Source organism: Aquabacter albus (genome assembly GCF_040049275.1).
Lineage (GTDB): Bacteria > Pseudomonadota > Alphaproteobacteria > Rhizobiales > Xanthobacteraceae > Aquabacter.
Genome location: NZ_JBDZDT010000005.1, coordinates 56,281 through 166,880, shown reverse-complemented (window position 1 = coordinate 166,880; position 110,600 = coordinate 56,281). Strand labels below are relative to the sequence as shown.

General features: G+C 66.5%; 107 protein-coding genes, 3 tRNA genes and 1 pseudogene (2 of these 111 only partly in view). 52 read left to right on the top strand and 59 right to left on the bottom strand.

Going from position 1 to position 110,600, the window contains the following annotated elements; all coding sequences use genetic code 11:
- From ABLE91_RS13525 to ABLE91_RS13515, 3 genes are all read right to left on the bottom strand, one after another.
- Nucleotides 1-93, bottom strand: partial view of a homoserine dehydrogenase gene (locus ABLE91_RS13525; RefSeq protein ID WP_348931366.1) — the 5' portion only. It extends 1,203 nt beyond the left edge of the window; the window shows 93 of its 1,296 coding nt (coding positions 1-93); its start codon is at nucleotides 91-93; its stop codon lies beyond the left edge, outside the window.
- A 22-nt stretch (nucleotides 94-115) separates the two neighbouring features.
- Nucleotides 116-1,333, bottom strand: a complete 1,218-nt coding sequence (locus ABLE91_RS13520) for an LL-diaminopimelate aminotransferase (RefSeq protein ID WP_348931365.1) — start codon at nucleotides 1,331-1,333, stop codon at nucleotides 116-118.
- Between the two features lie 178 nt (nucleotides 1,334-1,511).
- The gene (locus ABLE91_RS13515) at nucleotides 1,512-2,255 is read right to left on the bottom strand and encodes a FadR/GntR family transcriptional regulator (RefSeq protein WP_348931364.1); all 744 of its coding nucleotides are present in this window, start codon (nucleotides 2,253-2,255) and stop codon (nucleotides 1,512-1,514) included.
- A gap of 349 nt (nucleotides 2,256-2,604) precedes the next feature.
- Here ABLE91_RS13515 and ABLE91_RS13510 point away from each other — a divergent pair, with 349 nt between their 5' ends.
- The 3 genes from ABLE91_RS13510 to ABLE91_RS13500 are packed head-to-tail and all read left to right on the top strand — an operon-like array spanning nucleotide 2,605 to nucleotide 6,578.
- Nucleotides 2,605-3,609: a Bug family tripartite tricarboxylate transporter substrate binding protein gene (locus tag ABLE91_RS13510; protein WP_348931361.1), complete on the top strand. Its 1,005-nt coding sequence runs from the start codon at nucleotides 2,605-2,607 to the stop codon at nucleotides 3,607-3,609.
- A 59-nt stretch (nucleotides 3,610-3,668) separates the two neighbouring features.
- Nucleotides 3,669-5,759, top strand: a complete 2,091-nt coding sequence (locus ABLE91_RS13505; protein WP_348931360.1) for an acetate--CoA ligase family protein — start codon at nucleotides 3,669-3,671, stop codon at nucleotides 5,757-5,759.
- 3 nt (nucleotides 5,760-5,762) lie between these two features.
- Nucleotides 5,763-6,578 (top strand): enoyl-CoA hydratase/isomerase family protein, encoded by an 816-nt coding sequence (locus tag ABLE91_RS13500; protein ID WP_348931359.1) that lies wholly within the window; start codon nucleotides 5,763-5,765, stop codon nucleotides 6,576-6,578.
- 29 nt (nucleotides 6,579-6,607) lie between these two features.
- Here the strand turns inward: ABLE91_RS13500 and ABLE91_RS13495 are convergent, their stop codons facing one another.
- The 7 genes from ABLE91_RS13495 to ABLE91_RS13465 all read right to left on the bottom strand — a co-directional run bounded on the left by ABLE91_RS13495 (nucleotide 6,608) and on the right by ABLE91_RS13465 (nucleotide 12,153).
- Complete coding sequence (locus ABLE91_RS13495) at nucleotides 6,608-6,985, bottom strand: 4a-hydroxytetrahydrobiopterin dehydratase (protein ID WP_348932050.1); 378 nt, start codon at nucleotides 6,983-6,985, stop codon at nucleotides 6,608-6,610.
- A 155-nt stretch (nucleotides 6,986-7,140) separates the two neighbouring features.
- On the bottom strand, nucleotides 7,141-8,007 hold the full coding sequence (gene folD, locus ABLE91_RS13490) for a bifunctional methylenetetrahydrofolate dehydrogenase/methenyltetrahydrofolate cyclohydrolase FolD (RefSeq protein ID WP_348932048.1): 867 nt from the start codon (nucleotides 8,005-8,007) through the stop codon (nucleotides 7,141-7,143).
- A 66-nt stretch (nucleotides 8,008-8,073) separates the two neighbouring features.
- On the bottom strand, nucleotides 8,074-9,210 hold the full coding sequence (tgt, locus tag ABLE91_RS13485; protein WP_348931358.1) for a tRNA guanosine(34) transglycosylase Tgt: 1,137 nt from the start codon (nucleotides 9,208-9,210) through the stop codon (nucleotides 8,074-8,076).
- Entirely contained in the window at nucleotides 9,207-10,295 is a 1,089-nt protein-coding gene (gene queA, locus ABLE91_RS13480; protein WP_348931356.1) for a tRNA preQ1(34) S-adenosylmethionine ribosyltransferase-isomerase QueA, read from the bottom strand. The genes tgt and queA overlap by 4 nt, the downstream gene beginning before the upstream one ends.
- 87 nt (nucleotides 10,296-10,382) lie before the next feature.
- Nucleotides 10,383-11,039: a carbonic anhydrase gene (locus ABLE91_RS13475; protein ID WP_348931355.1), complete on the bottom strand. Its 657-nt coding sequence runs from the start codon at nucleotides 11,037-11,039 to the stop codon at nucleotides 10,383-10,385.
- Between the two features lie 134 nt (nucleotides 11,040-11,173).
- Nucleotides 11,174-11,776, bottom strand: coding sequence for an exopolysaccharide biosynthesis protein (locus ABLE91_RS13470; RefSeq protein WP_348931354.1), 603 nt, complete (start codon nucleotides 11,774-11,776; stop codon nucleotides 11,174-11,176).
- 107 nt (nucleotides 11,777-11,883) lie between these two features.
- Nucleotides 11,884-12,153, bottom strand: coding sequence for an usg protein (locus ABLE91_RS13465; RefSeq protein ID WP_348931353.1), 270 nt, complete (start codon nucleotides 12,151-12,153; stop codon nucleotides 11,884-11,886).
- A 358-nt stretch (nucleotides 12,154-12,511) separates the two neighbouring features.
- On the opposite strand from ABLE91_RS13465, the gene ABLE91_RS13460 reads away from it, so the two are divergent.
- The 3 genes from ABLE91_RS13460 (at nucleotide 12,512) to groL (ending at nucleotide 16,196) form a co-directional block, all read left to right on the top strand.
- Nucleotides 12,512-14,041 (top strand): GGDEF domain-containing protein, encoded by a 1,530-nt coding sequence (locus ABLE91_RS13460; RefSeq protein ID WP_348931352.1) that lies wholly within the window; start codon nucleotides 12,512-12,514, stop codon nucleotides 14,039-14,041.
- 152 nt (nucleotides 14,042-14,193) lie between these two features.
- Complete coding sequence (groES, locus tag ABLE91_RS13455; protein ID WP_348931351.1) at nucleotides 14,194-14,508, top strand: co-chaperone GroES; 315 nt, start codon at nucleotides 14,194-14,196, stop codon at nucleotides 14,506-14,508.
- A 44-nt stretch (nucleotides 14,509-14,552) separates the two neighbouring features.
- Nucleotides 14,553-16,196 carry a chaperonin GroEL gene (gene groL, locus ABLE91_RS13450; RefSeq protein WP_348931350.1) on the top strand — a complete coding sequence of 548 codons (1,644 nt, stop codon included), beginning with the start codon at nucleotides 14,553-14,555 and terminating at the stop codon, nucleotides 16,194-16,196.
- Nucleotides 16,197-16,474: 278 nt separating this feature from the next.
- On the opposite strand, the gene ABLE91_RS13445 is transcribed toward groL, so the two are convergent.
- The 3 genes from ABLE91_RS13445 to ABLE91_RS13435 form a co-directional block, all read right to left on the bottom strand.
- A complete protein-coding gene (locus ABLE91_RS13445) occupies nucleotides 16,475-18,037 on the bottom strand; it encodes a glycosyltransferase family protein (RefSeq protein WP_348931349.1) in 1,563 nt (520 codons plus the stop codon).
- 109 nt (nucleotides 18,038-18,146) lie between these two features.
- Nucleotides 18,147-18,440: an acylphosphatase gene (locus ABLE91_RS13440; RefSeq protein WP_348931348.1), complete on the bottom strand. Its 294-nt coding sequence runs from the start codon at nucleotides 18,438-18,440 to the stop codon at nucleotides 18,147-18,149.
- Between the two features lie 8 nt (nucleotides 18,441-18,448).
- Nucleotides 18,449-19,276 carry a cell envelope integrity EipB family protein gene (locus tag ABLE91_RS13435; RefSeq protein WP_348931347.1) on the bottom strand — a complete coding sequence of 276 codons (828 nt, stop codon included), beginning with the start codon at nucleotides 19,274-19,276 and terminating at the stop codon, nucleotides 18,449-18,451.
- A gap of 157 nt (nucleotides 19,277-19,433) precedes the next feature.
- Here ABLE91_RS13435 and ABLE91_RS13430 point away from each other — a divergent pair, with 157 nt between their 5' ends.
- The 5 genes from ABLE91_RS13430 (at nucleotide 19,434) to ABLE91_RS13410 (ending at nucleotide 23,883) form a co-directional block, all read left to right on the top strand.
- A complete protein-coding gene (locus tag ABLE91_RS13430; RefSeq protein ID WP_348931346.1) occupies nucleotides 19,434-19,892 on the top strand; it encodes a RidA family protein in 459 nt (152 codons plus the stop codon).
- Between the two features lie 22 nt (nucleotides 19,893-19,914).
- Complete coding sequence (locus tag ABLE91_RS13425; protein ID WP_348931345.1) at nucleotides 19,915-20,658, top strand: glycerophosphodiester phosphodiesterase family protein; 744 nt, start codon at nucleotides 19,915-19,917, stop codon at nucleotides 20,656-20,658.
- Nucleotides 20,659-20,744: 86 nt separating this feature from the next.
- On the top strand, nucleotides 20,745-21,770 hold the full coding sequence (locus ABLE91_RS13420; RefSeq protein ID WP_348931344.1) for a DUF4424 domain-containing protein: 1,026 nt from the start codon (nucleotides 20,745-20,747) through the stop codon (nucleotides 21,768-21,770).
- Nucleotides 21,771-21,828: 58 nt separating this feature from the next.
- On the top strand, nucleotides 21,829-23,007 hold the full coding sequence (locus ABLE91_RS13415; protein WP_348931343.1) for a GNAT family N-acetyltransferase: 1,179 nt from the start codon (nucleotides 21,829-21,831) through the stop codon (nucleotides 23,005-23,007).
- Between the two features lie 111 nt (nucleotides 23,008-23,118).
- A complete protein-coding gene (locus tag ABLE91_RS13410; RefSeq protein ID WP_348931342.1) occupies nucleotides 23,119-23,883 on the top strand; it encodes a proteasome-type protease in 765 nt (254 codons plus the stop codon).
- Nucleotides 23,884-23,917: 34 nt separating this feature from the next.
- Here ABLE91_RS13410 and ABLE91_RS13405 read toward each other — a convergent pair whose 3' ends face one another.
- Nucleotides 23,918-26,167 (bottom strand): ComEC/Rec2 family competence protein, encoded by a 2,250-nt coding sequence (locus ABLE91_RS13405; protein ID WP_348931341.1) that lies wholly within the window; start codon nucleotides 26,165-26,167, stop codon nucleotides 23,918-23,920.
- A 125-nt stretch (nucleotides 26,168-26,292) separates the two neighbouring features.
- Between ABLE91_RS13405 and gltX the strand changes: the two genes are divergently transcribed.
- Together gltX and ABLE91_RS13395 are read left to right on the top strand one after the other, a co-directional pair.
- Nucleotides 26,293-27,708: a glutamate--tRNA ligase gene (gene gltX / locus ABLE91_RS13400; RefSeq protein WP_348931340.1), complete on the top strand. Its 1,416-nt coding sequence runs from the start codon at nucleotides 26,293-26,295 to the stop codon at nucleotides 27,706-27,708.
- Nucleotides 27,705-27,953 (top strand): sulfurtransferase TusA family protein, encoded by a 249-nt coding sequence (locus ABLE91_RS13395; protein WP_348931339.1) that lies wholly within the window; start codon nucleotides 27,705-27,707, stop codon nucleotides 27,951-27,953. Before gltX ends, ABLE91_RS13395 begins: the two co-directional genes overlap by 4 nt.
- A gap of 306 nt (nucleotides 27,954-28,259) precedes the next feature.
- Here the strand turns inward: ABLE91_RS13395 and ABLE91_RS13390 are convergent, their stop codons facing one another.
- Both ABLE91_RS13390 and ABLE91_RS13385 read right to left on the bottom strand, forming a co-directional pair.
- The gene (locus tag ABLE91_RS13390; RefSeq protein WP_348931338.1) at nucleotides 28,260-29,423 is read right to left on the bottom strand and encodes a M20 aminoacylase family protein; all 1,164 of its coding nucleotides are present in this window, start codon (nucleotides 29,421-29,423) and stop codon (nucleotides 28,260-28,262) included.
- A 150-nt stretch (nucleotides 29,424-29,573) separates the two neighbouring features.
- The gene (locus ABLE91_RS13385; RefSeq protein ID WP_348931337.1) at nucleotides 29,574-31,565 is read right to left on the bottom strand and encodes a methyl-accepting chemotaxis protein; all 1,992 of its coding nucleotides are present in this window, start codon (nucleotides 31,563-31,565) and stop codon (nucleotides 29,574-29,576) included.
- A 395-nt stretch (nucleotides 31,566-31,960) separates the two neighbouring features.
- Here ABLE91_RS13385 and ABLE91_RS28950 point away from each other — a divergent pair.
- Nucleotides 31,961-32,023 (top strand): annotated as a pseudogene (locus ABLE91_RS28950) (hydroxyisourate hydrolase); the annotation flags it as partial.
- 113 nt (nucleotides 32,024-32,136) lie between these two features.
- Here the strand turns inward: ABLE91_RS28950 and ABLE91_RS13380 are convergent.
- A tRNA-Lys gene (locus tag ABLE91_RS13380) sits at nucleotides 32,137-32,212 on the bottom strand.
- 150 nt (nucleotides 32,213-32,362) lie between these two features.
- Between ABLE91_RS13380 and ABLE91_RS13375 the strand changes: the two genes are divergently transcribed.
- The gene (locus tag ABLE91_RS13375) at nucleotides 32,363-32,695 is read left to right on the top strand and encodes a hypothetical protein (protein WP_348931336.1); all 333 of its coding nucleotides are present in this window, start codon (nucleotides 32,363-32,365) and stop codon (nucleotides 32,693-32,695) included.
- A gap of 22 nt (nucleotides 32,696-32,717) precedes the next feature.
- Here the strand turns inward: ABLE91_RS13375 and ABLE91_RS13370 are convergent, their stop codons facing one another.
- Together ABLE91_RS13370 and ABLE91_RS13365 are read right to left on the bottom strand one after the other, a co-directional pair.
- Entirely contained in the window at nucleotides 32,718-33,422 is a 705-nt protein-coding gene (locus ABLE91_RS13370; RefSeq protein ID WP_348931335.1) for a histidine phosphatase family protein, read from the bottom strand.
- 11 nt (nucleotides 33,423-33,433) lie between these two features.
- Nucleotides 33,434-34,600 carry a GGDEF domain-containing protein gene (locus tag ABLE91_RS13365; RefSeq protein WP_348931334.1) on the bottom strand — a complete coding sequence of 389 codons (1,167 nt, stop codon included), beginning with the start codon at nucleotides 34,598-34,600 and terminating at the stop codon, nucleotides 33,434-33,436.
- Between the two features lie 250 nt (nucleotides 34,601-34,850).
- On the opposite strand from ABLE91_RS13365, the gene ABLE91_RS13360 reads away from it, so the two are divergent.
- Nucleotides 34,851-35,195 (top strand): hypothetical protein, encoded by a 345-nt coding sequence (locus ABLE91_RS13360; protein WP_348931333.1) that lies wholly within the window; start codon nucleotides 34,851-34,853, stop codon nucleotides 35,193-35,195.
- A gap of 85 nt (nucleotides 35,196-35,280) precedes the next feature.
- On the opposite strand, the gene rpsI is transcribed toward ABLE91_RS13360, so the two are convergent.
- From rpsI to ABLE91_RS13345, 3 genes are all read right to left on the bottom strand, one after another.
- Nucleotides 35,281-35,754 (bottom strand): 30S ribosomal protein S9, encoded by a 474-nt coding sequence (gene rpsI / locus ABLE91_RS13355; RefSeq protein ID WP_348931332.1) that lies wholly within the window; start codon nucleotides 35,752-35,754, stop codon nucleotides 35,281-35,283.
- Between the two features lies 1 nt (nucleotide 35,755).
- Entirely contained in the window at nucleotides 35,756-36,217 is a 462-nt protein-coding gene (rplM, locus tag ABLE91_RS13350; RefSeq protein ID WP_348931331.1) for a 50S ribosomal protein L13, read from the bottom strand.
- A 413-nt stretch (nucleotides 36,218-36,630) separates the two neighbouring features.
- The gene (locus ABLE91_RS13345) at nucleotides 36,631-37,080 is read right to left on the bottom strand and encodes a PaaI family thioesterase (RefSeq protein WP_348931330.1); all 450 of its coding nucleotides are present in this window, start codon (nucleotides 37,078-37,080) and stop codon (nucleotides 36,631-36,633) included.
- Nucleotides 37,081-37,163: 83 nt separating this feature from the next.
- On the opposite strand from ABLE91_RS13345, the gene ABLE91_RS13340 reads away from it, so the two are divergent.
- Both ABLE91_RS13340 and ABLE91_RS13335 read left to right on the top strand, forming a co-directional pair.
- Nucleotides 37,164-37,991, top strand: coding sequence for an enoyl-CoA hydratase (locus ABLE91_RS13340; protein WP_348931329.1), 828 nt, complete (start codon nucleotides 37,164-37,166; stop codon nucleotides 37,989-37,991).
- A gap of 82 nt (nucleotides 37,992-38,073) precedes the next feature.
- Entirely contained in the window at nucleotides 38,074-39,471 is a 1,398-nt protein-coding gene (locus ABLE91_RS13335) for a P-loop NTPase family protein (RefSeq protein ID WP_348931328.1), read from the top strand.
- Between the two features lie 64 nt (nucleotides 39,472-39,535).
- Here ABLE91_RS13335 and ABLE91_RS13330 read toward each other — a convergent pair whose 3' ends face one another.
- Nucleotides 39,536-39,748: a DUF2842 domain-containing protein gene (locus tag ABLE91_RS13330; RefSeq protein WP_348931327.1), complete on the bottom strand. Its 213-nt coding sequence runs from the start codon at nucleotides 39,746-39,748 to the stop codon at nucleotides 39,536-39,538.
- A gap of 122 nt (nucleotides 39,749-39,870) precedes the next feature.
- Between ABLE91_RS13330 and ABLE91_RS13325 the strand changes: the two genes are divergently transcribed.
- Entirely contained in the window at nucleotides 39,871-40,959 is a 1,089-nt protein-coding gene (locus ABLE91_RS13325; protein ID WP_348931325.1) for a COX15/CtaA family protein, read from the top strand.
- Here ABLE91_RS13325 and ABLE91_RS13320 read toward each other — a convergent pair.
- Together ABLE91_RS13320 and ABLE91_RS13315 are read right to left on the bottom strand one after the other, a co-directional pair.
- Nucleotides 40,940-41,638: an LrgB family protein gene (locus ABLE91_RS13320; protein ID WP_348931324.1), complete on the bottom strand. Its 699-nt coding sequence runs from the start codon at nucleotides 41,636-41,638 to the stop codon at nucleotides 40,940-40,942. The two genes, ABLE91_RS13325 and ABLE91_RS13320, sit on opposite strands and share 20 nt — an antisense overlap.
- A complete protein-coding gene (locus tag ABLE91_RS13315) occupies nucleotides 41,625-42,026 on the bottom strand; it encodes a CidA/LrgA family protein (protein WP_348931322.1) in 402 nt (133 codons plus the stop codon). Before ABLE91_RS13315 ends, ABLE91_RS13320 begins: the two co-directional genes overlap by 14 nt.
- A gap of 115 nt (nucleotides 42,027-42,141) precedes the next feature.
- Here ABLE91_RS13315 and ABLE91_RS13310 point away from each other — a divergent pair, with 115 nt between their 5' ends.
- A complete protein-coding gene (locus ABLE91_RS13310) occupies nucleotides 42,142-43,047 on the top strand; it encodes a LysR family transcriptional regulator (RefSeq protein WP_348931321.1) in 906 nt (301 codons plus the stop codon).
- A gap of 196 nt (nucleotides 43,048-43,243) precedes the next feature.
- On the opposite strand, the gene ABLE91_RS13305 is transcribed toward ABLE91_RS13310, so the two are convergent.
- The 3 genes from ABLE91_RS13305 to ABLE91_RS13295 form a co-directional block, all read right to left on the bottom strand.
- Nucleotides 43,244-44,527, bottom strand: a complete 1,284-nt coding sequence (locus ABLE91_RS13305) for an O-acetylhomoserine aminocarboxypropyltransferase (protein ID WP_348931320.1) — start codon at nucleotides 44,525-44,527, stop codon at nucleotides 43,244-43,246.
- Nucleotides 44,528-44,704: 177 nt separating this feature from the next.
- Nucleotides 44,705-45,244, bottom strand: a complete 540-nt coding sequence (locus ABLE91_RS13300; protein WP_348931319.1) for a CoA-binding protein — start codon at nucleotides 45,242-45,244, stop codon at nucleotides 44,705-44,707.
- Nucleotides 45,245-45,261: 17 nt separating this feature from the next.
- A complete protein-coding gene (locus ABLE91_RS13295; protein WP_348931318.1) occupies nucleotides 45,262-46,038 on the bottom strand; it encodes a TatD family hydrolase in 777 nt (258 codons plus the stop codon).
- 182 nt (nucleotides 46,039-46,220) lie between these two features.
- Here ABLE91_RS13295 and cueO point away from each other — a divergent pair, with 182 nt between their 5' ends.
- From cueO to ABLE91_RS13280, 3 genes are all read left to right on the top strand, one after another.
- The gene (cueO, locus tag ABLE91_RS13290; RefSeq protein WP_348931317.1) at nucleotides 46,221-47,837 is read left to right on the top strand and encodes a multicopper oxidase CueO; all 1,617 of its coding nucleotides are present in this window, start codon (nucleotides 46,221-46,223) and stop codon (nucleotides 47,835-47,837) included.
- Nucleotides 47,838-48,212: 375 nt separating this feature from the next.
- Nucleotides 48,213-48,551 carry an ArsR/SmtB family transcription factor gene (locus ABLE91_RS13285; RefSeq protein ID WP_348932046.1) on the top strand — a complete coding sequence of 113 codons (339 nt, stop codon included), beginning with the start codon at nucleotides 48,213-48,215 and terminating at the stop codon, nucleotides 48,549-48,551.
- Nucleotides 48,529-49,005, top strand: coding sequence for an SRPBCC family protein (locus ABLE91_RS13280; protein WP_348931316.1), 477 nt, complete (start codon nucleotides 48,529-48,531; stop codon nucleotides 49,003-49,005). Before ABLE91_RS13285 ends, ABLE91_RS13280 begins: the two co-directional genes overlap by 23 nt.
- A 76-nt stretch (nucleotides 49,006-49,081) precedes the next feature.
- On the opposite strand, the gene argC is transcribed toward ABLE91_RS13280, so the two are convergent.
- Nucleotides 49,082-50,137, bottom strand: a complete 1,056-nt coding sequence (gene argC / locus ABLE91_RS13275; protein ID WP_348931315.1) for an N-acetyl-gamma-glutamyl-phosphate reductase — start codon at nucleotides 50,135-50,137, stop codon at nucleotides 49,082-49,084.
- A 195-nt stretch (nucleotides 50,138-50,332) separates the two neighbouring features.
- Here argC and parE point away from each other — a divergent pair, with 195 nt between their 5' ends.
- From parE to ABLE91_RS13255, 4 genes are all read left to right on the top strand, one after another.
- Nucleotides 50,333-52,363, top strand: coding sequence for a DNA topoisomerase IV subunit B (gene parE / locus ABLE91_RS13270; protein WP_348931314.1), 2,031 nt, complete (start codon nucleotides 50,333-50,335; stop codon nucleotides 52,361-52,363).
- 341 nt (nucleotides 52,364-52,704) lie between these two features.
- Nucleotides 52,705-53,688: a Bug family tripartite tricarboxylate transporter substrate binding protein gene (locus tag ABLE91_RS13265; protein WP_348931313.1), complete on the top strand. Its 984-nt coding sequence runs from the start codon at nucleotides 52,705-52,707 to the stop codon at nucleotides 53,686-53,688.
- A gap of 55 nt (nucleotides 53,689-53,743) precedes the next feature.
- On the top strand, nucleotides 53,744-54,163 hold the full coding sequence (locus ABLE91_RS13260; protein WP_348931312.1) for a cupin domain-containing protein: 420 nt from the start codon (nucleotides 53,744-53,746) through the stop codon (nucleotides 54,161-54,163).
- Nucleotides 54,164-54,309: 146 nt separating this feature from the next.
- On the top strand, nucleotides 54,310-54,699 hold the full coding sequence (locus ABLE91_RS13255; RefSeq protein WP_348931311.1) for a cupin domain-containing protein: 390 nt from the start codon (nucleotides 54,310-54,312) through the stop codon (nucleotides 54,697-54,699).
- Nucleotides 54,700-54,719: 20 nt separating this feature from the next.
- On the opposite strand, the gene ABLE91_RS13250 is transcribed toward ABLE91_RS13255, so the two are convergent.
- The gene (locus ABLE91_RS13250) at nucleotides 54,720-55,643 is read right to left on the bottom strand and encodes a LysR family transcriptional regulator (RefSeq protein WP_348931310.1); all 924 of its coding nucleotides are present in this window, start codon (nucleotides 55,641-55,643) and stop codon (nucleotides 54,720-54,722) included.
- 210 nt (nucleotides 55,644-55,853) lie between these two features.
- Here ABLE91_RS13250 and ABLE91_RS13245 point away from each other — a divergent pair, with 210 nt between their 5' ends.
- From ABLE91_RS13245 to lexA, 7 genes are all read left to right on the top strand, one after another.
- On the top strand, nucleotides 55,854-56,453 hold the full coding sequence (locus tag ABLE91_RS13245) for an anthranilate synthase component II (protein WP_348931309.1): 600 nt from the start codon (nucleotides 55,854-55,856) through the stop codon (nucleotides 56,451-56,453).
- 3 nt (nucleotides 56,454-56,456) lie between these two features.
- On the top strand, nucleotides 56,457-57,479 hold the full coding sequence (gene trpD, locus ABLE91_RS13240) for an anthranilate phosphoribosyltransferase (protein ID WP_348931308.1): 1,023 nt from the start codon (nucleotides 56,457-56,459) through the stop codon (nucleotides 57,477-57,479).
- Nucleotides 57,476-58,267 carry an indole-3-glycerol phosphate synthase TrpC gene (gene trpC / locus ABLE91_RS13235; protein ID WP_348931307.1) on the top strand — a complete coding sequence of 264 codons (792 nt, stop codon included), beginning with the start codon at nucleotides 57,476-57,478 and terminating at the stop codon, nucleotides 58,265-58,267. The genes trpD and trpC overlap by 4 nt, the downstream gene beginning before the upstream one ends.
- 93 nt (nucleotides 58,268-58,360) lie before the next feature.
- Nucleotides 58,361-58,777, top strand: coding sequence for a DUF2147 domain-containing protein (locus ABLE91_RS13230; RefSeq protein ID WP_348931306.1), 417 nt, complete (start codon nucleotides 58,361-58,363; stop codon nucleotides 58,775-58,777).
- A 5-nt stretch (nucleotides 58,778-58,782) separates the two neighbouring features.
- Nucleotides 58,783-59,262: a cyclic pyranopterin monophosphate synthase MoaC gene (gene moaC / locus ABLE91_RS13225; RefSeq protein ID WP_348931305.1), complete on the top strand. Its 480-nt coding sequence runs from the start codon at nucleotides 58,783-58,785 to the stop codon at nucleotides 59,260-59,262.
- A 1-nt stretch (nucleotide 59,263) separates the two neighbouring features.
- Nucleotides 59,264-60,475 (top strand): molybdopterin molybdotransferase MoeA, encoded by a 1,212-nt coding sequence (locus tag ABLE91_RS13220; RefSeq protein ID WP_348931304.1) that lies wholly within the window; start codon nucleotides 59,264-59,266, stop codon nucleotides 60,473-60,475.
- Between the two features lie 126 nt (nucleotides 60,476-60,601).
- Nucleotides 60,602-61,309, top strand: coding sequence for a transcriptional repressor LexA (gene lexA / locus ABLE91_RS13215; protein ID WP_348931302.1), 708 nt, complete (start codon nucleotides 60,602-60,604; stop codon nucleotides 61,307-61,309).
- A 91-nt stretch (nucleotides 61,310-61,400) separates the two neighbouring features.
- Here the strand turns inward: lexA and ABLE91_RS13210 are convergent, their stop codons facing one another.
- From ABLE91_RS13210 to ABLE91_RS13195, 4 genes are all read right to left on the bottom strand, one after another.
- On the bottom strand, nucleotides 61,401-61,859 hold the full coding sequence (locus ABLE91_RS13210; RefSeq protein WP_348931301.1) for a peptidylprolyl isomerase: 459 nt from the start codon (nucleotides 61,857-61,859) through the stop codon (nucleotides 61,401-61,403).
- 64 nt (nucleotides 61,860-61,923) lie between these two features.
- Nucleotides 61,924-62,505: a peptidylprolyl isomerase gene (locus ABLE91_RS13205; RefSeq protein WP_510181944.1), complete on the bottom strand. Its 582-nt coding sequence runs from the start codon at nucleotides 62,503-62,505 to the stop codon at nucleotides 61,924-61,926.
- A 60-nt stretch (nucleotides 62,506-62,565) separates the two neighbouring features.
- Entirely contained in the window at nucleotides 62,566-63,087 is a 522-nt protein-coding gene (gene coaD / locus ABLE91_RS13200; protein ID WP_348931300.1) for a pantetheine-phosphate adenylyltransferase, read from the bottom strand.
- An 81-nt stretch (nucleotides 63,088-63,168) separates the two neighbouring features.
- Nucleotides 63,169-63,933, bottom strand: coding sequence for an SDR family NAD(P)-dependent oxidoreductase (locus ABLE91_RS13195; RefSeq protein WP_348931299.1), 765 nt, complete (start codon nucleotides 63,931-63,933; stop codon nucleotides 63,169-63,171).
- A 130-nt stretch (nucleotides 63,934-64,063) separates the two neighbouring features.
- On the opposite strand from ABLE91_RS13195, the gene ABLE91_RS13190 reads away from it, so the two are divergent.
- Nucleotides 64,064-64,978 carry an AraC family transcriptional regulator gene (locus tag ABLE91_RS13190; RefSeq protein WP_348931298.1) on the top strand — a complete coding sequence of 305 codons (915 nt, stop codon included), beginning with the start codon at nucleotides 64,064-64,066 and terminating at the stop codon, nucleotides 64,976-64,978.
- A 12-nt stretch (nucleotides 64,979-64,990) separates the two neighbouring features.
- Here the strand turns inward: ABLE91_RS13190 and ABLE91_RS13185 are convergent, their stop codons facing one another.
- From ABLE91_RS13185 to ssb, 4 genes are all read right to left on the bottom strand, one after another.
- Nucleotides 64,991-65,602, bottom strand: coding sequence for a LysE family translocator (locus ABLE91_RS13185; protein WP_348931297.1), 612 nt, complete (start codon nucleotides 65,600-65,602; stop codon nucleotides 64,991-64,993).
- Nucleotides 65,599-68,373, bottom strand: coding sequence for a DNA gyrase subunit A (gyrA, locus tag ABLE91_RS13180; RefSeq protein WP_348931296.1), 2,775 nt, complete (start codon nucleotides 68,371-68,373; stop codon nucleotides 65,599-65,601). The genes ABLE91_RS13185 and gyrA overlap by 4 nt, the downstream gene beginning before the upstream one ends.
- 181 nt (nucleotides 68,374-68,554) lie before the next feature.
- Nucleotides 68,555-69,778 (bottom strand): E22 family MetX-like putative esterase, encoded by a 1,224-nt coding sequence (locus ABLE91_RS13175; protein ID WP_348931295.1) that lies wholly within the window; start codon nucleotides 69,776-69,778, stop codon nucleotides 68,555-68,557.
- 167 nt (nucleotides 69,779-69,945) lie between these two features.
- Complete coding sequence (ssb, locus tag ABLE91_RS13170; protein ID WP_348931294.1) at nucleotides 69,946-70,494, bottom strand: single-stranded DNA-binding protein; 549 nt, start codon at nucleotides 70,492-70,494, stop codon at nucleotides 69,946-69,948.
- Between the two features lie 390 nt (nucleotides 70,495-70,884).
- Between ssb and uvrA the strand changes: the two genes are divergently transcribed.
- The 4 genes from uvrA (at nucleotide 70,885) to ABLE91_RS13150 (ending at nucleotide 76,937) form a co-directional block, all read left to right on the top strand.
- Entirely contained in the window at nucleotides 70,885-73,833 is a 2,949-nt protein-coding gene (gene uvrA, locus ABLE91_RS13165; protein WP_348931293.1) for an excinuclease ABC subunit UvrA, read from the top strand.
- A gap of 244 nt (nucleotides 73,834-74,077) precedes the next feature.
- Nucleotides 74,078-74,239: a DUF1127 domain-containing protein gene (locus ABLE91_RS13160; RefSeq protein WP_348931292.1), complete on the top strand. Its 162-nt coding sequence runs from the start codon at nucleotides 74,078-74,080 to the stop codon at nucleotides 74,237-74,239.
- Nucleotides 74,240-74,415: 176 nt separating this feature from the next.
- Nucleotides 74,416-75,825 carry a methylenetetrahydrofolate--tRNA-(uracil(54)-C(5))-methyltransferase (FADH(2)-oxidizing) TrmFO gene (gene trmFO / locus ABLE91_RS13155; RefSeq protein ID WP_348931291.1) on the top strand — a complete coding sequence of 470 codons (1,410 nt, stop codon included), beginning with the start codon at nucleotides 74,416-74,418 and terminating at the stop codon, nucleotides 75,823-75,825.
- Between the two features lie 8 nt (nucleotides 75,826-75,833).
- Nucleotides 75,834-76,937 carry a serine/threonine protein kinase gene (locus tag ABLE91_RS13150; RefSeq protein ID WP_348931290.1) on the top strand — a complete coding sequence of 368 codons (1,104 nt, stop codon included), beginning with the start codon at nucleotides 75,834-75,836 and terminating at the stop codon, nucleotides 76,935-76,937.
- On the opposite strand, the gene ABLE91_RS13145 is transcribed toward ABLE91_RS13150, so the two are convergent.
- From ABLE91_RS13145 to yajC, 5 genes are read right to left on the bottom strand one after another with little or no spacing between them, the layout of a single operon-like run.
- The gene (locus ABLE91_RS13145) at nucleotides 76,918-77,820 is read right to left on the bottom strand and encodes a phytoene/squalene synthase family protein (RefSeq protein ID WP_348931289.1); all 903 of its coding nucleotides are present in this window, start codon (nucleotides 77,818-77,820) and stop codon (nucleotides 76,918-76,920) included. The genes ABLE91_RS13150 and ABLE91_RS13145 overlap by 20 nt on opposite strands.
- A gap of 7 nt (nucleotides 77,821-77,827) precedes the next feature.
- On the bottom strand, nucleotides 77,828-78,208 hold the full coding sequence (locus ABLE91_RS13140) for an Mth938-like domain-containing protein (protein ID WP_348931288.1): 381 nt from the start codon (nucleotides 78,206-78,208) through the stop codon (nucleotides 77,828-77,830).
- A gap of 9 nt (nucleotides 78,209-78,217) precedes the next feature.
- Nucleotides 78,218-79,312 carry a protein translocase subunit SecF gene (gene secF, locus ABLE91_RS13135; RefSeq protein WP_348931287.1) on the bottom strand — a complete coding sequence of 365 codons (1,095 nt, stop codon included), beginning with the start codon at nucleotides 79,310-79,312 and terminating at the stop codon, nucleotides 78,218-78,220.
- Nucleotides 79,282-80,889, bottom strand: coding sequence for a protein translocase subunit SecD (gene secD, locus ABLE91_RS13130; protein WP_348931286.1), 1,608 nt, complete (start codon nucleotides 80,887-80,889; stop codon nucleotides 79,282-79,284). Before secD ends, secF begins: the two co-directional genes overlap by 31 nt.
- A gap of 20 nt (nucleotides 80,890-80,909) precedes the next feature.
- Entirely contained in the window at nucleotides 80,910-81,257 is a 348-nt protein-coding gene (gene yajC / locus ABLE91_RS13125) for a preprotein translocase subunit YajC (RefSeq protein WP_348931285.1), read from the bottom strand.
- A 196-nt stretch (nucleotides 81,258-81,453) separates the two neighbouring features.
- Here yajC and cobS point away from each other — a divergent pair, with 196 nt between their 5' ends.
- Genes cobS through ABLE91_RS13110 form a run of 3 tightly spaced genes read left to right on the top strand, consistent with a single transcriptional unit; the run spans nucleotide 81,454 to nucleotide 83,185 of the window.
- The gene (gene cobS, locus ABLE91_RS13120) at nucleotides 81,454-82,254 is read left to right on the top strand and encodes an adenosylcobinamide-GDP ribazoletransferase (protein ID WP_348931284.1); all 801 of its coding nucleotides are present in this window, start codon (nucleotides 81,454-81,456) and stop codon (nucleotides 82,252-82,254) included.
- A gap of 11 nt (nucleotides 82,255-82,265) precedes the next feature.
- A complete protein-coding gene (locus ABLE91_RS13115) occupies nucleotides 82,266-82,472 on the top strand; it encodes a DUF1289 domain-containing protein (protein WP_348931283.1) in 207 nt (68 codons plus the stop codon).
- Nucleotides 82,473-82,474: 2 nt separating this feature from the next.
- Complete coding sequence (locus tag ABLE91_RS13110; RefSeq protein ID WP_348931282.1) at nucleotides 82,475-83,185, top strand: TIGR02281 family clan AA aspartic protease; 711 nt, start codon at nucleotides 82,475-82,477, stop codon at nucleotides 83,183-83,185.
- Nucleotides 83,186-83,190: 5 nt separating this feature from the next.
- Here ABLE91_RS13110 and ABLE91_RS13105 read toward each other — a convergent pair whose 3' ends face one another.
- Nucleotides 83,191-84,024, bottom strand: a complete 834-nt coding sequence (locus ABLE91_RS13105) for an aldo/keto reductase (protein ID WP_348931281.1) — start codon at nucleotides 84,022-84,024, stop codon at nucleotides 83,191-83,193.
- A 165-nt stretch (nucleotides 84,025-84,189) separates the two neighbouring features.
- Here ABLE91_RS13105 and dusA point away from each other — a divergent pair, with 165 nt between their 5' ends.
- Together dusA and ABLE91_RS13095 are read left to right on the top strand one after the other, a co-directional pair.
- The gene (gene dusA / locus ABLE91_RS13100; RefSeq protein ID WP_348931280.1) at nucleotides 84,190-85,185 is read left to right on the top strand and encodes a tRNA dihydrouridine(20/20a) synthase DusA; all 996 of its coding nucleotides are present in this window, start codon (nucleotides 84,190-84,192) and stop codon (nucleotides 85,183-85,185) included.
- A gap of 124 nt (nucleotides 85,186-85,309) precedes the next feature.
- A complete protein-coding gene (locus ABLE91_RS13095; RefSeq protein ID WP_348931279.1) occupies nucleotides 85,310-86,146 on the top strand; it encodes a sulfite exporter TauE/SafE family protein in 837 nt (278 codons plus the stop codon).
- Between the two features lie 23 nt (nucleotides 86,147-86,169).
- Here the strand turns inward: ABLE91_RS13095 and ABLE91_RS13090 are convergent, their stop codons facing one another.
- Nucleotides 86,170-87,060: a hypothetical protein gene (locus ABLE91_RS13090; protein WP_348931278.1), complete on the bottom strand. Its 891-nt coding sequence runs from the start codon at nucleotides 87,058-87,060 to the stop codon at nucleotides 86,170-86,172.
- Between the two features lie 267 nt (nucleotides 87,061-87,327).
- Between ABLE91_RS13090 and ABLE91_RS13085 the strand changes: the two genes are divergently transcribed.
- Complete coding sequence (locus ABLE91_RS13085; RefSeq protein ID WP_348931277.1) at nucleotides 87,328-88,227, top strand: ATP-binding protein; 900 nt, start codon at nucleotides 87,328-87,330, stop codon at nucleotides 88,225-88,227.
- A gap of 108 nt (nucleotides 88,228-88,335) precedes the next feature.
- Here the strand turns inward: ABLE91_RS13085 and ABLE91_RS13080 are convergent, their stop codons facing one another.
- The 3 genes from ABLE91_RS13080 to ABLE91_RS13070 form a co-directional block, all read right to left on the bottom strand.
- On the bottom strand, nucleotides 88,336-89,964 hold the full coding sequence (locus ABLE91_RS13080; RefSeq protein ID WP_348931276.1) for an SPOR domain-containing protein: 1,629 nt from the start codon (nucleotides 89,962-89,964) through the stop codon (nucleotides 88,336-88,338).
- A gap of 85 nt (nucleotides 89,965-90,049) precedes the next feature.
- Entirely contained in the window at nucleotides 90,050-91,807 is a 1,758-nt protein-coding gene (gene argS, locus ABLE91_RS13075; RefSeq protein ID WP_348931275.1) for an arginine--tRNA ligase, read from the bottom strand.
- 34 nt (nucleotides 91,808-91,841) lie between these two features.
- The gene (locus ABLE91_RS13070; RefSeq protein WP_348931274.1) at nucleotides 91,842-93,044 is read right to left on the bottom strand and encodes a deoxyguanosinetriphosphate triphosphohydrolase; all 1,203 of its coding nucleotides are present in this window, start codon (nucleotides 93,042-93,044) and stop codon (nucleotides 91,842-91,844) included.
- 88 nt (nucleotides 93,045-93,132) lie between these two features.
- Here ABLE91_RS13070 and erpA point away from each other — a divergent pair, with 88 nt between their 5' ends.
- On the top strand, nucleotides 93,133-93,474 hold the full coding sequence (erpA, locus tag ABLE91_RS13065; RefSeq protein WP_510181943.1) for an iron-sulfur cluster insertion protein ErpA: 342 nt from the start codon (nucleotides 93,133-93,135) through the stop codon (nucleotides 93,472-93,474).
- A gap of 145 nt (nucleotides 93,475-93,619) precedes the next feature.
- Here the strand turns inward: erpA and ABLE91_RS13060 are convergent, their stop codons facing one another.
- Both ABLE91_RS13060 and ABLE91_RS13055 read right to left on the bottom strand, forming a co-directional pair.
- Nucleotides 93,620-94,756, bottom strand: coding sequence for an alginate O-acetyltransferase AlgX-related protein (locus ABLE91_RS13060; protein WP_348931272.1), 1,137 nt, complete (start codon nucleotides 94,754-94,756; stop codon nucleotides 93,620-93,622).
- A 3-nt stretch (nucleotides 94,757-94,759) separates the two neighbouring features.
- Nucleotides 94,760-96,016, bottom strand: coding sequence for an MBOAT family O-acyltransferase (locus ABLE91_RS13055; RefSeq protein ID WP_348931271.1), 1,257 nt, complete (start codon nucleotides 96,014-96,016; stop codon nucleotides 94,760-94,762).
- Between the two features lie 274 nt (nucleotides 96,017-96,290).
- Between ABLE91_RS13055 and xth the strand changes: the two genes are divergently transcribed.
- Nucleotides 96,291-97,079 (top strand): exodeoxyribonuclease III, encoded by a 789-nt coding sequence (gene xth / locus ABLE91_RS13050; RefSeq protein ID WP_348931270.1) that lies wholly within the window; start codon nucleotides 96,291-96,293, stop codon nucleotides 97,077-97,079.
- 49 nt (nucleotides 97,080-97,128) lie between these two features.
- On the opposite strand, the gene ABLE91_RS13045 is transcribed toward xth, so the two are convergent.
- Together ABLE91_RS13045 and ABLE91_RS13040 are read right to left on the bottom strand one after the other, a co-directional pair.
- Complete coding sequence (locus tag ABLE91_RS13045; protein ID WP_348931269.1) at nucleotides 97,129-97,839, bottom strand: L,D-transpeptidase family protein; 711 nt, start codon at nucleotides 97,837-97,839, stop codon at nucleotides 97,129-97,131.
- 229 nt (nucleotides 97,840-98,068) lie between these two features.
- On the bottom strand, nucleotides 98,069-98,890 hold the full coding sequence (locus ABLE91_RS13040) for a tetratricopeptide repeat protein (RefSeq protein ID WP_348932043.1): 822 nt from the start codon (nucleotides 98,888-98,890) through the stop codon (nucleotides 98,069-98,071).
- Here ABLE91_RS13040 and ABLE91_RS13035 point away from each other — a divergent pair.
- Complete coding sequence (locus ABLE91_RS13035; protein WP_348932084.1) at nucleotides 98,822-98,974, top strand: hypothetical protein; 153 nt, start codon at nucleotides 98,822-98,824, stop codon at nucleotides 98,972-98,974. The genes ABLE91_RS13040 and ABLE91_RS13035 overlap by 69 nt on opposite strands.
- Nucleotides 98,975-99,461: 487 nt before the next feature.
- On the opposite strand, the gene ABLE91_RS13030 is transcribed toward ABLE91_RS13035, so the two are convergent.
- The 5 genes from ABLE91_RS13030 to ABLE91_RS13010 form a co-directional block, all read right to left on the bottom strand.
- Nucleotides 99,462-102,245 (bottom strand): valine--tRNA ligase, encoded by a 2,784-nt coding sequence (locus ABLE91_RS13030; protein WP_348931268.1) that lies wholly within the window; start codon nucleotides 102,243-102,245, stop codon nucleotides 99,462-99,464.
- Between the two features lie 280 nt (nucleotides 102,246-102,525).
- Nucleotides 102,526-103,161, bottom strand: coding sequence for a DUF2497 domain-containing protein (locus tag ABLE91_RS13025; protein WP_348931267.1), 636 nt, complete (start codon nucleotides 103,159-103,161; stop codon nucleotides 102,526-102,528).
- Nucleotides 103,162-103,295: 134 nt separating this feature from the next.
- Entirely contained in the window at nucleotides 103,296-104,690 is a 1,395-nt protein-coding gene (locus ABLE91_RS13020; protein ID WP_348931266.1) for a TolC family outer membrane protein, read from the bottom strand.
- Between the two features lie 173 nt (nucleotides 104,691-104,863).
- Entirely contained in the window at nucleotides 104,864-105,535 is a 672-nt protein-coding gene (locus tag ABLE91_RS13015) for a protein-L-isoaspartate O-methyltransferase family protein (RefSeq protein WP_348931265.1), read from the bottom strand.
- A gap of 148 nt (nucleotides 105,536-105,683) precedes the next feature.
- Complete coding sequence (locus tag ABLE91_RS13010) at nucleotides 105,684-106,247, bottom strand: hypothetical protein (protein WP_348931264.1); 564 nt, start codon at nucleotides 106,245-106,247, stop codon at nucleotides 105,684-105,686.
- Between the two features lie 226 nt (nucleotides 106,248-106,473).
- On the opposite strand from ABLE91_RS13010, the gene ABLE91_RS13005 reads away from it, so the two are divergent.
- The 4 genes from ABLE91_RS13005 to ABLE91_RS12990 all read left to right on the top strand — a co-directional run bounded on the left by ABLE91_RS13005 (nucleotide 106,474) and on the right by ABLE91_RS12990 (nucleotide 109,250).
- A tRNA-Cys gene (locus ABLE91_RS13005) sits at nucleotides 106,474-106,547 on the top strand.
- A gap of 119 nt (nucleotides 106,548-106,666) precedes the next feature.
- Nucleotides 106,667-108,493, top strand: coding sequence for an ABC transporter ATP-binding protein (locus tag ABLE91_RS13000; protein ID WP_348931263.1), 1,827 nt, complete (start codon nucleotides 106,667-106,669; stop codon nucleotides 108,491-108,493).
- Between the two features lie 88 nt (nucleotides 108,494-108,581).
- Nucleotides 108,582-108,656 (top strand) — tRNA-Asn (locus ABLE91_RS12995).
- 180 nt (nucleotides 108,657-108,836) lie between these two features.
- Nucleotides 108,837-109,250: a hypothetical protein gene (locus ABLE91_RS12990; RefSeq protein ID WP_348931262.1), complete on the top strand. Its 414-nt coding sequence runs from the start codon at nucleotides 108,837-108,839 to the stop codon at nucleotides 109,248-109,250.
- 79 nt (nucleotides 109,251-109,329) lie between these two features.
- Here ABLE91_RS12990 and ABLE91_RS12985 read toward each other — a convergent pair whose 3' ends face one another.
- Entirely contained in the window at nucleotides 109,330-109,500 is a 171-nt protein-coding gene (locus ABLE91_RS12985) for a DUF3309 domain-containing protein (protein ID WP_348931261.1), read from the bottom strand.
- Between the two features lie 648 nt (nucleotides 109,501-110,148).
- A protein-coding gene (locus tag ABLE91_RS12980; RefSeq protein ID WP_348931260.1) for an MmgE/PrpD family protein crosses the window boundary here: on the bottom strand, nucleotides 110,149-110,600 show its end. Its footprint extends 934 nt past the window's final position; only the last 452 of its 1,386 coding nucleotides appear in the window; the start codon falls outside the window, past its right edge; its stop codon occupies nucleotides 110,149-110,151.

Genomic DNA, 110,600 nt, shown 5'->3' with positions numbered 1-110,600 from the left:
CGCGATGAGCGCCTTCTTCTGGCGCTCCAGCATGCGCACCACGCCAGCCCCGACCGTGCCGAGGCCAGCCAGCCCAACCTTCAATTCACTCATGGATCAAACCGTCAGGTTGGGGTCAGCGGGCAGCGCTCAGGGGAACCACATTGTGCAGCGTGGTGCCGGCGGTGTCGAAGAAGCGGCGGATGTTGCGCGCGGCCTGGCGGATGCGCTGCTCGTTCTCCACCACGGCGATGCGCACATAGTCGTCGCCATGCTCGCCGAAGCCGACGCCGGGAGCCACCGCCACTTCCGCCTTCTCGATGAGGAGCTTGGAGAATTCCACGCTGCCCATCTCCCGGAACGGCTCCGGGATGGGCGCCCAGGCGAACATCGAGGCGGAGGGGACAGGGATGTTCCAGCCCGCGCGGCCGAAGCTGTCCACCAGCGCATCGCGGCGGCGCTTGTAGGTCTCGCGCATCTCGGCGACGCATTCCTGCGGGCCGTTGAGCGCCGCGGCCGCCGCCACCTGGATGGGGGTATAGGCGCCGTAGTCGAGATAGGACTTCACCCGCGAGAGCGCCGCGATCAGGCGCTCATTGCCCACCGCAAAGCCCATGCGCCAGCCGGCCATGGAATAGGTCTTGGACATGGAGGTGAATTCCACCGTCACATCCATGGCACCGGGCACCTGGAGCACGGAGGGCGGCGGGTTGTCGTCGAAATAGAGTTCCGCATAAGCGAGGTCGGACAGGATGATGATGTCGTTCTTCTTCGCGAAGGCGACCACGTCCTTGTAGAAATCGAGGCTCGCCACCGTCGCCGTCGGGTTGGACGGATAGCAGAGCACCACCGCGATGGGCTTGGGGATCGAGTGCTGGACCGCCCGCTCCATGGCGTGGAAGAAGCCGGCATCGGGCTCAACCGGCACCGAGCGGATGACGCCGCCGGCCATCAGGAAGCCGAAGGCGTGGATCGGATAGGACGGGTTGGGAGTCAGGACCACGTCGCCCGGCGCCGTGATGGCCTGCGCCATGTTGGCGAAGCCTTCTTTGGAGCCCAGCGTCGCGACCACCTGGCGATCGGCGTCGAGCTTCACGCCGAACCGGCGGGCATAGTAGGCCGCCTGGGCGCGGCGCAGGCCGGGAATGCCCTTGGACGCCGAATAGCGATCGGTGTGCGGCTTGCCGATGGTTTCCTTGAGCTTCTCGATGACATGCGCCGGTGCGTCGAGGTCCGGATTGCCCATGCCGAGATCGACCACATCGACGCCGGCGTTCCGGGCGGCGGCCTTCACGCGGTTCACCTGCTCGAAAACATAGGGCGGCAGCCGGCGAATACGGTGAAAATCGGTCATCTCACTCAAGCTCCAAAGGGCCGCGCATCTTCCTCCCGCGCGGCGAACGGGCTTTCTAGATCGCGAACGCCCCGCTTGAAAGTGAATTCGCTTTGCGGCGGCGCGTGGGCGAAAGCGGAAAGCGTGACGCTAGCAGAGGGGAGTGAACGAAAAATTCACTCCCGTGCGTCCCGTAAAGTCAGCGGGCCGCCTCGCCCCTCGCCTGCTGCGCCTTTGCATATTGCGCGCCGATATACTTGATCAGCCCGCCAAGGGCTTCGACCGCCTGGGCGCCATCGCGCTGCTCCAGCGCGGCCAGGATCTGCTCGTGATAGGCGACGATGGACTGGCGCTCGCGCACCCGGAAAATGATGAGATTGCTCACCGGCATGAGCGTCTCGACCATGGCATTCATCACGAACCGCAGCAGCGCGTTTCCGGCCGCCTCGATGATGGCGCGGTGGAAGCGGACGTCGGAGGCGCAGAAATCCTGGTCCGAAATCTTCGGGTTCTTCTGAAGCTCCAGTTCGGTGCGCATGGCGGCGAGATGCTCATCGCGGCGATTCGCGGCGGCGAGCCGGCAGCAGATCGCCTCCATCTCCAGCCGGGCGGTGGCCATCTCGTCCAGCGTGACGCCGTCGGTCGCCATGAGAAGCGTAACCGCGGTGCCGAGGCTCTGTGACACCTCGTCGGAGGTGGGGCCGGTCACGAAGGTGCCCCCGGCGGGGCCCCGGCGCGAGCGGATCAGGTGGCGCGCAGCAAGCCGCTTCAACGCCTCGCGCACGGTGGGGCGCGAGACGCCGAAGGTGGCGGCCAGTTCCTCTTCCGTGGGCAGGCGCTCATCCACCTTCAGGCGGCCGTCGAGGATCGCCTGCTGAAGGCGATCGGCAATCTGGCTGGCCGCGCCCGTGGTGACGATCCGGCTGTAGGTGGCTTCCATCATTCCCGGTCTCTGTGACCCCAATCCCCTCCTTCTCAGGCTGGGGGCAAAAAATCAATCTGAACTATTTGTTTGACAAATAGGTATTGAAGAGTGGTCAATAGAACGACCGGACCTTTAGAGCCCGGATAAAAACCCTTCCCAGAGAGATTCCATGCCTTCGAACCCTCCCCTCGCCCTCCGGCCGGGACGCCCGCATTGCGGGAGCACGGCCCATCGTCTGCGTTCTTCGGGGTCCCCGCATCCCCACGCGTACCGCTCCTCGGACGCCGGCTAGCCGGCGCTTGGGCCGGCACGGCGATTGCAGGCCGATGCCAGCCCGACATTTCCAATGTCCTGGATGGAGGCTTCCGTGGTGAAGACACACAAATCTATCGTTTCCTGGATTTCCCGGCGCAGCATCGTGCTCGCGGGCTGTATGCTGCTCGCACCGGCGCTTGCCATGGGCCAGCCCGCCGACTGGCCGAACAAGCCCATCAAGTTCATCGTGGGCTATCCGCCCGGCGGCGGCGCCGACATTGTGGCGCGCTTCCTGTCGGACAAGCTGCCGAAAATCCTCGGCCAGCCCGTGGTCATCGACAATCGCACTGGGGCCGGCGGTACCATCGCGGCCGGCGCGGTGGCACGCTCGGAGCCGGACGGCTACACCTTCCTGGTGGCGGCCTCGTCCGAGATCACCATCGCGCCCGCCACCATGAAGTCGCCCGGCTACAATGCCGAGACCGACTTCCAGCCCGTGGCCCTGGTGGCGCGGTGGCCTTACCTGCTGGTGGTTTCCAGCGCATCGCAGTTCAACACGCTGGGCGAACTCATCGCCTATGCGAAGGCCAATCCCGGCAAGCTCAGCTATTCCTCGTTCGGCAACAACACCGCCAACCATCTCACCGGCGAGCTGTTCAAGGCGGAAGCGAAGATCGACGCCCTGCATGTCCCCTATCGCGGCAGCGGGCCTTCGCTGGCCGACCTCATGGGCGGGCAGATCCAGTTCACGTTCGATTCCCCGCTGACCACCCTCAGCCTGATCCAGGGCGGCAAGCTCAAGCCTCTGGCAGTGACGGGCGCGCAGCGTCTGCCGGAGCTGCCCAACGTCCCGACGCTGGCCCAGGCGGGCGTCAACGGCGTGATCGGTGGCGCCTGGGTCGGCGTGCTCGGCCCGGAAAAGACGCCCAAGCCCATCGTGGACAAGCTGAACAAGGCCATCAACGAAGCGCTAAACACGCCGGAGCTGAAGCAGGCCATGGAAAGCCGCGGCATCCAGCCTTTGGGCGGGACGCCGGACGACATCGCAAAACAGATCAAGAGCGAGATCGCCGGCTGGCGCGATGTGGTTCAGCGCTTCGGCATCACGCCCGAATGACCCGGATGCCGCTCATCGCAGCGGCATCCCTCGACCAATGACAATCCGGAAGGCAACCGATGACGCTTCCCTTCGACAAGCTGATGAATCCCCGCTCGGTCGCCATTGTGGGCGCCTCCGAGCGGTCGGACGCCATCGGCACACGTGTGCTCAACAATCTCCGCACCATGGGCTTTTCCGGGCGGATCTATCCCGTCAACCCGCGCTATCCGGAGATTTCCGGCCTCACGGCCTATCCCTCCCTCTCCGCTTTGCCTGAGACCGTCGATGCGGTGTTCATCGCCGTGCCGGCGTCCGGCGGGCCGGAGCTGGTGGAGGAAGCGGGCCGCTGCGGGATAAAGGCGGTGTTCATCAATGCCAACGGCTATGCGGATGGCGACGCGGACGGCGCCGTCCTCCAGCGCCGGGTGGAGACCGCAGCCAAGGCGCACGGCATCGCTATTGCGGGGCCGAACAATCTCGGCCTGATCAATGTGCATGACGGTGTCGCCATGTGGACGCCGCGCTACATGAAGAAGGTGACGCCGGGGCCGGTGGGCGTGATTTCCCAAAGCGGCTCCATCGCCCTCATCCTCAGCGAGGACGAGCGCGACCTCGGCTTTGCCTATTTGGTGACCACCGGCAACGAGGCGGGCGCCACGGTTGCCGATTATCTCATGCAGATGGCACAGGACGACCGGGTCAACGCGATCCTGCTGTTCCTGGAAACCATCCGTGACCCCTCCTTGTTCGAGAAAGCGGCCCGCGAGGCGGCCTGCCGGGGCAAGAAGATCATCGCGCTGAAGCTCGGCACCAGCGAAGGCGGGCGTGCGCTGGTCCAGGCGCACACCGGCAGCCTTGCGGGCGAGGACCGGCTCTATGACGCCTTCTTCAAGGCGCTGGGCATCATCCGCGTGCGCGACCTCGACGAGATGCTGGAGACGGCGGTGCTGCTCTCGGGCAATCCCAACCCGCCCCCGAAGACGGGCACGGCCGTGGTCACCCTTTCGGGCGGCGAAGCGGCCTTGCTGGCGGATGTGGGCGGCGAGCTGGGCCTGCCCTTTCCCAAGCTGGCGCCGGAAACCCTCGAGCGCCTGCGCCCGGCCTTCCCGCCCTATTCCACCATCGGCAATCCCGTGGATGCCTGGGGTCTCGGCTTCAATCCCGAGCGCTTCACGCTGGTGCTGGAGGCACTCCTGGCGGACCCGGACCTCGGCACCATCGGCTTCTCGGTGGATGCGCCCGGCCGGGGCGGCGGCGATGTGCCCTATGCCTGCGTCATGGCCCGCGCCTGTGTCGCCGCAAAGACCGACAAGCGGCTGGTCTTCTTCAACAACACCTCGGGCAGCGGGGTGAATGAGGAGGTGCGGGAGATCCTCGATACCGGGGGCATCCCTTATCTCTCCGGCATGCGGCCGGCTTTGGCGGCCATGCGCAATCTCGTGAACCTGCGCGAAGCGCCCGTGGCCGTCCCCGAGATTGCCGTCCCGCCCGCCCCCTTGCCTTCAGGCGAGGTGGAGCAGTTCAGGCAGCTCGCCACCCTGGGCGTGCCCATGGTGGCGGCGGAGAAGGTCGGCAGCGCCGAGGAGGCGGTGAAGGCCGCCGAGCGCCTCGGCTATCCCGTCGTCCTGAAGGGCATCGCCACCCACCTGCCCCATAAGAGCGACCTCGGCCTCGTCAAGCTGAAGCTCGGCACGGCGGCAGATGTGACGGAGGCCTTCCACGCCCTTGAAGCGATCCTCGCATTGCACGCCAAGCCAGGGGCTCCCGGCTATGTGGTGGTCCAGGCCATGGCGCGCGAAGGGGTGGAGCTGATCGTCGGCATCCGCAACCAGAAGGGGTTCGGCAGCTTCGTCATCGTCGGTCCCGGCGGAGTGCTGGTGGAGATCAGCAACCAGGCGAGCGTGCGGCTCGGTCCGGTGACCAGGGACGAAGCGCGCGAAATGCTGTTCGAGACCGCCGCCGGCACCCTTCTGAAGGGCGTGCGCGGCAAGCCGGCGGCGGACATCGATGCGGCGGCGGAAGCCATTGCCGCGTTCAGCCGCTTCGGCGCGGCCCATGCGGACAGCCTCGCGGCGCTGGAGATCAACCCTTTGATCGCCGGCCCGGCCGGCACCACCGGCGTCGACCTGCTGCTGGAAGCCCATTCCGATCAGAAGAGTGAAGGTTGAGACATGGCGTATCAGAACCTCCTTTATTCCGTGGATGACCGGGTCGCCACGATCACCTTCAACCGGCCGGACCGGCACAACGCGTTCAGCGTTGCGCTGGTGGACGAGATCATCGCCGTGGTGGCCGAGGCCGATGCCGACCCCGAGGTGCGCGTGCTGGTGGTGACCGGCGCGGGCGGAAAATCCTTCTCCTCCGGCTACGACATCAAGGAATCCGCCGAGAAGCCCAAGCGCACCACCGCCGACTGGCGCGCGCGCATGCAGAAAGACATCCAGTTCACCTATTCGGTGTGGGACTGCAGCAAGCCGGTGATCGCCATGGTCGACGGCTTCTGCTTCGCCGGCGGGCTCGAGTTCGCCATGTGCTGCGACGTGCGCTACTGCTCGGAGGATTCCTCCTTCGCTGCGCTGGAGGCCCGCTTCTCCAACGGCATCGCCACCATGATGATGCCCTGGCTGATCGGCCAGCGCTCGCGGGCGCTCATCTATACGGGCGACACCATCAAGGCGGACGAGGCGTTCCGCATCGGACTCGTGGATCAGGTTTTTCCCAAGGCGAGCCTTGAGGCAGAGGTGACGAAGATCGCCAAGCGCATGTCCCGCGTCTCGCTGGAATGCCTGCAGTGGAACAAGCGCTCCATCAACCACAGCTTCGAGACCATGGGCCTGCGCAACGCCATCGCCTATGGCGCGGAAGCCTGCGCGCTGATGGATTCCATCGGCTCGCCGGAGGCGGCGCAGTTCGACGCCATCCGCCGTGAGCAAGGCATGGGCGCCGCGCTGAAGTGGCGCGCAGGCCAATTCGCGCCTTACGAATAGGCAGAAAGCGACTGCTCCCTCATCAGGGGTCAGTCGTGTTTCATATGGGCGAAGCGGGGATCAGAGGGCGTGCCTTCCAAAGCGGCGCCTGCCTCCGAGCCCGGTTGCCAGAGCACCACGTCCTCGATCTTGCGGGCCAAGGCGAAATCGCGCTCGGTGATGCCCTTCACGTCATGGGATGAGAGCCGCACTTCCACCTTGGAATAGGAGACCGCAAGGTCGGGATGATGCCAGGCGGCCTCCGCCAGATGGCCGATGGCATTGACCGCCATGAGCGTGCTTTTCCAGCCATGGGTGTGGTAGATGCGGCGGATCTCGCCGCCCTCCAGGCGCCATTTCGGAAGCTCTGCGGCAAGGCGTGCCGCCACGTCCTCATCGTTGAAGGTCTTCTTGCGGTCGACGGCCATGGAGATGTCCTCTGTGCCGGTCAGTACATAAGCGCGACCGTCATGCCAGGGCTTGTCCCGGGCATCCACGTCTCACCCTTAGCCGGCACCTAGCGGAGCCCCGTGGATGGCCGGGACAAGCCCGGCCATGACGAACGCAGTATACGCGTTTCGTATTAAACCCCCGCCTGACGCTTCGCCGCCGTCAGCGTGTTCTGAAGCAGGCAGGCGATGGTCATGGGGCCGACGCCGCCCGGCACGGGGGTGATGAGGCCGGCAACGCCCTGTGCCTCCTCGAAATCAACATCGCCCACGAGCCGCGTCTTGCCGTCCTCCTTGGGAATGCGGTTGATGCCCACGTCGATCACGGTGGCGCCGGGCTTGATCCAGTCGCCCTTGATCATCTGCGTCCGGCCCACGGCGGCGATGAGGATGTCGGCCGTGCGGCACTCGCCGGGAAGGTCGCGGGTGCGGGAATGGGCGATGGTGACGGTGCAGTCCTCCTTCAGAAGGAGCTGCGCCGCCGGCTTGCCGACGATGTTGGAGCGGCCCACCACTACGGCCTTGAGGCCGGAAAGGTTCCCGAGCACCCGCTTCAGCAAAATGATGCAGCCCAGCGGGGTGCACGGCACCAGCGCATCAAGGCCCACGGCGAGGCGGCCGGCATTCACCACATGGAAGCCGTCCACATCCTTGGCGGGGTCGATGGCGGCGAGCACCTTCATGCTGTCGATATGGTCGGGCAACGGAAGCTGCACCAGGATGCCGTGGACGGCAGGGTCGGCGTTGAGCCGCGCGACCAGCGCAAGAAGGTCCGCCTCCGGCGTCTCCACGGGCAGCTTGTGCTCGAAGGAGGCCATGCCGGCCTCTGCCGTCTGGGCCGCCTTGTTGCGCACATAGACCTGGCTCGCAGGGTTCTCGCCCACCAGCACCACGGCGAGGCCGGGCTTCAATCCCTGCGATGCCAGCGCCGCCACCTCGGTCGCGACCACGGCGCGCAACTCGGCGGCAATGGCCTTCCCATCGATGATCTTGGTTTCGATCATTCCTGCCTCCGCCGCGACGGCTTCCACTGAAGAGATAATAATTTTCTTAAAGAGAAAAATACTTCATTCAAGGGGCGGGATGTCGCCCCGCGCCCAGCCGGCCTGCGTCTCCGCTTTGAAGTCCGCGTACCGCCCCTCCGCGATGGCGGCGCGGGCGCCGCGCATCAGGTCCTGGTAATAATGCAGATTGGCCCAGGAGAGCAGCATTCCGCCGAGCATTTCGCCGCAGCGGATGAGGTGGTGGAGATAGGCGCGGGAATAATCGCGCAGCGCCGGGCAGTCGCTCTCCTCGTCCAGGGGGCGGGGATCGTCCTGGTGGCGGGCATTCTTCAGGTTGATGCGGCCGAAGCGGGTGAAGGCGAGCGCGTGACGCCCAGAGCGGGTGGGCATCACGCAGTCGAACATGTCGATGCCCCGCGCCACTGCCTCCAGAAGATCGTCCGGCGTGCCGACGCCCATGAGGTAGCGCGGCTTTAAGGTGGGAAGCTCCGGTTCCACGGTCTCCAGCATGCGGAGCATGATCTCCTGCGGCTCGCCCACGGCGAGGCCGCCGATGGAATAGCCGGGAAAATCCATGTCGCTGAGCGCGCGGGCGGATTCGACACGCAGCGCTTCGTCGGCCCCACCCTGGACGATGCCGAACACCGCCCTGCCCTTCGGCTGTGTCTCGAAGGCGCGCTTGGAGCGCTCGGCCCAACGTAGCGAGAGGCGCATGGCGCGGGCGGCCTCTTCTTTTGTGCAGGGCAGGCGCACGCATTCGTCCAGCTGCATCTGGATGTCGGCCCCAAGGAGGCCCTGGATCTCCATCGCCCGCTCGGGGGTGAGCTGGTGCATGGCCCCGTCGATATGGGAGCGGAAGGTCACGCCATTCTCATCAAGCTTGCGCAGCTCGGAGAGGGACATGACCTGGAAGCCGCCGGAATCCGTCAGGATCGGCCGGTCCCATCGCATGAAGCGGTGCAGTCCGCCCAGAGCCGCGACACGCTCGGCGCCCGGACGCAGCATGAGGTGATACGTGTTGCCGAGCAGGATGTCCGCGCCGGTGGCGCGCACCTGTTCAGGATAGACCCCCTTCACGGTGGCGGCTGTCCCCACCGGCATGAAGGCAGGGGTCCGGATCTCGCCGCGCGGGGTGGAGACGATGCCGGTGCGGGCTGTCCCATCCGTGGCGTTCAGAGTAAAAGAAAAGCCTTCGCTCATGCCTCAGCTCCCGCGCGGAACAGCAGGCAGGCATCGCCATAGGAATAGAAGCGATAGCCCTCGGCGATGGCGTGGGCATAGGCGCGCTTCTGCGCCTCGTGTCCCACGAAGGCGGCCACCAGCATGACGAGGGTGGAACGCGGCAAATGGAAGTTGGTCATCATGAGGTCCACGGCCCGGAAGCTATAGCCGGGCGTTATGAAGATGTCGGTCTCGCCGCGATAGGGGGCGATGGTGCCGCTTGCCGCCGCCGTCTCGATGAGGCGGGTAGATGTGGAGCCCACCGTCACGATGCGCCCGCCCCGCGCCTTCACCGCATTGAGCGCATCGGCGGTCTCGGGGGGCACCTCGCCCCATTCGGCGTGCATGCGGTGGTCCTGTGTGTCGTCCGCCTTCACCGGCAGGAAGGTGCCGAGCCCCACATGGAGCGTCACCTTATGGATCGAGGCGTCCGCCGTCTCCACCTCGGCCATGAGGCGCTCCGTGAAATGCAGGCTCGCGGTCGGCGCCGCGACCGAACCCTCCACGCGGGCGAAAAGGGGCTGGTAGTCGATGCGGTCTTGCGCATCCTCGGGGCGCCGCGCGGCGATATAAGGCGGGAGCGGCATGTGGCCGACCGCATCGATGGCGGCGTCCAATGCCGGGCCGGAAAGGTCGAAGCCGAGCTGGATGCTGCCGTCCTCGGCCTTTTCCAGCACCGTGGCATCCAGCGTCCCCAGAAGGCAGACGTCTCCCTCCCCGCCGAACCTGATGCGGTCGCCGGGGACGAGGCGCTTGGCGGGACGGGCGAGCGCGGTCCAGCGGTCCTCGCTGAGGCGCTTTGTGAGCGTCGCCTCGATGTGAACCGTGCTTCCACCCGCGCGCGCGCGGGTACCGTCGAGGCGGGCGGGAATGACCTTGGTGTCGTTGACCACCACCGCATCGCCGGGGCGCAGGAAACGCGGCAGGTCGCGCACATGGGCGTCCTCCAGCGCGCGCGCCGCCCCGGGCCGCACCACGAGCAAGCGTGCCGCCTCGCGTGGCTCGGCCGGTCGCAGGGCGATGAGCGTGGGGGGAAGATCGAAATCGAACGCGTCGACGCGCATGCAAACCTTGTGGCGCCGCTGCCGTGCGGCGCCACCTTCCTAATTCGCTTTACGCGGAAAGGGAAATCGATCGTGCCGCGATCAAAATCACAGCACGCTCACGCGCCCGGAGGCCAGATCATAAACCGAAGTGACCAGTTTGGCCGAGCCGTTCGCGATGGCCGGGCCGAGGATGGCCTGAGAGCCAGCGATCTTCTGGGCACTCATCCTCGCGTTAACAATAATGGCATCCGCCAATTCGTCGCCGGAAGCGCGTGCGGCCTCCTTAACCGCCGGGCGGATCTGGCCCACAAGGGTCTTGAGATGGCCCGGCACCGTGATCTTATCGCGCGCGACCTTCAATGCGGCAGTGACAGCCCCGCAACCGGAGTGCCCCATCACCATTATCAAAGGCACCTTCAGTTCTTCCACCGCAAATTCAAGGCTGGCGAGGATGTCGGTGTCTATGACATTGCCCGCTATGCGGATGACAAAGATTTCACCGGGTTCCTGGTCGAATATCAGTTCCGGGGAGACACGGCTGTCGGAGCAGCTGAGCATGACAGCGATGGGATGTTGCGATTGCGTCAGGCTGCTGCGGCATGCGCTATTGCACGACGGACCCTGTTTATCCGCCACATAGCGCGCATTGCCTTCCATGAGGCGCGCCAGCGCCGCTTCCCCGCCGATCTTATTGGGTTCGCCGCTCGGCTGAGATTGCGCCTTGAGCGGGCTGATCCCGAGGCAGGCCGCCCCCGCCAGCATGGCACCGCCCAGAACAAGGCGTCGGCGCGCACGGAAAAACTGCGTATGGCATTCACACATAGAACTTCCCCCGCGAATTGCTTCGCGGGGAGCAGGTAGAACAGGATTATATTACCCGAATGACGCTGCGAGCGTCAAAAGATGGCGACGGCACCCTGCCAGATGGCCCAGCTCATGGCGGCGGTCACCAGTATCCCCAGAACCGTCGCGAAGAAGCCGGCGAGGATCACGCCCCCGTCCCGCTCCACGAGGCCGAGGCCGAAGATGCACACCGCAAAGCCCGGTGGCAGGTTGCCGAGGAACGGGATGGGCAGCAGCAGGATGAACCCCAGCAACACCACCGTCGCCCCGACGGCGCGGCGGGCGACGGGGCCGGCGAACTGTTCCATGCGCGGCCGTGACCAGCGCTCGAACCATTCGATATAGGGCCGGGAGCGGGTGACGATGGTCTCCAGCATGGAGCGGGAGAAGGTCTGGCGCTTGATGCGCTCCGGCAGCCACAATTCCTGGCGCCCCATGGCCATCTGCAGCCCGATCAGCCCCAGGATGATGCCGCAGAGGACGGGAATTCCAGGCGGCATGGGAATGCAGTTGGGAATGCCGAAAATGAGGAAAAGAATGCCGAACGCACGGTTCCGTAGGGCGTTGACAAGGTCTTCAATGGAGACCTTTTCACCCTCCTGGGCGGCAAGGACGGCAGCAAGAAGCTCGGATGTACGCGGGGTTCTATGGTCCACGGGTGCCTCGGTGATCGCCCCCCTCTTAGCACCGAGAAAGCGGCAGTGTCAGGGCACCGGCCGTCCGCGTGGGCCGGACGGCCACGAGAAAACCCGGTCGCGCCGCCTCAATGGAGCAGGAATATCCCGTCCACGGTGCGCAGTTCCGCCGGCTTGATGAGCTGGTGGTGGGCCACTGTGACCGAGTGAAGCTTCCCCTCGATCTCGCGCTGCCAGAAGTCCAGGAACTTGTTCAGCTCGGGAAATTTCGGGCAGAGATCGTAGTCTTGCCAGATATAGGCTTGCAGAAAAGCTGGATGATCCGGCAAATGATATAAGATGTGCGCCGTCGCGAGACCGTAACCGGAGATCTGTTTCACGAAGCCGTCCGAAACCATGTTCGACACCTCCACGCCGCCGGGCCGTGCCTTTGGGTGGAAAAGGCACGACTCCATTGTCGGCTCAAGAATGTTAACGTTCCAGATCAAAGTTTGGTTTCGGCGTTCAAAAACAAGGCGTTAGCAGCGTACCAACCAGAGTGCTGACAACATGCGGGGGAGCATGGTGGGAACGGCAGAACCGGCGCCGCAAATGCGTCGCACAGGTGCGGACTTCCGGACGGATACATGCGGTGTACGTCCGTCTTCCCTTTGGTCATGCCGGCCGCCTGTCATTGCCCTCGTCTTTGTCTTCTGTCTGGGAATACTCCCGGCGGCCGCCCAAAGCCGGGCAGGACAAGACCTCACCCCGGTCACCGTGCAGCTGAAATGGACGCACCAGTTCCAGTTCGCCGGTTTCTATGCCGCGCTCGCCAAGGGGTTCTACCGCGCCGCCGGCCTGGACGTGACGCTGCTTGAGGGCGGGCCGACCATCAATCCCGTGGATGCCGTCCTCAGCGGCGCGGCGACTTTCGGCGTGGGCAATTCATCCCTCCTGGTGGAGCGCGCCCACGGCCGGCCGGTGGTCGCGCTGGCGGCCATCTACCAGCATTCTCCCTTCGTGCTCCTCGCCCGGCGCGGCGACGGCATTGACGGGCCGAAGGATCTGCAGGGCCGGAAGGTCATGATCGAGGAGCACTCCGCCGAAGTCCTGGCTTATCTCCACGCCTTGGGCCTCAGCCCCCGCACCCTCACCATCCTGCCCTATGGCGGCGATCCCCTGGTGCTCGCCAAGGGCGATATTGCGGCCATCAGCGCCTACAGCACCACCGAGCCGTATGAGCTTTTGAGCAACCGCATCCCGTACCAGACCTTCAATCCCCGGGAAGTGGGCATCGATTTCTACGGCGATACGCTCTTCACCACGGAGAACGTCGTCTACACGCAGACCGATCTGGTGCGCCGGTTCCGCGAGGCGACCCTGAAGGGCTGGCAGTACGCCCTCGATCACCAGCAAGAGATCATCGACCTCATTCTTGAGACATATGCCCCGAACCTCGACCGCCGCCGGCTCGAGTTCGAGGCGGATACCACGCGCCCCCTGATCATCCCTGACGTGGTGGACCTCGGCTACCAAAGCGAGGCCCGCTGGCGGCGCATCGCCGACCAGTTCGCCGATGCCGGCATGATCCCGCCGAACTATTCCTTCGAGGGCTTCATCTTCGAAGGGCCGCGGCCCAACATGCGGTGGCTCTACGTTCTGCTCGCCGGCACCTCCGTGCTTGTGCTCATCGCCGCCTTCCTGGCGCAACGCTTCTACCGGCTGAACCGCATCCTGCGCCGCGAGATGGAACTGAGCCGCATCCTTGAACTGCGCCTCGCCCGTCTGGCCGCGACCGACGACCTGACCCAGGTGTTCAATCGCCGTAAATTCTTTGAGCTTGCCGCTGAGGAGATGGACCGCGCCCGCGCGACCGGCGTGCCCCTGAGCGTCGCCATCATCGACGTCGACAATTTCAAGCGCATCAATGACGGCTACGGCCACGCAGCGGGAGATGAGGTTCTGCGCAGGGTGGCTGCCTCGATCCCCACCTGGATCTCGACACCCCACGTATTCGCCCGGATGGGCGGGGAGGAGTTCGCACTCCTGCTGCCGGGATCGCCTCTGGAGGAGGCGGGCGCTCTATGCGAAACGCTCCGCGCACAGGTGGAGGAATTGCGCCTTCCGGGGCAGGATATCCGCTTCACCGTGAGCATGGGCGCGGCGGCCGCCGACCCCGAAGATACCAGCTTCGAGGTCCTTCTCGCCCGTGCGGATGCGGCGCTGTATGTGGCGAAGAACGATGGCCGGAACCGCGTTGCGCTCCGCATGGTCGAGCTCGATGCCCCAGCCGCCTTCATCGGATAAGGCTGGATCTCGGCTGTTAGCACTCATGATATCTGAGTGCTAAATTTTTGCCCTACCCCTCTTGCGGCTCCCTTCTGCGGGCCTTAGATGCCGGCCGGGCTTGCGCCTTGGCGCGGGCTTGAGAGGTATCATTTCCAACCGGAGGTTTCCCGATGGGTTTCCGCCCCCTGCATGACCGCGTGGTCGTGAAGCGCATTGAAGCCGAGCAGAAGACTGCCGGCGGCATCATCATCCCCGACACCGCCAAGGAAAAGCCCCAGGAGGGCGAGGTGGTTTCCGTGGGTCCCGGCACCCGCAACGAGAAGGGCGAGCTGGTCGCGCTCGACGTGAAGGCTGGCGACCGCGTCCTGTTCGGCAAGTGGTCCGGCACCGAGGTGAAGGTGGACGGCCAGGATCTGCTGATCATGAAGGAGAGCGACATCCTCGGCATCGTCGAGGGCACCGCCTCCGCCAAGAAGGCGGCCTGAGCCCCTTCCCCATCTGACACTTCTCCCATCAAGGAGCACGGCACATGGCTGCCAAGGACGTAAAATTTTCCAGTGATGCGCGCGAGAAGCTGCTGCGCGGCGTGGACATCCTCGCCAATGCGGTGAAGGTCACCCTCGGCCCCAAGGGCCGCAACGTGGTGATCGAGAAGTCGTTCGGCGCCCCTCGCATCACCAAGGACGGCGTGACCGTCGCCAAGGAAATCGAGCTTGAGGACAAGTTCGAGAATCTCGGCGCCCAGCTCGTCCGCGAAGTCGCTTCCAAGACCAACGACCTCGCCGGCGACGGCACCACCACCGCCACGGTTCTCGCCCAGGCCATCGTGAAGGAAGGCGCCAAGGCGGTTGCCGCCGGCATGAACCCCATGGACCTGAAGCGCGGCATCGACCTTGCGGTCGAAGCCATCGTGAAGGACCTCGCCGCCAACGCGAAGAAGGTTACGTCCAACGACGAGATCGCCCAGGTTGGCACCATCTCCGCCAATGGCGACGCCGAAGTCGGCAAGTTCCTGGCCGAGGCCATGCAGAAGGTCGGCAACGAGGGTGTCATCACCGTCGAGGAAGCCAAGACCGCCGACACCGAGCTGGATGTCGTGGAAGGCATGCAGTTCGACCGCGGCTATCTCTCCCCGTACTTCGTCACCAATGCCGAGAAGATGCGCGTGGAGTTCGAGGATCCCTACATCCTCATCCACGAGAAGAAGCTCTCGGGCCTCCAGGAGCTGCTCCCGGTCCTCGAGGCCGTCGTGCAGTCCGGCAAGGCGCTGGTGATCGTGGCCGAGGACGTCGAGGGCGAGGCCCTGGCCACCCTGGTCGTCAACAAGCTGCGCGGCGGCCTGAAGGTCGCGGCCGTGAAGGCGCCGGGCTTCGGCGATCGCCGCAAGGCCATGCTGCAGGACATCGCGATCCTCACCGGCGGCCAGGCCATCTCGGAAGATCTCGGCATCAAGCTTGAGAACGTGAACCTCTCCATGCTCGGCCGTGCCAAGAAGGTGGTGATCGAGAAGGAGAACACCACCATCGTCGACGGCAATGGCGACAAGGCCGACATCGACGCCCGCGTGGCGCAGATCAAGGCGCAGATCGAGGAGACCACCTCGGACTACGACCGCGAGAAGCTCCAGGAGCGTCTGGCCAAGCTCGCCGGCGGCGTCGCGGTGATCCGCGTCGGCGGCTCCACCGAGGTCGAGGTGAAGGAGAAGAAGGACCGCGTTGACGACGCGCTCCATGCCACCCGCGCTGCGGTTGAGGAAGGCGTGCTGCCGGGCGGCGGCGTGGCCCTGCTCCGCTCCATCCGCGTCCTGGCCGACGTGAAGGTTGCCAATGCCGACCAGAAGACCGGCGTCGAGATCGTCCGCAAGGCGATCCAGGCCCCGGCGCGCCAGATCGCCCAGAATGCGGGCGACGACGGCTCCGTGGTGGTCGGCAAGGTGCTTGAGAAGAGCGACTACAGCTTCGGCTATGATGCCCAGACTGGCACCTATGTGGACATGGTGAAGGCCGGCATCATCGACCCGGCCAAGGTGGTGCGCACCGCGCTGCAGGATGCGGCGTCCGTGTCGAGCCTCCTCATCACCACCGAGGCGCTGGTCGCCGAGCTGCCGAAGAAGAGCGCGCCTCCGGCGATGCCGGGCGGTGGCATGGGCGGCATGGGTGGCATGGATTTCTGATCCAGCCCACCAGAGAAACGAAGAAGGGCGCGGCGAAAGCCGCGCCCTTTTTGTTTGTGCCGTTAGGGAGTTGTCCCGGACAAGCGACGCCGCAGGCGGAGCGCTGATCCGGGATCCAGCGCAAAAGTTCGGCGAAGCCGGCAACCCGCGACCAGCGCAAAGAGCATCTCCGCCGCGTGGCGGCGAAGATGGGGCGAAGCGCCTTCGGCGGTCTTTTGCGCTGGGTCCCGGATCGGCGTTCGAGCTGCGCTCTCACTGGTCCAGGACAAGATCCGCGCCTACCGGCACAACTCGCTATTGGTCGGCAAAGGCGTGATCTGCCAGAAGCTCTCGCGCTTCGGCCGCATCAGCGGAGCCCACCATTTGGCCCACACATCGATGGCGGTGCCTTCCATGCGCGGCGGCGCCAGCGCCCCGGAGCCGTTCACGATGCCCGTCACCTGGCCGCAGCCGCTGGCGGCGCGCGGCGGCGGTCGGTAGGCCACTTCGTTGGCGATCACCACCCGCGCCTCGGGAATGGCGGCCCGCAGGCGGCCGGCCGAGTTGCGGTCCGCCGCCACCAAGGTCGGGGTGGGGCCGAGCTTTTCCAGCACGATGGGACGCAGCGCGGCCAGCGGCTCGGCGGCGATGCAGCGGCCGCACAGCCTCGGGTCGGGCCACAAGGTGATGGCCATGCGGGCGCCGATCACCCCCACCGCCACGAGGGCGAGGAGGGCGAGATAGATCTTCACCCGGTCCTGCCACCCGCCGAGCCGTTCCGCCTCCATGAAGATGTAGACCGGCGCGAACAGGAAGAAGACGTGGAAGTAGCGGTCGCGCAGGCTGGTCGAGCCCACCGCCAGCACCGCGATCAGCGTGCCGATGGTGCCGATCAGGATCATGGAGCGCAACACGTGGCGCACCGCCGCCTGCTCCGGCGCGGCGGCCCGGCTGCCCTCGCCCCGGTTCCAGGGCAGGAACACCAGGGCCACCAGCGCCAGGAACGGGAGGAGATAGCCGATCCAGGCGCCGACGAAGGTGTCCAGCACCTTCTCCCAGCCGGCCTTGGCGTTCCCGGCCACCACGTCTGCAGTCGCCGCCACCACGTCCTGCTTCAGCAGATAGAGGGCGAGGATGTAGAGGCCGATGGGAACGGCCGCCACCACAACGGTGATGCCGATGCGCACGTCCAAGAATGCGCGGCGGAAGCTCGGCTCCAGCATGCTGGCCACGAACAAGGCGATGAAATAGGCGATGAAGCCGAACTTGCCCACCACCCCGACCACGATCCAGGCGCCGAGCCCGGCATAGAGCCAGGCCGAGCGCGGCCCGCGCGCCAGCGCCATGAGGGTCAGCATGAACCCGGCGATGGCGACGATCATCACGTTGGAATGGGTGAGGATGCGGTGGCTGTGATAGCCGACCACCCAAAGGGCCGAGAGCGAGAACACCGCCAGCGCCTGCAGGCGCGGATCGGTGATCGCCCGCTGCGCCACCCGGTAGACCAGCATGGCGCAGGCGAAGAGGAGGCCGTAGCGCAGGATGGCGAAGGAGAGCGGCCCCGGCCCGGTCAGCCGCTGGATGCCCCACAGCAGCCAGTCGAACACCGGCGGGTTGCGGGGCACATAGCTGATCTCGAACGACTGGACGAAATAGCTCTCGATGGAGTCATCGACATTGATGGCCCCTTCCATGAAGACCGAAATGGCCCCGTGGATGATCGCCCAGAGCGCGACGATGAGCGCGACGCCCAGCGGCGTCGCCCACCAGGGCGCCGGGGGAACAACGTCGGAAGCGGCCCAGGAACTGGGAAAGACAGGGGGGCGGAGCAGGCTGCGCTCCGCTGGGACGGTCGCGGGCACGTCTCACTCCGCAAAGCAGGTCGGTTGGGTCTCTATAGACTCGCTCTCCCGCCCCCGCCACAGCCGAACCCCTTGGCCCGCAAGGAATCCGCGGACCGTAGCGCGGAGGTTACACCGTCTCCAATATGTGGAACCCCGCCCCGCCTCCGCTTGCCGCCAGCGCAGCGTCGGACGCCTCATGGATGAGGAGATCGTCCACACGCGCACCCGGCGGGCCGTTGCGGCAGGCATCCACCATGGCATCAACCGTCGCCGGCGGCCCCGCCAGAACCGCCTCCACGGCGCCGCTCCGGCGGTTGCGCACCCAGCCGCGCAGGGCCAGCGCCTCGGCCTCCCGGGCGCACCAGGCGCGGTAGCCCACGCCCTGGACGCGCCCCCTTATGGTGATGTGGGCCACTTTCATGGCCGATGTCACTTCTGGCAGGCGCCGCCCGCCTTCAACACCTCGAACGCGTCGAGGCTGCCGCGCAGGACGAAGTCGTTATAGTCGATCTTCAGATCGCCGATGACGCCGTTCTCATAGAGCGTGAAGCTCATGACATAGGCCGGGGTCTGCCCCGTCTCGCCGACCTCGTAATAGCTGACGGTAACGGGATAATAGGTCTGCCCCGCAAGCGCTGCCTTAGCGGCGTCCGGCAGGTTCTTCGCATCCTTCATGGGGCGGCCGATCACGGCGAGCGTCTCGTAGACCTTGTCGCCATCATCCGAGCCGTCGAACACCGTGGCCTCGAACACGCTGTCGCCGTTGGCGGCCGCCGCCAGCACCTTCAGCACATGCTGCGTCGGCATCAGGATCTTGCCCTTCAGCTCGACGGATTCATGGCGCGGCTTGGTGATCTGGACGTTGACGCCCTGATCGGTGCGGGTCGCAATGGCATCGACGTCGCTCTTCACCTGGCCGTCGGTGCGGTTGACGGTCTTGAAGCGGTAGGCATCGCCATTTCCATCCTCCCACGAGGAGGAGAGCATGTCGCTGCGGGTCGAGGGGCCCTCCCCCGTGTCGAGATTGTTGGCCTGGTGAAGGTTCACCGTATAGCCCTCGCAGGCATTGCCCTTGATCTCGTAATCGATCCGGCCGTCAGCGCCGTCCAGCTTCTGGGAGGGCTTGGAGGCGTCGAGCGACAGGGCATAGCTTGCGCGATGGGCCAGCAGGCCACTCGCCGAGGCCGCATAAGGGGCCATCGCTGCCGCCAGAGCCAGGGCCATTGCGAGAGCCGCAGGCCGCAAGGACGCCGTCATACCCGTTCTCCTTTCCAAAATCCCTCCCGATGCCTCTACCAGTGCTTGCACACCGGCGAGGCATCGGCGAAGAGAGGTGCGCGGAATTTCACGCCAATTCGATGGCAGCGAAGCCCCATTGCCGATCTTTATGCTTAACACGTGCCAGGAGACGTGCATGTCCATCGATCAGAAGCTTGCCGAACTCGGAGTCACCCTTCCCGCTCCCAAGCCCCCGGTGGCGAACTATGTTCCGGTGGTGAAAACCGGCAACCTGCTGTTCGTCTCCGGCCAGGTGTCGGTGGACGGGTCCGGCAAGGTGGCCATCGGCAAGCTCGGCGGCGGCATGAGCATCGAGGAAGGCCGCGAAGCAGCCAAGCTGTGCGCCATCAATATCATTGCGCAGGTGAAGGCCGCGGCCGGCGACCTCGACAAGGTGGTGCGGATCGTGAAGCTGGTGGGCTTCGTGAACTCCACGCTCGAATTCACCGACCAGCCGGCCGTCATGAACGGCTGTTCCGACCTGCTGGTCGAAGTGTTCGGCGACAAGGGCCGCCACGCCCGCTCTGCGGTCGGCATCGCCTCCCTGCCGTTCGGCGCGGCGGTGGAAGTCGAGGCGATCGTCGAGATCGCCTGAGACCCCGATTTGGGCTCCCCGCATGCGTGACCTCGATTTTCTCACGCGCCTGCCGGTGGCCCATCGCGGCCTCCACGACGCCACGCGCGGCGTCGTGGAGAACACACCGACCGCCATCATGGCCGCCATCGAGGGCGGATATGGCATCGAGATCGACGTTCAGCTCAGCGGCGACGGCGAGGCCATGGTGTTCCATGACTTCACCCTGGATCGCCTGACCACCGGCAGCGGCCCGCTGCGGGCGCGTGCGGCGAATGCGCTGAAGGAGGTGGCCTTCCGCGCCACCGCCGACCGCATGATGACATTGCCGGAGGTGCTTGCGCTGGTGAACGGCCGCGCGCCACTTCTCATCGAGCTGAAAAGCGCCTTCGACGGAGACACCCGTCTCGCCAGGCGCTGCGTCGAGCTGATCTCGGCCTATCGTGGCCCGGCCGCCCTCATGTCCTTCGACCCGGAAATGCTGGTGGCCGTGCGCTGCGCGAATTCCCGCATCGTGCGCGGCATCGTGGCGGAGCGGCATTACGAGGACGGGGAATGGGCGCTCCTTCCGCCGCACACGCGCTGCGTCCTCTCCCATCTGCTCCATTGGCCGCGCACGCGCTTCCAGTTCCTTGCCTATCGGGCGGCAGACCTCGTCAGCACGCAGCCGCGCGTCGCGCGCGCTCTGGGCTTGCCTGTTCTGGCCTGGACGGTGCGCACCCATGAGGACCGCACCCTTGCCTCCGCCTATGCGGACCAGATGATCTTCGAGGGCTTCTGTCCCTGAGCTTTCCGTGGGCAGAAAACCCGGCCCTGTCTTACTTCTGCAACGATCCCGCACCTAGCTGATCGCCACCGACGCTGGAGACCGACATGGACCGTAGGACATTTCCTCTGGGGGCCGCGCTCACCCTCGCTCTGTCGTGCCTCTGCGCAGGAGCCCAGGCCAACGACACCACGGCGATGCTCGGCGCGGGCGGCCTCATCTTCGTGCAGAACGATGATGTGGCCATGGCCTCGGAAGACCTGTCCATCTCCGAAAAGGAGGTGCGGGTGCGCTATGTCTTCCGCAACGGCTCCGGCAAGGATGTCCGTTCGCTGGTCGCCTTTCCCTTGCCGGATGTCGCTTACTACGAGGGGGACACGTCGATCCCCAATCCGGATTCCGACAATTTCCTCGATTTCCGCACCAGCGTGGACGGAAAGCCCGTTGAGACAGGCGTGGAGCGGCGCGTCATCGCCCTCGGCCTCGACCGCACCAAGCTGCTTCAGGACCTGAAGGTGCCGCTCATGCCCATCAGTTCCGCCACCGTGGCGGCGCTGGACGGCCTGCCCGAGGAGAAGAAGCGCGAGCTTTTGGAGCTTGGGCTCGTCCGCATCGATGAGTATGACGCCGGCAAGGGCTGGGAGCGCCACCTCGCGCCCCTGAACTGGACCCTCAAGACCACCTATTTCTGGACTCAGACCTTCCCGGCCGGCCGCGACCTGATCGTGGAGCACCGCTACCGCCCGAGCGTCGGCTCGTCCGTTGGTACCTTGCTCGGCATGGCATCGAAGGACGAATTCATCGTCCGCGAGCAGCGCGCCATGGATGAGACCTTCTGCATCGACGCCGCATTCAAGACGGCTGTCGCCAAGGCGCCGCGCCCCAAGGGCACTGACATTGCGCCCTTTTCGGAGGCCCGCCTCGCCTATATCCTGAAGACCGGCTCCAACTGGCTCGGCCCCATCGCCGATTTCACCCTCACCATCGACAAGGGCGCCCCCGAAAACCTCGTGAGCTTCTGCGGCACCGGCGTGAAGAAGATCGGCCCCACCACTTTCCAGATGCGCGCCAAGGATTTCGAGCCGCTGCGCGACATCAACATCCTGATCCTGAAGCCCCAGCCGAAGCTCTGACCCTGCGACCTTCCACCGCCCTTTCAGCAGCACCGGAGCGGCTACATTTGCGAGACGCATGACCGAGGCGCACATCCGCATCCTCACCCGCCTCGCCGACATTCCGGCCAGTCAGTGGGATGCGTGCGCCGCTGGCGGCGCTTCCGCTCCGGAACCCTTCGTGTCCCACGCCTTCCTTCGGGCGCTGGAAGAGGCCGGCTGCGTGAGCGCCCGCACCGGCTGGATGCCGCAGCACCTTGTTCTGGACGGCGCGGACGGCCTGCCCACGGGCGTGGTTCCAGCCTATCTCAAGGGCCATTCGCGCGGCGAATATGTCTTTGACCATGGCTGGGCGGACGCCTATGAGCGGGCTGGCGGAAGCTATTATCCCAAGCTCCAGGTGAGCGTGCCCTTCACGCCCGTCACAGGCCGGCGGCTGCTGGTGCGGCCCGGCCTTGAGGCGGAAAGCCACCAGGAATTGCTCTCGGCCGGGCTGGTGCAGCTTGCCCGCCAGCGCGACGCCTCCTCCGTGCACGTCACGTTTGCGACCGAGGACGAATGGTGCCGGCTGCGCGAGTTGGGCTTCCTCCAGCGCATGGACCAGCAATTCCACTGGACCAATGCGGGCTACGCCACCTTCGACGAATTCCTGGAGGCCCTGTCATCGCGCAAGCGCAAGGTGATACGGCGCGAGCGGCGCGAGGCGCTGAGCCCGGGCATCGAGATCGAGCACCTCACCGGCGCTGATATCACGGAGAAGGCGTGGGACGCCTTCTTCGCCTTCTACATGGACACCGGCTCGCGCAAATGGGGCCAGCCCTATCTCAACCGGAAGTTCTTCACGCTGCTGGGCGAGCGCATGGCGGACAAGGTTCTGCTCATCATGGCGAAGCGCCAGGGCCGCTATATCGCCGGCGCGCTCAACCTGATCGGCGCCGACACCCTCTATGGCCGCTATTGGGGCGCCGTGGAGCACCACCCTTTCCTGCATTTCGAGGTCTGCTACCACCAGGCCATCGACTATGCCATCGCCCACAAGCTCGCCGTGGTGGAGGCGGGGGCGCAGGGCGAGCACAAGCTGGCGCGCGGCTACCTGCCGAAATTCACCTATTCCGCGCATTGGATTGCCGATGCCAGTCTGCGGCGCGCCGTCGCGCACTATCTGGAGCGGGAGCGCGACCATGTACGGGAGGCCGGCGAGGAGCTTGCCGATCTCGGGCCTTTCCGCCGGGGCGATGCCCCTGAGGAACAGGACTAGACGCGCGTCTTCTCCCCCCGCGGCGAAAAAGATATTCCCCCCGCGCATATGCGCCTGATTGCAGGCTGACACACGGGATCGCTATAACTCGCGCGACGGCGAGGGATGGCGATGACGTATTGTTGTGGGGTCTTGGTCCGTAACGGCCTGGTGATGATCGCCGACACGCGCACAAATGCGGGTCTCGACAACATCTCCACGTTCCGCAAGCTCCACGTCTTCGAGGAGCCCGGCCATTATGTCATGGCCCTTGCCTCGGCGGGAAACCTTTCGGTCTCCCAATCGGTCATCAGCATGCTGCACGAGGGCGTCGAGGACCACGAGGCGGGCGAGCGCCAGCAATTGCGCGACAGCCGCACCATGTTCCAGGCCGCCCAGCTTGTGGGACGCGCCATCCGTCAGGTGCATAGCTTCGACGGCAATGCCCTTGAGCAGAGCAATGTGAGCTTCGACGTGTCGTTCCTGCTGGGCGGCCAGATCGCCGGCGGGCCGCTTCGGCTCTTCATGGTCTATTCCGCCGGCAACTTCATCGAATGCACGACGGATACGCCGTTCCTCCAGATCGGCGAGCACAAATACGGCAAGCCGGTGCTGGACCGCGCCGTGAATTACGACATGGACATCGCCGACGCGCTGAAATCCAGCCTCATCTCCATGGATTCCACCATGCGCTCGAACCTGGGCGTCGGCCTGCCCATCGACGTCATGGTGCTGTGCCCCGACGTGCTGGAGGCGGAGCTGAAATACCGCATCGAGCCGGGCGAGCCCTATTTCCACGATCTGCGCGAGCGCTGGTCGGCGGCGCTGCGGGCCGCCCATTCCTCCATTCCCCGACCGCCCTATCTAAAGAACGGGACGGAGCGGAAGGACGCCTAGGCGGTCTCTTCCACTTTCCTGAAGCCGGTCGGCGCTATTGCGCCGCGTCCTTCGCGGCCTCGTCCTCGCTTCCTTCGGTCGGCACGGGTGCGGGCCATGCGGGCATCCAGGGGCGCTGGACCTTGGGCGAGCGCGCCGGCACCTCGCGCCAACCCTCTGCCTGCTTGAACAGCGCCACAGGGCCGGTTCGGGAGAGCGTCGCAGGTGAGAAGACCCGCGCCGGGCATTTGAGCGGCGCCGGATGGGCGGTCACCACCATGTCCGCCTCCAGGCAGTCCGCCTCCAGCCCTTCCGGCCGCCGGGATAGGGCGATCCGCCCGCCGCCGGACAATGGCGCGACGCAGCCGAGTCGATCGCAGCGGAATGCTGAGACGAGCGTCTTATCATCGATCATGCGCGTGTCGCCGTCCCGCGACAGCCATTGGGAGACCGCCATGCGGTTTGATGTGGCGCCCGCGACCGACAGCCGGCCCTCGGCATCGCGCACCGCCACCGAGCGCGCATCGCCCGCGACGATCACATCCGGGCGCGGCGGTGCTCCGGCCAGCAGCACCGCGAGCACGGCCGGGATGACGGCCACAGCGCTCAGCCAGCCCCGCAGCAAGCAAAGACAGCACAAGGCAAGGGCGGCCGCCCCGGCGGACGCAGCGCTGACGACATCCGTTCGGAAGCCCGAGCCGGGCAGCGCCGCCACCCGGTCGGAGATCCCCACCATGATGTCGATCCCCACCCCCATGACCGGCCAGGCGAGCCCATCCCAGCCGAATGGCAAAAGCAGCACGCCGAGGAGGCCGAACGGCATCACCAGCAGCGACACCGCCGGCATGGCGGCCAGATTGGCGAGAAGGCCGAAGGGCGCGAGGCGCTGGAAATGCAGGGCCCCGAACGGCGCCGTGGCGAGGCCCGCCACGAGAGAGGTGAGAGCGAGGCCGCCGAAGAACAGAGCGAGCTTAAAGCCGATGCGCGCGGCCAGTCCGTCCGGCGGCTTCCACCCCTGCATCGGCCGCAGCCGTTCATAGGCTGCGACCAATGCCAGGGTGGCCGCGAACGACATCTGCGTGCCCGGCTCCAGCGCCGAGACCGGCGCCATGGCGAGCACCAGGAAGGCGGCCACCGCCACGGTCCGCAGATTGAGCGCCGGCCGCCCCGCCAGCACGCCCAGCAGCACCACCGCCGCCATGAGGAAGGAGCGTTGCGCCGGCACGTCATTGCCCGAGAGCACGAGATAGAAAGCGCTGCCCGCCAGCGCCACGGCGGCGGCCGTGGACTTCACCGGGAAGCCCAGCGCCAAAGCCGGCGACAGAGCGAGGAGCCCGCGCACCAAAGCGAACAGGGTTCCCGCCACCAGCGCCATGTGCAGGCCGGAAATGGACAGCACATGGGTGAGGCCGGAGAGCCGCATGCTCTCTTCCACTTCAGGCGAAATACCGGCCCTGTCGCCCGTGACGAGCGCCACCGCGATGTCGCCGGCCGTCCCGCCGAGTGATTGGCGGATGCGCTCCGACAGGCCCGCGCGCACCTGTTCCACGAAGGCGGCGAAGCGCACGCTCAAAGGCGGGGCGGTGTCGAGGGCGACCGGCTTCGGCTTGCCGAGCCCGTAGCCCACCGCGCCGATGCCATGGAACCAGGGGGCGCGGCCGAAATCGTGCGCGCCGGGCTCCGCCGGCCCCAGGGGCGGCAGCAGGCGCGCGAGCTGGGTAATGCCGGTGCCGGCCGGCGGCGCGCTTCCCTTGGCGAGGGACAGGCGTACCAGCGCGGGCGTGGTGGTGAGCCCCCGTCCCTCGGCGGCCGTGACCCGCAGCAGGATGCGGTCCGCCGTGGCGCGGCGCTCCACCTGCTCCACGTATCCAGTCAGCCGCACCGAGCCCGCTGGCGGCAGGATGACGGGGTGGGCGATGCGCGCCGTCTGGAGCGTCGCCACGGTGAAACCCCACGCCAATGCCGCCGTGCCCACCAGAACCGCGAATGAGACCGGCCGGGTGCGGGCGAGGACAGCGAGCACGGAGAGGACTGCCGCCAGCAGCAGCCCGGCGATGAGCGAAGGCTCCTGCTCGGCGCCGAAATAAGCGAGGATGCCGGCGGCGAACAGAACCGGCAGCCACAGGATGAGGCGGCCGGATTCCGCCTCCGCCCGCACATCCGCCGCGAGCCGGGCCGGAAACGCGTGCCACAGCCGGTCCCACCGGCCCCATGGCAGGCCGGGCGCAGGGCGCGCGCCGGCATCCCAAGCGCCGGCAAGCGCACGGGTTCTGATGCGTCGTGGCCCCTCCCCGTCCCTGTCCACGGCTCGAAGTTCCTTAAACAGTGCGCCTATGCTACATGGGCGCCGCCCGCGCGCCATGGGCCGCCGCACAACAGCCGCAGAAGCGGCGACCTCCCCCCTCCCCCGACTGCCTCGACCGGACCCAGATGCCAGAGATCGTCACCCGTTTTGCCCCGTCCCCCACCGGCTTCCTGCATATCGGCGGCGCCCGCACCGCGCTGTTCAATTGGCTCTATGCCAAGGCCAAGGGCGGGAAGATGCTGTTGCGCATCGAGGACACGGACCGCCAGCGCTCCACCAAGGAGGCCATCGAGGCCATCATTGACGGCCTGACCTGGCTTGGCATCGATTGGGACGGCGACGTGGTCTACCAATTCGCCCGCGTGGAGCGGCACCAGCAGGCGGTGGCGGACATGCTGGCGCGGGGCAATGCCTATCCCTGCTACGCGACGCCCGAGGAGCTGGAGGAGATGCGCGACACGGCCCGCAAGGAGGGCCGCCCGCCGCGCTATGACGGCCGCTGGCGCGACCGAGATCCGTCGGACTATCCCACCGACCGCAAGCCCGTGATCCGCCTTCGCGCCCCGCAGGAAGGCGAGACGGTGATCGCGGACATGGTGCAGGGCACCGTGACCTTCCCGAACAAAGATCTGGACGATCTCGTCCTGCTGCGTTCGGACGGCACGCCCACCTACATGCTGGCCGTGGTGGTGGACGACCACGACATGGGCGTCACCAACATCATTCGGGGAGACGACCATCTCACCAATGCCGCGCGCCAGACCCAGATCTACCGCGCGCTGGATTGGGAGGTGCCGGCCATGGCCCATATCCCGCTCATCCACGGGCCGGATGGCGCCAAGCTCTCCAAGCGCCACGGCGCGCTGGGCGTCGATGCCTATCGCGACATGGGCTATCTGCCGGCGGCGCTGCGCAATTATCTCGTCCGCCTCGGCTGGAGCCACGGCGACCAGGAACTGTTCTCCACCGAGGAGATGGTTCGCTATTTCGACCTCGACCGGGTGGGCCGCTCCGCCGCGCGGTTCGACTTCCAGAAGTTGGAGAGCCTCAACGGCCAGTATATGCGCGCCTCCAGCGACGAGGAGTTGCTGGCGGCTGTTGAGACACTCATCCCATATCTGCCCGATGCCAAGGCGCGCCTCGCCCGCTTCACGCCGGAGCGCCGCGCCCAGCTCCTCGCCGCCATGCCGGGCCTGAAAGAGCGCGCGAAGACGCTGATCGAACTCATCGACAATGCGGAATTCCTGTTCGCCGAGCGCCCGCTTCCCATCGAGGAGAAGGCGGCGGCGCTGCTGACGGACGAGGCACGCGGCCATCTTGCCAAGCTCCTGCCGCCGCTTGAAGTGGCGGAATGGACGGCCAATGCCACGGAAGAGGTGGTGCGCGCCTATGCGCTGGAGGCCGGCGTGAAGCTCGGCGCCGTCGCCCAGCCACTGCGCGCCGCCTTGACCGGCCGCACCACCTCGCCGCCCATCTTCGACGTGCTCACCGTGCTCGGCCGCGAGGAAAGCATCGCGCGCCTGAAGGATCAGGCCGCGTGAGTGCTGAGGCGGCTGGGGCCGCGACGGTCCATCTGGACCTGAAGGGCCTGAAATGCCCCCTACCCGCCTTGCGCACCCGCAAGGCGCTGGCGGGGCTGCCGCCGGGGACAGTGCTGGTGGTGACCTGCACGGATCCCATGTCGGTGATCGACATTCCCCATCTCGCACGGGAGACGGGGAATGCGTTCGAGGGCAAGACGTGCGAGGCGGGGGTCCTGACCTTCACGCTGCGGCGGGCGGGCTGAGCGCGCGTCATCCCCGGACTTGATCCGGGGATCTCTACGCGCGCCAGGCTCCCTCCCCCTTCAAGGGGGCCGTTGCAATACTCGCCCAAGGACGCGGATGGCTGAGTTTTTTACCTCTCCCCGAGGGGGAGAGGTCGACGCTGCAGGCGGCGGGTGAGGGGGCTCCAGCGTTTCAGGATTGGAGAGGGTGGTTCCCCCTCACCCCAGCCCTCTCCCTCACGGGGAGAGGGGGCACGGCCGTCCTCAATGCCGACCCGGGCGAACAGATGCCCGGGTCAAGCCCGGGCATGACGGCGTGTAGGACATTCACCCCAAAGGCAGCGCCCGTTCCACCAGTCGCACCCAATAAGACGCGCCCAGCGGCAGCGCGGCATCGTTGAAGTCGTAGGCCGGGTGGTGCAGGCCCGCGCTCTCGCCGTTGCCGATGAAGATATAGGCCCCCGGCCTGGCCTCCAGCATGTAGGCGAAGTCCTCCGCCGCCATCAAAGGTGGGGCGTCGCCATCCACCTGCGCCGCGCCGGCCACGTCCTCTGCCACTTCCTGGGCGACGGCGGTCTGGGCGGAATGGTTGCGGGTGGCGGGATAACCCTCCTCGATCTCCACCGTCACCGTCGCGCCGAAGGCCGCGCCAACCCCTTCCGCCACCTGCTTCACGCGCGCGCGCAATTGCTCGCGCACCGTGGGGCTCAGGCTGCGCATGGTGCCGATGAGCTTGGCGCTGTGCGGCAGCACATTGTCCGCTTCGCCCGCATGGAACATGGAGATGGAAAGCACGCCCGAAGACAGCGGGTCCACATTGCGCGCCACCACCTGCTGGAGCGCGGTGACGACGGAGGCCCCCGTGAGCACCACGTCCACGCCCTCATTGGGCTTGGCGGCATGGGCGCCGCGCCCTTCAATCGTGATCTCCACATGGTCGGCAGCGGCCATGATGGGGCCGTCGCGCATGGCGAAGCGGCCCAGTGGCAGGCCCGGCAGATTGTGCATGCCGTAGACCTCCTCGATGGCGAAGCGCTCCATGAGGCCGTCCTTCACCATGGCGAGCCCCCCGGCGCCGCCCTCTTCCGCCGGCTGGAACACCATGATCGCGGTGCCGGAGAAAGCGCGGGTCTCCACGAGGTGGCGCGCCGCGCCGAGCAGCATGGTGGTGTGCCCGTCATGGCCGCACGCATGCATCTTGCCGGGATTCTTGGAGGCATAGTCCGCCCCCGTGCGCTCCAGGATGGGCAGCGCATCCATGTCCGCGCGCAGGGCGATGGTGCGCCCGTCGCCCTGGCCCTTGATCACGCCGACGACGCCCGTGCGGCCTATGCCCGTGACCACCTCATCGCAGCCGAACTCCCGCAGCCGCTCGGCCACGAAGGCGGAGGTTTCGGGCAGGTCATACATCAGCTCCGGCGTCTCGTGCAGATGCCGCCGCCACTGGGTCAGCTCATCCGCGGCGTCGGCGATGCGGTTGATCACAGGCATGTCGCGCTCCTTGGGTGAGGATGGTGCGCGCCCGCGGTATGTGGGTCAATGGCGCACAATGGCGCTTCGCTGGGCGCGCGCCGCCGGTGGCGGAACACCCGCACAGAGGATGGCCGACGGCGCAATATTGATGCCGTCGGCGTCAGCCCCTCACGCCGCTTCGATGCCTGAGAGGAACACCTGCATCTCGCGGCGCAGCTCGGCGGAGGTGCGGGCGAGGTCGCGGGCGGAGGTGAGCACCGCCGCCGCCGAGGTGCCGGTGATCGAGGCCGCATCGCGCACATCGTCGATGCTGCGCGTCACATCGTCCGTGCCCTGCGCCGCCTGGGCCACCCGGCTCGCGATCTCGGAAGTCGCCGAATGCTGCTCCTCCGCCGCCGCGGCGATGGCGTTGGAGATGTCCGAGACCCGGCCGATGGTCGCGCCGATGGCCTGGATGGCGCCGGCCGCATTCACCGTCACCTGCTGCAGCTCCTTGATCTGGGTGCCGATCTCCGTGGTCGCCTTCAGGGTCTGGTTGGCGAGGTCTTTCACCTCGCCCGCCACCACGGCAAAGCCGCGCCCCGCTTCGCCCGCCCGCGCCGCCTCGATGGTGGCGTTCAGCGCGAGGAGATTGGTGCGCGCCGCGATGTCGTTGATCAGCGCCACCACCGTCTCGATCCGCTCGGCGCTGGTGGACAGCGCCTGCACGGTCACGTCGGTGTGGCGCACGTCCTCCACCGCGTTCTGGGCGGCGCTGGCGGTCTGGCTGATCTGGGTGCCGATCTCGTTGGCCGAGGAGGACAATTCCTCCGCCGCCGCCGCCACCGCCTGCACGCTGGCGCCGGTGCTGCGCGCGGATTCCGCCAGCGAGCTCGACTGCTGGGTGGTGCGGGCGGCGGTGCTGGTCATGTCGTTGGCGGTGGTCTCGAGCTGCCCGGAGGCGGTGACGAGGGAATCGATGAGGTCGCCCACCTTGGCGTCGAAGCCCTGGGCGAGCTCGTAGAGCGCGCGGCGCTTCTCGGCCTCGGCGACGCCCTTCATGCGCTCGGCCTCTTCCTCCAGGTGGTGGCGCTCGATGGCGTTCTGCTTGAACACCTCGACCGCGCGCGCCATGTTGCCGATCTCGTCGGAGCGGCTGGCGCCGTGGATCTCCACATCGAGATCGCCGGCCGCGAGCGCGCCCATGGCCCCGGTCATGCCGGTGATGGGCCCGATGACGCGGCGCTGGACGATGACGAAGCCGGCAATGGCGATCACCAGCACGACGACGAGGGCGCCGCTCTGCACCAGCAGCAGGTTCTTCGCCACCGCGTAGTTCTCTTCCGCGTGTTCCTGCGCAAGCCGCATCGCCGTGTTCGGGATGTCTGCAATGGCCTCCAGAGCCGCGTTGCCACGGCGATTGAAGGCATCGTCGGAGAGCGAGGGCTCCCGGCCGGAGACGACCTCGTCATAGGCCTTCTTGCGCACTTTCTCGTATTCGCCGAACACGTCGGTCTGGGCCTTCTCCACCAGTCCCGTGAGTTGGGGAGACACGCCCGGGCGAGCGGCCAAGTCCTTTACCACCGCCCAGTGCGTCACGGCCTGGCCGCGCAACTCGGACATCTTCCGGTCGATCGCAGGGGTCAGCTTGCCCTCGTTGCGGGAGTCCGAGAGGTTCATGCGCTCGAGATCGATGCCGTCGCGGGCGGTCCAGGCCGCCTGCTTGATGGCCATCAGCTCCGCGGTGGTGGAATCCACCATTCGAATGGTTTCGCCGAGGGTGAAGGAGATCGCCTCGAGGCGGTTGATGACGTCGGTCGCGGCCGCGCTGAAATCCTTGGTCACATTCGCCGACCGCTGCGGGAGCGAGAGCTTCAGCGCCTGATCCGCCTCCACCCGCATGGCCTTCAGCTTTGCGAGGCTCGCCGGCAGCCCCTCGAAGACCGCCGGCTTGCCGCCGGTGCAGTCCATCTGGCTGCAAAGGCTGAGAACGCGCTCCAAAGCGGGCTCGGCCTTCGCCTGGGCCGCCTTGAGGGTGTCAAAGAAGGCCGGGCTCGCCGGCAGTCCGTAGGCAAGCGCAACGATCGTCGGACCGGTCTGAATGCGGATGTTCTGAAGCGCCGTGAACATCTCGCGGCCGGCCTCCGACACCCGGACCACGCGCGCGCTTTCCGAAAGCACGTTGAGGTTATGATAAATAAGGAAAGAGAGGGTCGCCACGGAAATGGCTGCCGTGGCGCCAAAGAGGGTCCGCAGGATCACGGCGAGCGACAGGCTCCTGGAGAGCGCGCCTCGCTTGTTTCCGGGAAGCCGACTGCTCTCTGCCTGAACCATCCCGTTCAGCAAATGATCGGATGCAATAGCGGGATTTGCCGACACGTCGCGCCCCCTAGCCAAGAATTTCTTATCGCCAGCCTTGAAGATCCCCCTCAGGGCTTCCTGGAAATGCCTAACCTGACAGGAAGTAGCTTGCGCGAGGCTATCGCTCTGGTTGACGATCCTCCGCGCACGTGACTTGTTCTTAGCAATGGGCGGGGGGCTCGCGGGGATGTCCGGCTTGCCTTGCCGGCCTCGAGGCCCACTACCGTGTGCCCCTGATCACCTCGCCGTGGAGCTATTCGACCTATAAGGGCGAGTAGGCAGCCATTTGCCGGACGACTCGGCAATCCAGGGTGGCGCTAACCCCATGAGCCCGGGCTGCACGAAGCCGATCCGCAGGCCTGTCGGGTCTCATTGAAATGTCATGGGATTCTGGTGAGCCCGTCGGGATTCGAACCCGAGACCCCATGATTAAAAGTCACGTGCTCTACCGGCTGAGCTACGGGCTCACTGAGGGGGCGTTAGGTAGGCCCGCGGGAGCGCAGGGTCAAGTGGGCGGAGGCCGTCGAAACGCGCCGCGATAAACACGTCATTAGGCCATGCTTTGATATCAGAACGGACTTGGGGGGTCCTTTAGCGCCCATGGAAAGAGCATTCATATGCTGTCGCGTCGTCGTTTTCTAACGTCCGTCTTTGCCGCCGGCGCCGCTGCGCCGGTTCTGTCCATCCTCGCCGCCGAGCAGGCCGAGGCGCAATGGGGCCCGGGCGGCCCCATGATGGCCCCGCCTCCGCTTCGGCGCGAGGTCGTGCCGCCGCCGCGGCGCGGCTTCGTCTGGGTGCCGGGACATTGGACATGGAGTTCCCGCGCCCGCCGTTATGTCTGGGTGTCCGGCCAGTGGATGCCCGCGCGCGCCGGCTGGCGCTATTCGAATCCGAACTGGGTCCGGCGCGGCGGCACATGGGTCTACGTGCCCGGCCGCTGGGTGCGCTGACGACCTGAACCGAAGGCGGGCGCTATCTCAGGCAGCCGCTCGCCTTGCCGAGCCCGTCCGGCTCCCCCCAATCATTCGACGGCACCTTGGCAAAGGCGCCGTCGAACACCTGCTTCTTCAGGGTGAAGCGTGTCGGGGTGCCGTCGGGGGCGAAATCCACGATCCAGAAATAATCGAATGTCTCGGTCGGCCAGGTGGCGGGAACGCCCGGCAAGGTGTCGAGCCTTAGAAGCTGGCGCAAGGTGACCTGCCGGCCCGGATTGGCAGCCTCCAGCTTCGCATTCGCAATGTGGTGATGCTCCCACACCATCGCCACCGTCTTTCCTGCCCAGCGCAGATCGTCCATCAGCGCCCGCACGGCCTCCCGGGTGCGCGCCGCCAGGGCATCCGTGAAGCCGGAGGTTTCGCCGGGAAGCACCGGATACGTAGTCACGGGCAAGCCCCAGCTCGTTGCCGCCGGCGCGGCGAGCTCCAGCGAATGCAGCGTGATGGCGAAGATGGCGGCCGGCGCGCCGCCGGGGAAGAGCGTGTCCTGCGCGCCGCGCCCGAGATAGCGCCCCGCGAGCGCCTGCGCGCGGGCCAGCCCGGTCGGGCACAGGCGGAAGGGGTTCTGCTTCTCCCCATGCCGCAGGATGATGATCTGCGCCGGAGCCGCGAGGGCCGGCATGGCCGCAAGAAGCAGGGCCACGAAGACCGCGAGGCGCAGCCATGCACGCAGGAATGTCATGGGTCCCGCCTTCATGGCGCGAGGCTCAGGGCTGCGGGAAAGGCAGCGACGCGGTCGCGCCCGTCTTCCTTGGCCCGGTAGAGGGCACGGTCCGCATCGCTCACCAGATCCTCGATGGACTGCCCCCGCGCCGGGTTCCATTCGGTGACCCCTATGGAGGCCGCGAGCACGATCTGCCGGTCCTTCCAGGAAACGGTTTGGGCCCGCAGCGCCTCGCGCAGGCCCTCGGCGGCATGCAGTGCTTCCTCAAGCCGGGTCTCGGGCATGATGATGCCGAACTCGTCCCCGCCGATGCGCGCGATCAGGTCGCTGCGGCGCAGGCGCGCGGAGGCGATCTCGCCGAAACGGCGCAGGCAGAGATCCCCGGCGGCGTGGCCATAGGCATCGTTGATGGCCTTGAAGCCATCGAAGTCGAGCACCAGGAGGCAGAAGGGGCGGCCGGTGCGGTGCGCGCGGGCGCGTTCCTGCACGAGGCGGTCCTGGAAATGGCGCCGTGAGGCAAGGCCCGTCAATTCGTCCACCGCCACGAGGGCCGACAATTCCGCCCGCACACGCTCCATCAGGCACAGCACGAAGCCGAACATGCACACCGTCCAGCCGAACGCGATGGCGAGCACGCCGAACAGCGCCACCGGACGTGTCAGCGTCGCGGGTATGGTGTCGCTGGCATAGGCCGCCACCGTCAGGAACCTCAGGATCTCCCCGACGATGGCCACCACCAGCGCCGCCGCGGCCAGCCGGGCGGCGAGGCTGGAGGAGACGTGCGGCAGGAGCGTCCGCACCACCAGCGCGAACGGCACCGCGGCCGAGACCGAATAGACGAGGTTGAGCAGCACCACATGCTCGCCCGCGGCGAGGAGGGCGGCGCAACCCACGGCATTGATCAGCGCGACGCCGAGCCAGGGCGCATCAAGGCCGTAGAACCGCCGTGCGCCCACCCACATCAAAGTGAAGCCGAAGGCGACCAGCAAATGCCCGATGACCAGGAAAGCATAGCCGCCCTGGACATAGTTCCGCACGACGAAGATGCCGCCGAGGGTCAGGACGGCGACGGAGAACGCCCACCACATGATGCCGCGCACGTGCGGATACGTGCGCCACAAGACAAACCAGGCAATGGAGAATGCACCGGCAAGACAGAGCAGGAAGACATGGATCGTATACAGATCGATCTTCATATTGCCTGACGCCGCGGGGGCAGACCGAGAAAGCGCGCGCCCGCCACGACTGACCGTTTCGGGTTTCGCCAGCGTCTTCCTGATCAAGCCGCAAGCTACGTCTTGAACATAACCAAGATCGCGATGTTGGAGAACTCCCCCTTGCCCTCATAGATAAGGCATTGTGAGGGCTTAGCCATGCCGGCACCCCTCGCTTGCCAATCCCCGCGCCCTCGCCTATGCGAAGTTGAGAGATATTCGGGGGTTTCGAATGCGGACGGCTTATTCCTGGATCAGCGGCGGCGCTTTCGGCCTCGGCCTCGTCCTGTGCGCGGCCCTGCCCCAGCAGGTCTTGGCGCAGAGCACCAGCGCGCCGCACATCCCCATCACCCCGCACAATCCCAACATCATCAACCTGCCGGTGATCCCGCAGGGCAGCTATCTCGATCCCGGCCCCGGCGCCAATGTGAAGCCGGACGTCAGCATCGGTGACGGCCGTAACGAGGATTACGTCTTCCCGCCGAACCTGGACGGCTGGATGGGCTCCTCGCCTCCGGGCGATCCCACGGCCAACGGCCAGTGGAGCCCCCTGCCCGGCGATACGCCGAGCTTCTGAGGCCGACGGGACAAACAAAAGCCGGAACAAACAACAAAAAAGGCGGGGCAAATGCCCCGCCTTTTTCTTTTCGGTGATCTGAAGATCAGCGCTTCGAGAACTGGAAGCTGCGGCGAGCCTTGGCGCGGCCGTACTTCTTGCGCTCGACCACGCGGCTGTCGCGGGTCAGGAAGCCGCCCTTCTTCAGCGGGGAGCGCAGCTCCGGCTCGTAGAAGGTGAGCGCGCGGGAGATGCCGTGGCGCAGCGCGCCGGCCTGGCCGGACAGGCCGCCGCCGGAGACCGTGCAGACCACGTCATAGGCGCCCTCGCGGGCGGCCGCCTGGAACGGCTGGTTGATCATCAGTCGCAGCACGGGACGGGCGAAATACACCACCACGTCGCGGTCATTCACCGTGATCTTGCCGGTGCCGGGACGCACCCACACGCGGGCGACAGCGTCCTTGCGCTTGCCGGTGGCATAGGCGCGGCCGAACTTGTCGAGCTTCTGAACATGGACCGGAGCTTCCTGCACCGGCACCTGGGTGTTCAGCGAATCGAGGGACTGCAAAACCTCGGCCATGTCAGTTCCTCACATTCTTGCGGTTGAGGCTCGCCACATCCAGCGCCACCGGCTGCTGGGCCTCGTGGGGGTGGCTGGCGCCCTTGTAGACGCGCAGGTTGCCCATGATCTTCCGGCCGAGCGGGCCGCGGGCCAACATGCGTTCCACCGCCTTCTCGATGACGCGCTCCGGAAAGCGGCCTTCGAGGATGAACTTCGCGCTGCGCTCCTTGATGCCGCCCGGGAAGCCGGTGTGGTGGTAATAGATCTTCTGGTCGCGCTTGCGGCCAGTGAGAACCACCTTGTCGGCATTCACCACGACGACATTGTCGCCGCAGTCCACGTGCGGGGTGTAGATCGGGCGATGCTTGCCCTTCAAGCGCATGGCGATGATGGTCGCGAGACGGCCCACAACGAGGCCGCTGGCGTCAATCACCACCCACTTCTTCTCGATTTCGGCAGGCTTGGCCGAATACGTCTTCATTGGGTCGGTTTCCGAATAAGAAAGCCGGCAACTCCGCGTCAGCCACGAAGCGATCCGGCGATGGTTCGGCTTCTAGCGCACGGGTGTCCGATGGTCAACGCGCAGAAGGGGATTATAACTCTGCAAAATCAATGACTTATAAAAATGGTAATTTAACACCATCGTTCAAGTGATGTTTTTCCGGGGAAAATCGCCCTTTGCTTTTGTCCTGGGCCAGCGAAAGCGAAGCTTGAGCGCAGACCCGGGACCCAGCGCGAAGGGCCGCCAAGGCGCTTCACCCCATCTCCGACGCCGCGCGGCGGAGATGTCCTTTACGCTGGTCGCGGGTTGACGGCTTCACCGAACTTTTGCGCTGGGTCCCGGATCTGCGTTCGCGCTGCGCGCTCACTTGTCCAGGACAAGTGAGCGCGACCTCACCTGTCGGGAATGGAATAGGTCGCCACGCAATGGGCCACCAGGTCTTCCCCCGATACGGCGCGCAGCCCCACATCGCCCACGGCGAGGCGCTTGCCCAGCTTGATCAGCCGCGCATCGGCCAGGATGGCGCCCGGCGGCGGCTTGCGCAGGAAATTGATGGAGAGATTGGTGGTCACCGCCAGCGGAACGAGTCCGATCTGGCCCAGCAGCGCCACGTACATGGTGACGTCCGCCAGCATCATCAGCGCCGGGCCGGAGACCGTGCCGCCGGGGCGCAGATGCTCCTCGCTGGCATCAAGGCGGACGGTGGCGGTGCGATACCCCACGGACACGACGCTGTGCGGCCGCCCGGGCCCGAATGCCTGCGGGAATTCCCGGACGAGGAAGGCTTCGAGATCCTCCGCAGACACCACCGTGCCGCGCGCCACGCCCGTTCCCGCGTCCATTCCCTTACCCGTGTCTCGCGTCCAGATGCAGCCTTGCATAAAGTAGGGCCGGAAAAGATCAACGCGCCCGGAAGGAACCGCCATTGCCCTCGGCCAGCGCCGTCGCCCCCACCGCAACCCTTCAGGAACCTGTGGTCCGCGTAGATGCGGACGGCATTGCGACCCTCACCCTCGCGCGCCCCGCGAGCCGCAACAGCCTCTCTGACGCCACCATGGCCTCGTTCTCAGGCCATCTCGCGGACATTGCCGGCGACGCCACGGTGCGGGCGGTGGTGCTGACTGCGGAAGGCCCGGTCTTCTCCGCCGGCCACGACCTGAAGGAGATCCAGGCCCATCGTGGCGATGCCGACCGGGGACGCGCCTATTTTGAAGACGTTCTGAAGCGGTGCGCGGCGCTGATGACCGATATCGTGCGCCTGCCCCAGCCGGTCATCGCGGCGGTGGAAGGCATGGCGACAGCGGCCGGATGCCAACTCGTGGCGAGCTGCGATCTCGCGGTGGCGGGCGGCTCGGCCCGCTTCTGCACACCGGGGGTCAATATCGGCCTGTTCTGCCACACGCCCATGGTCGCGCTCTCCCGCGCGGTGTTACCGAAGCACGCTCTGGAGATGCTGCTTCTGGGCGAATGGGTGGAGGCGGACGACGCCTATCGCATGGGCCTCGTCAACCGCGTGGTGCCGGAAGGCGAATCACTCGCCGCCGCGACCGCGCTCGCCCGGCACATCGCGGCGCGGTCCCAGGTGCCGGTGAAGCTCGGCAAGGCCGCCTTCTATCAGCAGGCCGAAATGACCCTGGACGAGGCCTACGTCTTCGCCTCCGACGTCATGACCGCCAACATGTTGGCGCGCGATGCGGACGAAGGCATTTCCGCCGTTCTCGCCAAGCGCCCTCCCCTTTGGGAAGATCGCTGAGCCCCATCTTTACCTTCCCTAAACCATAAAGGCCCAACTTTAAGCCTCCCGGCATGGTGCCGGAGCGCTTCAGGTGGGACTGATGGCACAGGAATGGGCCGCTCGCTTCCTCTCCCGCGCCCCCAAATGGGATGGCGCCGGCGGTTCTGCGCGCCTTCTCGTCCTCGCCTGGTTTCTCTTTGCCAGCGCCACGCTGATGCTGCTGGTGCCAGCGCGCTACACCGCCAGCACCACCCTCTCCTTCGACGTGGCGGCCCAGCCGGCGCCGGCCACGGTGCGCGGCATCATGCAGATGCTCACGTCTCGGGAGATGACCTTCGAGGTTCTCGACCGTCTCTCCCGCACGGATGCGGAACGCCTCGCCCAGAAGCGCGGTGTTCTGCCCCCCTTGCTGGCGGGGGAAGAGCGGTCCGCCCGTGACCGCGCCGCCGCCAGGCTGGGCGAGGATCTCACTGTCACGGCGCATCATGGGGGACGGACGCTGGAGGTCGCGGCCACTGCCAGCCGGCCCGACCTTGCTGCCCGCATCGTCCAGGCCTATTCCGAAACCTTCTCCGCGCTCCAAGCGGGCGTGCGGAGCCGGACACCGGACGTGGCCGACGCGATCCCGCTTCTCAGCATGAGCAGCGTCGTGCGCACCCCCTCTATGCGCGACCTGCCGCCTTTGCCCGCATCCCTTGGCCTTGCGGGCATTGCCCTGGCGCTCGGCATCCTCACCATGCATCTGAGCCGCCGCTCGGCCATTCCCGCCCACCCCGCGGACCATGATTTGCCGCATCAGTCCGCGCTGATCCGCAGGGTCGCCTGGATGGATGCCGGCCGTGGCGCAGGCCTCACCTGTGCGGACGCTGTTCGGCGCCTTGCGGAGCAGGTGCGGGCCGACCGCAGCAAGCCGGGTGCGCAACTCATCGTGCTCACGTCGGAAACGCAGTCGGACGCCTCCGCCATCTGCGCCATCGGGCTCGCCCGCCTGTTGTCGGACGAAAGCCGCGTCGCGCTTGTGGCCCTCGATGGCGCCTCCGGCGACCTCGCGGCGCTCATCGCCGATCCATGGGCGCCCGGAATGGCGGAGATGCTGTTCGGGGTCGCGGGCTTCGGCGAGACCATCCATCGGGACCCCCATTCCCGTGCCCATGTGATTCCGCCGGGACGCGATGCCCGCAGCGGACCGAGCGTGGTGGGGGCGGACCGCCTCACACTCATCCTCAATTCCCTGCGCCAAACCTATGATTTCGTTGTGGTCGCCGCTCCAGTCCTGGGCGGAACCGCAGGCGCGGCCAAGCTGGCCGGCCTGTCGCCTTATGTGGTGTGCATCGAGGAAGCGGATGAGGGTTCTGCCAGCGTCGAGGCCTATGACGCCCTGGCCGCGCAGGGGTTCGGGCACGTGCTGATGCTGCGCATCAATACGGCCGCAGCGCCCATGCCTGCCTTGGAAGAGGTCGGCGCCCCGCGCCTGACGCCGTCCTTATCCGCCGCGTGAAAGCGGCTGATTTATCAAGTTACCGCAATCGATTACCTGGGTTTCATGAGGTGACTCTGCAGGATCAGCGCAAGCGGTCCGGCCGCTCCATCCAGCGGATGAGCAGGGCGGCCGGCACGACCCAGAGCGTGCCCAGCAGCACATAGCTCACGGTCTGCAGCGCCCAGGGCAGTTCGGTAACGCGGCCCTGTGCGATGGCCATGGCGCCGAGGGCCCAGACCGTCATCAGGATCAGCAGCAGAAAGGTTCCGATCAGCTTGCGCAGGCGCTGGGGCATTCCCCCTCCTCTTCCGGCACGCGGCAATAGGCCCGCGTCAGCGAGCGCCCGCCTTATTGCGTGCCTCGCCCCCGCTCTATAACGGAACCGGGCCGGGGGGCGAAGTTCGGAGCGCGATCAGCATGGCGCAAGGTGAAGCGACGGTTCGTCCCGCCGGCGCGGGTCTAAGGGCAGTGCGCATCTGGCTCTATTGCGTGGCCGCGCTCATCGTCGCCATGGTGGTGGTGGGCGGCGCGACGCGCCTCACCGAATCCGGTCTCTCCATCACCGAATGGAAGCCCGTCACCGGCGCCCTGCCCCCGCTTTCGGACGCCGACTGGCAGGCCGAGTTCGACAAGTACAAGACCATTCCCCAGTACGAGATCCTCAACAAGGGCATGGGGCTTGAAAGCTTCAAGCAGATCTTCTGGTGGGAATGGGCGCACAGGCTGCTGGGACGGGTCATCGGCTTCGCCTTCCTCCTGCCCTTCCTCTGGTTCCTGGCGCGGGGACAGATCCGCGGCATGCTGGCGGTGAAGACGGGCGTCCTGTTCGTGCTGGGCGGGCTCCAGGGCGCCATCGGCTGGTGGATGGTGGCCTCGGGCCTCTCCGAGCGCGTCTCCGTCAGCCAATACCGCCTCGCCATCCATCTCACTTTGGCCTGCGTCATCCTCTCGGCGACGGTGGCGGTAGCGCGCAGCCTCGTGCCACGCCCCGCAGGGCCGTCAGGCGGCGGGCTGAAGGCCGGGGCGTGGCTGATCCTCGTTCTCGTTCTGGTGCAGATCTTCGCCGGAGGGCTGGTGGCCGGGCTCGATGCTGGCATGAGCTTCAATACATGGCCGCTCATGGATGGCACACTTATCCCCGCGCCGGACAAGCTCGCCATCCTGAACCCGTTCTGGCGCAACCTGTTCGAGAATGTGCTGACCGTGCAGTTCCAGCACCGCATGATCGCCTATGCGCTGTGGCTGGCGACCCTGCTTCATGCCCTCCAGGCGCGCCGCACCGGCGGGTTCGCCGCAAGCCAGGCCTGGGTCCTGTTCGCGCTGGTGAGCGCCCAGGCGGCCCTGGGCATTCTTACGCTCGTGTTCGTGGTGCCGCTGGATATCGCCCTCACCCACCAGTTCGGCGCAACAATGGTGTTGATCGCCGCCACCCTCCATGTGGGCGATCTCAGCCGGAAGGCCCGTGAGACGACCGTCCCGGCGGGCCTCAGCTCAGCGCCAGCATGATGACCGGCGCCGCGAGGAGGTTGAGGAGCCCGGCCAGGATCATCACCAGCCCGGCGATGGAGCCTTCCTCGCGTCCGAGCTGATTGGCCTTGGCGACGCCGATGCTGTGGGCGCCCATGCCGAACAGCGCGCCCCGCGCCATGGCGGAGCGCAGCGGCAGCCACTTCAGCATGGCATCGCCGATGAGCCCGCCACTGATGCCCGTCATCATCACGAACAAGGCGGTAAGGTCCGGCAGGCCCCCGATCTCGCCCGAGACCGCCATGGCGAAGGGCGTGGTGGTGGAGCGGGGCATCAGGCTGCGCCCCACCGTCTCCGGCACGCCGAGCGCCTGCGCCATGCCCCAGGCGGCGGCCATGGCGATGGTGCTGCCCGCGACGACGCCCACCAGCAGCACCGGCCAATGGCGCTTGATGACGGCGCGCTGCTCATAGATGGGAATGGCGAAGGCCACGGTGGCTGGGCCCAGCATGACCAACAGCCAGTGGGTGCCGCTCATATAGTCGCGATAATCGGCCTTCAGCGCGCAGACGAGGGTGATGACCGCCAGAGGCGTCAGGATGAGCGGGCCGGTCCACCAGCGCGGCCAGCGCTTGTTGATGAGGCGGGAGGCCGCATAAAGCGCGATGGTGGCCAGCGGCCAGAAGATGAAATCGAAGAGCGCATCATCCGGCAACATGGCGCTGCTTCCAGCGATAGAGCAGGTCCACGGTGAGCGCGGTTCCAGCCATGACCAGCATGGTACCGGTGAGGATGACCACCGCGATCTTGAGGCCCAGGGCGCCGGCGAATTCCGCATGGTCGATCACGCCGATGACGGCGGGCACGAAGAACAGGAGCATTTCCGCCAGCAGCCAATAGGCGCCGAGCCGCACGCTCGCGGGACGCACCCATCCCGCCGCCATGAGCCCCAGCAGCAGCACCATGCCCACGACGCCACCGGGAACGGGCAGGCCCAGCGCGCGGACAATCAGATCGCCCACAAACCAGAAACCGGCCAGCACCACCACCTGCAGCAGGGCCGCGCGATGAAGGAAGGAACGGACGCTGAGAGAGAGGGCTGCCATGGCGAGAATCCTGAAGGCCGAGGGCACCAGCCCGTCGACCTCAGGAAAGATACGCTGCACTGCGATATGCGTAAAATGAATTGACAGAATTCAATCAAGTCGTAATTGGAATAATATGGAATTGCGGACCTTGAGAGCCTTCGTGGAAGTGGTGCGCCAGGGCGGCTTCTCCCAGGCGGCCAAGGTGGTGTTCGCCACCCAGTCCACGGTCAGCAAGGCGGTGAAGCAGCTTGAGGACGAACTGGGCGTCGCGCTCCTCGACCGCATCGGCCACCGCAGCGAACTGACCGCCGCCGGCGACATCGTCTATCGCCGGGCGCTGATCATGCTGGCGGAGCGGGACGACCTGATCGCCGAACTGGACGAATTGCGCGGGCTCAGGCGGGGCACGCTCCGGCTCGGCCTGCCGCCACTCGGCTCCAACACCCTGTTCGCCCCGCTCTTCGCCGTCTATCGCAGCCGCTATCCCGGCATCGAGATGCGCCTCATCGAGCATGGCTCGAAGCGGCTGGAGGAGATCCTTCTCGCCGGCGAGATCGACTTTGCGGGTTCCCTGCTGCCGGTCTCGGACGTGTTCGAGGCGGAGCCGGTGCGGGCCGAGCCGCTGGTGGCGCTCCTGCCGCCGGGCCATGCTTTCGCGAATGCAAGATCCGTTGATTTTCAGCAGCTTGCTCCTTCGCCCTTCATCCTGTTTGAGAGCGGTTTCGCCCTCAACAAGGTGATCCTTGATGCCTGCGACCGGCGCGGGGTGACGCCTGATATCGTGGCGCGCAGCGCGCAGACGGACTTCATCGTGGCCCTGGTGGCGGCGGGGCTCGGGGTCGGCTTCCTGCCGCGCATGATAGCGGACCAGCGCAGCCACCCGGCGGTGGCGCGGGTGCTGCTGGACGAGCCGGAGACCGAGTGGAACATGGCGCTCATCTGGCGCCGGGGCGGCTATCTCTCGGAAGCCGCCCGCGCGTGGCTCGCGCTCACGCGGGAAATGTACGGGCCGAAGGACAGGGGATCGCAGCTCGGCTAAAGCACAACCGTCATGCCCGGGCTTGTCCCGGGCATCCACGTCTCACCCTTAGCCCGTACCCGGCGGAGCTACGTGGATGGCATGGAAGTCGGCTGTTGCCGACTTCCAACCTTGAAAACCGAAGTCGGAAACATCCGACTTCGGGACAAGCCCGGCCATCACGGTCGAGAGGTGCGGCGAGGGGACTGGCGCCTGCTCAGCCCTCGCCCAGCGCCTGGTCGAGGTCCGCGATGATGTCGCCGGCATCCTCGATGCCAATGGAAAGGCGAACCACTTCCGGCCCCGCCCCGGCGGCCACCTTCGCCTCGTCGGAGAGCTGGCGGTGGGTGGTGGACGCCGGGTGGATGATGAGCGAGCGGGTGTCGCCGATGTTCGCGAGGTGCGAGAAGAGCTGCACCTTGGAGACGAGATCGACGCCCGCCTGATAGCCGCCCTTCAGGCCGAAGGTGAAGACCGCGCCCTGCCCCTTCGTCAGGTACTTCCGCGCGAGGCCATAATAGCGGTCACCCTCAAGCCCAGGATAACTCACCCATTCCACCGCCGGGTGCTTGGCGAGATATTTCGCCACCGCCAGCGCGTTCTCGCTGTGCTGCTTCATGCGCAGGCTGAGCGTCTCGATGCCGGTGAGGATGAGGAAGGCGTTGAAGGGCGAGAGCGCCGGGCCGAGGTCGCGCAGGCCGAGCACGCGGGCGGCGATGGCGAAGGCGAAATTGCCGAAGGTCTCGTGCAGCACGATGCCCTGATATTCCGGCCGCGGCTGGGTCAGGAACGGGTAGCGCCCCGAGGCCGTCCAGTCGAACGTGCCGGCATCCACGATCACGCCGCCGATGGAATTGCCGTGGCCGCCCAGGAACTTGGTGGCGGAATGGATGACGATGTCCGCGCCATGCTCGATGGGGCGCCAGAGATAGGGCGTCGCCAGGGTGTTGTCGACGATGAGCGGGACGCCTGCCCGCTTCGCCACCGCCGAGAGGGCGGCGATGTCGCAGATCACGCCGCCGGGATTGGCGATGCTCTCGGTGAAGATGGCCTTGGTCTTCTCGCTCACCGCCCGCTCGAAGGAGGACGGATCGTCCGGATCCGCCCACACCACGTTCCAGCCGAAGCTCTTGAAGGCGTGGGAGAACTGGTTGATGGAGCCGCCATAGAGCTTGCGGGAGGCGACGAACTCATCTCCCGGCGACATCAGCGTCTGGAACACGAGGAGCTGCGCCGCATGGCCCGAGGCCACGGCGAGGGCCGCCGTGCCGCCTTCCAGCGCCGCCACCCGCTCCTCCAGCACGGCGTTCGTGGGGTTGCCGATGCGGGTATAGATGTTGCCGAAGGTCTGGAGCCCGAACAGGGCCGCCGCATGGTCCACATCGTCGAAGACGAAGGACGTGGTCTGGTAAATGGGCGTCGCCCGCGCGCCCGTCGTGGGATCGGGCTGCGCGCCCGCATGGACGGCAAGGGTCGCAAAGCCGGGTTCACGATGGGTCATGGCGCTCTCTCCTGCTTCGATGTCGTTGTTTGAGCTTTCGCGGGATTCCCTCTCCCGCTTGCGGGGGAGGGCTAGGGGGGGGAATTTCAGCCGCTTGAACGGAGCCGGGGCTCCACTGCTTGATGCGCCCCCTCCCCACCCCTCCCCCGCAAGCGGGAGAGGGAGTTTACCGACAAATTACCTCACGCCCGGCGGCGTGCGGGAGAGCGACAGGCGCTGGACGCCCGTGCCCAGCCGCTGCGGGCGCTTGGCCGAAATGGTGCGGCTGTTGACGCCGGTCCAGCCGATCTCGCCGGACAGGCGGCCATATTCGATCTTGGGGCAGCGGTTCATCACCACCTGCATGCCGGCCGCCTCGGCGCGGGCCGCCGTCTCGTCATGGCGCACCCCCTGCTGCATCCACAGCACCTTGGGCAGCGGGACGAGGGTGAGCACCTCGTCCAGCACGCCGGGCAGGTGCTCGGAGGCGCGGAACACGTCCACCATGTCGATGGGCACGGGGATGTCCGCGAGGCGGGCATAAGCGGTGAGGCCGGCAATGGTCTTGCCCGCCTGCCCCGGATTGACCGGATAGACGTCGAAGCCGCGCTCGGCGAGATATTTGGTCACGAAGAAGGACGGCCGGGACTGGTTCGCGCTCGCCCCCACGACGGCGATGGTCTTCACGCTGAGGAGGATGCCCCTGATATAGGCGTCGTCATAGCGGTCGTGGTTCATGCGGGCGCTCCGGGCCGTCAGCGGCGGGCTTTCGAGAACAGGGTGAAGAAGTTGTCGCTGGTCTGGGCGGCGATGTCATCAAGGCTGACGCCCCGCGCCCCCGCCAGCACCTTCGCCGTTTCGCGCACGAAGGACGGCTCATTGCGCTTGCCGCGATGGGGCACGGGCGCGAGGAAGGGCGCGTCGGTCTCCACCAGGATGCGGTCCTTCGGCAGGCTGGCCGCGATTTCCCTCAAGGACGCGCTGTTCTTGAAGGTGATGACGCCCGAGAAGGACACATAGCCCCCCAGTGCCACCGCCCGGTTGGCAAGGTCCGCCCCGCCGGTGAAGCAATGGAGCACGAAGGGGAAGGCCCCCTTGGCGCACTCCTCCTCCAGGATGGCGGCTACGTCGTCGTCCGCCTCGCGGGCATGGATGATCAGCGGCAGGCCGGTTTGCCGGGAGGCGGCGATGTGGGTGCGGAAGCCGTGCTCCTGCGCGTCGCGGGGGCTGTTGTCGTAATGATAATCGAGGCCCACCTCGCCGATGGCGACCACCTTGGGGTGGGCGGACAGCGCGACAAGGTCGGCGGCCGTCACGTCCGGCTCCTCGGCCGCCTGGTGGGGGTGGGTGCCCACCGAGCAGAAAACGTTGTCGAAGCGCTCGGCGATGGCCTTGATCTCGTCGAACCGCCGCACGCGGGTGGAGATGGTGACGAGGTGCGACACCCCCGCCTGCCGGGCGCGGTCCACGACCGCATCGAGCTCGGAGGAGAAGTCTGGGAAATCGAGATGGCAATGGCTGTCGACGAGCATGGAAGACCTTCGGAACGAGGTGCTTCACATAGGGGCTCGGGCGGCCCGCGTCGAGACGGAGCGGTTGAGCCAGCTCAAAGCTCATGGGGCCGGGGGTGGCATCTTCTTTGAAACGGGAGCATCCTCGCGCGGTCGTCACTGCAAAGCTTGCCCCCGTCCCGCGTCGCCGTTCGGAGACAGCCATGACCGACCTTTCTCGCCGCAGCGCGCTTATCGGAGGCGCGGCCATCGGGACGCTGGCCGCATTGCGTCTTCCTCCCGCATTCGCCCGCGATGCCGTCCGTCCTGCCTTGCCGATCCCTCGAGAATTGAAGGCGAATACGCAGGGTGTCATCGCCTTCGGCGCCCGCGCCGGGGAGATGCGCTTCCTGCCGGACCGCTCCACACCGACCTACGGCTATGATGGCCCCTTCCTCGGGCCGGCTCTGCGTGTGCGGCGCGGGCAGAGCGTGGCCATCGACTTCACCAACCAGCTTCCGGAGCCCACCACCGTCCACTGGCACGGCCTGATCATTCCCGGCGACGTCGATGGCGGTCCGCACTATCCCATCGCGCCCGGCGCGCAATGGCGGCCGACCTTGCCCATCGACCAGCCCGCCGCCACGCTGTGGTTCCACCCGCATTTCTATCCCACCACCGCGCCCCAGGTGATCAAGGGCCTCGCCGGCCTGCTGATCGTCGATGACGAGGAGGCGGACCGGCTGGGCCTGCCCTCCCGCTGGGGCATCGACGATATCCCGCTGATCATCCAGGACCGCCGCTTCACCCAAGGCGGGGCGTTCTTCGACCGGATGAACATCATCGCGGCGACGAGCGGCTATGTCGGCACCATGCCGATGGTGAACGGCGCGCAATACCCGGAGGCGCGCACGGCGAAGGGCTGGGTGCGGCTGCGCATCCTCGATGGCTCCAACGCCCGCAGCTACCTGCTGAAGGCCTCGGACGATCGCTCGCTGTTCGTCATCGGCTCCGACGGCGGGCTGCTGGAAAGCCCGGTCGAGATGAAGCAGATCACCATGCATGCGGGCGAGCGCTTCGAGATCATGGTGGATTGCCGCTCCGGCACGCCGTTCGACCTCCTCACCCTGCCGGTGGGCGATCCCATCATGCGCCTGCCGCCGTTCGGCGCCCCGGTGCCCCTGGTGACGATCCGGCCCGATGGCGCCGACGGGGTGGCCACCCTTCCCAGCGCCTTGGCGAGGCTGCCAGCCCTGCCGGCGGAGCTGCCGCCCATCAGCCAGCAGCTGGTAATGAACATGTTCCGCGACAAGGACGGCATGATGCCGTTGATGAAAGCGGGACTGATGATGGACATGTCCCATGGCGGGACGGCTCACGCGGGGATGGCCCATGCCGGAATGGCGATGCCCCCGAGCAGCGGGATCGCCCCGGAGGTCGTCGCCCGCGTCACGAAGCTGATCGAGGACGAACCGGAGCTGTCCAAAGCGGCCCAGCTCTCCGTCAACGGCGTCAACGGAAAGCCCTATTCGCTCCACGAGCCGGGCTTCACGGCGCCGCGCGGCACCGTGTTGCGCTGGCGGATTTCCGAGGGCGACGACCAGATGCTGCATCCGGTCCACATCCACGGCTGCCAGTTCCGCATCGTTTCGGAGAACGGAAAGTCGCCGGAAGCATACCGCGCCGGCTGGAAGGACATCGCGCCGATCCAGGCCGCCGGCGTCAGCGAGATCCTGGTGAGCTTCCCGCACACGGCCGGCACGGACGCCCCCTATATGGCCCACTGCCATATCCTCGAGCACGAGGATTCCGGAATGATGACGCAGTTCACCGTCGCCTAGAGACGTTTCGGCGCGGCACGACGTTAGGCTGTATCGACGTTCCCTCCAAAGAACCACCGTCATGGCCGGGCTTGTCCCGGCCATCCACGTGGCTCCGCTAGGCGAATGCTTGAAGGATAGATGTGGATGCCCGGGACAAGCCCGGGCATGACGGCCGTAAGAGCGAGGATCATTCGCTGTTCTGAATGTCGATACAGCCTAGCCTGATCGGCTCCCGGCCGCTTTGATCACCACGCTGAAGCACTGAGCGCCGGCCTCTTCCCCGCCAACCGCCACCCCTCCATTGCGCAGAAAGGTCTCGACATCTGGGTCGCGGCTCCGTATTTAACATAATAGTTAAATACGGAGTTGCCAGTGCCGTCCGCCTCTCTCGACATGACCTTCGCAGCCCTCGCCGATCCCACCAGACGGGCGATCCTTGCGCGACTGGCGAAGGGCGAGGCGACGGTGCTGGAACTGGCCGAGCCGTTCTCCATCAGCCTTCCCGCCATTTCCCGCCATCTGAAGGTGCTGGAGGAGGCGGGGCTGCTCATCCGCGGCCGGGACGCGCAGCGGCGTCCCTGCAGGCTGCGCGTCGAGGGCCTCGCGCCGGTCTCTCACTGGGTCGAGCACACGCGCGAGGCATGGGATGCCCGCCTCGACCGCCTGGAAAGCTTTCTTCAGTCCCAGCAAGCCACCAAAGGAGCCGACAGTGACGACGACCGCACCCCTTGAGCAATGGGCCCTCGACCGCGAGATCGTGCTGACCCGCGTGCTGAACGCGCCGCGCGAGCTGGTATTCAAGGCCTGGACCGACCCGGACCAGCTGCCGCGCTGGTTCGGCCCGGCCGGATTCACCGTGGAAACCCTGGAGATCGACATCCGGGAAGGCGGGACATGGCGGTTCATCTTCACCGGCCCGGACGGAACGCGCTACGACAACCGCATGGTCTTCCTGCGGGTGGAGCCTGGGCGGCTGATCGAATTCGACCACGGCCACGACAAGGATGATGATCCCACCCGCTTCCGCTGCATCATCACCTTCGACGAGCAGTCCAACGGCAAGACGGTTCTGACGCTCCGCCAGCTTCACCCGAGCAAGATGCAGCGCGATGGGGCCATCGGCTTCGGCGCGGTGGAGTACGGCATGCAGACGCTGGACAAGCTCGCCGCGCATCTGGCGCGCTGAAGCCCCTGCATCCGGCGCCGACAAAAAAGGGCACGGCGTTCACGCCGTGCCCGGTATTAAGAGGTGGCGCCCCGCCTCACGGCATGAGGGCGATCTGCTCCAGGCCCATGGTCTCGGGATAGCCCATGACCAGGTTCATGTTCTGCACCGCCTGGCCCGAGGCGCCCTTCACCAGATTGTCGGTGGTGGAGACGACGATGGCGCGGCCGGTCATCCGGTCCGCCACGACGCCCATCATCACCATGTTCGATCCGCGCACATGGCGCGAATGGGGCACTTGGCCGAAGGGGAACACGTAAACGAAGGGCTCGCCGCGATAATAATCAGTGAGCAGCTTGTGCAGGTCCTCGGCCTTCGCGCCCGTGGTGCGCACATAGAGCGTCGCGTAGATGCCCCGGTTCATGGGCACCAGATGCGGCACGAACATGGGGGCCACCGGGCGGCCGGCGGCCTTGGAATATTCCTGGTCCAGCTCGCCCATGTGGCGGTGGGAGCCCACCGCATAGGCGTTGATGCCTTCCGACACCTCGGAGAACAGCATGGCCTCCTTGGCCGAGCGCCCCGCCCCGGACATGCCGGTCTTGCTGTCGATGACGATGGTGTCCGGGTCGATGGCGCCGGCCTCCAGGAGCGGCACCGCCGGCAGGATGGCCGTCGTGGTGTGGCAGCCGGGATTGGCGACGAGCCGCGCCTTCTTGATTTCGTCGCGATAGATCTCCACGAGGCCGAACACCGCCTCCTGCTGGAGGTCGAGGGCGCCGTGGGGGTGGCCGTACCACTTCTCGTACATGCCCGGGTCCTTCAGGCGGAAGTCGGCGGAGAGGTCCACCACCTTCACGTGCGGCGCGTTCTGGAACACAGCCTTGATGACTTCCTGCGTGGTCGCGTGCGGCAGCGCGCAGAACACGAGGTCCACCGCCGAATAATCCACCTCATCGATGGTCACGAGCTTCGGCAGCGCGAAAGGCGCGAATTGCGGGAACACGTCCGCCATGGACTGGCCGGCCTTGCGGTCGGCGGTCAGGGCCACGATCTCGGCGCGGGGATGGCGGAGCAGCAGGCGCACCAGCTCGGAGCCCGTATAGCCCGAGGCGCCCAATACCGCGATCCTAGCCTTCGCTGCGTCCGACATCGTTCTACTCCCGCCCACATCGGGGCTTAGTTTCGTCCCCAATGCCGCAGGGCATTCGGGGGCGAGGGTCTGTACACCCATCGCCTGACGGGCGAAAGACAGTCCAGCCCATGTTTACGGTCCGTTCCGCTCGACCTGCCAAACTGCCATGATATGGGAGGGCGATTCGCGCCCCCGCCCGCTGATAGAGACAAAATGTCCGATTCCGACGATCTGTTCGCCCGCCCCACCCCCAAGGCCACTTCAAGCCGCAGCCGCGCACAGCCAGCCGTCCCGGCCATGGCGAGCGATTACACGGCCGCGCACATCGAGGTGCTGGAGGGGCTGGAGCCGGTGCGGCGGCGGCCGGGCATGTATATCGGCGGCACGGATGCCAAGGCGCTGCACCATCTCTTCGCCGAGGTGATCGACAATTCCATGGACGAGGCGGTGGCCGGCCACGCCACCTTCATCGAGGTGCAGTTCTCCTCGGACGGCTTTCTTACCGTGACCGACAACGGGCGCGGCATTCCCGTGGAGCCGCACCCCAAGTTCCCGAAGAAGTCCACCGTCGAAGTCATCATGACCACGCTCCATGCGGGCGGGAAGTTCGACAGCAAGGTCTATGAGACCTCCGGCGGCCTGCATGGCGTGGGCGTCTCGGTGGTGAACGCGCTCTCGGACCATCTCGAAGTCGAGGTGGCGCGCAACCAGACGCTCTATCGCCAGACCTTCTCCAAGGGCCATCCCGTGGCTCCGCTCAAGGAAGTGGGCCGCGCGCCCAATCGGCGCGGCACGCGCATCCGCTTCCATCCCGATCCGGAAATCTTCGGCCCGGGCGCCAAGTTCGAGCCGGCGCGGGTGTTCCGCATGGCGCGGTCCAAGGCCTATCTCTTCGGCGGCGTGGAAATCCGCTGGTCGTGCGATCCCGAGCTGCTCGCCGGCACCACGGGCGTGCCCGAGAAGATGACCTTCCGCTTTCCCGGCGGCCTGCGTGACTATCTCGCCGCCGACCTCGACGGCCAGACCCTGGTGCATGGGGAGATCTTCTCCGGCCGCATCCAGAAGACCGGCGGCCACGGCTCGGTGGAATGGGCGGTGGCGTGGGTGGCAGATGGCGACGGCGGCATCTCCTCCTATTGCAACACCATCCCGACCCCGGACGGCGGCACCCACGAGAACGGCCTGCGCCTCGTGCTCCTGAAGGGCCTGAAGGATTATGCGGAGCGCACCGGCCAGGGGAAGCGCGCCGCCGTGCTGATTGGCGACGACGTCGCCACCGGCTGCGCCGCCATGCTCTCCGTGTTTGTGCGCGAGCCGGAATTCCAGGGCCAGACCAAGGACCGCCTTGCGACTGCCGAAGCCTCCCGCATCGTCGAGCAGGCCCTGCGCGACCCGCTGGACCATTGGCTCGCCGCCAATCCCGTCCAGGCCACGCGGCTGCTGGACCATGTGATCGACCGCGCCGAGGAGCGACTGCGCCGCAAGCAGGAGAAGGAAATCTCCCGCAAGACCGCGGTGCGCAAGCTGCGCCTGCCGGGCAAGCTGGCGGACTGCTCCAACACCGAGGCGGCGGGCTCCGAACTCTTCATCGTCGAGGGCGATTCGGCCGGCGGCTCCGCCAAGCAGGCGCGCGACCGCAAGACCCAGGCGGTGCTGCCCTTGCGCGGCAAGATCCTGAACGTCGCCAGCGCGGGCCGAGACAAGCTCGCCCAGAACCAGCAGCTCTCAGACCTAATGCAGGCGCTGGGCTGCGGCACCCTCTCTCATTATCGCGAGGCGGACCTGCGCTACGAGAAGGTGGTCATCATGACCGATGCGGACGTGGACGGGGCGCACATCGCCTCCCTCCTCGTCACCTTCTTCTATCGCCAGACGCCGAAGCTCATCGACGAGGGCCACCTCTTCCTCGCTGTGCCGCCGCTCTACCGCATCTCGCAAGGGCCCAAGACCCTCTATGCGCGGGACGATGCCCACAAGGACCAGCTCCTGAAGAAGGAGTTCACCGGGCGCGGCAAGGTGGAGATCGGCCGCTTCAAAGGCCTCGGCGAGATGATGCCGGCGCAGCTGAAGGAAACCACCATGAACCCGCGCACGCGCACCATGCTGCGCGTGACCATCGAGGCGGCGGCGGAAGCGGCGACAGCCGATCTGGTGGAGCGGCTGATGGGCAACAAACCGGAGGCGCGCTTCGCGTTCATCTCCGAGCGCGCGGCCTTCGCGGACGACGAACTGCTGGATATCTGAGATTCAGGTGCAATTGCCGCCGGTTGCCTCCCGCCTGGCGGGAGCTCGGCTGTAATTTTCTGCCGGCCGCACAGCCAGAATACGACCCTTTTCCCATGGGCGTGGTCGCCCGTGGGAAAGCTGTGTCTGCGCAGGCGCAGCATGACACCGCGTGATTGGCTGGCTCACAAAATATAATTGGTCCTCCGCCCTGCCGGACCCTACCATTACTTACAAATAGAACTTGGACTCCGGGTCTTATCTCGTTCGAATCCACCTTCGGAAAGCTCAAGAAACGAGCCTTCAAAGCGGGCGCCAAACCGCTTCAAATAAACATAAATCAAACAAGAAGGGGGAAGCACATGACGCTTGGATCCCGTCTATTGGCCATCGCCGCGCTATCTCTAGCGATAACGTGCGGCGCCCGCGCCGAAACCTATCCAAACCGCCTCGTCACCATTGTCGTTCCATACGCCCCCGGCGGCGCCACCGACATCGTCGCCCGCACGCTCGCCGATCAATTCAGCAAGATGTTCAACCAGAGCTTCATCGTGGCGAACAAGCCCGGCGCGTTCGGCTTGACGGCCATGCAGGAAATCGTCCGGCAGAATCCCGATGGGTACAATATGTATGTCGGAAACGTCTCGACGAATGCGATCACGCCTCTTCTGTTCTCAAAGAAGATGCCCTTCAAATACGATGAGTCTCTCCAGCTCGTCGCGAAGCTGGCGGAGATACCCGGGGTCTTGGTGAGCACCACGGTCAATTTCGAGCCGAAGACGTTTGCCGAGCTTGTCGAATACGCCAAGAAGAACCCTGGGAAGCTGAATTATGCGAGCCCCGGCATTGGCAGCTACCCGCACTACGACACGGAGATGCTCAACCGCGCGGCCGGCATCGAGGTGCTGCACATCCCCTTGAAGGGCGGCGCCTCGGAGATGGTGACGAGCCTGATCTCGGGCGAAACCCAGTACGGCTTCGTCAATGTCGCCACCGCCGAAAGCATGATGAAGGCTGGTCGCCTCCGGGCACTTGCCGTGGTGGCCCCCGAGCGGCTGAAGAACCTGCCGAACGTCCCGACCATGGCGGAAGTGGGATATCCGAACATCGGAACCTTGCAGTGGCAGGCCCTCTACGTCCGGGCCGGAACCCCCGCCCCCATCGTCAACACCCTGTTCAAGGCGGCGACCGACGTCATGCGATCGGAACAGACCGCGCGGTCGCTGGAGCCGGCGGGCGTGGTGCTTTCTCCCTCCAAATCCCCGCAGCAGGCGGCGGAGTGGCAGAACGGCGAGTTCGCCAAATGGCGGGCCATCACCAGCGAGATCAAAGTCGATCTCGATTAGTCCTCAGCATAGCGAGACCACAAAAATTGTTCTTGAGATAAAGGGAGAGAGAGTTATGGAAAATGTTGCTGTGAATGAGCAAGGTTCGGCGCGGACACCGGGTGCGCATCGTGCGCAGAGGGGCGAATATGTCTTCGACATGCGCCGGGTGAACGAGATCATGGGTGGCCCGGAATACTCTCCCGTCTATGGCGGATGCGTCGAAGGGGACCGCATGATCGTGGCTTTGATGCGCGCGCCTGCAGGCAAGATGGGCGAGCCCCACTCCCATCCAAACGAGCAGTGGATCTTCGTGCTGGAGGGAGAGTTCGAAATCCGCCTGGAAGGCCAGACCCACCGGGTCGGCCCCGGAAACGTCGTCTATGTCCCCGCCAACACCATCCACCAGGGCGGCGCCTGCGCGGGCCAGGACGTAATGTTCTTCACCTGCAAGGACAGCTCCCATGGCCTGCACGGGATGAAATACATCTCCTAGGGAAGAACAGGGGCGGCCGTTCGCGCCTTTCAAGGTTCTTCCGGCGGATCCCCATGAATGACCCGGCATGGGGCGGGGCATTGCGGCCCGCTTAGGGGCCCGGCACCCGCCTCGACATCCACCATCCAAGAAAAGAGGGCATGCTCATGCCGTTCTACAGCATCGACGACATGGAGAGGACCGAAGACACGTTCGGCCCCAGCAAGAGGATGGTGGCGGGAGAGCTGATCAAGATCGGCATCGTCGCTTACGAGATCGGCGAGGGCCCCGACCCTCACTTCCACCCCAACGAGGAGCAATTCATCCTCATGCTGAAGGGGAAGGTGAATTTCGTCCTGGGCGACGAGACCAAGCTGATCGGCAGTGGGGACCTAGTGCACATTCCGAGGGGCACCGAGCATGGCCTGAAGGTGGTCGAAGGGCCGGCCGTCTTCTTCGCCTGCAAGAGCCCGGTGGGCGACGGCAAGCTGAGCCAGGACTACAATCCCGCCCGGAACATCGAAGCCCTGAAAGACCGCCTTGGCGCTGTCGGCTGATTGTCGAAGCGGGGCCGCGGCTACCGCAAGATGCCGTCCCAGATGGAGTTGATCCGCTCCGTTTCCGCTTTCAGCAGTTCGGAGAATGCTTCCGCGGCCACCTGCATGGATCGCCGGGCGGGCTCGATGACCACCAGTTCGGTGAACAAGGGCGGATCGCACAGCGGATTGACGGTGAAGCGATCCTGATTGTTCAGCGGGGTGAACATGACGCCGGGAAGGATGGTCAGCCAGTTGCCGTAAAGCACCATGTCCAGAGTGCCGAGGATGGCATCGAGCTCGACAAACCTCTCGATCTGGGCGCCGGAGGAGACGAAATAGGTTTCCAGCGTGGTCCGGCGGGTGTTCTGGTTCTGGGGCACCACGATCTTCATGGGTCCCAGGTCGCGCAGGCGCACCGGCGCCATGGGCTCGAGCGTCGATGCCTTCGAGGATACCAGGACCTCGGGTGTTCGCAGCAGGCGCCTCACCCTCAGGCCCATGGGGCTATCGAATGCCGGCACCACCGCGAAGTCGAGATCCCCGGCCTGGACGGCCTCGGTCAGGATGGCGCTCTCGGCCTCGTTCACCCGGACCACGATGTTCGGATTCGATTCCAGGAAGCGGGATAGGGCCGGCGCGAGCGCGCGCCTGCTGAGCGTCGGCATCAGGCCGATTTTGATCTCGCCGACGAAGCCGCGGCCATAGCGCTCCAGGATCGCGCTCGCTTCCTCGTGGACGCGCAGGATCTCCAGGCATTTCTTGTAGTAGCCGTCTCCCGCCGGCGTCGGGCTGACGCTGGACGTCCCGCGCGAGAAAAGCTGGACCCCAGACGTTTCCTCCAGCCTGCGGATATGCTGCGAAACGCCGGACTGGGTCGCATTCTCGCGCCTTGCCGCGGCGGTGAACGAGCGTTCTTCATACGCCGCTACGAACAGGCGAATACCCCGCAAGCTGTCGGACACATGCGCTCTCCCTTCGCCCGTGCCAAGCAAACTACATGCGGGCTTGGCTCAGGAGCAATGTCGCGCGGAACCGGCGCCTGGGCCTCTTCTGCACCCCACGCTTGCCGCACCGTCCTGGAAGGATTAAGTCGGGGCGCGGCTCGCAAGGGGAATGAGCGCGAGCGCGCCGCCCGGATCCGCCGGGTCTGGGGCCGACATTCTGGAGCCAAGATGACCGCTGTCACGCTGATCGATAATTACGACAGCTTCACCTACAATCTCTGGCACTATCTCGGCGAGCTGGGCGCCACCGTCACCGTGCATCGCAACGATGCGCGCGACGTGGAGGCGATCCTCGGCGAGAAGCCGGACGCCATTGTCATCTCCCCCGGCCCCTGCACCCCGAGCGAGGCGGGCATCTGCCTTGATTTGATCCAGCGCGCCAGCGCGGACGTGCCGCTGTTCGGCGTGTGCCTCGGCCACCAGGCCATCGGCCAGGTGTTCGGCGGCGACGTGGTGCGCGCGCCCATTCCCATGCACGGCAAGATGTCCGAGATCCATCATGAGGGCCGCTCCGTGTTCCGCGGCCTCAACCACACGTTCCAGGCGACGCGCTACCATTCGCTGATCGTGGAGCGCGCGACCCTGCCGGACGTGCTGGAAGTCACGGCGCACACGGACGACGGCCTCATCATGGGCCTCGCCCACCGCTCATTGCCCGTGCACGGCGTGCAGTTCCATCCCGAGAGCATCGCCTCCGAGAACGGGCACGCGCTGCTGCGCAACTTCCTGGAGATCGCCACCGCTTTCAACCAGGGCCGGAGGGGCTGACGGATGCTTGAGTTCCGCTCCCTCCTTTCCAAGGTCGCCTTAGGCGAGGCGCTGACCCGCGACGAAGCCTCCTTCGTTTTCGACCAGATGATGTCCGGCGAGGCGACCCCCTCCCAGATGGGCGCGCTGCTCATGGGCCTTCGCGTGCGCGGCGAGACGGTGGAGGAGATCGCCGGCGCGGTCTCCGTCATGCGCGCCAAGATGCTGCCCGTGGAAGCGCCCGAAGGCTCGGTGGATGTGGTGGGCACGGGGGGCGATGCCTCCGGCTCCTACAACATCTCCACTTGCGCCGCTTTCATCGTTGCCGGCGCGGGCGTGCCGGTGGCGAAGCACGGCAACCGGGCGCTCTCCTCCAAATCCGGCGCGGCGGACGTGCTGGCGGCGCTTGGCGTGCGCATCGACCTTTCGCCCGAGGGCATTTCCCGCTGCCTCGCGGAGGCCGGCATCGGCTTCATGTTCGCCCCGGCCCACCACCCCGCCATGAAGCATGTGGGGCCGACCCGCGTGGAGATGGGCACGCGCACCATCTTCAATCTCCTGGGCCCCCTCTCGAACCCGGCCGGCGTGACGCGCCAGATGGTGGGGGTCTATTCCAAGGCGTGGCTCACCCCGCTCGCCGAGGTGCTGAAGACCCTGGGCTCCGAGCGCGCCTGGGTGGTGCACGGCTCCGATGGCCTCGACGAGATCACCATTTCCGGCTCGACCGATGTGGCCTCGCTGGAAGACGGACACATCCACACCTTCGAGATCGCCCCCGAACTGGTGGGCCTTCAGCGCGCCGCGCCCGGCGCATTGAAGGGCGGCGATGCCGCGCACAATGCCCTCGCCTTGCGGGCAGTGCTGGACGGTGAGCCCGGCGCCTATCGCGACGTGGCCATCTTCAATGCGGCCGCCGCCCTCCTCATCGCCGGCCGCGCGGCAGACCTCACCGAGGGCGTCGCCATGGCCACCACGAGCCTCGATACCGGCTCCGCGCGCGCGCGGCTGGAAACCCTTGTCCACGTTTCGGAAAAGCTCGCGTCATGAGCGATATCCTCACCCGCATCGAAGCCTATAAGCGCGAAGAGATCGCCGCCGCCAAGGCCGCCCTTCCCCTTTCAGAAGTGGAAGCCGCCGCCCGCGCCGCCTCTCCCGTGCGCCCGTTCTCCGGCGCGCTGCGCAGCGTTCTGGCCGAAGGCCGCACCGCCCTTATCGCCGAGGTGAAGAAGGCGAGCCCTTCCAAGGGGCTGATACGCGCCGATTTCGACCCGCCGGCCCTCGCCCGCGCCTATGAGGCCGGCGGCGCGGCCTGCCTGTCCGTGCTCACCGACGGCCCCTCCTTCCAGGGCGCGCCGGAATTCCTCACCGCCGCCCGCGCCGCCACAGGTCTGCCGGCGCTGCGCAAGGACTTCATGCACGACACCTATCAGGTGCCCGAAGCCCGTGCCTGGGGGGCCGACTGCATCCTCATCATCATGGCGGCCGTGGACGACGCGCTGGCCGCCGACCTCCTGTCCTGTGCCACCGAATGGGGCATGGACGCCATCGTGGAGGTGCATGACGACGCCGAGCTGGACCGCGCGCTGGCCCTGCCCTGCCCGCTCATCGGCATCAACAACCGGAACCTGCGCACCTTCGAGACCACGCTCGCCACCAGCGAGCGGCTTGCCGCCAAGGTACCGTCCGACCGCATCTGCATCGGCGAAAGCGGCATCTTCACCCCCGCCGACGTTTCCCGCCTCGCAAAGGTCGATATCCGCACCATCCTGGTCGGTGAGAGCCTGATGCGGCAAGACGATGTCGCAGCGGCGACGCGCGCGCTGCTTGCGGCATAAGGCGCTTCCCGCCTCTTGGAGAGGTACCGCCGGCCTGCCATAGTGCGCCGCCTCGCCTGGAGGCGAATCCGACAGTCGTTTCAGGAGACGATAATGCGCAGGGCAGCCTTTTCGGCAGCGGTTTTGTCCCTCATTGCCATGCCCGCTTTCGCGGCCGACGTGACCGGCACCTGGCTCACCCCCACCGATGACGGCGTGGTGGAAATCGCCGCCTGCGGCGCTTCCGTGTGCGGACGTCTCATCACCTCGGACGACATCAAGGCGAATCCCGCGCTGACGGATTCTAAAAATGCCGATGCCGCTTTGCGCAGCCGCCCCCTGAAGGGCCTCATGATGCTCCAGGGCTTCACCGGCAGCGGCGGCAACTGGACCGGCGGCAAGATCTATAATCCCGACGACGGCAAGACCTACAGCGCCACCCTCACGCTGGAAGGCGACAGCACGCTGAAGGTGCGCGGCTGCGTGATCGTGCCCTTCTGCGAGACCCAGACCTGGAAGCGGGCGAAGTAAGGCTTATGGCCACCCTGACCCATCTCGACGCCTCCGGCGCCGCACGCATGGTGGATGTCTCCGACAAGGAGATCACCACGCGCGAAGCGCTGGCCGAAGGGCGCGTCGAGATGGCCGCCGAAACGCTGGACCTCATCCTCTCCGGCAATGCCAAGAAGGGCGATGTGCTCGGCGTCGCGCGCATTGCCGGCATCATGGCGGCGAAGCGCACCCACGAGCTGATCCCCCTTTGCCACCCCTTGATGCTGAGCAAGGTGGAGGTGGAGATCTCGCCCGATGCCGCATTGCCGGGCCTCGTGGTGACTGCGCGGGTGCGCACCTCCGGCCAGACGGGCGTGGAGATGGAGGCGCTCACCGCCGTCTCCGTTGCCTGCCTCACCATCTATGACATGGCCAAAGCCGTTGACCGGGGCATGCGCATCGAAGGCGTGCGGCTGCTGGAGAAGTCCGGCGGGCGCTCCGGCCATTGGACCGCGGAAGGCTGACATGGCTCTGATGCTCGTCGACGAGGCCATGGCGCTGACCCTGGCCGACGTCACGCCCCTGCCCGCCGAGACCGTCGCCATCGCCGACGCCCATGGCCGCGTGCTGGCGGAAGACCTGATTTCCCGCCGCAGCCAGCCGGCCGCCGACATGTCCGCCATGGATGGCTATGCGGTGGCGGCTGCCGACATCGAAGCCCTCCCCGCCGCGCTGAAGGTGATCGGCGAATCCGCCGCCGGGCGGCCCTTCGCGGGCCGGATCGCGCGAGGGGAAGCGACGCGCATCTTCACCGGCGCGCTGGTGCCGGACGCCGCCGATACGGTGGTGATCCAGGAGAACACCACGCGGGACGGCGACACGGTTACGGTGGTGGAGCCGACCGCCCCCGGCCGCAACATCCGCAAGGCCGGCTTCGATTTTACTGCCGGACACGCCGTCCTGCGTGCCGGCTGCCGGCTGGACGGGCGCACGGTCATGCTCGCGGCCGCGGCGGACCACGCCTTCGTGCCGGTGCGCCGCCGGCCGCGCGTCGCCATCCTCCAGACCGGCGACGAGCTGGTGCGTCCCGGTGCCGGCACCGGCGCCCCCTCGGACGTGGTGGTCTCCAACGTCTATGGCATCGCCGCCCTGGCCCGGGCAGCCGGCGCCGAGGTGTTCGACCTCGGCCTCGTGGGCGACACCATGGAGGCAACCCGCGCCGCCGTGCGCCGGGCGGCCGAGGGGGGATACGATCTCCTCGTCACCTCCGGCGGCGCCTCGGTGGGCGAGCACGACCTCATGGCGCCGGCCTTGCGCGAGGAGGGCGTTTCCCTCGCCGTCCATAAGATCGCGCTGCGCCCGGGAAAACCCCTGATGTTCGGCCGGCGCGAGGCCCTGCGGGTCCTCGGCCTGCCGGGCAATCCCGTCTCGGCCTATGTCTGCTCGCTGCTCTTCCTGGTGCCGCTGCTCAACGCGCTCCAGGGCGCCGCGCCCGGCCCTGCGCGCGTGCCCGCGCGCCTCGCCGTGGATGTGAAGGCCAACGACATGCGCCGCGATTATGTGCGCGCCCGCATGACCCTCGCCCCCGACGGCGCGCAGCTCGTGACCCCCCTGCCGGTGCAGGATTCGTCCATGCTCTCGGCGCTCGCCGAGGCCGACTGCCTCCTGATTCGCGAGGCCCACGCCCCCGCCGGGGCCGCAGGCGATGCCTGCGAAGCTATAGCTTTCATGGCCTGACGGCGCATTTACGCCATGTTCATGCTTGCGGAACACAAAAGGAACAGCTAATGCTTGTTCTCGATTTGTTTCACGGCTCTTAACCGAGCTGGCAGCGGTCTGGGAGCCGGAAGGAACGGGGCGGCCATGCTCACACGCAAGCAGTACGACCTCCTGCGCTTCATTCATGAGCGCCTGAAGGAGACGGGCGTTCCGCCCTCCTTCGACGAGATGAAGGAAGCGCTGGACCTGCGCTCCAAATCGGGCATCCACCGCCTCATCACCGCCTTGGAAGAGCGCGGCTTCATCCGCCGCCTGCCCAACCGGGCGCGGGCGCTGGAGGTTGTGCGCCTGCCGGACAGCGTGGCGCCGGGCCTTGCCTCTCCGCGCGCCGGGCGCGGCTTCTCGCCCAGCGTCATCGAGGGCAGTCTTGGCCGCGTGCGCCCCATGGCGGAAGACGAGGATGTCGCCCCCACCGTCACGGTTCCGGTCATGGGCCGCATCGCCGCCGGCTCTCCCATCTCCGCCATCCAGACCCGCAGCCACACGCTGAATCTGCCGCCCGAAATGCTCGGCACGGGCGAGCATTTCGCCCTGGAAGTGCGCGGCGACAGCATGATCGAGGCCGGCATCCTGGACGGCGACACAGTGCTCATCCGCAAATGCGACACGGCGGACACGGGCGATATCGTGGTGGCGCTGGTGGACGAGGAAGAAGCCACCCTCAAGCGCCTGCGCAAGAAAGGCGCTTCCGTGGCCCTGGAAGCCGCCAACCCCGCTTACGAGACCCGCATCTTCGGCCCAGACCGCGTGCGCATCCAGGGCCGGCTCATCGGGCTCATGCGGCGCTATTGATCGACCAGCTCGGAAACGGGTCGTCACAAACAAGAATGCCCAGGCAGAGCCTGGGCATTTTGACTTTCAAAGGGTCGAGAGGCTTTGACGCTCACTCGCCCTTGGGCTGGAGCTTGGCCGAGACGATCTTGTCGGGATCCTGCACGGGCTCGCCGCGCTTGATCTGGTCCACATTGTCCATGCCCGAGATCACCTCGCCCCACACGGTGTACTGGTTGTCGAGGAAGCGGGCATCGCCGAAGCAGATGAAAAACTGGCTGTCGCCCGAATCGGGGCTCGCCGCGCGGGCCATGGAGACCGTGCCGCGGGTGTGGGGCTGCTTGTTGAACTCGGCCTTGAGCTTCTTGCCCGAACCACCCATGCCGGTGCCCGTCGGGTCGCCGGTCTGCGCCATGAAGCCGTCGATGACGCGGTGGAACGGCACGCCGTCATAGAAGCCCTCGGAGACCAGCTCCTTGATGCGGGCCACGTGGCCCGGCGCGAGGTCGGGCCGGAGGCCGATGACCACTTCGCCCTTGGTGGTTTCGAGGACGATCACTTCGTCAGCCATGGGGCTGCTCCTTTGGTGGGAGGAAACCGGAAAGCGCTTCTCGCGCTTTGAACAAGGCGGCGCGCTATTTCGCGTCCGCCGCCACCTGCATCTTCACGATGCGGTCGGGGGTGCTCACCGTGCCGTTATTGGCCTGCGAGCCCTTCTTGATCTTGTCCACGAACTGCATGCCCGAGACCACCTCGCCCACCACCGTGTACTGGCCGTTCAGGAACGGCGCGGCGTCGAGGCAGATGAAGAACTGCGAATTGGCGCTGTTGGGTGCGGAAGAGCGGGCCATGCCCACCGTGCCACGCACAAACGGGGTGCTAGTGAACTCGGCCGGCAGGTTCGGATATTTCGAGCCGCCCGTGCCGTTGCCGAACTGGCCGTCGCCGGTCTGGGCCATGAAGCCGTCGATCACCCGGTGGAACGGCACATTGTTGTAGAAGCCCTCGCGGGACAGCAGCTTCAGCCGCTCCACGTGCTTGGGCGCAAGATCCGGCCGCAGGGCGATGACGACCCGGCCATAGGTGGTGTCGAGATAGAGCGTGTTCTCCGGATCGGGCTTGGCCTGGGCCTGGGCGGCGGCCGGCAGGGCTGCGGCCACCATGAGCGCGAAAGCGAGGACGATGCCGCCGGAAATGCGGCCGAAGACACTGCGCATGAAGCTCTCCTTGGGCTGCCGCACCCTTAAGCGCGGTCAAGTTTGGTGGGGCGCCTGGGCTCAGGCCCTCTTCGGGAATTTGGCCTTCAGGCGCGCGAGCACCGCCGGCGGGACGAAGGCGGAGACGTCGCCGCCCATGGCCGCGATCTGCCGCACCAGAGTGGCGGTGATGGGGCGCACGCGGGGGGAAGCGGGCAGGAAGACGGTCTGGATGTCAGGCGCGAGCGTGCCGTTCATGCCGGCCATCTGCATCTCATAATCGAGATCGGTGCCATCGCGCAGGCCGCGGATCAGCAGGCCGGCGCCGGTGTTCTGCGCCGCCTCCACCACCAGATTGTCGAAGGTGAGCACGTCGAGGGCGGTGCCCTCTTCTGCTGCCACCGGGCCGCAGACCTCTTCCAACATGGCGAGGCGCTCGGCCGGGGTGAAGAGCGGCGCCTTGCCGGGGTGGATGCCCACGGCCAGAACCAGCCGGTCGGCGAGGCGGCAGGCGGAGCGCACCACGTCCAGATGCCCGTTGGTGGGCGGATCGAACGATCCGGCATAGATGGCGGTGCGGGTGGTGTGGGCGACGGCATTCATCGGGCGCAAGCGTTAGCCCGCCCCGCGCGCGGGCGCAATGGGGGCGGATGGTCCGCCCCCGTTCCGATCAGAGATTGCCGGTCAGAGATTAACGCCGCCCGACACCTCGATGCGCTGCCCGTTCACCCAGCGGTTCTCTTCGCCGAGGAAGGCCGCGATCATCGGGCCGATATCGTCCGGCAGACCGGCCCGGCCAAGGGCGGTGGCCGCGGCGACCTGGCGGTTGCTCTCCGCATTGTCGCGCACCACGCCGCCGCCGAAATCGGTCTCGATGGCCCCCGGTGCGATGGTGTTCACCCGGATGCCGCGATGGCCCAGTTCCTTGGCCATGTAGCGGGTCAGCACCTCGATGCCGCCCTTCATGGCGGCATAGGCCGAGAAGCCCGGCGTCGTGAAGCGCGCGAGCCCGCTGGAGAGGTTCACGATGCTCCCGCCATCCGCAATGAGGGGCAGCAGCCTCTGGGTGAGGAAGAAAGTGCCCTTCAGGTGGATGTTGACCAGCTCGTCAAACATATCCTCCGTGGTCTCGGCGAAGGGCATGTGGATGCCGATCCCGGCATTGTTCACGAGGAAATCGAACCGGTCGCGGCTCCAGACGGCGGCCAAGGTCTTCTTCACCGCGGCCGCGAAAGCCTCGAAGCTTGCGGCATTGCCCGCATCGAGCTGCAGCGTCGCTGCCTTGCGCCCCTGCGCCTCGATCTCCGTCACGACGGCGTCCGCCTCCGCGCGACGGGAGTGATAGGTGAGGATGACGTCCACACCCCGCTGGGCGAGGCTCAAAGCGGCATTGCGGCCGAGCCCGCGGCTGCCACCGGTGATGAGGGCGATCCTGGTTTCCGTGGTCATGCTTGATCCTCCAAGTGGATGGGAGGGATGTATCCCCTCTCCCCTCGGACGGCTTGCCGGAAGATCCAGGAGACTTGCCTAATCCTCCAATCCCACTGGAGATCGCCGCAGGAAGAGCTAGGATCGCGCCATGACGGATGAACTCATCGATCTCGTGAAGCGGCATGCCGAAGGGCCCGCTGACATAGAGGGCCTCACCCTCACCGGCATGGAAGGCGTGGAGCTGGTGCGGGCGAATGGCCCGACCCGGGACATCCCCACCATTTACCGGCCGCTGATCTGCCTAGTCCTGCAGGGCGCGAAGGAAGTGCTCACGGGCGACACCATGCTGCGCTTCGGCGCGGGCCAGTCGCTCATCGTGAATGCGGACGTGCCGGTGATCGGCCGGATCGTGACCGCGAGCCCGCAATCGCCCTATCTCGCTCTGGCGGTTGAACTGGACATGGCGCTCCTGCGCGAGGTGATGGATCAGATGGAGGCGGTTCCGGTCCCGCGGGAAAGGCCGGACGGTTACATTATCGTGGAAGAGACGGACGCCGCGCTGCACGACTGCGCCCTCCGCCTCGCCCGGCTTCTGGGGCGCCCGCAGGCTCTGGCGGTGCTGCGCCCCTCCATCGTGCGGGAAATGCATTATTGGCTGCTGACGGGACGCCACGGCAGCGCCATGCGCCGTCTTGCCGTGCCGGACAGCCACACGGCGCGCATCGCCCGCGCCGTGGCGGTGCTGCGGGCGGAGTTCGACCAGCCCATTCCCGTGGAACGCCTAGCGGCGACGGCAGGCATGAGCCCGTCCTCGTTCCACCATCATTTCAAGGCGGTGACGTCCCTCTCCCCGCTCCATTTCCAGAAGCAGCTTCGCCTATTGGAAGCTCGCCGCCTCCTCCTGACGGGGGGCAGCGCGGTCAGCCAGGCCGCTTTCACGGTCGGCTATGAGAGCGTGTCGCAGTTCACCCGCGAATATGCGCGCATGTTCGGCGCCCCGCCCCGACGCGACATGGAGGTCAGCCGTCGCTCCACCGCGCCGGAAGCGCTTCTGCACGCCTGAAAGGCGCACGCCCTATCGCCGGCCCGCCGCCAGCAGCACCATGGCGCCGCCCACCAGGATGCCCGCCGAGACCCGGTCCGCCACGCGGGCGAAGCGGCCGGCGACCGCGGCGCGCAGGCGGTCCGCCGCCAGCGCCCAGATGATGTCGCCAACAAGGGCGATCACCGCGAAGATGGCCGCCAGAAGTGCGATCTGCGGCACGGGATCGACCGGATCGGTGACGAACTGGGGCAGGAAGGCCGCGTGGAACAGCAGGGTCTTGGGGTTCGCGAAGGCCACCGCCAAGCCCCGCATGAAGGCGGCACGGCCGGAGGGGGCCGGCGCCGCGCTCCCCTTGCCCGCGCTGCGCCATTGCAGCACCGCGAGCCAGGCGAGATAGGCGGCGCCGAGATAGCGCACCAGATCAAAATGACGGGAGAACAGCTCCACCAGCCAGGCGAGGCCCGCCGCCACCACGGCGAGTTGGAGCACGAGGCCCACATTCACGCCGGTGGCGGTGAGCAGGCCGGCGCGCCGGCCATGCTTGAGGCTGGTGCCGACGATGAGAGCCACGTTCGGCCCCGGCGTTGCCCCGAGCGCGAGGCAGGCCAGGACGAAGAGAACGAGGCTCTCGGCGGGGATCACGCCTCCCCGCCCCCCTCGCTCGGCAGGTCGCCCTCCAGGGCCGCGTCGTCCTCTTCCTCGGGGATATGCTCCACCGAGACCACGCGCTCGCCTTCGGCGGTGTCGAACACGATGACGCCCTGGCTGGCGCGGCCGACGATGCGGATGCCGTCCACCGGGCAGCGGATGAGCTGCCCGCCATCGGTCACCAGCATGATCTGGTCCTGGTCCTCCACCGGGAAGGAGGCGGCAAGGCGGCCGTTGCGCTCGTTCACCGCCATGGCGACGATGCCCTTGCCGCCGCGTCCGGTCACCCGATACTCGTAGGACGAAGTTCGCTTGCCGTAGCCATTCTCGGATAGGGTGAGGATGAACTGCTCCGCCGCGCCCATCTGGGCGTAGCGCTCCTCGGGCAGGCGGGTGTCGGCGGCAACCGGCTCTTCCGCATCGGCCTCCACCGTCACGGGCTCCTCCGGGTTCTCCCCATTGGCGCCGTTGCCACGCCGCACCGCGCCGGCGAGGCGCAGATAAGCGACGCGCTCCTCGGCGGTGGCATCCAGATGGCGGATGATGGCCATGGAGATGGTGCGGTCACCCTCGCCCAGCCGGATGCCACGTACGCCCACCGAATCGCGGCCCTTGAACACGCGCACCTCGGTGACGGGGAAGCGGATGCAGGCGCCCTCTGCGGTGGTGAGGAGGACATCATCATCCTCGGTGCAGAGCTGGACCGAGGCGATGGCGTCGCCCTCCTCCAGCTTCATGGCGATCTTGCCGTTGCGGTTCACCTGGGAGAAGTCCGCCAGCGCGTTGCGCCGCACCGTGCCGCCGGTGGTGGCGAACATGATCTGAATGCGGCCTTCCGCATCCGCCTCCTCCGGCAAGGGCACGATGGAGGTGATCCGCTCGTCGGATTCCAGAGGCAGGATGTTGATGAGCGCCTTGCCGCGCGCCTGGGGGGCGGCGGCGGGCAGGCGCCACACCTTCAGCTTGTAGACCTTGCCCTTGGAGGAGAAGAACAGCACCGGGGCGTGGGTAGAGGCCACGAACAGGCGGGTGACGAAATCTTCGTCCCGCGTGGTCATCCCCGAGCGGCCCTTGCCGCCGCGCCGCTGTGCCCGATAGGCGGAGAGCGGCACGCGCTTCACGTAACCGGCGTGGGAGACGGTGACCACCATTTCCTCGCGCTGGATGAGGTCTTCATCCTCCAGGTCGCCCAGGCCCTCGACGATCTCCGAGCGCCGCGGCGTGCCGAACTCTTCCTTGATGGCCAGCATCTCGGACCGGACGATCTCCTGGATGCGGGCCCGGCTCGACAGGATGTCCAGATAGTCCGCGATCTCCACGGCGAGCTTGTCCAGCTCCTCGGCGATCTCGTCGCGCCCGAGTGCGGTGAGGCGCTGGAGGCGCAGATCGAGGATGGCGCGGGCCTGCTCGAGAGAGAGGCGGTAGGTGCCGTCCTCGGCCAAGGTGTGGCGCGGATCGGCGATGAGCGCGATCAGAGGCGCCATATCCTTAGCCGGCCAAGAGCGCCCCATGAGGGCGTCGCGGGCGGCCGTCGGGTCCGGGGCCGTACGAATTAAGCGAATGATTTCATCGATGTTCGCAACCGCAATGGCAAGGCCCACCAAAACATGGGCACGGTCACGGGCCTTGCGCAGCAGGAACTTCGTGCGCCGGCTTATCACCTCCTCGCGGAAGGCGATGAAGGCGACCAGCATGTCGTGCAGGGTCATCACCGACGGCCTACCGCCGGAGAGCGCCACCATGTTGGCGCCGAACGACGATTGCAGCGGGGTCATGCGGTAGAGATTGTTCAGCACCACGTCCGCCTGGGCGTCGCGCTTGATCTCGATCACCACCCGCATGCCGTCGCGGTCGGATTCGTCGCGGATTTCCGAGATGCCTTCCAGGCGCTTGTCGCGCACCAGCTCGGCGATCTTCTCGATCATCGTCGCCTTGTTCACCTGATAGGGAATCTCGGTGACGATGAGCGCCTCGCGCTCCTTGCGGATGGTCTCGATGGCGACCTTGGCCCGCACCAGGATGGAGCCGCGGCCAGTGAGGAGCGCCTGACGGATGCCCGAGCGCCCGAGGATCAGGCCGCCTGTGGGGAAATCCGGACCCTGCACGATGTCCAGCAACGCTTCCGGATCGAGTTCCGGGTCATCGAGGAGCGCCAGGGCCCCGTCGATCACTTCGCCCAGATTGTGCGGCGGGATGTTGGTGGCCATGCCCACCGCGATGCCGCCGGCCCCGTTCACCAGAAGGTTGGGAAACTGCGCCGGGAGGACAGACGGCTCGTGCTCGCTGCCGTCGTAATTGTCCTGGAAATCGACGGTGTCCTTGTCGAGATCGTCGAGAAGGGACAGCGTCACCTTCTCCATGCGCACTTCGGTGTAGCGCATGGCCGCAGCGGGATCGCCGTCCACCGAGCCGAAATTCCCCTGCCCATCCACCAGCGGCAGGCGCATGGAGAAGGTCTGCGCCATGCGCACCAGTGCGTCGTAGACCGCCTGGTCGCCGTGGGGATGGTACTTACCGATGACGTCGCCGACCACGCGGGCCGATTTGCGGTACGGCCGGTTCCAGAGATAGCCGTTCTCGTGCATCGAGAAGAGGATGCGCCGGTGCACCGGCTTCAGGCCGTCTCGCACATCGGGCAAGGCCCGCGCGACGATCACGCTCATGGCGTAATCGAGATAGGACCGGGAGAGCTCGTCGGTGATGGAGACCGGCCGGATCTCGGAAGGCAGGCCGCCTCCCGCGCCCGGCGTTTCGTTTTCAGCCAAAACGCACGTCTTTCCTTATGAAAAGGCTGCGCTCCTTCTAGCCGATTCAGCCCTGCTGCGCCAGCGAAAGACGCGAACACGGCCTGAAGCTACGCGTGGAAAATCAATAACTTAGCGAAACTCCGGATGCGCATAGCGGCGCTGCAGCCGGATCAGGGCAAAAACCGCCGTGCAAAAGGCCTCAGCGGGCCAGGAATCGGGTGATCTGGTCCCCCGCCTCCTGGATGCTGAAGAGACCGTTGAGGTGGCCCCTGCCCCCGCCGATCTTCACCTGCTCGACGCTGGCGCCGCCCTTGCGGATCTCGTCCGCCGTGCGCTGGGTGGCGCCGGGATGGAAGACCATGTCCTCGTCCGAGGAAATCAGCAGGACCGGCGCCTTGATGCGCTTCAAGCCCACATCGCCACCCGCCGCGAAGATCTGGTTCGCCTTCACGAGATAGAGGAGATGGTTCGCGTCCGCGACTTCGGCCCGCGCGGCCCCGATCTCGTCCAGCTTCGCCTCGATGGCGTAGCGGTTGCCCATGGCGGCGGCGGGGTCCTTGCCCGGCTCCGCCCACTTGCGCCCGAACGTCTCGTTTGCCCAGGGCGGAGCGCCGGCGTGGAGCGTCAAGATCTTCAGCGCCTGCGCCAGGCCCTGCTTGGGTGGGGTGCGGCCGTAATAATTGCCACCATTGAAGTTGGGGTCGAGCTTGATGGGAGAAGCATACACATCCAGCCAGGCCACGAGCCATCCGTCCACATCCCCCGCCCCGATGACCGGGATGATCCGGGCGACCGCCTCGGGATAGCCGGTGGCCCATTCATAGGCCTGCATGGCGCCCATGGAGGCGCCCATCACCGCGTGGAGCTTCGTGATCCCCAACTGGTCCAGCAACGCTTTCTGGACATTGACGAAATCGCGGATGGTGACAACAGGGAAACTGGGCCCGTAGGGCGCGTCCCTGTCCGGCGCGATGGAGGCGGGGCCGGTGGTGACCACATTGGGGTCGTTGGCGTTCAGGTTCACCAGCGTGTCGGACGAGAGGATGTAATATTTGTCCGTATCGAGCGGCTTTCCGGGACCGATGATGGCGTCCCAATAGCCGGGCGCCGCATCGGTCTCCTTGTATTTTCCGGCGGCGTGGCTCGTGCCCGAGAAATAATGCGCGATGAGGATGACATTGCTCTTATCGGCATTGAGCGTGCCATAGGCTTCCCAGCCGATCTTCACGTTCCTGAGCGTGGCGCCGCCCACGGTGGTGTAGCTCGGCAGCACGAACGTCTGTTTCTGCACCAGCGCATCGAGCGCAGCCGCGGGCGTCGCAGCGAGCAGCAGCACAAGGCCCAGGGTGGCGAGAAGACCGCCACTTCCGATGGCGCAGCTCACCCAGGCCGGGCAATTATGCTTGTTCGCGATGTGGTGCATTACCCCTCCGGCGTATCGCTTGATCCAACGGCGCCCTTCCCCAGATTTCCCCAGGGAAGACGCCAGAAGCCAAACGATTCCGGCTACGGAAGGGTTTCAGTCCACTTTCACTCCCGCGCGGCATTGCCCGGGAGTGAAAGACCACGTCGTGCACTCAGGCTTTTGAATCAGAAGGGAATTTCGTCGTCCATGTCGTCGGAGGGGCGACCAGCTGGCGCAGGCCGCCGGCTGCCGCCGCCACCCGTTCCGCCGCCGAAGGAACCACCGCCCCCTCCGCCAAAGCCCCCGCCGCTGCTGCCGCCCATGGGGCTGGAGGAGCCGAAATCGGAGCCTCCGCCATATTCCTCGCCGCCCTCAGCACCGCCGCCACGGCCGTCCAGAAGCGTCAGCTCACCCCTATAGGGACGCAGCACCACCTCGGTGGTGTATTGCTCGCGGCCGTCCTTCTCATATTTGCGGGTCTCGAGCTGGCCCTCGATATAGACCTTGCTGCCCTTCTTCAGGAAGCGCTCCACCACGCCCACGAGATTCTCGTTGAACACGGTCACGCGGTGCCACTCGGTGCGCTCCTTGCGCTCGCCGGAGGCCTTGTCGCGCCAGGTCTCGGAGGTGGCGATGTTCAGATTGGCCACGCGCCCGCCATTCTGGAAGGAGCGAATTTCCGGATCGCGGCCGAGATTGCCGATCAGGATCACCTTGTTGACGCTGCCGGCCATCTTCTCCTCCATACCTGTCCGCCCGCCGGCCGAGGTCGGCGGGCGGAAACCATGCACCCTATCCATCCAGCCCGGCGAAGCGAGGGCCCAAGCGCCCTTGTCCACCAAAAAGGGGCAGAAGATGCACAATCCTGATGTTCCTGTTATGTTCTAGCACTCAGGAACCCGGGCTTCAAGCCGCTCATCCGCGCTTTTTTGCTGGACGCAGATTTCGTTCCTGATATGTTCCCTACCGCATCGCACATGGGAGCCTACATTGGACGCATGGCCAGACAGGCGCGGGAAGCCGAAGGTCCGGATCGTCCACAGGGGCGCGCCGGACAGGGCGCTTTTCGTCCTTCCTGAGGCATTCCCATTTCCCGCGGACCTCCGCCGAGCCAACCTGACCAGATGAGCGACCGAGCTTCCCCTTCCCGCGCATTGTCCCAGGCCGCCCTGCGGCGCGATGCGCGCATTCTCTCCGTGCGCGGTGCCCGCGAGCACAATCTGAAGAATGTGGATCTGGAGATCCCGCGCGACAGCCTCGTGGTGTTCACCGGCCTTTCGGGCTCGGGAAAATCCTCGCTGGCCTTCGACACCATCTATGCCGAGGGCCAGAGGCGCTATGTGGAGAGCCTTTCCGCTTATGCGCGCCAGTTCCTGGAGATGATGCAGAAGCCGGACGTGGACCAGATCGACGGCCTCTCGCCTGCCATCTCCATCGAGCAGAAGACCACCTCGAAGAACCCGCGCTCCACCGTGGGCACGGTCACCGAGATCCACGATTACATGCGCCTGCTGTGGGCGCGCGCGGGCATCCCCTATTCGCCCGCCACGGGCCTGCCCATCGAGAGCCAGACGGTCTCGCAGATGGTGGACAAGGTGCTGGCCCTGCCCGAGGGCACACGCCTTTATCTGCTGGCGCCGGTGGTGCGCGGGCGCAAGGGCGAATACCGCAAGGAAATGGCGGAATTCCTCAAGAAGGGCTTCCAGCGGGTGAAGGTGGACGGCACCTTCCACGAGATCGCCGAGGCTCCCACTCTCGACAAGAAGCTGAAGCACGACATCGACGTGGTGGTGGACCGCATCGTGGTGCGCGCGGACCTCGCGACCCGCCTTGCGGACAGCTTTGAGACCGCGCTCGGTCTGGCGGACGGCATCGCCGTGGCGGAGTTCGCCGATGAGAAGGATGAGAGCGGGGAGGCGCGGCGCATCCTGTTCTCGGAGAAGTTCGCCTGCCCGGTCTCCGGCTTCACCATTTCCGAGATCGAGCCGCGCCTGTTCTCCTTCAACAATCCCTTCGGCGCCTGCCCGGCCTGCGACGGGCTCGGGGTGGAGCAGACCATCGATGCCGACCTCGTGGTGCCGGACAAGTCCCGCTCGCTGAAGCAGGGCGCCATCGCCCCCTGGGCCAAGAGCACCTCGCCTTATTACGGCCAGACCCTGGACGCCCTCGCCCGGCACTATCACTTCAAGCTCACCGTCCCGTTCGCCGATCTGCCGGAGAAGGCGAAGGACGTGATCCTCTATGGGTCGGGCGAGGAGACCATCACGTTCGCTTATGATGACGGCCTGCGCGCCTATGAAACCTCGAAGACCTTCGAGGGCATCGTGCGCAACCTCGACCGGCGCTGGAAGGAGACGGAAAGCGACTGGGCGCGGGAGGAAATCTCCAAGTATTTCTCCACCGTCCCCTGCGCCGTCTGCAACGGCTTCCGCCTGAAGCCGGAGGCTCTGGCGGTGAAGGTGGCGCTGCGGCATATCGGCGAGGTGAGCCAATTGTCGGTGCGCGGCGCCTCCGAATGGTTCGAGGCCCTGCCCGCCCAGCTGAATGCGAAGCAAAACGAGATCGCGGTCCGGATCCTCAAGGAAATCCGTGACCGCCTGCGCTTCCTCATGGATGTGGGGCTGGAATATCTCAGCCTGTCCCGCGCCTCCGGCACGCTCTCGGGCGGCGAGAGCCAGCGTATCCGCCTCGCCTCGCAGATCGGCTCGGGCCTCTCGGGCGTGCTCTATGTGCTGGACGAACCCTCCATCGGCCTGCACCAACGGGACAATGCGCGGCTCCTGGAGACGCTGAAGCGCCTGCGCGACCTCGGCAACACCGTGATCGTGGTGGAGCATGACGAGGACGCCATCCTCGCCGCCGATTATGTGGTGGATGTGGGCCCCGGCGCCGGTATCCATGGGGGTGAGATCATCGCCCAGGGCACCCCGGCCGAGATCATGGCTAATCCCGCCTCGCTCACCGGCAAGTATCTCACGGGCGAGCTCTCCGTGGGCGTGCCCGCGCGGCGCAAGCCCAACGCCAAGCGCATGCTGAAGCTCTCCGGCGCGCGCGGGAACAATCTGAAGAACGTCACCGCCGAGATCCCGCTCGGCCTGTTCACCTGCGTCACCGGGGTCTCGGGCGGCGGCAAGTCCACCTTGCTCATCGACACGCTCTACAAGGCGGTGGCGCGGCGGCTGAACAACGCCACCGAGGCGCCCGCCCCCTTCGACAAGCTGGAGGGGCTGGAGCATCTGGACAAGGTGATCGACATCGACCAGTCGCCCATTGGCCGCACGCCGCGCTCGAACCCCGCCACCTATACCGGCGCCTTCACCCCCATGCGGGAATGGTTTTCCGGCCTGCCCGAGGCCAAGGCGCGGGGCTATGGCGCGGGGCGCTTCTCGTTCAACGTGAAGGGCGGGCGCTGCGAAGCCTGCCAGGGCGACGGCGTCATCAAGATCGAGATGCACTTTCTCCCCGACGTCTACGTCACCTGCGATGTCTGCAAGGGCAAGCGCTACAATCGCGAGACGCTGGAGGTGACGTTCAAGGACAAGTCCATCGCCGATGTGCTGGACATGACCGTGGACGAGGGCGCGGCCTTCTTCAAGGCGGTGCCGAGCGTGCGCGAGAAGCTGGAGACGCTCTCGCGAGTCGGCCTCGGCTACATCAAGGTGGGTCAGCAGGCCACCACCCTCTCTGGCGGCGAGGCGCAGCGGGTGAAGCTCGCCAAGGAATTGTCCAAGCGCGCCACCGGCCGCACGCTCTATATCCTGGACGAGCCCACCACCGGCCTGCACTTCCATGACGTGTCGAAGCTGCTGGAAGTGCTCCACGAACTGGTGGAGCAGGGAAACACCGTGGCGGTGATCGAGCACAATCTCGAGGTCATCAAGACCGCCGACTGGGTGGTGGATCTTGGCCCCGAGGGCGGTGACGGCGGCGGCGAGATCGTCGCTTCCGGTCCCCCGGAGGCCATCGCCGCCTCCAAGCGCTCGCACACCGGCGCCTTCCTTGCCGAGGTTCTGGCGCGCCGTCCCATGGTCGTGCCGAAGCCGGAGCGGCGGCGCAGGAGCGCGGCGGAGTAAACCCCGCCCTTGCCTGCCGGTAGGCGGCCGGCCGCGTTGTGCACTTGCGAAATGGAACAGGCTTAAGATTGCCTTAAGGCGAATCGTCACCGTTCAGAAACAGTTCGCAATGCTTGGTGTGCAACATGCGGCGCACGCAATGCTGCAATGCAGCTAACACCCTTCAAGGCTCGCTTAGGTCAGCATATGTTCCCCTTCGAACAATAGCGGCGCCCGAGTTTGCGCCGACTGAAGGAGAAGACACATGCTGCTCTGGGGTTTCCTGGCGCGCCAGATTCGCCGCTGGCATGCTTACAACCGCACCGTTGCCGAGCTTTCCGGGCTCGATGACCGCACGCTCGGCGATATCAACATCGTGCGTGGCGAAATCCGGGCCGTGGCCCGTCGGGCGGCTCTGCACGCCTGAGTGAAACCGTACGGTTTCACGAATGGGATTTCGTGAACATGGCCCCTCCGGGGGCCATTTTCGTTTGTGCCGACCCCTTTCATCGCCACGCTCCTTGAACCTGCCGCCATCATAGGGCACAGACCCTCGATTGTTTGCCGGACGCGAGGGTGCCGGCATCTGCGCAGCGAGGACTGATGGTGCGTCTCGACCCGGTACATGTGATCGGCGGGGGCCTGGCGGGCTCCGAAGCCGCCTGGCAGGTGGCAAGCCGGGGCGTGCCCGTGGTGCTGCACGAGATGCGCCCCGTGCGCTCCACCGATGCGCACCACACCGACGGGCTTGCGGAACTGGTCTGCTCCAACTCCTTCCGCTCCGACGACGCGCAGGGAAATGCCGTGGGCGTGCTCCACGCGGAGATGCGCCGGGCCGGCTCGCTCATCCTGCGCTGCGCCGATGCCAACCAGGTGCCCGCCGGCGGCGCGCTGGCCGTGGACCGAGACGGCTTCTCCACCGCGGTCACCCAGGCGCTTGAAGATCATCCCCTTGTGGAGATCCGCCGCGAGGAGATCGCTGGCCTTCCGCCGGCAGACTGGGACAAGGTGATCGTGGCCACCGGCCCTCTCACCTCCCCCGCCCTCGCCGAGGCGGTGCTCACCCTCACGGGCGAGACGGCGCTGGCTTTTTTCGACGCCATCGCCCCCATCGTGCATTTCGACACCATCGATATGGGCAAGGCCTGGTTCCAGTCGCGCTACGATAAGCCCGGCCCCGGCGGCACGGGGGCAGACTATATCAACTGCCCGATGAGCAAGGACGAGTACGAGGCGTTCGTGGACGCGCTGCTTGCCGCCGAGAAGGCGCCCGTGCGCGACTTCGAAGCGAAGACCCCCTATTTCGATGGCTGCCTGCCCGTAGAGGTCATGGCCGAGCGTGGCCGGGAGACCATGCGCTTCGGCCCGCTGAAGCCCGTCGGCCTCACCAACCCGCACGCGCCGGACGTGAAGCCTCATGCGGTGATCCAACTGCGCCAGGACAACAAGCTGGGCACGCTCTATAATATGGTCGGCTTCCAGACCAAGATGCGCCATGGTGAGCAGGTGCGCGTGTTCCGCACCATTCCGGGCCTCCAGAACGCGGAGTTCGCGCGGCTCGGCGGGATGCACCGCAACACCTATCTCAACTCGCCGCGCCTCCTGGACGGCACCTTGCGGCTGAAGGCCGACCCGCGCCTGCGCTTTGCCGGCCAGATCACCGGCTGCGAGGGCTATGTGGAAAGCGCGGCCATCGGCCTCCTCTGCGGCCGCTTCGCGGCGGCCGAGCGCCTCGGCGCGGAGCCCGATCTGCCGCCCCTCACCACGGCCCATGGCGCGCTACTGTCGCACATCACCGGCGGGCATGTGGAGGTGATCGATGCGGGGCCGCGCTCCTTCCAGCCCATGAACATCAATTTCGGCCTGTTCCCCCCGCTTGAGCTCTCGCCGAAGAGCCCGGATGGCAAGCGCCTGCGTGGCTCGGAGAAGACGCTGGCCAAGAAGAAGGCCATCGCCCTGCGCGCCCTGGCCGATGCGGACCGCTGGCTCGACAGCGCCGCGCAGGCGGCTTAAGACCCGCTATGCCCAGGCAACAGGTCTTTTTTCCGCCGGTCGAGCAGAAGGCCGACCCCAGCCGCTTCGTCGTGGACACGGTGCTGAAGCGCGACGTTTTCTCGACCGTGGAGCGCGGCACCTGGACGGCGGCGGACCGCCGCCCCTATCCTGCCGTGCGCCGGCGCTGGAACGAAGTCTCGCCCTGGTTCGCGCTCATCGCCCGCGTGCTGGCGGCGCGCGAATCCCAGGCGCTGGCCAAAGTCACCTCCACCGGGGTGACGACGCCGCTTCTGGCAGTGGGCCATCGCTTCCTGGTGCGCGGGTGGATCGAGGGCGTGCCGCTCCAGATCGCCCGGCCCCACGGCGATCTCCATTATTTCCACTCCGCCAAGACGGCGCTGCGCACGCTGCATGCCGCCGGCTTTGCCCATAACGACCTTGCAAAGCAGCAGAACTGGCTGCGCGGGGCGGACGGCGAAGCCTGGCTCACCGATTTCCAGCTCGCTTTGCCCATCGATCGGCGCAGCCGCCTCGGCCGGGTGCTTGCCTATGAGGATCTGCGCCACCTCCTGAAGCACAAGCGCACCTATTGCCCGGAGGCGCTCACCCCGCGCGAAAAGCGCATGCTGGCGCACAAGAGCGTCATCGCCCGCACCTGGATGGCCACCGGAAAGAAGGTCTATCGCTTCATCACCCGCCGCCTCATGTCCTATTCGGACACGGAAGGGCGCGGGCCGCGGGTCACGCAGGTGGCCCCCCGCATTGCCGCCGCGCTGGAGGCCCACCCGTCCGTGGCCGCCGTGCACATGGCGGATTTCCAGACGCTGGGCGGGAAGGTCGGCCTCTATGCCTTCGTCGAGGCCCATGGCCCTGCCGATCCGCAGGAGATGCGCACGCACCTCGCCGCCCTGCTGCCGGACCGGCCCCATCTCGACCATCTGCAGGTGATCTCCCGCCTGCCGCGCACGGACGCGGGCGAGGTGCGCGACGACCTGCTGCTGCTGGTGGCGCGGAACCAGATCGAGATGCTGGATGCCCTCTCCGGATCGCCGGAGACACGGGATCTTGTGGCGGATATCGCCCGCGGGCGGCTGAACCTGACCGACCGGATCACCCGGCCGGCAGCCTGATCCAGCTTTTGCCGGCGCGCGCTTTGCGTGCCGCGCGCCACAGCGTCCATTGCCGCATGAGGGGCGATATCCCCGCCACCCCGTCGAAGGGGTCGGCGGCGCGGGCGAGCGCGTTGAGGTCGCCCGCCACCAATGAGAGCGGCAGGAAGGCGGGCGTGACCTCGGCCGGCGCGCCATCCAGGGCGCCGCGTGCTTCATCGAGATGATAGGCGGCGCGCTGGCGCAGGCTGGCAAGCGCGGCCCGCAGCCCCGGCGTCGCCCGCTTCTGCACCACATCCTCTCGCGATGCGCCGTTCGCGCGCAGCACGTCCAGGGGAATGAAGCACTGCCCGCGGGCTGCCTGGAGGGGCAGCGCGCGCATCAGCCCGGTCATGGCGATGGCGACGCCCGCATGCCCGGAGGCCGTCGCAAGGGCGGCGTCCTGGCGACCCAGCAGCAGGCCGGCGGAAATCTGGACCAGCACAGAGGCCGTCTCGCCCGCATAGCCTTCGAGATCGTTCAACGAAGGCATGGGGTCGTCATAAAGGTCGAAGGTGCGCGCCTCGATGAGGTTGAGAAGCGCACCGCGCGGCGTGTCGGTGGTAGCCAGCATGTCGAGCAGCGCCGCGGCCACCGGGTGCCCGGCAACCTCGCCCCGGCCGAGCCCCTCGATCAGGTCGCGCCACCATTGCAGGCGCAGTTCGCCGGGCATGGGCTCGCGCACCACCTCGCGCACCCGCGCCACCTCCAGGTTGAAGGCGTAGAGCGCGGAGAGGTACCGGCGCGGGCCGCGCGGCGCGAACAAGGTGGAGAGGAAGCGGTCACGATCGTGGGCGCGGATCAGGCCCGCGCAATGGATATAGGCCGCCGGCAGGTCCGGCGCGGAGGTGTCTGGGGGCGCCATGGCGGCTCTAAAAGGCAATGAGCGCCGCGCCCACCCGCCGCCCTTCCGCGAGCAGCACATTGTAGGTGGCGGCGGCGGCCGGCGTCGGCATCAGCTCGAAGCGGAGCTTGGCATTGCGCAGGGCCTGCTTCTGCAGTTCCGGCAGATGGGCGGGATCGCGGCCGGTGCCGATGAACAGCAGATCGAACGTGTCCGCCTCGGCGATGATGGGCGCGAGCGAGGATGTGGTCACATCGGAGAAGCGCTTCACATCCCAGGGACGGATGCCGGAGGGCAGCGCGAGAATGGAGCCCTCGTGGGACATGCCGGCGAAGTGGAAGAAATTCTCCGCGTAGCCGTCAATGGACACCTGGCGCGGCAGGAAGGGGACGTTCGGCCGCTCCGCCACCGCCGCGCCTCAGGTCCGTGCGGGGCGCGAGCGGCCCTTGCCGGACCGCCGGGTGGTCGGGGCCGGCGCGGGCTTGGGAGCCGGTGCCTCAGTCGGCGCCATGGGCGCCGGCTCGGGCGGCAGGATCTCCACCTTGGCCGCCTCGGCGTCCGCCTTCGTTCCCACGGTGGAGGAGCGCAGGCCGAGATGGATCAGCATGGGCGCAGCCACGAAGATGGTGGAATAGGTGCCGATCACGACGCCCACTGTCATGGCCAGCGAGAAGCCACGCAGCACCTCGCCGCCGAAGAAATAGAGCGCGAGACAGGCGAGGAAGGTGGTCAAGGAGACGATGATGGTTCGCGAGAAGGTCGCGTTCACCGCCTGGTCCAGCATCTCCGGCACCGGCATCTTCTTGTAGCGGCGCATCATCTCGCGGATACGGTCATAGACCACCACCGTATCGTTGAGCGAATAGCCCATGATGGTGAGGATGGCCGCAATGGAGGTCAGGTCGAAATCGATGCCGAGGATCGAATAGATCGCGAGCGTGACGAAGATGTCGTGGGCGGTTGTCGCCAGCGCGCCGATGGCGAACTGCCATTCGAAGCGGAACCACAGATAGATCAGCACGGCCACGGCGCCGAGCAGCAGCGCGACGATGGACTGGCGCACCAGTTCGCCCGACACGCTCGGGCCCACCGTCTCCACCCGGCGGATGGTGTATTCGGTGCCGAGCGAGGACGAGATCTTGGCGATGATGGCCTGCTGGGCCTCGTCCGTGCCGCCGGTCTGGCCGACGCGGATCAGTACGTCGCGGGGCGAGCCGAACTCCTGGATCTGCACGTCGCCGAGGTCGAGGTCGGTGAGGTGCTCGCGCAGGCTCGCAAGGTCCGCCTGCTGCTGGCTGGACTGGGCCTCGACCAGCGTGCCGCCCCGGAAGTCGATGCCGAGGTTGAAGCCGAAGGTGATGAAGCACACCACCGCGAGGACCATCGCCGCCGCGGAGAGCGGGAAGGTCACGTGGCGCAGGCGCATGAAGCCGATATGGGTCTGCGCCGGGATGTAATCGATCAAGGGCATGAGCGGCGCCTTCAGATGGGCAGCTTCGCCGGTCGCTGCCACTTCACCCACCACGCAATCATGAGGCGCGTCAGGGTATAGGCGGTGAACACGGTGGTCAGAAGGCCGAGGATGTAGGTGACCGCGAAGCCGCGGACAGGTCCGGACCCGCCGAGCAGGAACAGGATGGATCCGGTGGCGAGCGCGGTGACGTTGGCATCGAGGATGGTGCCGAGCGCGTGGGTGAAGCCCTTGTCGATGGCGGAGATGGCCGAACGGCCTTCCCGCGCCTCGTCTCGGATGCGCTCGAAGATCACGACGTTGGAATCCACCGCCATGCCGATGGTGAGCACCACGCCGGCGATGCCGGGCAGCGTCAGCGTGGCGCCGAGGACCGACTGGAGCGCGAACATCAGCGTCACGTGGACGGCGAGCGCGATGAGGGCGAACACGCCGAACAGCCCGTAGACCGCGAACATGAACACCGCCACCAGGGCGCCGGCCACATAGGCCGCGGTCTTGCCGGCCTCGATGGAATCCTGGCCCAGGCTCGGGCCGACGGTGCGCTCCTCCATCACCTTCAGCGGTGCCGGCAGGGCGCCGGCGCGCAGCAGGATGGCGAGGTCGTTGGCCTGCTGGACGGTGAAGGAGCCGGAAATCTGCCCCGAGCCGCCGAGAATCGGCTCGCGGATCACCGGCGCGGAGATCACCTGGTTGTCGAGCACGATGGCGAAGGGCCGGCCCACCGCATCCTGCGTCGTCGCGGCAAAGCGCCGGGCGCCGTTGGAATTGAAGCGGAAGGTGACAATGGGCTGGCTGCCCTGCTGGTCGAAGCCCGGCTGCGCGTCGGTGAGGTCCTCACCGGAGACACGCACCTGCTTCTCCACCAGATAAGGCTGGCCGTCCTGTCCCTGCAGCACTTCCGAATCCGGCGGCGGGCGGCCTTCCATCGCCTGCTGCGGCGACATGGACTGGTCCACCATGCGGAAGGAGAGCTTGGCGGTCTGGCCCAGCAGTGCCTTCAGGCGCTGCGGGTCCTGGAGGCCTGGCACCTGCACGAGGATTCGGTCCGCGCCCTGGCGCTGGATATTGGGTTCCACCGTGCCGAGCTGGTCGATGCGGCGGCGGATGATCTCGATGGACTGGTCCACCGCCGAGCGGATGCGGGCGTTGAGGCCGACATCCGTCAAGGTGACGCTGACCGTGCCCTCAGCCGTGGAGGTGACGGAAAGGTCCATCTCGCCGCTGCCGGTGCCCAGCAGGGTGTTGGTGACAGGCGTCGCGAGCTTGCGCAGCTCGGTCACCGCCTTGTCGGTGTCGGCGGGATCGCGCAGGCGCAGCTGCACCGTCACGTCGCGCACGGTGAGGCCGGTATAGCCGATGCGCGCGTCGCGCAGCACCTTGCGCACCTCGTCCCGGATCTGCTCGGCCCGCTCCTTGCGGAGCGCCGCGCCATCCACCTCGAGGAGGATGTGGGAGCCGCCCTGGAGATCGAGGCCGAGGGTCACCCGGCTCGACCCCAGCCAGTGCGGCAGCGCCGCAACGACCGAGGACGGCAGGACATTGGGAAGCGCGAACAGGATTCCGAGGAAGGTGATCCCCAGAATCAGTACCGTCTTGAGCCGAGAAAAATGCAGCATTGCCTTAAGCTTCCACCGCCTCAGGAGGCGGGCGTGTCGTCCTTCGCGGGCTCAGCCTTCGAGCGCACGGTGGAGATTTGCGACCGCAGCTGGCGGACCTTCACATTGTCGGCAATCTGAAGCTCGACCTCGGCTTCGTCGACAACCCGGGCCACTTTGCCCACGAGGCCACCGGCCGTCACCACCACGTCACCGCGGCGGAGCGAGTTCACCATTTCCTGATGCGCCTTCGCGCGCTTCTGCTGCGGGCGCAGGATCAGGAAATACATCACGACGAAAATGAGCAGGAACGGGGCGAGCTGGATGAGCATGTCGGTCCCGCCGCCGGCGGCCGAAGCGCCCTGGGCGAATGCGGGGGTAATGAACATGGCGTCCCTCGTTCTTCTGGATAGGAGTTGAGGCTCACCGCCCTGCGCGGGAGCCTGCCGAAGCGGCGGGGACTATACTGGTGGAACCGGGGAATGCAAACGAGGGTGGCGTCCACCTCGCACAGGCTTGACCTCAGGCGCGAATAAGGCTCCCAAGGTGAGGGCCGCAACGGCATGGGAGCCCACGGGACGGGACATGCAAACCAACAGGATCGTCGAGGATCTCTCGCTCGCGCTGCGGTTCCTGTCGCGCCTGCCTGTGCCCCCCTTGCGCAGCGAGGAAGCGCCCTTCGCCGCCCCGCCGCTTCCCCGCATCGCCTATGCGATTCCCTTGGCCGGGGCCGTCATCGGCCTTGTGGGCGCGATCGTGCTTGTTCTGGCGCATGCGCTCGGCTTCCCCTCCTTCCTCTCGGCGGCGCTCGCCGTTACCGCCCTGGTGCTGACGACCGGCGCTTTCCATGAGGACGGCCTCGCCGACACGGCGGACGGATTCGGCGGGGGCCGCGACAGGGCTTCGCGCCTCGACATCATGCGCGACAGCCGTATCGGCACCTACGGCACGGTCTCGCTCGTGCTTTCCCTGCTGCTGCGGGTTGCAGCCATCCAGACCTTGCTGGATTGGGCAGGTCTCTGGCGTTGCGCCGTGGTGCTGGTGGCGGCCGGCGCTATCTCCCGCGCCGCCGGCATCCTGCTGCTGCAAAGCCTGCCTTCCGCGCGCCCCGATGGGGCCGGCGCGAGCGCCGGCTCCCCGGGGCCGGACGCGACCGCCCATTGCCTGATGATGGGCGCGCTGGTGGTGGCGGTACTTCTCATCCCCACCTTCGGCGTGGGCGCGACCTTCGCTGGGCTGATCGCCCCGGCCGCGGCGTGGTTCGTCATGGAGCGGCTTTCACGGCGGCTCATTGCCGGGCAGACGGGGGATGTGGCGGGGGCCACTCAGCAGGTGGCCGAGATTGTCTTCCTCCTGGGCGTGCTTATCTTTGCCAGTGGGCATTGAACGCAGAGCAGATGATCGACGCGCCGGTGAAAACCCCATGCATCAAGGTGTGCGTCGTCGATCCCTTGAGCGGCCTGTGCATCGGCTGCGGCCGCTCGCTCCAGGAAATCGGCTCGTGGATCTCCATGTCGTCGGAGCGGCGGGCCTCCATCATGGCTGCGTTGCCCGTGCGGCTTAAAGCGTTGCGCGCCAAGGGCGTCGACAAGGTTCCGGACTGACCATGCGCGGCGATCGCTTCCTCTGGGTGCTTCTCATCTTCCTCTTCGTGGGCGTCGTCATTCTGGTGGCGAACCACGATCAGGGCGAGGTGATGGGCCTCGATCTCGGCCAGTTCGGGCAACTCATCGTCCTGCTGTCCCTCACTGCGGTGATCGGCGCGGGGGCCTGGCGCATGTTTCACGGCCGGATGGCGGCGGGCCTGAAGGCGGCGCTCTTCTGGATGGTCATCGTGCTGGGGCTGGCGGTGGTCTATGCCTATCGCGACCCGCTGCGGCAGGTGGCCGACCGCGTGATTTCGGAAGCGATTCCCGGCTATGCCGTTAATTCCGAAGGCGGCACCGTGGAGATCGCCCGCGCCGCCAATGGCAGCTTCGCCGTGGGCGCGACCATCAACGGCGCCGGCATCACCCTCATGCTCGACACCGGCGCCTCGGCCGTGGTCCTCACGCAGGACCACGCGCGCGCAGCGGGGCTGACGGTGGATACGCTGAGATATGACGTCCCCGTGGATACGGCCAATGGACGGACACGCGCGGCCAGCGTGGTGCTGGACCGGGTCACCGTCGGCTCCATCACCGAGCGCAATGTGCGCGCGCTGGTCTCGGCGCCCGGTGCGCTGCGCTCCAGCCTTCTGGGCATGAGCTTCCTCTCGCGCCTGGACGGCTTCGAGATCCGGGGCGACCGGCTGATCCTGAGGGGACCGGCCCGGTAAGGCAGCTACAGCATCTCCAGCGAGCGCTTGCGCGCCGGCGGGCGGAACTCGGCGTCGATGGCGGCAAGGTCCTCCGCGTCCAGCACCAAGGCCGCGGCGGCGACGTTGGCGCGCACATGCTCCGCCTTGCCCGCCTTGGGGATGGCGATCATGTCCGGGCGCCGCATCACCCAGGCGAGCGCCACCTGGAACGGATCGACCCCATGCTTGCGCGCGATGCTCCCCAGCGCCCCGCCCCGCGGCAGGCGCCCCTGCTCGATGGGGCTGTAGGCCATGACCGGGATGCCCTGCTCCTCAAGGAACGGAATGAGGTCGAATTCCGGTCCCCGGCGGCCCGGATTGTAGAGGATCTGGTTCACGGCGCAGGCCCCGCCGCCCGCATCCAGCAATTCCTCCATGTCGTCAGTGTCGAGATTGCTGACGCCCCAGTGGCGGATCTTTCCCGCCGCCTGCAGCGCCTCGAACCCGGCAATGGTGTCTTCAAAGGGGTGGCTGCCGCGCCAGTGGAGGAGATAGAGGTCGAGCCGGTCCGTGCGCAGCCGCTTCAGGCTGCGCTCGCAGGCCTCCACCACGCCGCGCCGGCTGGCATTGTGCGGATAGACCTTGCTGACCAGGAAGGCCTTGTCCCGGTAGCCCACGAGCGCCTCGCCCACCATGCTCTCGGTGCGGCCGTCGCCATACATTTCGGCGGTGTCGATGAGGCTCGCGCCGAGATCGATGCCGAGCCGGAGCGCCTCGATCTCCTGCGCACGGCGCGGCGCCTGCTCGCCCATGAACCATGTGCCCTGCCCAAGGGCCGGAACCTGCTGTCCGCCGGGGAGGGTCACAGTCTTGATCATGCTCGCATCTCCATTCCGGCTGCGACCATAGTCGTAGGGAGCGCCCGAGGAAATGACGCAAAGGCGCGCTGGGGTTTCACCGCTTGCCGGCTGCCTCCTTGTGGCCGATATGAGGAGGGATAAGGTCGCCCATCCGCGCCGCCCGCTTCTCCAGACCCGTTCAGAATGACCGAGCTTCAAGGATTCAAATTCTCCGTCGCGCCCATGATGGACTGGTCGGATAGGCATTGCCGCGCATTCCACCGGACCCTGTCCACGCGTGCGCGGCTCTATACGGAGATGGTCACGGCGCTGGCCGTCATCCATGGCGACCGGGAGCGGTTGATCGGCTTCGCTCCGGCGGAGCACCCCGTCGCCGTGCAGCTCGGCGGCAGCGAGCCGGCCTTGCTGGCGCAGGCCGCGCGCATCTGCGCGGATTTCGGCTATGACGAGATCAACCTGAATGTGGGCTGCCCCTCGGACCGGGTGCAGGGCGGCAATTTCGGCGCCTGCCTGATGCGCGAGCCGGCCCTGGTGGCGGACTGCGTCGCCGCCATGAAGGCGGAGGTCGCCCTCCCCGTCACCGTCAAATGCCGCATCGGCGTGGACGACCAGGATCCCGAAGAGGCGCTCGACACCCTCGCCGACGCCCTCGTCGCGGTGAAGGTGGACGCCCTTATCGTCCATGCCCGCAAGGCGTGGCTCCAGGGCCTCTCGCCCAAGGAGAATCGCGAGGTTCCCCCGCTCGATTATTCCCGCGTGCATCGCCTGAAGGCCTGCCTGCCCCACATCCCCGTCAGCTTGAATGGCGGTCTCGCCTCCATTGCCGAGGCACGCGAAAACAGCGCCGGGCTTGACGGCGTAATGCTCGGCCGGGCGGCCTACCAGAACCCGGAATTGCTGCTGGAGGTGGACGAAGCCTTCTTCGGCGCGCCTGCCCCCCATGCCGACGCGTTCGAGGCCGTGGAAGCGTTCCAGCCCTATGTGGCCGCGCACCTGGAAAAGGGCGGGCGGCTCCACGACATCACCCGGCACATGCTCGGGCTGTTCGGCGGCCGCCCCGGCTCGCGGCGCTTCCGACGCCGCCTCGCCACCGAGGGCGTGCAGCCTCATGCAGGGCTCGAGGTGCTGCGGGCGGCGGTGGCGGATGTGCGCCAGCCGGCGCGGCGCGACGCGGCCTGAGCCCCCGCATTATTCCCTAACGCGATCTGGACAGAGTGCCGCAGCTTGGGCAAGGGTGCGCGCCCTACCTCCCGGCGCGCCCCTCCGCCGACCGCTTCGCGTTCCAGTCTCCGAAGGCTCAGCCATGTTGTCCTCCCTCTCCTGGGGCGAGCTTGCCTCGCTCGTGATCCCGCTTCTGCTCGGAGGGGTGGTGACGGGAATCCTGGCGGGCCTGCTGGGCGTGGGTGGCGGCGCCGTCATCGTGCCGGTGCTCTACGAGGTGTTCCGCGCCATGGGCGTGGACGAATCGGTGCGCATGCAGCTCTGCGTGGGCACCTCCCTCGCCATCATCGTGCCGACCTCCGTCCAGTCCTATCGGGCGCACAAGGCGCGCGGCGCGGTCATACCGGGCATCCTCAAGACCTGGAGCATCCCGGCGATTGTCGGCATCATCACGGGCAGCACCATCGCGGCTTTCCTGCACGGATGGGTGCTCCAGGCGGCCTTCGTGGTGATCGCGCTGGTCATGGCCACGAAGGCGCTGTCGGGGCGCGAGGACTGGCGCATCTCCAGCGAGCTTCCGGGCAAGCCGGCCATGTGGGCTTATGGCTTTGTCATCGGCCTTGCGGCCTCCCTCATCGGCATCAGCGGCGGCGGGCTCGCCACCATCATCCTGAGCCTCTACGGCGTGCCCATCCACGCAGCGGTCGCCACTGCGGCGGGCATCGGCGCGATCATCCCCATTCCGGGAATCGTCGGGTACGCCATTGGCGGCTGGCCCCATATGTCGGAGCTGCCGCCGCTCTCCATCGGCTATGTCTCGCTGGTGGGCTTCATCTGCATGGCCCCGGTCAGCACCCTGTTTGCCCCGCTGGGCGCCCGCTTCGCCCACTCCATGTCGCGGCGGACGCTGGAGATGGGCTTCGGCATCTTCCTGCTCGTCATGGCCACGCGCTTCTTCGTCGCCATCGTCTGGCGGTGAAGAAGCGCGGGCCCTGGCCGATCTCACCAGTTGCGGCGGAAGCCGGCGGTGATGGATTTGTTGAGGTTCTCGCCATTGTCCGCCACCGAGGTGGTGACCGTCACCGGGCCGAACAGGCTCTGCGAGGCGCTCACCGAGGGCAGCCACGTGCCCTCATGGCTCTTGGTCGCGGTGCCGACGCTGATGCTGGTGCCGGTCTGGGCGAAGTTGACGCTCGCGGTCTTGCCCGTCTCCCACTGCTCAGCGCCGCCGACGCTCTTGGTGATGGCATAGGCGTCGCTGAGGCTGGCGGTGATGTTGTCCATCACCGTCCACTGCCGGGTGAATGTCGTGCCCAGACGGCTCTGCTCCTGGAGCGGGTCCACGCGCACGTCCACGCTGCCCTTGTCCCACACCATGAAGTTGGACACGCCCGGAATGGTGGTCCGCGCCCATGCGGCGGCGCCCGAGCCGTCCGCAGCGGAGGTGCCGGGGGTGGCATCGGGCACGCTGGCGCCCTGTCTGGCGGCGGCGAGCGACATGTCGACGCCGAACTCGGTATTGGTCACGTTCCGCAGCGAGCCCGCGGCCGTGACCGAGCTTGACCCATCCTTGTTGGCGGTGCGCGACACCCGCGTGTCCACGGCCTCGGCGGAGACCACGGCGGCGCGGGCACTCTTGCTGGGGGATGCGGAGAGATAGGGCGCGGGAGCCTCTTCAGGGGTCTGCTCCGCTGCCGCCATCTCGTCGGGCAGGTCGATGCTGTGATCTGTCCAGCTCCAGTCGGCACCGGTGCCGACGGGGGGAAGCGGCGCTGTCGTCACCGCCGTGCCGATTTTCTCCTGCGCTGTGGCGGGAGCCCCGGAAAGACCCAAAAGAATCAAAGGGAGAACGGCCGGCGCCAGTGCGCCAGTGGTGAGGCTGGTCGTTCGCATATATCCATTCCTCAGGTGCCACATGCCCAGCGGACATGCGCGGTTTGCCTTGGACGCCGATCCGGCCCAGCCTCCGGAACAGCGATGCAACTAAACGCGACGGACGTTAACAAAATCCTGCCGCGGTGCAACATGCAGTCTGCATCTATCCACGGGTGATGTCCCCGCCCCCTTATGCGCCTGAGGCATGACTATGGCCGCGGCTCCCCACCACGCCTGCTTGTTCCACGGCTCATGCCCGGCTAATTCCCCCGCAGGGAGACAGACATGACGCCAGACACCCCCGCCGCCTCCGACGCCACGCACGCTCTGCTGCTGCGCATCGCCGATGCCCTGGAGCGCATTGCCCCGCCGCGCGTGCCCACCGCTGATTTCGAGGCGGCCGACGCCTTCGTCTGGCACACCGATCCCCCCCGCTGCGAGCCGGTGCCGCGGGTGAACCGCGTGGATATGGAGCTGCTGCACGGCATCGACCGGGTGCGCGACCAGCTCGTGGAGAACACCGAGCGTTTCGCGCGCGGCCTGTCCGCCAACAATGCGCTGCTGTGGGGCGCGCGCGGCATGGGCAAGAGCTCGCTGGTCAAGGCTGCCCATGCCCATGTGAACAAGACAACCGCGGGTGCCGATGGGTCCCGCCTGAAGCTGGTGGAGATCCACCGCGAGGACATTGAGAGCCTGCCGGCGCTGATGGCGCAGATGCGCCCGTCGCATCATCGCTTCATCGTGTTCTGCGACGACCTTTCCTTCGACGCCGACGACACCTCCTACAAGTCGCTCAAGGCGGTGCTGGAAGGCGGAATCGAGGGGCGGCCGGACAATGTGATCTTCTATGCCACCTCCAACCGCCGGCACCTGCTGCCGCGGGACATGATGGAGAACGAACGCTCCACCGCCATCAATCCCGGCGAGGCGGTGGAAGAGAAGGTTTCGCTATCGGACCGCTTCGGGCTGTGGCTCGGCTTCCACAAATGCAGCCAGGACGAATATCTCTCCATGGTGGAGGCCTACGTGTCGCACCATGCCCTGCCGGTGACCGAGGAGAGATGGCGGCCGGAGGCGCTGGAATGGGCGACCACGCGCGGCTCCCGTTCGGGCCGCACAGCGTGGCAGTATGTGCAGGATCTCGCCGGCCGGCTCGGCGTGCTGTTGAAGACGGCGGGCGCGTAAGAGCTTCTTAGCCTAGCCATCAAAAAGAAGGGCTTCCCAGGTCACACCTGGGAAGCCCTTCTTTTTTGGAAATGCCCGGGTCAAGCCCGGGCATGACGCGTCGGACGATCAGTTCCGCGTCACGATGCAGGTGCCGCCCTGGGCCTGCAGCGAGTTGCAGAGGTTGGTCGCATCGTCGCGCGTCGCGAACGGGCCGACCTGCGCGCGATAATAGATGCCCTTGTCGCCAAGATCGGCCCGGCGGACCGTCGCCTTGTAGCTGCCAAGCAACTGGGGATAGCGGCTCTGGAGCACCTTCCAGGAGCCCATGGCATCCGCCTCGGACTTCTGCGAGGACACCTGCACCACATAGTTCCCGCTCGCCGTCGCCGCCGGGGGCGTCACCGCCGCCTGGGCGCCGGGGGCCGGAGCCTGCACCGCCGGCGGAAGGGCCGGCGCTGCGGGAGCAGCCGCCACGGGCGCACCCTGGCCGGTCGTGGTGGTGGTGGTCACGGTGCGGGGCGCCGGGGCGCCGGCCGGGACCGGGTTCTGCGTCGGCGCGTAGGCCGTGGGCACGGCGCCATTGGCGACCGCGCGCTGGGGCTGCGGCGCGGCGCCGTTGGCCGCGGCCGGAACGACGCTGCCGTCGGCACGCACCGCCACGGTGCGGACCCGCTTGGGATCGGTGGGAGACGCCTGTCCGTTGCCATTGATGGCTGCGTTGGCTGCGGCCGCGGCGCTCGGGTCCATCGGCTGCTCTTCGCGCGGAACCACGCGCTCCTGCCCCGGCTGGCCGCCGACGCGGTCATAGATGAGCTTCTGCCCGTCGCTGCCCTGGGCTCCGGTCGGCGCGGGGCCGGCCACCTTGCTGGGCGAGGTGTCGGCCTTGATCACCGGCGCCGTATCGGCGCTGGAGCTCGACCCCGAGCCGCCCACCATGCGGAACGCGAACACACCGGCAGTCGCGGCGACGCCAAGGCCGATAAGCGCGGCCACCGCGATCACCGCCGTGCGCCCACGGCGACGGCGCGGTTCGGTGTCATAGACCTCCTCGCCGTGCGGGGGCATGTAGCCCTCATCGCCGAAGGCGGGGTCGTAGGTGTCGTCATATTCCTCGTAACGGTCCTGGCCGCTCTCGGCGCTGTAGGCATAGGCCTCGTCAGCCGGTGCCTCATCGCCATAGCCGTCCTGGGCCGTGCCCTGGCGGGGCTGTGCGCCCAGCTCCTGGTCCTGGGTTTCGGATTTCCGGGCAAGCGAGCCGTAGCCCGACCGCACGGTGGACCGCTGGGGCTCCGCGCCGGCCTGGAAACGAGCCTCGACAACCGTTGCATCCCAGCCGACGGGCTCGGAGGAGGTCCGGCCGCGCAATCCGCCTATGGATGTGGGTTCACGCTGCTGCGTGGGCTCGCGGAAGGACGTGATTTCCCGTGGAGCCGTCTGCTCGCGCGGGGCCGTGGTGTCCGCCGCCGCCTCGCGGCCGCTGCGGCGTCCGGGCTGCCAATCCTCGAAGCGCCGCTCGACGGGCGGGGCCGAGAATTGCGGACGGGGCGCCGCTTCGGCGCGCGCAGGGCGCGCTTCCGGGGCGGGGTCGCCCGCAATGTCGGCGAAGTCCGCGAAGGGATCCTCGTCGCCGATCAGCCGAGCGAGCTCGGCCAACGGGTCATCGGAAGTCTGCGAGGCCTGTGGCGGCCTGGAACCGGACGGCCGGCTTGTGTAGCCGTCGTCGCGCCGGTAGCGGAAGCTGCTTTCGTCGCCCATTGTGCCTCAACCGTGCGTGTGGCTGACCGCGCGACCGCTCTGCCGGCCCAACCGGCGAGCGCGTCCGGGACAACCCGGACGACGGTCATTTCATTTCTTCGACGGCCTCGACCCCCAGTAACTTCAGCCCCGAGGCTAGGACCGTGGCCACGCCATGGACCAGAGCCAGACGAGCCATGGTCAATTCTCGATCATTCTCCATAATGAAGCGTAAATGTGGCAGGTCTTTTCCGCGATTCCATTGCGCGTGGAATTCACTCGCTAAATCATACAAGAAAAATGCCACCCGGTGCGGTTCCCGCGCCGCCGCCGCCTGCTCGACCAGACGCGGCCATCCCGCAAGGCGCATCAACAGTCCGGCCTCTCCCTCGTCCTCCAGCCGCGCCAGCGGCGCATGCGCGTAGACGGAGGCGTCAGCGGGAAGATCCGGGAACTGTTCCTTGGCATTTCGTAAAATTGAATGTGCGCGAGCGTGCGCATACTGGACGTAGAACACCGGATTCTCGCGCGACTGCTCGATCACCTTGGCAAGATCGAAGTCAAGCGGCGCATCATTCTTGCGGAAAAGCATCATGAAGCGCACGGCATCGCGCCCCACCTCGTCCACCACCTCGCGGAGCGTGACGAAGGAGCCGGCGCGCTTGGACATGCGCACGGGCTCGCCGTTGCGGGTGAGCCGCACGAGCTGGCACAGCTCGATGTCGAGGCTCGCCTGACCCGCGCTCACGGCCTTCACCGCCGCCTGCATGCGCTTCACATAGCCGCCATGGTCGGCGCCCCAGACGTCGATCATGCGCCGGAAGCCGCGGTCGAACTTGTCTTTGTGATAGGCGATGTCGCCGGCGAAATAGGTGTAGCTGCCGTCGGACTTCACCAGCGGGCGGTCCACGTCGTCACCGAAATCGGTGGAGCGGAACAGGATCTGCTCGCGATCCTCCCAATCCTCGATGGGCGAGCCCTTGGGCGGCGGGAGGCGGCCCTCATAGACCTCGCCCGTGCGGCGGAGCTGCTCGATGGTGAGCCCCACCCGGTCGGCGCCCACGGTCAGCGAGCGCTCAGAGAAGAACACGTCGAATTCGATGCCGAGCGCGGAGAGATCCTCGCGGATCATCACCATCATGGCGCCGATGGAGAAGCTGCGGAAGATTTGCAGCCACTCGCTCTCCGGCGATTCCAGGAAGGCCCCGCCGTGCATCTGGGCGAGCTCCTGGCCCACCGGCACGAGATAGTCGCCGGGATAGAGCCCCTCCGGGATCTGCGCTGCCTCGCCGGTCGCCGCCTCGCGGTAGCGCAGGTAGACCGAGCGGGCGAGCACATCCACCTGGGCGCCGGCATCGTTGATGTAATATTCGCGCGTCACCTTGAAGCCAGCGAAGGCGAGCAGGCTCGCCATGGCATCGCCGAACACCGCGCCCCGGCAATGGCCCACATGCATGGGGCCGGTGGGGTTGGCGGAGACATATTCCACGTTCACCGCTTCGCCCGCGCCCAGCTCCGAGCGGCCGAACGCGACGCCCTGGCGCAGGACGGCGGCGAGCACGCCGATCCAGAATTTCGGCTCCAGCGAGATGTTGATGAAGCCAGGGCCGGCCACTTCCACCTTCGTGACGTCGGCCAGGCCCTCCAGCCGGCCGGCGATGAGCGTGGCAAGATCGCGGGGCTTTGCCTTCGCATCCTTGGCCAGCACCATGGCGGCATTGGTGGCGAGATCGCCGTTCGCCGCGTCGCGCGGCGGCTCCACCACGATGCGGGCGAGGTCGAGGCCCTCGGGCACAAGACCTTCGCGGGCCAGATCGGCGACGGCGGCTCGCACGTGATCGGCGAAGATCGCGTAGACGTTCATGGACGCATCCAATGTGATGAGAATAGCGGGGCGCCTAACGCAAATCGGGCGTCAAGTCAAAGAAGCGGGCGTGCTGGTCGAGGGCGTAGCGGTCCGTCATCCCTGCAATATAGTCGGCAACCCGGCGCGTCAGCCGGACCGTGTCGGACGGGTCCAGCCCCTCGCCCCAGCCTTCCGGCAGGTATTTCGGCGCGGCGATGAAATGGCCGTAAAGGTCGCGGACCACCTGCATGGCGTCGGCCATCACGCGCTGGACGCGCTCGTGGCGATACATGCGGGTAAACAGGAACTGCTTGATGGTCGCCTCCGCCTCCCGCATCTCCGCGGAGAAGGCGATGAGCGGGCGGCCGAGCGCGCGCACTTCGGCAGCGGAGCCGACGCCGGCGGAGAGCGCCCGGGCATCGCTCTCGCGCACCACGTCCTCGATGAGGCGGGTGATGACGCGCCGCATCACCTCGGTGCCGGTGCGGTTGCGCTCCAGCTCGGGATAGCGCGCCCGGACCTCGGCGAGCGCCTCTCCCACCAAAGGAAGCCCGGCAATGTCTTCCAGCGCGAAGAAGCCGGCGCGCAGGCCGTCATCCAGATCGTGCACGTCATAGGCGATGTCGTCGGAGATGGAGGCCACCTGCGCCTCCGGCCCGGCATGCTGGTGAAGCTCCAGATCCTGGGCGGCCGAATGGACGGCGACCGCATGAGGTAGCCCCTCCGCATAGCGGCCAATGCCCCTGCCCACCTCGTCGGTGAGCGGGCCATTATGCTTGGCGATGCCTTCCAGCGTCTCCCAGGTGAGGTTCAGCCCGTCGAACGCCGCATAGCGGCGCTCCAGGCGTGTCACCACGCGCAGCGACTGGGCGTTGTGGTCGAAGCCGCCATGGCCTTCCATGCACGCATTGAGCGCCCGCTCGCCGGCATGGGCGAAGGGCGGGTGGCCGAGATCGTGCGCCAGCGACAAGGCCTCGGCGAGGTCCTCGTCCAGCCCCAAGGCGCGGGCGATGGAGCGGGCCACCTGCGCCACCTCCAGCGTGTGGGAGAGGCGGGTGCGGAAATGGTCGCCCTCGTGGAAGACGAACACCTGGGTCTTGTATTTGAGCCTGCGGAAGGCGGTGGAATGGATGATGCGGTCGCAATCCCGGCGGAACGGGTTGCGCGCATCGTCCGGTTCTGAGAACAGCCGCCCACGGGTCTTGAAGGGATCGCTTGCCCAAAGCACGCGCGGCCGTCCGCCCGCAACCGCCATCCCGTCCCCGCCCTCTTTAACTTCAACGCGCGCGCACTTAACTATTATGGGACTGAAGGATCAACCGCCGAATTCCGGGATGCCCGCCGTGGATGCCGCACTCGAACCCACCGTTATCGTCACCGACACTGCGGCGCGCCGCATCAGCGAGATTCTCTCCGGGGAAGCCCCTGAGAGCGTGCTGCGGGTGAGCGTGGAGGGCGGCGGCTGCTCCGGCTTCCAATACCGCTTCGATGTGACCCGCGAGCGCGACGGCGACGATCTCGTGATCGAGAAGGAAGGTGCCACCATCGTCGTCGACAAGGTGTCGATGGATTACCTTTCCGGCTCGCGCATCGATTTCGTGGACGACCTTATCGGTGCGTCCTTCAAGATCGACAACCCCCACGCGGTGGCGTCCTGCGGGTGCGGGACCAGCTTCGCGCTCTAGGTTGAGCGTTCCTCGCCTTAGATAACCACCGTGATGGCCGGGCTTGTCCCGGCCATCCGTGCGGCTTAGTCAGGTCCGCGCTTCACGGAGAAACGTGGATACCCGGGTCAAGCCCGGGTATGACGAGCGGAAAGGCTCGGACCGCCTAATCTGGCGAGGGCAGATGGTCGGGCCACGCGCCGTTGAGGCACGGAAACACGCGCTCGGCCCGTGCCACGATCAGAAGGTCGGGCTTGAACCGCTTCACATCAGCGAAATCGAAATCGCAGCTGCCATAGGTGGTCTTGCTGATGTGCATCCAGGCCGCCTCGGCCACGGGCGTATAGGCGAACAGCCGCACCCAGGTGTTGAGGGTGTAGGAATCCCCGATGATCAGCACGCGCGGCCCATGGTCGGCATAGCGCACGCCGTGGCCGTTGAACGCCTTGGCCTCGTGCCGGCCATAGAAGACGAAGGGTGACGGCAGGCCCGCCTCCTTCAGCCGCAGCGACTGGTTGGTGTCGGGAAGTGGCGGGCTGCGCCGCAAAGTGCGTGCCAGGTCGCCCAATATGTAAGGCCCGCGCGGCCCAACCACCTCGGACACGTTCACCTGCCAGTCGGGGTGGCCCGCCGCCCGCATAATGGCGTTGAAGGAGAGCACGGAGCTGAGATTGGTCCAGTGTGTGTCGTTGGCGAGATAACGCCGGGAATCGGGCGAGGCCCGCAGCACCGCCCGCAGGTCCACTGCGGTGACGCCGCGGACCTTCAGCTCATCCAGCAGCATGGAATATTCGGTGGTCTGGGCCGGGAAGCGGTCCTGCCATTCGGGCAGCTGCTCCAGGTCCACGGACTGCGCATTGGGGGGCAGCGCCACCACCACCTTGGTGCCCTCGGGCGCCAATTCCCGCTGCAGCGCCATCATGAGCGCCGCGAACCGCTCCACCGCCTCCTTGCGCAGCAGGGAGCCGGCGGACTGGGCGGCCGCATTCTGGCCCGCCCACAGCAATTGCCCGTAACGGCCCACATAGATCAGCCCGTTCTCGGGCGAGTTGGCCCAGTCGCGGATGGCGGTGCGCACCAGGGGAAGGCTGGCGCGGAAGCCGAAATTGTCCTGGAGATAGAAGGCGAGCCTTTGGAGCTGGCCGTGCGCTCGCTCGATCCAGAGGGCGTCCGGCCCCTTCTGTCCGCCGCGCCAGATGTAGCGGCCGGAGGGGTCGGGGATGAGATTGCTCAGTAGCAGCGCGCCGATGATCCCCATCACCAGCAGGCCCATATAGCGGCGATATCGCAGCAGCAGCGGCATGGCTCAGAACCGGTAATAGAGGAAGGGTGTCGCAGGCCCCCCGCCCACCCAGATGATGCACAGCACCATCAATGCGGCCACCATCCCATAGTCGAACACGGCCACCACCGGCCGAAGGATCGGCATGGCGCGCAGGCGCGGCCATTTCCACAGGCCGATGATGCCGCCCACCACCAAAGCCAGAACGGACAGCGGATATAACCCGAATTCCAGCGGGAAGCTCGGGCGGCCGAGCCCGTTGAAGCCCAGCATCCCCTGGAACATGCCGATGGCGCCGCCGAAGGTCTCGGCGCGGAACCACACCCAGCCGAAGAACACCACCAGCAGCGTATAGAGATGCGCCACGCCCGCCGGCGCCCGGTCCAGCCAGCGCCGCAGGCCCATGCGCTCGATCACCAGGAAGGCGCCGTGATGGGCGCCCCAGATCACGAAGTTCCAGCTCGCCCCGTGCCAGAGGCCGCACAGCAGGAACACCGCCCAGAGGTTCAGATAGGTGCGCGAGGCGCCAAGCCGGTTGCCGCCGAGGGTGATGTAGACATAGTCCCGTAGCCAGGACGACAGGCTCATATGCCAGCGCCGCCAGAAATCCGTGATGCTCAGCGAGGCGTAGGGGATGCGGAAGTTCCGCGGCAGCGTGAACCCGACCATGACGCCGAGGCCCACCGCCATGGCGGAATAGCCGCCAAAGTCGAAATAGATCTGGATCGCATAGGCATAAACGCCGAGCCAGGATTCCAGCAGCGTCGGGTTGGAGGTGCCGTCGAACACCGCCATCACCAGCGGGGCCACCTCGTCCGCGATGAGCACCTTCCAGGCGAGCCCGATGGCGAACAGCCGCGCCCCGGCTGAGAACCGCCCCCATGTGGTCCGCCGCTCGCCGAGCTGACGGGCCACCGTCGAGTACCGCACGATGGGCCCGGCCACGAGCTGGGGGAACATGGTCATGTAGAGCGTGAACTGGAGCGGGTCGCGGTTCGCGCGCACGCGGCCCTTATAGATGTCCGCGATATAGGAGATGGCGTGGAAGGAATAAAAGGAGATGCCCAGCGGCAGGGAAATGCGCGGGATAGGAACGACGATATCGAACGGCTCCAGCAGCGCGTCGAGATTCTCCAGGATGAAGGCCGTGTATTTGAACACGCCCAGCAAGGCGATGTTGAACACCACGCCGTAGATCAGGATTTTCCGGCGCTCCGCGCCCTCACGCGCATCTAGCGCGAGCGCGAGCCGGTAATTGACGGCAACAGAACCCAGAAGCAAAAACAGATGCCACGTATATCCGCCTGAATAGAAAATCAGTGAGAATATAACAAATATGACATTTTTGTACCTGATGTTCTTCGTTGAGAAATACAACAGAAGAAACAACGGAAGAAAGTAAAACAGGAACTGAATCGAAGCGAAGGTCATTCCGGCGCGGGCATCCGATGGGAAACGCGCTGCAATGCCACCCTTTTCCCCATTCGGCAAGCCTCGGGACCCTTTGCGTGGGCCGCCGACGGCACTATCCTCCGCCCGAAACCGGAGCCTCCCCATGCGTATCGCCACCTGGAACGTGAACTCCATCCGCCAGCGGCTCGACCATGCGGTGGCCTGGTTGAAGGAGGCGCAGCCGGACGTGGTCTGCCTCCAGGAGATCAAGTGCCAGGACGAGGCGTTCCCGCGCGAGGCGTTCGAGGGGCTGGGCTACAATGTGGCCGTCCATGGCCAGAAGGGCTTCAACGGCGTCGCCCTGCTCTCCAAGCTTCCGCTGGAGGACGTGACAACAGGCCTTCCCGGCGATGACATGGACGTGCAGTCGCGCTTCATTGAGGCGGTGGTCTCGGCCAAGGGCATGGCGGTGCGCATCTGCTGCCTGTATCTGCCCAACGGCAACCCACCGGACACCGAGAAATATCCCTACAAGCTCGGCTTCATGGCGCGGCTGCGCGCACTGGCGGCCATGCGGCTGGAACTGGAGGAGGCCTTCGTGCTGGCGGGGGACTTCAACGTGATCCCCACGCCCGCCGACGCGGCGGACCCTTCAGCCTGGGTCAATGATGCGCTCTATCTGCCGCCGACGCGCGAGGCCTTCCGCGACCTCGTGCATCTCGGGCTCACCGATGCGGTGCGCGCTACCTCGGATTCGGAGAAGCTCTACAGCTTCTGGGACTATCAGGCCGGCGCCTGGCAGCGGGATCTCGGCATCCGCATCGACCACCTTCTCCTCTCGCCCCAGGCGGCCGACAAGCTGATCGCCGCCGGCATCGACAAGCATGTGCGCAGCTGGGAAAAGCCGTCGGACCATGTGCCGGTCTGGGCGGATCTGGCGATCGCCGCTTAGGGACTGTTGCCTGGACCGGCGGCCGCCTGGATTGAGGGCTGACCGTTGCCTATGCCGGCAGGACGACCACCTTCGTCTTGACCGGCGTGCGGTCGTACAGGTCGATCATGTCCTGGCTGAGCAGGCCGACACAGCCGCTCGTGATGCCTGAGCCGATCGACTCGGGGTCGCTCGAAGCATAGATCGTGTAGAGCGTGTAAGAACCGTTCTGGTAGAGATACAGCGTGCGGGCGCCGAGCGGGTTTTCGAGGCCGCCCGGCATGCCGTTGGCCCATTTGGCCGCCTCGGGCTGGCGTTTGATCATCTCCTTGGGCGGCGTCCAGACCGCCCATTCGCCCTTGCGCCCGACATAAGCGTCACCGCTCCACCGGAAGCCGTCGCGGCCGACATTGGCCCCATAGCGGGTGGCCTTCCCGTCCTCTTCGACGCGGTAGACGTAGTAATTGCTGGGATCGACGATGATCGTGCCGACCGTTTCCTTGGTCTCGTAGGGAACGGTGGCGCGGAAATATTTCGGATTGACCTTGGCGACATCGACCGCCGGGATCGGGAATTTCTCGGTGGGCACCGGCCCGTAGACCTTCTGCGCCTCGGCGATGCTCATGTAGTCGGTGGTTGAGCAACCGGCCAGCCCCAGGGCGCCGAGACTGACGGCCGAGCCGGCGAGAAACGATCGGCGGCTGAGAAGCCCCGTCCGGTGCCGGACCTGAGCAGTCTCGTTCATCTTGCCGACATCGGCATTTCCACCGTCCATGATCATGACTTGGACTTCCCCTGTCCTGCTGCCCGACGAGACAATGCTCCGGCATAGACCCGCTGAGCGTTTTTCTGGGCGGACATTGCCGTCACGCGGCTCGACTGGCAAGCTCTGGCTTTCGCTGTGCGCGGCTTGCCGTGTACCGAGCCGGCAACGACCACGCACGCTGGCTTCGACCAGAACGGCTCCCTTCCCAAACCGAAACTTTCAAACTTCCCACCACCAAGCGGCCTCACCGCTGCGACGTCTTCAGCCATTGTTCGAGGTACTGAAGCGCCGCCGCCCGCTCGTCGGGGCTCGCGTCGGAGAAGGCGTCCTCGTAGAGGTCCACCACCCATTTGTCGCCGGGGCCGGCGGCAGAATCGCGGGCGAGGGTCAGCCACATGAGGCCGCGGGCCGGCTGGCGGTTGATGCCGTCATCGCCACGGAACAGCATGTGGCCGAGAAGCGCCTGTGCCTCGTACTGCCCCTTCTGCGCCGAGAGGAACAGCCAGCGCGCTGCCTGGCGCGGATCGCGCTGGAGGCCGGCGCCGTCGAGATAGAGCTTGGCGAGGCGGAACTGCGCGTCCGGATCGCCGAAGTAAGAGGCGGCGTAGGAATACATGTCGCGCGCCCGGGACGGGTCGCGCCGCACGTTGGAATTGGGAATGCCGGCGAGATAATAGCCGCCGAGCGCCACGAAGGCGCTGGCGACGAAGCGCGCCTGCGCCGTGCCGGGATAATCCTCGGCATGGGTGTTGGCGATGCGGCTGAAATATTCGAATGCCTTGATATCGTCGCGCTTCACGCCGTCGCCGTCCGCATACATGCGGCCGAGCTTCCATTGCGCGGCGGGATGGCCCTGGTCCGCCGCATAGCGCAGCGCATCGACGCCCTTGGCCGTCTGGCCGGAGCGTAGCGCCTGGGTGCCCGAGCGGAACGCCTCGTCCACCGGCCGCATGGGCGGCGCTAGCGGAACATTGGCGGGCGGGGTCAGAGGCGGGCCGTGGTTCTCGTCAGCGGGCTGGGCGCTGCCATCAAAGGCGGCCGCCGGAACGCACAGGCCAAGACCCAGGAAAACGGCCAGGGCAGCAAGCTTCAGGCCGGCTCCGAATCCCTCAACGCCCGCGCGGTGCGGGAGGAGGAACCCGGCCTCTGAACCGGAATTTAGGGAGCGCGGCGTGACGAACATGATTGACTGACGATGCCATCCCCTGCGGGCAAGATCGCGGCTGCCGCAAGGCCGAGCCAAGGTTTCTCCTTGGCGCCAGCCGTGCATCCGAGACCTGCCTTCGGTCCTGCGCCCACCCATCGAGGATCACCCCGAGTGCAGCGGCCGGACACACGTCCCGGATACGCAATCCGCTGCACCCCACACATCTCGTCTCGTGTCGTTTTGTGGCGGGATCGCGGCGTGTGGGGGGTGTTCGTTCCCCTGAGCCATTGAAAGAAAAGGAGTGTTGCCCGGCTGACACAGCCACAGGCATCGGGGGACCTCCACACGGCCCGGTGGCGCGGGGTCGGCCGTCCTCCGGATCCCGAAGGCGCCGCCCCGCCTGTGGCGGAAGCGTGGCAGGCGCCCGCGTCGGCCGGGCTGAAGCTCGGCCTTATTTCACGCGATGCAATGGAGCCGATGGCCCGTGGGGTCAGGCGCCCGAGAGCTGCTGGATGGCGGTGCGCACCTTCTCCTTGCGCGCCACATACTCGTCCCGCTTCTCCCGCTCGGCCTCCACCACCTCCTCCGGCGCGCGGGCGACGAAGGATTCGTTGGAGAGCTTGCCGTCGATGCGGGCCACCTCCTGGTCGAGCTTCCCCTCCTCCTTGCGCAGGCGGACAAGCTCGGCGGCGAGGTCCACGACGCCGGCCAGCGGCAAGGCAGCCACCTCGCCACGCACCACCATCTGCACGGATTCGCCGGGGGCGGTGTCGGAGAGCGTCACTGCGGAGATCCGCGCCAGGCGGCGCAGCGCGTCGTCCCAGGCCGCGGCCCGCGCTTTGGTGTCGGCAGAGGCATCCACCAGAACCAGCGGCACCTGCGCGCCCGCCGGCACGTTCATCTCGGCGCGCACGGAGCGGATTTCGGTGATGAGGTCCACCACCCAGCCCACCTCGGCCTCGGCATCCGGCGCCTCCAGTCCGGAGAGGTTGGGCCAGGAGGACAGGACCAGCAGACCCTCGCGGGCCGGGCCGACCTCGCCGGTGCGCGCCCACAATTCCTCGGTGAGGAAGGGCATGAACGGGTGGAGCAGCTTCAGCGCCACGTCCAGCACGAAGGCGGTGGTGGCGCGGGTCTCGTCCTTCGCCGCACCGTCGGCGCCGGAGAGTACGGGCTTCGCCAGCTCCAGGTGCCAGTCGCAGAACACGTTCCACAGGAAGCGGTAGACCGCGCCCGCCGCATCATTGAAGCGATAGGCCTCGATGGCGCCAGTCACCTCGGCGCTCGCGCGGGCCGCCTCGCCAATGATCCAGCGGTTGAGCGTGCCGTCCACCTTGGCCGGATCGAAGCCTTCGACGCGCTCGCAGCCGTTCATCTGGGCGAAGCGAACCGCGTTCCAGAGCTTGGTGGCGAAGTTCCGGTAGCCCTCGACGCGGGAGGTGGCGAGCTTGATATCCCGTCCCTGGGCCGCCATGGCGGCCAGCGTGAAGCGCAAGGCATCGGCCCCGTACTGGTCCACGAGGTCCAGCGGGTTGATGACGTTGCCCTTGGACTTCGACATCTTCGCGCCCTTCTCGTCCCGGACGAGGGCGTGGATGTAGACGTCCTTGAACGGCACGTCGGGCATGAAGTGGAGGCCGAACATCATCATCCGGGCGACCCAGAAGAAGATGATGTCGAAGCCCGTCACTAGGACCGAGGTGGGATAGAATTTCGCAAGCTCCGGCGTCTCGTCCGGCCAGCCGAGCGTGGAGAACGGCCAGAGGGCGGAGGAGAACCACGTGTCCAGCACGTCCTCGTCGCGGGTGAGGAAGGCGGCGCGCTTATCCGCGTCGTCGATGAGTTCCTGCGCCTCGTCGGCGGACAGGGATTCGTTGCCGACATTGTGGGCGAGCGCTTCCTCGAAGGCTTCGTCTTCATCGTTCGCCACGAACACGTTGCCGAACGGGTCGTACCAGGCGGGGATCTGGTGGCCCCACCAGAGCTGGCGCGAGACGCACCAGGGCTGGATGTTCTCCAGCCACTCGAAATAGGTCTTCTCCCAATTCTTCGGGACGAAATTGGTGCGCCCCTCGCGCACGGCGGCGAGCGCCGGCTGCGCCAGGGTCTTGGCGTCCACGTACCACTGGTCGGTCAGCCACGGCTCGATGACGACGCCCGAGCGGTCGCCGTGGGGAACCATGTGGGTGTTGGGCTCGATGGTCTCGAGCAGCTCCAGGTTCGTGAGCAGCTCGACGATGTGCTTGCGGGCGGCGAAGCGATCCATGCCCTTCAGGTGCGAGAGCACGCCGCCGAAGTCCGGATCGTCCACATAGGCGTCGCGGCGGCTGGCATGGTCGTCGCGAATGCCGGTGGGGTCGATGCGGGCCTCGGCGTCCAGCACGTTGATCATGGGCAGATGATGCCGGCGGCCCACCTCGAAATCGTTGAAGTCGTGAGCGGGGGTGATCTTCACCGCGCCCGAGCCCTTCTCCGGGTCGGAATACTCATCCGCCACGATGGGGATGCGCCGGCCGAGCAGCGGCAGGATCGCGTGCTTGCCCACGAGGTCCGCATAGCGCTCGTCGTCGGGGTGCACGGCCACGGCCGTATCGCCCAGCATGGTCTCCGGGCGCGTGGTGGCGACGACGATGAAGCGGCCGGGCTCCCCCTCCACGGGATAGCGCAGGTGCCAGAGATTGCCCTTCACCTCGGTGGGCTGGACCTCCAGGTCCGAGATAGCGGTGAGGAGCTTGGGGTCCCAGTTCACGAGACGCTTGTCTTTGTAGATGAGCCCGTCGCGATAGAGCTGGACGAACACCTTCAGCACGGCGCGGGAGAGGCCCTCATCCATGGTGAAGCGCTCGCGCGACCAGTCGCAGGAAGCGCCGAGGCGCTTCAGCTGGTCGACGATCATCCCGCCGGATTCTTCCTTCCACGCCCAGACGCGCTCGACGAAGGCCGCGCGGCCCATGTCGCGCCGGCCGGGCTCCTGCCGCTCCAAGAGCTGGCGCTCCACCACCATCTGGGTGGCGATGCCGGCATGGTCCATGCCCGGCTGCCAGAGCACGTCCTTGCCCCGCATGCGCTCGAACCGCGCCAGCACGTCCTGGAGCGTGTTGTTGAGCGCGTGGCCCATATGGAGCGAGCCGGTGACGTTCGGCGGCGGGATGACGATGGAAAAGCCCGGCGCATCCTTGCGCTCGGGCCGCCCGCAGCGGAAAGCCTCCGCCTGCTCCCAGGCGGCGGAGATGCGCGCCTCGACGGCCGCGGGTTCGAACACCTTATCAAGCATGGATAATGCTCCGCCGAGGGTCCTGCCCTCCCAGAGGTGAGAAACGTGAGCCGCGTTAAAGCCGCACGGCGGCCCCGCCGTCAACGGGCGGAGGGGATTGCGCGGTCAATCGCGGGGCGGGAAAGGAGCCGATCAACCCTCGGCACGCCGTCATGGCCGACCTTGAACCGGCCATCTCCCACAGGATGGACGCGCCAGGACGCCCAACAGATCCCCGGCTCGAGCCCAGGGAAGACGACCTTGTGGCGGGGATGCTGTTTGCCGCGTGGTGAAGGCTGCTTCACCGGCTGGTGCGCGAGATCCGCTCGATTTCCTGGCGTACCAGACGCTCGACGATGCGGGGAAGATTGTCGTCCAGCCAGGTCTTGAGCATGGGACGCAGGATCTCCTTTACGAGATCCTCCACCGTGCGCTCGTGCGCCGGCAGCACCACATCGCCCAGGGATTCGAAGGCGGCGGTCACGGCAGCGTCCACGTCCGGCGACAGCAGCTCCTTGCGGCGGCCGTTCTCGCCATGGGGCCGGCTGGGGGCGGGCTCGGCGCTCCGGGGCGGCTCGGCGGGACGCGCAGGCGCAGGGCGCGGCGCGGTGGCCTGCTCGCGTGCCGGCTCCGGACGGCGCGGGGCCGGCTGGCCGGGCGCTGCACCCTGGTACGGATAGTCCGGCATTTCCTCGCCCTCCATCAGGTCCGCCGCGTCAGTGGCAGGGGCGGCCGCGAAACGATGTTCGCGCACGGGAGCTTGGCCGGCAAGGCTACCGGTCGGACGCGCCGCCTCAGCCGCCGGCCGGTGCACCGGCGCGTCCGCCGGCCGCTCCGGCTGGCGGCGCGGCAGCGGCTCGTCGTCTGCGATAATCCTGCGAATCGAAGCGAGGATCTCGTCCATGGAGGTTTCGTTGGGCTTTGCGCTCGCGGACATCTCTCGACCTCGGCCGAAGACGTCCTTCAAACCGCGCGGCAAGCTACGATTGATCAGGGACGCCAGAATCGCACCTATTTTTCAAGTATGGCATCGCCGGAACCGGCCGCAAAAGCCCGTGACGGAGAAAGTCACTACTTTCCGTCAGGCGTACGCACCCCGACCCAGCTGTCGCGCACCTGCATGTAGTGCACCTTGGGGTCGTAGACCGGCACCTTCAGGGCGAGCGAGATGGCGTCCAGCTTGCCGATGATGGAGATCAGCGAATAGGCCGCCACCACACGGTCGCGCTGGGCAACCACCAGGGCCGACTTCGAATTGGTGAGGTCGGTCTGCGCGTTCAGCACGTCGGTCGTGGTGCGTTGGCCGACACGCCATTCCTCACGAACACCTTCGAGCGCGAGGGTATTGGCCGCCACCTGGGACTGGGCGGCCTCGATCTGCGCCTTCGCGGCTTCGAGCGAGCCCCAGTACTGCACCGCCTGGGTGCGCACCTGGTCACGGTTCACATCCACTTCGATGCGGGCCTGGCTGAGGAATTCCTTGGCCTGCCGGATCGCGGAATATTCCGCGCCGCCCTGATAGATCGGCACCGTCAGGTTCAGCATGACACTGGCGCCGGCCTGGGAATCGATGGTGCCGGACTGGTCATAGCTCTGCTGGAGCTGGCCCTGCACGTTCAGGTTCGGGGCGAGATTGCTCTCCGCCATGCGCACCTGGAAGTTAGAGGCGTCCACCGCATATTGCGAGGCCATGACCGCGGGGTGCTGATGAAGACCCGCATTGATGACCGAATCCAGCGTCGAGGGGATCCGGCGCTCCACCGCCGGCGAAGGCGGCGTCAGCTTGCCGGGATCAAGGCCGATCACCTGCCGGTAGACAGCGCGATAGGAGCTGAGATTCGCGACCGCCTGGGCCACCTGGTACTGCGCGGAAGCGACGCGCGCCTCGGCCTGGGCCACGTCGGTGCGCGTCACCTCGCCCACATTGAAGCGGTCGCGGGTCGCGCGCAATTCCTGCTGGAGGGCAGCAAGGTTCTGCTGCTGCAGTTCCAGGAGCGCGATGCCCTGGATCACGTCCATATAGGCCGTGACGCCATTCAGGAGGACGGTCTGCTCGGTGTTGCGCAGGGTTTCGCGGGAACCCTTTACCTGCGACTCGGCCTGCCGGGTCGTGTTGGCGGTAAGAAAGCCGTTGAAGATGGTCTGCGTGACGGTGAGGTTGAACTGGCGGGGATTGAGTGTCCCGTTCGAGCTCTGCCCTGCCGCCGAATAGCGCGAATACTGCGAGCCGACGCTGGCGCCGGCAGACACGTTCGGCCGATAGCCGGACAGTGCCTGGGAGACGTTCTCGTCGACGGCGCGCGTGCCGGCGCGCTGTGAATTCAAGCTTGGATTATTAATGTACGCCGCTGCAAGTGCCGCATCGAGTGATTGTGCCGAAACGCCCGAAGGCACGGCGACAGCCGACGCGAAGGCAATCGAAGCCAGAACGCTAATGCGTCGGCGAACCCGCGCCGAAAGGGACATGTACCTCTCCCCGACCCACACTACAAAAACATACTGGTCCGCCCAGCTCAGCATGTGCGACTCGCAACATAGCCACCCGCTTCACCCTATGGAACAGACCGGCAAGCTTCCCGATGCTTTTCTGACGGACCGCGGCAGATACGCCACAGGTCGTGTTAACCCTAACTGCCGACTCAGAAAGTAAAGCGCGGCGGGGCTTCGAAGCCGGGAAGCGGCGGCACGGCGGCATTGAAGACCACCCGCTCGCTGATGGACGTACCCACTTTGGTGAAGACTGCCGCACGGCCAGCGCCGCCCCGGCCCACCACTGCGATGAGTCGCCCGCCATCCTTCAGCTGCGCAAGGAGCGCCGGGGGGACGACATCCACCGAGCCGTTGACGAAGATGACATCATAAGGCGCCTCGGGCGCCCAGCCGGCGGTGAGCGCGCCCTGGAAGGTCGCGGTATTGGAAATGCCAAGGTCCGCCAGCGTCGCGTTCGCGGCAGCCACCAGCTCCGCATCGTCGTCCACGCTGACCACCTGGCCGCTCAGCCGACCGAGAACGGCCGCCGAATAGCCGGTGCCCGCGCCCACATCGAGAACCAGATCGTCCGCCTGCACATCGGCGAGCTGGACGAGCTTGGCCAGAATCATCGGCTCCAGCAGATAGCGTGCCGGCGTGCCGTTGGACGGCGGGCGGATGACGAGGTCGTCATCGATATAAGCGAGCGTCCGCAGATGCTCCGGCACGAATCGCTCGCGCGGAATCTCCAGCATGGCGTCGACGATCCGTGGGTCGGTCACGTCATTGGTGCGGACCTGACCGTCCACCATTCCACGACGCAACTCGGCAAAATCGATCATCGCAGCCCCTCCGGCTATGTCTGCGTTGAGCCCTTCCCCGTGATGAGCCACAGCGTAGAGCCATTTGCAAGCGCGAGCCCCCAAAGCGGGGACTGGCCGGTCCAAGGGGCGGGAGACGCAGGCGCGCCTCCCGCCCGGAAGCTTTATCTCAGTTCTTGCCGGTGTCGCCGATGCCAGCGACCGTGATCTGGCGGAAGATCACATGGTCGCCCACGCTGAGCTTCTTGAAGCCGTCCTGCTCGGCGGGGACCTTGATGTCGACGGAGTTTCCGGCCGGGCCCTGGAGGGTCACGGTGCGGGTGTCCGCGGCGATCTTGGTGATGGTGGCGGCGATCTCGCGGCGATCGGTCACGATCATGCCGGGCTTCGCGCCGGTCGGGGCGGTGTCGAGGGTCTTCACGTCGGCAGGCACCGGGGTACCGTCATTGGGGTGGACGACGCTGATCTCGGTGGCCTGCTCCATGCCGGCGGTGACCGTGTCACCCACCTTGATCTGGCCGAAATTCTGCATTTCCGGGCCGGCCTTCACCGCCAGCCAATTGCCCTGCGGACCGACCAGCGTGATGGTGCGGGTGTTCGCATCGATGGCGGACACCTTCGCCTTGATCACGGCCTTTTCCACGAAGCCGACGGCGAGAATCGGGTCTGCGGCGAGAGCGAGCGTCGGCAGGCACGCCACGACGCCGGCGGCGATCAGAGTGCGCATGTTCATGATGGGTCTCTCCTGAGGCATCGCCCTGAACGGGCGATGCGTTGGCCTAATCGCAGCCTGTTACGGTCTCAAGTCATGCGGGTTGGCACAATTTGGCCCATCGCAGATCCGCGCGGCGAGAGCCTGATTCCAAAACCGGCGGCGCGTCGAATTCTGAAACGCAGTGAACAACATAGCCCGGCGGCTTGCACAAACCATTGTCCTGCTTTAACAACCGCGCCCATGAGGCCACGTGGCGGAGTGGTTACGCAGCGGACTGCAAATCCGTGCACCCCGGTTCGATTCCGGGCGTGGCCTCCAGCGCGGCGGGCGCCCGAGCCGATGGAAGTTTGCCTGCCCCGCTCCCGAGCATCGTTTCGCGCAGCCGCCAAAAGATGCGGCGCCGGGCGGATGCCCAAAGGCTCGAACCGGAGATCCAGATGAGCTTTGCCCCGCTTGAGCGCGTGCGCGCCGCCCTCCTGAAAGACGAGAGCACGCGCGTCGTCTACCGCCTGTTCGTCTCGGACGGGCTGACGCACTGGAAGGGCTACGCCATCGCTTTCTTCTTCATGGCGCTCATGGCCGCCGCCACGGGTGGCATGGCCTATCTCATGAAGGACGCGGTCGATTCGATCTTCGTGACCCCCACTGCGGAAGCCGTCTGGGCCGTGGCGATCATCATGATGGTCCTGTCCATGACCAAGGGCTTCTCGGCCTATGCCCAGACCGTGACCATGGCGCGGGTCGGCAACCGTATCGTCGCCGACAACCAGAAGCGCATCTTCCAGCGCCTCCTGGGCAAGGACGTGCGCTATTACGCGGCCAACCACACCGCCGACATCACCATGCGCTTCTCGGCCGGCGCCGGCTCGGCGCGCGACGCGCTGAACCTCGTCATCACCTCCATGGGCCGCGATGTCCTCTCTCTGCTCGCGCTCGCGACGGTGGCGATCATCCAGGACCCGTTCCTCGCCATCATCTCCGCCGTGGTGATGCCGATCGCCGTGCTCGGCACGCGCAAGCTGATCAAGAAGGCGAAGAACATCTTCAAGCGCGAGTTCGGCTCCATGGTGAAGCTGAATGCCATCGTCATGGAATTCATCCAGGGCGTGCGCACGGTGAAGGCCTATACGCTGGAGCCGGTCATCAGCAATCACGTCTTCACCTATGTGGACGACGTGGAGCGGGCCGCGAACAACCTCGCGAAGACGCAGGCCAAATCCAGCCCCCTCATGGAGACCCTCGGCGGCCTCGCCATCGCCGGCGTCATACTCTATGCGGGCTACAACGTGGTGGTGCTGAACCGCACCCCCGGCGAGTTCTTCTCGGTCCTCACGGCCCTGCTGCTCGCCTATGAGCCCGCCAAGCGCCTTGCCCGCTTCCACGTGGACCTCGCCGCCATGATGGTGGGCGCGAACATGCTGTTCGAGCTCCTGGATGGCGATGCGCCCGAGGTCGAGCAGGAGGGCCGCCCTGCCCTTCCCGTGGACCGGGCCCGCATCGAGTTCGACGAGGTGGTCTTCGGCTATCGCCCGGGCGAGCCCGTGCTGCGCGGTGTCAACTTCGTCGCCGAGCCCGGCCAGACCACGGCCCTGGTGGGCAGCTCCGGCGGCGGCAAGACCACCATCATCAACCTCATCGAGCGCTTCTACACGCCGCAGGACGGCACCATCCGCATCGACGGCCATGACGTCATGCAATACTCCCTTCCCTCGGTTCGCAGCGCTTCGGCGCTGGTGAGCCAGGACGTGTTCCTGTTCTCGGGCACGGTGCGCGAGAACATCGCCTTCGGGCGCCAGGGCGCGAGCGAGGAGGAGATCATCGCCGCTGCCAAGGCCGCCCATGCGCACGACTTCATCATGTCGTTCGACCAGGGCTACGACACGCCCGTGGGCGAGCACGGCGTGCAGCTCTCCGGCGGGCAGCGCCAGCGCATCGCCATCAGCCGCGCCTTCCTGAAGAACGCCCCCATCCTGCTGCTGGACGAGGCCACAGCGGCCCTGGACAGCGAATCGGAAGCGGAAGTTCAGAAGGCGCTGGTGGACCTCCAGAGCCGCCGCACCACCATCGTCATCGCCCACCGGCTCCAGACCGTGGTGCGCGCCGACAAGATCTGCGTTGTGGATGGCGGCAAGGTGGTGGAAGTGGGCCGCCACGAAGAGCTGATGGCCCGGCGCGGACGTTACTACACCTTCTACCAGATGCAGTTCGCCCACGAAGCGAAGGACGGGGAAAGCGATGCGGCGCCGGCTCTGCTGAGCGCCTGAGTGGGGACAGGGCGAGATTTCTTGCCCAGCCGGCTTCACAAGCCGCCCCCCGGTTGCTATATGGCGCGCCTTGCTGACGAGCGCCTGTTCCCCGGTAGCTCAGTGGTAGAGCAACCGGCTGTTAACCGGTTGGTCGCTGGTTCGAATCCGGCCCGGGGAGCCACCTACATACGCCAAGCCATAAAACCCTTGAGCTCTCAGGTTTGGCGCATCCAGCATTCATGACTTCGCTCACAAACGACGCGCTCGCTGGCGTGTCCGTTGGATGGCCTGCCGGACTGGAAGCGATAGCACCGGCCTCAGATGGCCTCAGGCCGGGTCAGGCACCTCATTCCCGTCTCCGGTGCTCCCCGCTTCCTTTGGCCTTGGCATCTGCATCGAGGCCTACGTCGCAAGCGCATTGATAACCACGTCGACGGCAGCGAGCTGCGCCAGCCCGATAAGCGACGAGGCAGACAACGTGATTCGTGCCTACAGCCTCTCCCTGCTCTGCATCGCTCTGTTCGCCCTTTTCCCGGTGATATCCGTCGCCCTCGTCAGCCTTGTCGCGACAGCGGCAGGCTGCACCGTAAATGAAGGCGGGGTGCATCCATGCCTCATCGCGGGCGCTGACCTTGGCGGCCTGCTCTACACGATGGGCGTCCTGGGCTGGCTGGGGCTGGTTACCCTTCCAGTCGGCGCGATCCTGCTGGCTGTCTGGGCCGTATTGCTGCTCGGACATTTGGGCTGGCGGGCGCTCAGGCGGCCTCCGCGATAGGTCAAGCTGGACGTAGCTCGGAGCCAGCGCACGCACCATTCGACCGTCCAAATTATGGACGGTCGAATGTCGAGGTCGCTTAGAGAATTGGCCCGTGCCCAAAGCCGCCGGTAAGCAGCAGCACGATCAGAAGGATCACGAGAATTCCACCGACACCGAACCCATGATTCCGGTAGCGGCCGCCTCCGTAGAACAGTCCGCCACCACCGAAAAGCAGGATAAGGACGATCAAAAGCAGCAAAAGGCTCATAGCGGCATCTCCCAGCATTAAGCTCTAGTTTGGTACCAATGCTGGGCGAAGGGCATTGTTCCTTTTCTGCAGCGCGACCTGCCCGCAGATTCTTGCCGGAAAAACGAAGAGTGATGTCGGAACCTTCTCGTCCCTCCCGGCAGAGGGCGAAGCAAGGCTGAAAACCGTGCTCAAATCCGCCCGAACCCAACCCCGTCGAACAGATCAAAAATGCCGGCGCCAGAGTAATGCCGGCGGGTTCCCGCTGCCGGTAAAAAGGTGCAGTAATTTGTAATAGTCCGTGAAATTGGCTATCCTCCTCGGCAACTGGGAGGCTATTGGATGATATTTATCGACTGCTATCGCGCCCCGTCGTCAGATTCATCGAAGGTGGAGCGTCGAGTTGTGGTCTACAAATCAGCCAGGGCGGCTCGGAGCGTGCTTCATGATGCCTGCCGCACTTTTGAATCGCGACGACTTATCTCGGAAGATCATGTGGCGGACGTCGTGCTCGAAAAGATCGACGCTGAGGGGTTTTGTGACGTGGGTGCCAGCGTGATTGGGGCGCGCCTGCGCTGAGGGGCGCACGCCGCTATGTGCGTGCAGCGCGCGGCGGTCCGGCCTTCGATCCAAGCCACGACTTCGGCCCTGGCGAAGGCAACTCTCCGTTTAGGGAGAGAGAGCTGTGAGGAGAGGCACAACGCTGCCCGCAGACTCAAGACCAAGAACCGTGTCGCGAACGCGCTGCTGGTTTTCCGCGGTCAGAGTTCCGATCGCGTTCGCCATGAATTTCTCGATGATCTGAGCCTCGGTCATGGGACGCGCCGCGCCGCCGCGGTGCTCTCGCTCTTCGTGCCGGTAGACACTCCCATCCCGCATCTCCACGTGCAGGGTGGCCGTGTAGTTGGCGGGGAAGGTGGATGTCTCGTCCTCCCGGTAAGTGACCTTCCCGGCGAGGTCCAGAATGACAGGGTCAGCCAGAGCCTCGGCCTCGATCTCCTCCAGCCCGAAGCGGCCGCGCACCAAGGCAGCGGCGACGCTGTAATAGATGCTGAACTGCGCGGCATAGGAATGCTGCGGCCGCAGGCGCTGCGGGGCGGGCTCACATACTGTGTTGATGG

Excerpts from the sequence above, each read along its gene's own strand:
- ABLE91_RS13520 (WP_348931365.1), bottom strand. The coding sequence starts at position 1,333 with ATGACCGATTTTCACCGTATTCGCCGGCTGCCGCCCTATGTTTTCGAG.
- ABLE91_RS13515 (WP_348931364.1), bottom strand. The coding sequence starts at position 2,255 with ATGATGGAAGCCACCTACAGCCGGATCGTCACCACGGGCGCGGCCAGC.
- ABLE91_RS13505 (WP_348931360.1), top strand. The coding sequence starts at position 3,669 with ATGACGCTTCCCTTCGACAAGCTGATGAATCCCCGCTCGGTCGCCATT.
- ABLE91_RS13500 (WP_348931359.1), top strand. The coding sequence starts at position 5,763 with ATGGCGTATCAGAACCTCCTTTATTCCGTGGATGACCGGGTCGCCACG.
- ABLE91_RS13495 (WP_348932050.1), bottom strand. The coding sequence starts at position 6,985 with ATGGCCGTCGACCGCAAGAAGACCTTCAACGATGAGGACGTGGCGGCA.
- tgt (WP_348931358.1), bottom strand. The coding sequence starts at position 9,210 with ATGAGCGAAGGCTTTTCTTTTACTCTGAACGCCACGGATGGGACAGCC.
- queA (WP_348931356.1), bottom strand. The coding sequence starts at position 10,295 with ATGCGCGTCGACGCGTTCGATTTCGATCTTCCCCCCACGCTCATCGCC.
- ABLE91_RS13475 (WP_348931355.1), bottom strand. The coding sequence starts at position 11,039 with ATGCTGGCGGGGGCGGCCTGCCTCGGGATCAGCCCGCTCAAGGCGCAA.
- ABLE91_RS13465 (WP_348931353.1), bottom strand. The coding sequence starts at position 12,153 with ATGGTTTCGGACGGCTTCGTGAAACAGATCTCCGGTTACGGTCTCGCG.
- groES (WP_348931351.1), top strand. The coding sequence starts at position 14,194 with ATGGGTTTCCGCCCCCTGCATGACCGCGTGGTCGTGAAGCGCATTGAA.
- groL (WP_348931350.1), top strand. The coding sequence starts at position 14,553 with ATGGCTGCCAAGGACGTAAAATTTTCCAGTGATGCGCGCGAGAAGCTG.
- ABLE91_RS13440 (WP_348931348.1), bottom strand. The coding sequence starts at position 18,440 with ATGAAAGTGGCCCACATCACCATAAGGGGGCGCGTCCAGGGCGTGGGC.
- ABLE91_RS13435 (WP_348931347.1), bottom strand. The coding sequence starts at position 19,276 with ATGACGGCGTCCTTGCGGCCTGCGGCTCTCGCAATGGCCCTGGCTCTG.
- ABLE91_RS13430 (WP_348931346.1), top strand. The coding sequence starts at position 19,434 with ATGTCCATCGATCAGAAGCTTGCCGAACTCGGAGTCACCCTTCCCGCT.
- ABLE91_RS13425 (WP_348931345.1), top strand. The coding sequence starts at position 19,915 with ATGCGTGACCTCGATTTTCTCACGCGCCTGCCGGTGGCCCATCGCGGC.
- ABLE91_RS13420 (WP_348931344.1), top strand. The coding sequence starts at position 20,745 with ATGGACCGTAGGACATTTCCTCTGGGGGCCGCGCTCACCCTCGCTCTG.
- ABLE91_RS13415 (WP_348931343.1), top strand. The coding sequence starts at position 21,829 with ATGACCGAGGCGCACATCCGCATCCTCACCCGCCTCGCCGACATTCCG.
- ABLE91_RS13410 (WP_348931342.1), top strand. The coding sequence starts at position 23,119 with ATGACGTATTGTTGTGGGGTCTTGGTCCGTAACGGCCTGGTGATGATC.
- gltX (WP_348931340.1), top strand. The coding sequence starts at position 26,293 with ATGCCAGAGATCGTCACCCGTTTTGCCCCGTCCCCCACCGGCTTCCTG.
- ABLE91_RS13390 (WP_348931338.1), bottom strand. The coding sequence starts at position 29,423 with ATGCCTGTGATCAACCGCATCGCCGACGCCGCGGATGAGCTGACCCAG.
- ABLE91_RS13375 (WP_348931336.1), top strand. The coding sequence starts at position 32,363 with ATGCTGTCGCGTCGTCGTTTTCTAACGTCCGTCTTTGCCGCCGGCGCC.
- ABLE91_RS13370 (WP_348931335.1), bottom strand. The coding sequence starts at position 33,422 with ATGACATTCCTGCGTGCATGGCTGCGCCTCGCGGTCTTCGTGGCCCTG.
- ABLE91_RS13365 (WP_348931334.1), bottom strand. The coding sequence starts at position 34,600 with ATGAAGATCGATCTGTATACGATCCATGTCTTCCTGCTCTGTCTTGCC.
- ABLE91_RS13360 (WP_348931333.1), top strand. The coding sequence starts at position 34,851 with ATGCGGACGGCTTATTCCTGGATCAGCGGCGGCGCTTTCGGCCTCGGC.
- rpsI (WP_348931332.1), bottom strand. The coding sequence starts at position 35,754 with ATGGCCGAGGTTTTGCAGTCCCTCGATTCGCTGAACACCCAGGTGCCG.
- rplM (WP_348931331.1), bottom strand. The coding sequence starts at position 36,217 with ATGAAGACGTATTCGGCCAAGCCTGCCGAAATCGAGAAGAAGTGGGTG.
- ABLE91_RS13345 (WP_348931330.1), bottom strand. The coding sequence starts at position 37,080 with ATGGACGCGGGAACGGGCGTGGCGCGCGGCACGGTGGTGTCTGCGGAG.
- ABLE91_RS13335 (WP_348931328.1), top strand. The coding sequence starts at position 38,074 with ATGGCACAGGAATGGGCCGCTCGCTTCCTCTCCCGCGCCCCCAAATGG.
- ABLE91_RS13330 (WP_348931327.1), bottom strand. The coding sequence starts at position 39,748 with ATGCCCCAGCGCCTGCGCAAGCTGATCGGAACCTTTCTGCTGCTGATC.
- ABLE91_RS13325 (WP_348931325.1), top strand. The coding sequence starts at position 39,871 with ATGGCGCAAGGTGAAGCGACGGTTCGTCCCGCCGGCGCGGGTCTAAGG.
- ABLE91_RS13320 (WP_348931324.1), bottom strand. The coding sequence starts at position 41,638 with ATGTTGCCGGATGATGCGCTCTTCGATTTCATCTTCTGGCCGCTGGCC.
- ABLE91_RS13315 (WP_348931322.1), bottom strand. The coding sequence starts at position 42,026 with ATGGCAGCCCTCTCTCTCAGCGTCCGTTCCTTCCTTCATCGCGCGGCC.
- ABLE91_RS13310 (WP_348931321.1), top strand. The coding sequence starts at position 42,142 with ATGGAATTGCGGACCTTGAGAGCCTTCGTGGAAGTGGTGCGCCAGGGC.
- ABLE91_RS13305 (WP_348931320.1), bottom strand. The coding sequence starts at position 44,527 with ATGACCCATCGTGAACCCGGCTTTGCGACCCTTGCCGTCCATGCGGGC.
- ABLE91_RS13300 (WP_348931319.1), bottom strand. The coding sequence starts at position 45,244 with ATGAACCACGACCGCTATGACGACGCCTATATCAGGGGCATCCTCCTC.
- ABLE91_RS13295 (WP_348931318.1), bottom strand. The coding sequence starts at position 46,038 with ATGCTCGTCGACAGCCATTGCCATCTCGATTTCCCAGACTTCTCCTCC.
- cueO (WP_348931317.1), top strand. The coding sequence starts at position 46,221 with ATGACCGACCTTTCTCGCCGCAGCGCGCTTATCGGAGGCGCGGCCATC.
- ABLE91_RS13285 (WP_348932046.1), top strand. The coding sequence starts at position 48,213 with ATGACCTTCGCAGCCCTCGCCGATCCCACCAGACGGGCGATCCTTGCG.
- argC (WP_348931315.1), bottom strand. The coding sequence starts at position 50,137 with ATGTCGGACGCAGCGAAGGCTAGGATCGCGGTATTGGGCGCCTCGGGC.
- parE (WP_348931314.1), top strand. The coding sequence starts at position 50,333 with ATGTCCGATTCCGACGATCTGTTCGCCCGCCCCACCCCCAAGGCCACT.
- ABLE91_RS13265 (WP_348931313.1), top strand. The coding sequence starts at position 52,705 with ATGACGCTTGGATCCCGTCTATTGGCCATCGCCGCGCTATCTCTAGCG.
- ABLE91_RS13260 (WP_348931312.1), top strand. The coding sequence starts at position 53,744 with ATGGAAAATGTTGCTGTGAATGAGCAAGGTTCGGCGCGGACACCGGGT.
- ABLE91_RS13255 (WP_348931311.1), top strand. The coding sequence starts at position 54,310 with ATGCCGTTCTACAGCATCGACGACATGGAGAGGACCGAAGACACGTTC.
- ABLE91_RS13245 (WP_348931309.1), top strand. The coding sequence starts at position 55,854 with ATGACCGCTGTCACGCTGATCGATAATTACGACAGCTTCACCTACAAT.
- trpD (WP_348931308.1), top strand. The coding sequence starts at position 56,457 with ATGCTTGAGTTCCGCTCCCTCCTTTCCAAGGTCGCCTTAGGCGAGGCG.
- trpC (WP_348931307.1), top strand. The coding sequence starts at position 57,476 with ATGAGCGATATCCTCACCCGCATCGAAGCCTATAAGCGCGAAGAGATC.
- ABLE91_RS13230 (WP_348931306.1), top strand. The coding sequence starts at position 58,361 with ATGCGCAGGGCAGCCTTTTCGGCAGCGGTTTTGTCCCTCATTGCCATG.
- moaC (WP_348931305.1), top strand. The coding sequence starts at position 58,783 with ATGGCCACCCTGACCCATCTCGACGCCTCCGGCGCCGCACGCATGGTG.
- ABLE91_RS13220 (WP_348931304.1), top strand. The coding sequence starts at position 59,264 with ATGGCTCTGATGCTCGTCGACGAGGCCATGGCGCTGACCCTGGCCGAC.
- lexA (WP_348931302.1), top strand. The coding sequence starts at position 60,602 with ATGCTCACACGCAAGCAGTACGACCTCCTGCGCTTCATTCATGAGCGC.
- ABLE91_RS13210 (WP_348931301.1), bottom strand. The coding sequence starts at position 61,859 with ATGGCTGACGAAGTGATCGTCCTCGAAACCACCAAGGGCGAAGTGGTC.
- ABLE91_RS13205 (WP_510181944.1), bottom strand. The coding sequence starts at position 62,505 with ATGCGCAGTGTCTTCGGCCGCATTTCCGGCGGCATCGTCCTCGCTTTC.
- coaD (WP_348931300.1), bottom strand. The coding sequence starts at position 63,087 with ATGAATGCCGTCGCCCACACCACCCGCACCGCCATCTATGCCGGATCG.
- ABLE91_RS13195 (WP_348931299.1), bottom strand. The coding sequence starts at position 63,933 with ATGACCACGGAAACCAGGATCGCCCTCATCACCGGTGGCAGCCGCGGG.
- ABLE91_RS13190 (WP_348931298.1), top strand. The coding sequence starts at position 64,064 with ATGACGGATGAACTCATCGATCTCGTGAAGCGGCATGCCGAAGGGCCC.
- ABLE91_RS13175 (WP_348931295.1), bottom strand. The coding sequence starts at position 69,778 with ATGCACCACATCGCGAACAAGCATAATTGCCCGGCCTGGGTGAGCTGC.
- ssb (WP_348931294.1), bottom strand. The coding sequence starts at position 70,494 with ATGGCCGGCAGCGTCAACAAGGTGATCCTGATCGGCAATCTCGGCCGC.
- uvrA (WP_348931293.1), top strand. The coding sequence starts at position 70,885 with ATGAGCGACCGAGCTTCCCCTTCCCGCGCATTGTCCCAGGCCGCCCTG.
- ABLE91_RS13160 (WP_348931292.1), top strand. The coding sequence starts at position 74,078 with ATGCTGCTCTGGGGTTTCCTGGCGCGCCAGATTCGCCGCTGGCATGCT.
- trmFO (WP_348931291.1), top strand. The coding sequence starts at position 74,416 with ATGGTGCGTCTCGACCCGGTACATGTGATCGGCGGGGGCCTGGCGGGC.
- ABLE91_RS13150 (WP_348931290.1), top strand. The coding sequence starts at position 75,834 with ATGCCCAGGCAACAGGTCTTTTTTCCGCCGGTCGAGCAGAAGGCCGAC.
- ABLE91_RS13145 (WP_348931289.1), bottom strand. The coding sequence starts at position 77,820 with ATGGCGCCCCCAGACACCTCCGCGCCGGACCTGCCGGCGGCCTATATC.
- secD (WP_348931286.1), bottom strand. The coding sequence starts at position 80,889 with ATGCTGCATTTTTCTCGGCTCAAGACGGTACTGATTCTGGGGATCACC.
- yajC (WP_348931285.1), bottom strand. The coding sequence starts at position 81,257 with ATGTTCATTACCCCCGCATTCGCCCAGGGCGCTTCGGCCGCCGGCGGC.
- cobS (WP_348931284.1), top strand. The coding sequence starts at position 81,454 with ATGCAAACCAACAGGATCGTCGAGGATCTCTCGCTCGCGCTGCGGTTC.
- ABLE91_RS13115 (WP_348931283.1), top strand. The coding sequence starts at position 82,266 with ATGATCGACGCGCCGGTGAAAACCCCATGCATCAAGGTGTGCGTCGTC.
- ABLE91_RS13110 (WP_348931282.1), top strand. The coding sequence starts at position 82,475 with ATGCGCGGCGATCGCTTCCTCTGGGTGCTTCTCATCTTCCTCTTCGTG.
- ABLE91_RS13105 (WP_348931281.1), bottom strand. The coding sequence starts at position 84,024 with ATGATCAAGACTGTGACCCTCCCCGGCGGACAGCAGGTTCCGGCCCTT.
- dusA (WP_348931280.1), top strand. The coding sequence starts at position 84,190 with ATGACCGAGCTTCAAGGATTCAAATTCTCCGTCGCGCCCATGATGGAC.
- ABLE91_RS13095 (WP_348931279.1), top strand. The coding sequence starts at position 85,310 with ATGTTGTCCTCCCTCTCCTGGGGCGAGCTTGCCTCGCTCGTGATCCCG.
- ABLE91_RS13090 (WP_348931278.1), bottom strand. The coding sequence starts at position 87,060 with ATGCGAACGACCAGCCTCACCACTGGCGCACTGGCGCCGGCCGTTCTC.
- ABLE91_RS13085 (WP_348931277.1), top strand. The coding sequence starts at position 87,328 with ATGACGCCAGACACCCCCGCCGCCTCCGACGCCACGCACGCTCTGCTG.
- ABLE91_RS13080 (WP_348931276.1), bottom strand. The coding sequence starts at position 89,964 with ATGGGCGACGAAAGCAGCTTCCGCTACCGGCGCGACGACGGCTACACA.
- argS (WP_348931275.1), bottom strand. The coding sequence starts at position 91,807 with ATGAACGTCTACGCGATCTTCGCCGATCACGTGCGAGCCGCCGTCGCC.
- ABLE91_RS13070 (WP_348931274.1), bottom strand. The coding sequence starts at position 93,044 with ATGGCGGTTGCGGGCGGACGGCCGCGCGTGCTTTGGGCAAGCGATCCC.
- ABLE91_RS13060 (WP_348931272.1), bottom strand. The coding sequence starts at position 94,756 with ATGCCGCTGCTGCTGCGATATCGCCGCTATATGGGCCTGCTGGTGATG.
- xth (WP_348931270.1), top strand. The coding sequence starts at position 96,291 with ATGCGTATCGCCACCTGGAACGTGAACTCCATCCGCCAGCGGCTCGAC.
- ABLE91_RS13045 (WP_348931269.1), bottom strand. The coding sequence starts at position 97,839 with ATGATCATGGACGGTGGAAATGCCGATGTCGGCAAGATGAACGAGACT.
- ABLE91_RS13030 (WP_348931268.1), bottom strand. The coding sequence starts at position 102,245 with ATGCTTGATAAGGTGTTCGAACCCGCGGCCGTCGAGGCGCGCATCTCC.
- ABLE91_RS13025 (WP_348931267.1), bottom strand. The coding sequence starts at position 103,161 with ATGTCCGCGAGCGCAAAGCCCAACGAAACCTCCATGGACGAGATCCTC.
- ABLE91_RS13020 (WP_348931266.1), bottom strand. The coding sequence starts at position 104,690 with ATGTCCCTTTCGGCGCGGGTTCGCCGACGCATTAGCGTTCTGGCTTCG.
- ABLE91_RS13015 (WP_348931265.1), bottom strand. The coding sequence starts at position 105,535 with ATGATCGATTTTGCCGAGTTGCGTCGTGGAATGGTGGACGGTCAGGTC.
- ABLE91_RS13010 (WP_348931264.1), bottom strand. The coding sequence starts at position 106,247 with ATGAACATGCGCACTCTGATCGCCGCCGGCGTCGTGGCGTGCCTGCCG.
- ABLE91_RS13000 (WP_348931263.1), top strand. The coding sequence starts at position 106,667 with ATGAGCTTTGCCCCGCTTGAGCGCGTGCGCGCCGCCCTCCTGAAAGAC.
- ABLE91_RS12985 (WP_348931261.1), bottom strand. The coding sequence starts at position 109,500 with ATGAGCCTTTTGCTGCTTTTGATCGTCCTTATCCTGCTTTTCGGTGGT.